This window comes from Actinomycetospora termitidis, assembly GCF_030286555.1.
In the GTDB taxonomy this organism is placed as follows: Bacteria; Actinomycetota; Actinomycetes; order Mycobacteriales; family Pseudonocardiaceae; genus Actinomycetospora; species Actinomycetospora termitidis.
Window position 1 is genome coordinate 166,047 of sequence record NZ_JASVWF010000001.1, and the last position, 113,494, is coordinate 279,540.

Genomic DNA, 113,494 nt, shown 5'->3' on the forward strand with positions numbered 1-113,494 from the left:
TCCGGCTGCGGAACCTGGGGAAGCGCGGTGGAGTGTCCCGCCGTGGCGGACGGGCGTCGGAGGCGTCCGGCCGGAGCACGACGGGCGTCTGACGCTCACCCAGCGGCGTCACGATCGACGGGTAGTGTCGTCCATTCGGGGGGCACGCCTCGCGGATGACGACGGAACAAGGCTAGATCCGGGGTCGTCGGCCGCGTGCTGCGTGATCATGACGATGCGCGCGATTAGACTTGCGGCAGACGTGACTGGTGACACAGCGGAGCCCGGGGTGCACGATGCCCGGACCCCGTGGGGTCGATGAGGTCGGCGAGGAGCGGACGACGGTGGACGAGGTACTGGCGCGGGCGGGGATCTTCCAGGGAGTGGATCCGGCCGCCATCGAGGTGTTGACGGAGTCGCTCGATCGCGTCGAGTTCCCGCGGGGCACCGTCATCTTCAACGAGGGCGAGCCCGGTGACCGCCTGTTCATCGTGCAGAGCGGCAAGGTCAAGATCGGCCGCCGCTCGCCCGACGGGCGCGAGAACCTGCTGTCGATCTTCGGCCCGTCCGACATGTTCGGCGAGCTCTCCATCTTCGACCCCGGTCCCCGGACGTCGACGGCCACGTGCGTCACCGACGTGCGCGCCTACTCGATGGACCGCACCGCGCTGAAGGAGTGGATCTCCCAGCGGCCGGAGATCGCCGAGCAGCTGCTGCGCGTGGTCGCCCGCCGGCTGCGCCGCACGAACAACCTCCTCGCGGACCTCATCTTCACCGACGTGCCCGGGCGCGTCGCGAAGGCGCTGCTGCAGCTCGCGCAGCGCTTCGGGTCGCAGGAGGCGGGCCTGCTGCGGGTCACGCACGACCTCACGCAGGAGGAGATCGCCCAACTCGTCGGCGCCTCCCGCGAGACCGTGAACAAGGCCCTCGCCGACTTCGCCGCCCGCGGCTGGCTGCGCCTCGAGGGGAAGAGCGTGCTCATCCTCGAGCCGGACCGTCTGGCCCGCCGCGCCCGCTAGTCCCCCTTCTTTCCGAGCGAACGGCACTCTCGCGCCCGTAGAAGCTGCGAGGGTGCCGTTCGCTCGGTCCGGGGGCTACTCCGAACGCAGGTACTCCAGCTGCGCCGCGACGGAGATGTCCGCCGCGGGCCACAGCGACTCGTCGACGTCCGCGTAGACGATCTCGACGACCTGCCGCGGCTCCGGCGCGGGCGGCAGCTGCCGCAGAGCAGCCCGGACCTGGTCGAGCCGCTGCTCCCGGTGGGCGAGGTAGTCGCGCGCGGTCTGCGGGGCGTCCGGGAGGTCCGGGCCGTGCCCGGGGAGCAGGCGCGTGCCCGCGGGGAGGCCCGCGAGACGGTCCAGCGAGGCCAGGTAGTCCCCGAGCGCACCATGGTGGTCGCCGAGCACGGTCGTCCCGCGGCCGAGCACCGTGTCGCCGGTGAGCACGGACCCGTCGCCGTCGACGACGAAGCACAGCGAGTCGAGCGTGTGCCCGGGTGTCGCGAGCACCCGCACGTCCAGCCCCGCGGCCCCGATCGCCTCGCCCGCGCCGAGGCCCTCCGCGCCGAGACACAGCTGCGGGTCGAGGGCCCGTACCGGAGCCCCGGTGAGCTCGGAGAACGGACGGGCCGCCTCGGAGTGGTCCAGGTGGTGGTGGGTGAGCAGGATCAGCTCGACCGGACCGTGCTCGCGCAGCCGGTCGAGGTGGTGCGGGTCGTCCGGGCCGGGGTCCACGACGATGCAGCCGCGGTGCCCCGGCGCACGCAGGATCCAGCTGTTGGTGCCGTCGAGCGTCATGCCCGAGGGGTTGTCGGCGAGGACCACCCCCGCCGCCTCGGTGACGGGACGCAGGACCTCGTACGCCGGGTGCTCGGTCACGCCGTGACCCTAGGGGCCCGGCTCAGTGCCCGCCGTCCTGCCCGCCGGGCAGTCCGTGTCCGTTGGTCCGACCGCCGGGCGGCGGGCCGGGCGGTGGCGGCGGACCGGGTCGCGGCCCCGGGCGCCCCGGGGGGCCGCCGAACGGGTCCGCACCCTCGGCCCGCTCCCGCTGGGCGAGCTCCTCGTGCAGGCGCGCGAGCAGTTCGCGCTCCCGGTCGGAGAGCTGCGCGACGGAGTCGTCGGTGTCGGGCGCCCAGCTGCCGGTCGCCTCCGGGTCGGCCGGCCGGGACGGCGGCCGCACGGACGGGGCGGTGTCGGGCGTGTCCCGGTCGGTCGGACGCGGCGGGCCGGGGTGGGCCGGGGGCTGCGGCGGGTGTCCCGGGCCCTGCATCGGCGGGCCGGGCGCCACGCCGCCCGTCATCGCGCCGTGGACCGTCGCGCCGTTCACGCCCGGGCCGGGGCGCGGAGGCGACCAGGCGCCCGGCTCGGGCGACCAGCCCGCGCCGTCGGACGCCGCCCACGGCGGGGCGACGTCGCCGCCGCCCCGGGGGTCGACCGGCGGCTCGCCGAGATGCGTGCCGTTGACCGGCGCCGCGGGCTCGGACCAGGTCACCGGCCCGGTCGCGGGTTCCTCGGGCGGCGCCGGGGCCACGGCGTTGTGGCGGTGTCCGTTGGTGCCGAGGGTGATCGGCTCCTCACCGATCTCGACCGGCGAGGCGAACACCGTGTCGGCCCCCGGCTGGGTGCCGGTCACCGGGGCGCCGGGCCACGCGGGGCCGGGGCCCGCGCCGAACCGTGCGTCGTGGCCGAACCGGGCGGGCGGGGTCGGTTCCTCGGGCGCGCTCCCCCGGCTGTGCCGGGCGCGCTGCACCTGGGCGTCGTCGGTCGGCGTGCCGTCCGGCGGCGTCGGGTCCCCGACGTCGACGAGGTCGCCCGCCTCGTCCGCCTCGTCCACCGGGGCGGCATCGAGTCGGTGACCGTTCAGGTACGGGGCCGGCCCCGGCCGAGGGGCGCGGAACGACGTCGTGCCGAGGTCGACCTCGGGCACGCGCCCGTGGCGCCCGACCGGCCCGTCGGCGTCGTCGAGCCCGTCGTCCCGCGGACCGTCCGGCTCGTCGCGCTCGGGCGCGGAGGGCTCGCCGACGACGTCGCGCACCGGGCCCGCCGGCTCGAGCCGGGTCTCCTCGAGCGAGTCCGGGGGCAGCGGGGCCGAGAAGTCCTCCGGCACCGGCCGGGCCCAGAGCGCGGCGATCCGGCGCGCGGTCACCGACAGGTCGTCGTCGATGGATGTCGGTGCCGCTCCGGCCGCGGGCTCGGGAGGCTCGACGGCGGGCGGGGCCGGATCGGGCTCGACGGTCCGCTCGAGGAGGGCCTGCCCGACCTCGTGCGCCGTGCCCGCGTCGGCCACGGTCCGCCAGGTCTCGTCGTCCTCGACCACGGGCACCCGGCCCGACGGCGGGTCCGGGCGGGCCGGCGGGTCGGAGACCGCCAGCGGGCGCGCCACGGCGAGGGCGTCGCGGTGGTACGCGGGCAGCGCGACGCCGGACGCGAAGACCTCGACCGACGTGCCCCCCAGACCGCGGGCGGCGTGGGCGAGATGGTGGACGACGTGGTCGCAGTCGTCCGGGTCGGCGGTCTCGACGAGCACCACGCGGTGCGGCACGGGCCCCGGGGCGGCACCGGCCGGCGTGACCCGCCAGCTCTCGCGGACCGCCAGCACACCGGACAGCCGGCGGGCCGCGCGCGCCAGCGGGGTGGCCGGGGTCGCGTCGCCCGCCGTCGTGGTGAAGCGGTGTCCGGAGCGGCGTCGCGCGTCGGGGTCGACCGGGAGGGCGGCGAGCAGGTCCGGGTCGACGCGGGTCGCGGCGAACCAGGGGGCGAGCACGGCCCGCTCGTCGGCGTTCAGCCCGACCTCGTCCGCGAGCAGGCAGCCACCCAACAGCTCGGCGGCCTCGGCGTCGTCCTCGGCCGCGACCAGTTCGCGCACGGTCGTCAGCGCGTCGTCGTCGAGGCGTCCGGCGAGACCGAGCAGGACGTCGTGGAGCCGGCCGGGAGCGGGTGGCCCGTCGTCGGGGCAGACGGGGGCGTCGGCGCGCCGCGGGTCCGCGGAGCGGCCGGGGCGGTCGCCGGGGGGAGGACCGGCAGCCGGGTCGCGGAGGACGGGAGCGGCCGGTCCCGGCGGGGCGGTCGGCACGGGCTCCCGCGAGACGGGGTCGTCCGGGGCGGGGCCCTCCGGCACGGGGTCGTCCAAGGCACGGTCGCTCGAGGGGAGGTCGTCCGGGTCGGGCCCGGCGGCGACCTCGGTGTCGTGTGCCTCCTCGACCGGCCGATCGGCCACCGGCACACCCGTCGCAGGCGTCCGGTCCCCCGCGGCGGGAGCGGCTGCGGTCGGTGTCGGCTCTCCCGCAGGGGTCGGGAGGCCGTCGGCGGGCGTGCGGGCGTCGGCCGCCGGGATGCCGACGGCCGGGGTGCGAGCGTCGACCGGCTCCGGGGCCGCCGCGGACACGTCCGGTCCGGGCGGCACGACCTCGTCGGGCGCGACCTCGTCCGCCGGGTCCGTGACGCGTCGGCGCTGCTCGGCGACCCGTCGCCAGGCCGCGAGGGCCACCGGGTCACGGCCGCCGCGCGACCGGGCGGGACGGCCGTGGCCGTCGGCCGGGCGCGGCTCGGGGCGGGGTCGGTCGGGATGTGGGGGGTCGGGGTGTGCCCCGTCGGGACGGGGGACGGCCTCAGCCATGGCGCACCAGCTCCGGTGGTGACGACGGGACACCGGACCGGGGGTCCGGGAGCCGCGCGTGGTCGGCCGCGTCGGGCGCCGACTCGGCTCCACCGGCGCGCCAGAGCACCTCCGAGGCGGCGAGGGCCGCCCGGTGGTACCCGGTGGTCGGCGTCCCGGCGCCGATGACCTCGACGCAGGGGGACGCGTCGCCGTGGGCGCGCAACGCCCGCTGCACGATGCCGGTCAGCGGGGCCAGCTCACCCGCGGCGCTGACGAGCACGACGCGGGGGCCGCCCGCACGCCACGCCCGCCGGACCTCGCCGACGTCGCCGGCGGCGGGCAGGACCGCCCGCAGCACGAGGTCGGCGGCGTCCCAGGCGGCACCCGGCTCCACGAACCCGACGGTCGGCTCGGGGACGGCGTCGGCGTGCAGGACCGCGTCCACGAGTCGGGTCGAGCCGTGCCAGGCGGACAGGGCCTCGCGCAGCAGTGCCCGCTCGCCCTCGGTGACCCCGACCCGGTGCCGCAGCAGCGTGCGCGGCAGCGCGGTGCGCAGGGCGACGTCGGCGCCGGCGGCGAGCCAGTCCCGCAGCCGCCAGAGCGCCCGGTCGGGCACCCGGCCGGCGAGGGCCACCAGCAGGTCGTGGCAGGCGCGGGCCCCGGACGGATCCGTTCCCGGTGCCCGCGCGTCCGTGCTCGCCACGTCGGAACTCCCTACCGCCGCGGTCGGACCGCGGCACTCGTCACCATCGACCTCACGCGAGGTCGACCACGACCTCAACCTCGACGGGGGCACCCAGCGGCAGCGCCGCCACCCCGATCGCCGAGCGGGCGTGTTCGCCCGCCGGACCGAAGACCTGACCCATGAGCTCGGAGGCGCCGTTCACCACCTGGGGCTGGCCGCCGAACCCGGGCGCGGACGCCACGAAACCGACGATCTTGGCCACGGACGCGACCGCGTCCAGCCCGACCAGCGCGTCGATGGCGGCCAGCGCGTTGAGCGCCGCGAGGCGGGCGTAGGCGGCCGCGTCGTCCACCGACACCTCGGCGCCGACGAGGCCGGTGGCGGGCAGCTCGCCACCCACGAGCGGCAGCTGCCCGGAGGTCCACACCTGGGCGCCGACCTTCTTGGCCGGCACGTAGATGCCCTTCGGCGGGGCCACCGGCGGCAGCTCGACGCCGAGCTCGGCGAGCCGCGCCGTCGGGCTCGTCACGACAGCGGCTTCTTCAGGTAGGCGACGTGCTGCTCGCCCGTCGGCCCGGGGAGGACGGTGACGAGCTCCCAGCCGTCGGCACCCCACTGGTCGAGGATCTGCTTGGTCGCGTGGGTCAGCAGGGGGACGGTCGCGTACTCCCACGTCTGGGCACTCATGGGTGCCGAGGGTAGATGTCCACCCCGACACGCCCGGGCACGCCCCGAACCGGCCCACGCCCCGTCACACCTGCAGGGACGGCCCGTACACGCATCGTCACCGGCGCCGGGACCGAGTGTGACCCAGCCCCTCCGGCCGGGGCCCGCGGGCCCGCCACGGCGGTCCTACGCTGGTGGCCGTGAGCACTCAGCGCGAGACCGGAGCCGCCGGTCTCTTCGACGAGGCCGGCGTCGAGCGGTGGCCGGACGCCCTGGCCGGCGCCCGCCTGCACGTCGTCACCGGCAAGGGCGGGACCGGCAAGTCGACCCTCGCCGCCGCCCTCGCGCTCGCCCTGGCCGCCGACGGCGGCCGAACCCTGCTCGTGGAGGTCGAGGGGCGCCAGGGCATCGCCCAGCTCTTCGACACCCCGCCGCTGCCCTACGCCGAGCAGCGCATCGCGGTCGCCCCGGACGGCGGCGAGGTCCGCGGCCTGGCGGTGGACGCCGAGGAGGCCCTCCTCGAGTACCTCGAGATGTTCTACAACCTCGGCCTGGCCGGCCGGACCCTGCGCCGGATGGGCGCCGTCGAGTTCGCGACGACGTTGGCCCCCGGTCTGCGCGACGTCCTGCTCACCGGCAAGGTCAAGGAGTGCGTCGGGCGCACCGTCGGCGACGACCGGCGCTCCCGCGGGTCGCGCCGCCCGCTCTACGACGCGGTGATCCTGGACGCGCCGCCGACCGGCCGCGTCGTGAAGTTCCTCGACGTCACCAAGGCCATGGGCACCCTCGCGCGCACCGGCCCGATCCGGACGCAGAGCGAGGGCGTCGTCGCGCTGCTGCACTCGCCGCAGACCGTGGTGCACGTGGTCACCCAGCTCGAGGACCTGCCGGTCCAGGAAACGCTGGACACCGTCGACGAGCTGACCGGGGCGAACCTCCCGGCGGGCGCCGTCATGGTCAACCGGGTCCGTCCGGCGCGCCTGCCGGTCGCCGGGGTCGGCGTCGACGGGGACGGGCTGCGGGCCGGCCTGGAGGCCGCGGGGTTGTTCCTCAAGGACGACGAGGTGGACGGACTGCTCACCGAGGTCGGCGAGCACACCGAGCGACTCGCCGTCGAGTCCGGGGTGCGCTCGCGCCTGGACGCCGCCGGCATGCCGCAGATCGAGCTGCCCGAGCTCGCCGACGGGGTCGACCTGGGCGGGCTCTACGAGCTCGCGGAACTGCTGCGCGAGCAGGGGGTGCGCCATGACCGCTGAGACCGTTCCGGACGCCGGGCGCGGTCGCCGACCGCAGCACCTGGACCTGGACGCGCTGATCGACGACCGCTCGACCCGCGTCGTGGTGTGCTGCGGCTCCGGCGGGGTCGGCAAGACGACGACCGCGGCCGCGCTGGCCCTGCGCGCGGCCGCCCGTGGCCGGCGCGTCGTGGTGCTGACGATCGACCCGGCGAAGCGCCTGGCCCAGTCGATGGGACTCGAGGAGCTCGACAACGAGCCGCGCGTGGTGCCGGGCGCGTCCGTGGGCGCCTCCGGCGGCGAGCTGCAGGCGATGATGCTCGACATGCGCCGGACCTTCGACGAGATGGTCTCCGGGCACACCACGCCCGACCGCGCGCAGGCGATCTTCGACAACCCCTTCTACCAGACCATCTCCTCGTCGTTCTCCGGCACGCAGGAGTACATGGCGATGGAGAAGCTGGGGCAGCTGGCGGCCACCGGACGCTGGGACCTGATCATCGTCGACACCCCGCCGTCGCGGTCGGCGCTGGACTTCCTGGACGCGCCGCAGCGTCTGTCCTCGTTCCTGGACGGCCGCATGATCCGGCTGCTCTCCGCGCCCGCCCGGGCAGGCGGCAGCGCCCTGCGCAAGCTGGTCGGGTCGACGTTCAACCTGTTCGCCAAGGCGGTCTCGACGATCCTCGGCGGGCAGATGCTCGCGGACGCCTCGGCGTTCGTGCAGGCCTTCGACACCCTGTTCGGCGGCTTCCAGGAGCGGGCGAACGCGACCTACCAGCTGCTGCGGGCGCCGGGCACGGCGTTCATCGTGGTCGCCGCGCCCGAGCCGGACGCGCTGCGCGAGGCCTCCTACTTCGTCGAGCGGCTCGGGAACGAGCGCATGCCGCTCGCCGGGATGGTGCTCAACCGCACCCACCCGGTGCACGCGACATTGTCGGGCGCGCGGGCGCGGGAGGGCGCGGAGTCCCTCGAGGCCGCCCGCGGGGACGCCACGACCGCGGCGGTCCTGCGCCTGCACGCCGACCGCGTGGAGACCGCCGAGCGCGAGCGCCGCGTCCTCGCCCGCTTCACCCGTGCGCACCCGACGGTGCCGATGGTGGACGTCCCGGCGATGGCCACCGACGTCCACGACCTCGACGGCCTCCGCGCGATCGGTGACCTGCTGACGTCCTGACGGCGGATGTGGTCGACGTCCGGGTCGAACGGGTCCTCAGAGCTCTCGGAGTGCGGACAGAACAGCCCTGAGGACCTGTTGATCATGGGACGTCGGGGGCCGGCGCGCCTTGTCGCGGGTTCCCGACCGCCACTGGCCCACCTGTCGCTGTGAATCCCCACGACAAGGCGGCGTGCCGGCCGCGGAAACCCGCGACAGGACGAACCGGAGTCAGCCCGCGCGACGCGCCGGCTTCTCGGGAGCGGCCGGCTCCGCCGCCGGACGCTCCGGAGCCGGCTGCTGCGGGCGCAGGGCCGCCCGGCGTGCCGCCTCGAGCAGCGCCGACCACGAAACGACGTCCGGGCGGCGCTTGAGCAGCGCCCGGCGCTCCCGCTCGGTCATCCCGCCCCACACGCCGAACCGGATCCGGTTGTCCAGCGCGTGCGCCAGGCACTCGGTGCGCACCGGGCAGGCCTTGCAGACCTCGCGCACGTCCCGCTGCTGCGCACCCTGCACGAACAGGGTGTCCGGGTCCTCGTGGCGGCACCGTGCCTCGTGCCGCCAGTTCCGCGTTCCCGCCTCGTCGTCCACGTCATCCCGCCCTCGTGTGGCCCCATGGCTCCCGGTGGCCCCGACCCACCGGTGCGCGGCCCCGCCGGCCGTGCGCCCGCCCGTACATGGGGTTCGACGCACTCTAGGAGCGAACGGTTCCACCGACCAAGAGCCGAACTGGATCTGTCGTGTGAACACCGTCGTCGCCACGCATCGCACGCGGGGAGCACGAACCACACCTCGCGGCCAGTAACCTGGACACCGATGACTGGGGGAACTGGATCCGACGGCGGGCAGCGCCCGCGGCGTGGCCTCACCGCCCGCCCGATCGCGCGGCTGCTGGGCCTGTGCCTGGTGGCCGGCCTGATCCTCGCCGGGATCACGTTCCCGCTGGTGGGCGGGATCGGACTGGTGTCCAACGACGCGAGCGACACGGTGAGCGCCACGTCGTCGGACCTCGCGGCCGGGCAGCTCCCGCTGGTCACCACGGTGACCGACAAGCAGGGCGCCCCGATCGCCTACCTGTACGACCAGAACCGGCAGAACACGCCGCTCGAGCAGATCTCGCCGGAGATGCGCGCGGCGATCGTCGCGATCGAGGACCGGCGCTTCTACGAGCACGACGGCGTGGACTGGACCGGCACGTTGCGCGCCCTGGTCACCAACCAGTCCGCGGGGTCGACGCAGCAGGGCGCCTCGACGCTGACCCAGCAGTACATCAAGAACTACCAGCTCTACGTGACCGCGCGGACCCCGTCCGAGCGCCTCAAGGCGACCGAGGCCACCTACGCCCGCAAGCTGCGCGAGGTCCGCGTCGCCCTGCAGCTCGAGCGCCAGCTCGCCGAGGGCACCTCGAAGCGCCAGGCCAAGGACGAGATCCTCCAGCGCTACCTCAACATCGTGTTCCTCGGGAACAACTCGTACGGCGTCGGCGCCGCCGCCCGCACCTACTTCAACACGACGCCGGACAAGCTCACGATCCCGCAGGCCGCGATGCTCGCCGGGATGGTGCAGTCGACGGCCGCGTTCGACCCGGTCGCGCACCCCCAGGCGGCGACCGGCCGTCGCAACGAGGTCATCAACCAGATGCGGCTGCAGGGAATGATCACCCCGCAGCAGGCCCAGGAGGCGGCCGCCAGCCCGCTCGGCGTCGCCAGCGCGGCGCCGCCCGCGAACGGCTGCATCGGCGCCGGGGACGCCGCGTTCTTCTGCAAGTACATGGTCGACTACCTCGGCCAGGCCGGGCTCCCCGCCGAGCAGCTCAACCGCGGTGGCTACACCATCCGCACCACGCTCGACCGGGCGTCGCTGACCGCGATGACCGCGGCGCTGCGCAACGAGGTGCCCGCCCGGCAGCGCAACGTCGCCGACGTGATGGCGGCGGTCTCCCCGGGCGCCACCCGGCACGAGGTCACGGCGATGGGCTCGAACCGCGTCTTCGGGGTCGACGGGTCCGAACTGGAGACCAGCTACGGCCTGCCGTGGGAACCGGTGAACCTCGGCGCGGGGTCGGTCTACAAGGTGTTCACCGCGGCCACCGCGCTCGACAAGGGCCTCGGCATCGACTACCAGATGCAGATCCCGCCCGACGGGTACGCGTCGCCGATCTACCGCGACGGCCAGGGCAACCCGTTCCCGGTCCGCAACGCCGGGAGCTACGCCCCCGTCCTGTCGATGACCGACGCGCTCGCGCAGTCGCCGAACACCGGCTTCGTCAAGCTCATGGAGTACACCGGCGTCGCCCCGGTGGTCGACATGGCGGTGAAGCTCGGCATGCGCTCGCTCGCCGAGCCGCAGGGCAACGGCGGGAAGTCGATCGCCGAGATCGCGAAGGAGCAGAACCAGGGCTCCTTCACCCTCGGCGTCACGCCCACGAGCGTCCTCGAGCTCTCGAACGTCGGCGCCACCCTCGCGTCGCGCGGCACCTGGTGCCCGCCGACCCCGATCGTCTCGATCACCGACCCGGACGGCGCCCCGGTGCCGGTCTCCGAGCAGCCCTGCGAGCAGGTCGTCCCGCCGACGCTGGCCGACACCCTCATGGTCGGGATGAGCAAGGACGACCAGCCCGGCGGGACGTCGGCCGCGGCCGCCGGCGAGAACGGCTGGACCCGGCCGATGTCGGGCAAGACCGGGACGACGCAGCAGAACAAGTCCGCCGCCTTCCTCGGCTTCACCCCGGGCCTCTCGGGCGCGGTCATCACGTTCGACGACTCGTCGTCCCCGCGCCCGCTGTGCGACGGCGGCGGTGACTCGCCGCCGTTCCCCTGCTCGGACGGCAACATCTTCGGCGGCAAGACGCCCGCGCGGACCTGGTACAAGGCGATGAACCCGGTCCTCGCCCCGACGCCGGTGCAGCCCCTGCCCGCGACCGACCCCCGGTACGTCTCCGGCGGTACGAACGAGCAGATCCCCGAGGTCGTCGGGCAGTCCGCCGACCAGGCCGAGCAGGCCCTGCGCGAGGCCGGGTTCTCGGTCGTGCGGAGCGCGGTGAACAACCGGGCGCCCGCCGGTACCGTGGTCGGGCAGTCCCCGCGGGGAACCGCGCTGCCGAACCAGCCGATCACGCTGCAGGTCGCGAGCGGCTCCGTCCCCGCGCCGCCCCCGCCACCCGGTGCCGTGGCGGCCCCGGCGGTCGGCCCGGCACCCGGCGGCTGAGACGGAGAGCGCGTGGCTGAGGTCGGCAGGTTCGTCCGGACGGCCGGTCGGGTCACGCTGGCGGCCTCGGCCGCCGGTGCGCTCGGCCTCGGCTACGCCTCGGTGATCGAGCGGCACCGGTTCGTCCTGCGCCGCGTGACGATGCCCGTTCTCGCGCCGGGAGCGCGCCCGCTGCGGATGCTGCACGTCGCGGACCTGCACCTGCGGCCCGGCCAGCGCCTGGAGGAGCGGTTCGTGGCCGGCCTCGCCGAACTCGAGCCGGACCTCGTCGTGAACACCGGGGACAACCTGTCCCACCCGCGCGGCGTGCCCGTGGTGCTGCGGGCCCTGGGCCGGCTGCTGGACCGGCCCGGTGTCTTCGTGTTCGGCAGCAACGACTACCACGCGCCGACGCCGAAGAACCCGGCGAACTACCTGTTCCGGCCCGAGCACCGCGTCCTCGGGCCGGAGCTGCCGTGGCGGGACCTGCGGGCGGCGTTCCTCGAGCGCGGGTGGCACGACGCCACGCATGCCCGGTTCGGGATGACGGTTGCGGGGCAACGGATCGCGGTCGCCGGGGTGGACGACCCGCACATCGGCCACGACGACTACGACCGCATCGCCGGGCCCCTCGAACCCGCCGACGCGTCCGGGACGCCCGTCCTGCGACTCGGACTGACGCACTCCCCGGAGCCCCGGGTCCTCGACGGGTTCGCCGCCGACGGCTACGACCTCGTCCTGGCCGGCCACACCCACGGCGGTCAGCTGTGCCTGCCCGGCTACGGGGCGCTGGTGACGAACTGCGGGATCGACCGGTCGCGGGTGAAGGGGCCGTCGCGGTGGGGCGCCCACCTGCGCCTGCACGTGTCGGCCGGGCTCGGGACCTCCCCCTGGGCGCCCGCCCGCTTCTGCTGCCGCCCGGAGGCGACGCTGCTCGAGCTCGTCCCGGTCCGGACCGTCGGTGCAGCCTCGGCGACCGCGCCGGCGAGCGGCACCCGGCCCCCGTCCCGCTCCGCCGGACCCACCAGGTAGGCTCGTCATCAGAGCGACACGCTCGGGGTGTGGCGCAGCTTGGTAGCGCGCCTCGTTCGGGACGAGGAGGTCGTGGGTTCGAATCCCGCCACCCCGACACCACGAAGGCCCCGGTTCTCCACGGAGAGCCGGGGCCTTCGTCATGAACGGGCCCGGCCGCGACGTGATCGAGCTGACGAACAGCACGATCTGGTCACCGCGCGGTAACGGTGCCATCCTTCTCGGCGATACCTCGGACGGGTGACGTCCGTCCGGGCGTCGATCACCGATCGGGGACGGCAGGGAACGAATCATGGCGAACCACCGCGCCACGGACGGCACCACGCGCCGGTACACGGTGCTCGACTCCACCGATCGGGTGCAGCCGGGCCACCTTCCGTCACAGCGCACCGTCGCCGCCCGGCCGGCCGCCGTGCCGGCCCCGCGGCCCGTGCCCGGGCACTCGCAGCCCTTCCCGGCGCCGGCCGCCCCCACCGTCCACGTGCCGACGACCGCGGCCCCCGCCCGCCGCAGCTCCCCGGAGGAGATCCGGGCCGGCTCGGCGCAGCGCAGTTCGGCCGAGGACATCGCGGCCCGCGCCACCACGACCCTGATCCCGAACTCCCCCGGCGCCCGCGCGCAGGCCGGCCCGGTCTTCGTCGACGGCAGCGGCCGGCGCGCCCGACGCTTCAAGGGGCTCGCCGCCGTGGCCGCGACCCTCGCGGCCGGCTACGTCGGCGTCGTCGTGACCGGGGCGCTGGCCGGGTCGAGCGGGCCGGTCGGCGGGGCCGCGCCGGTCGCCAACGGCGCCTCCCTCGCCCCGTCCTCGCCCGCCGTCCCCGCCCCGGTGGTGCCGAGCCCGGTCATCGCCACCCCGGCCGACGACGTCACGACCACGAAGAAGACCCCGGTCAAGAAGAAGACCACCACGACGAAGAAGGTGGTCCCGCGCACGACGGTGCCGCGCAAGGTCGCCCCGAAGCCGGTCGTGCCGGCGCCCGTCGCGCCCGCTCCCGTCGCGCCGGCCCCCGTCGTGCCGCAGGCGCCCGCCCAGCCCGTGCAGCCGGCCGAGCCCGCCCAGCCCCAGGACGACGCCGTCAAGAAGCCGGCTCAGCAGGCAATCGACACGTGATCGTCGCCCTCCGCGCCGCCCTCGCGGGTGCGTTGCTGACGGTCGTCCTGGTCGCCTGCTCGGTCGTCCCCTCCCCCGTGCGGGCGGCGCAGGGCTCGCCGGACACGCCCGCGGCCGCGACGACCGCGGCGCCCGCCTCGACCCGTCCCGGGCCGCGCGCCCCGGACGGTCCCCTACCGACGGTCCGGGTGGCCCCGTACGTGGACCTGACGACCCCGCCGCTGCCCGACCTCGGGGCGGTCGCCGCGGCCTCCGGGCAGCGCGACGTGGTCCTGGGCTTCGTCCTGGCCGGCCAGGGGTGCACCCCGACGTGGGGCGGCACCACCCCGATGACCGACCCGGCGGTCGCGGCGTCCGTCGCCGGTCTGAAGGCGCGCGGCGGGACGGTGACCGTCTCCTCGGGGGGCGCGGTCGGCGACTACCTCGAGACCCGGTGCCCCGACGCCGCCTCCCTCGCGCAGGCCTACGGCGCGGCCCTCGACGCCGCCGGCACCGACCACCTCGACGTCGACATCGAGACCGACAAGGGCCGCGACGTCTCCATGGCCCGGGTCGCGGACGCGCTGCAGCTGCTGCAGGACCGGCGGGGAGCGCGGATCACGCTGACCGTGCAGGTGGAGAGCGCGGACGCGGGCATGACCGACGACGCCCGCGAGCTCGTGGAGGCCGTGTCCGAGCGCGGCGTGGCGACGCGGATCAACCTGATGGTGATGAACTTCGAGCAGCGCGGGAGCTGGGCGGAGTCGATGCTCGACGCCGCCGACCTCTCCCTGGCCGCGCTGCAGCGGATGTGGCCGGGCTCCGAGCCCGCCGACGTCGCGCAGCGCGTCGGGCTGACGCTGATGATCGGCCGCAACGACACCGAGGCGACGACGACGCTCGCGGACGCGGGCGCCGTGGTCGACGGCGCCCGCGCCCGGGGCTACGGCTACATCGGCGCGTGGTCGCTGCTGCGGGACAACGGCGGGTGCCCCGGCACGGCGACCGAGGCGGACGACTGCAGCGGGATCGCGCAGGAGCCCTGGGCGTTCACCCGGGCCCTGCAGCGGTTCGCCTAGTTCCCCGTGGTGAGGACCATCCGGAACCGGGCGTCGTTCGCCATCATCTTCGCGTAGGCCTCGGCCGCCTTCTCCAACGGCATCGTCTCGATCATCGGCCGGACCCCGGTGATGCGGGAGAAGTTCAGGGTGTCCTCGGAGTCCTTCGAGGTGCCCGACGGGTGGCCCGCGACCTGCGCCGCCGGACCGATCAACGACATCGCGTCGATCGTCAGCGGGGTCTCCGCGGCGCCGACGACGATCAGCTGGCCGCGCGGCGCGAGGCCCGGGACGAGCGCGGAGATGGCCCCGCCGTCGGTGGCGGTCGCGACGATCACGGTGGCACCGCCCATCGCGGCGAGCGCCTCGCCCGGGTCGGACGCCTGCGAGTCGACGTGGACGTGGGCCCCGAGCTGCTTCGCGAGGTCCGCCTTGGCGGTGCCGCGGGAGATCGCGACGACCTCGCAGCCCATCCGCGCCGCGAACTGGATGGCCAGGTGCCCGAGGCCCCCGATCCCCATCACGGCGACCCGGTCGCCGGGGCGGACCACGCTGGAGCGCAGCGCGTGGAAGGTCGTCACGCCCGCGCACAGCAGCGGCGCGGCCTCCTCGGCGGACAGCTCCTCGGGCACACGGGCGAGCGCGTCGGCCGGCACGACGACGGCGTCGGCGTACCCACCGTCGAAGGTCACGCCCGGGATGCGGCCGTTCGCGCACGTGATGAAGTCACCGCGGCGGCACGACTCGCAGTGGTAGCAGGCGCCGCCGAACCACCCGACGCCGACGCGGTCGCCCGGCTTCCAGTCGCCGCGCACACCGGCGCCCAGGGCGTCGACGACGCCCACGATCTCGTGCCCGGGCACGATCGGGAACGGCGTCGCGTCCCCCATCACGCCCTCCTTGGCGAACATGTCCGAGTGGCAGACCCCGCAGGCCTGCACCGTCACGCGGACCTCGCCCTCCCCCGGCTCGGGCAGGTCGCGCTCCACGAGCTCGAAATCCCCGCCCGCCTGGGGCACCTGCACTGCACGCACGTCGTCACTCCTCGCACCGGAAAGGCCTTCGGACCGATGCGTACCCCTGCATCCGAACGGCGACGCGTGGCGATCACCGCGGCCCGACATCCGGGTAGGGTGGGCGCACCCGCGCCGCTGCCGTCCCGGCGGATCGGGCTCGACGCGGGAGGTGCACCGTGGGCGCAGATCCGGCCGCCGCGTACCCCGGTCCCGGCGATCAGCCGGCCCCGGTCGGCCGGCCCGTCCCGGCGACGCCCGCGGGCGTGCTGCCCGAGTCCGGTGACCGCGCACTCGTCGTCCTCGTCGACGCCCCGAGCGTGCTGGAGCGCCGGCTCATCGACCGTTGGCTCGGGGTCAACCAGCCCGGCAACGGCCGCACCGTCGAGACCGTCCCCGCCGGCGGGGAGCAGCTCGCGGCCCGGCTGACCCACGGCGACAACCCGCTGCTGGTGCCCGTGCGCCTGGTCTGGGAGCTCGGTGGCCCGGAGCCCACGAAGCCGCTGCTCCGCGTCCTCGACGCGGTCACCCGCCGCTCCAAGCTGCGCGACAGGGCCCGGGCCGCCGTCGCGCAGGGCCGCTGGTCGAGCTCCGCTGCGCTCCGTCTCCAGCAGGAACGCACCGACCGCCAGCGCCACCGCGTGGTCGTCGGCCGGCCCGCGACCGTCCGCGAGCTGCTGGTGCGCCACCGCCGCGAGCGGATGTCCACCGAGACCCAGGACTTCGTCCGCTTCGTCTCCCAGCAGGCCAACCTCGCGCTGGACCGGGCCGAGCGGACCGTGCTGGGCAACCGCTCCAAGGTGCCGCGCGAGGTCTCCGACCAGATCGTCGGCGGTGCCCACTTCGCCCGCGAGGTCCGGCGGCTGGCCGCGGAGACCGGCGAGTCCGAGGCCGAGGTCGCCGCGGAGGCCGAGAAGCACCTGCAGGGCCTCGTCGCGGCGATGGACCCGACCGCGGTCGACATGTTCTCCGGCGTCCTGCGCCCGATGCACGAGCGCGCGTGGGAGGTGCACGCGGACACGAGCGGGCTGGAGCCCCTGCGGGAGCTGAACGCCGAGCACGCGCTGGTCTTCCTGCCCTCGCACCGCTCGTACACCGACCCGTTCGTGCTGGCCGAGGTGCTGCGCGAGAACGACTTCCCGCGCAACCACGTCCTCGGGGGCAACAACCTGCGGATCTGGGGCCTGGAGGCGCTGGCCCGACGCAGCGGGATCATCTTCATCCGCCGCAGCTTCGGCAAGGACGTCGTCTACAAGTCGATGGTCCGCGAGTACTTCTCGTGGCTCGCGGCGAAGCGCTTCAACCTCGAGTGGTACATGGAGGGCGGGCGCACGCGCACCGGGAAGCTGCGGCCGCCGAAGTACGGGTTGCTCGCCGACGTGGCCCACGCGGTCGAGACCCGCCGCACCTCCGACGTCTACCTGGTGCCGGTGTCGATCACGCACGACCAGCTGCAGGAAGTCCACCAGATGGCGGCCGAGCAGACCGGAGCCACGAAGACCCCGGAGGGTCTGCGCTGGCTCGCCGGGTACGCGCGGGCCCAGCGCCGTCGGGTCGGGTCGCTGCACGTGGCCTTCGGCGAGCCGCTCTCGCTGCGCCAGGCGCTCTCCACCGCCGGCGACCCCGCCCTGGAGCGCGACCCCGACCTCGTAGCCGACGACGCCGGGGACTCGCCCGCCCGGCGGCTCGCCCTGCAGAAGACCGCGTTCGAGGTGTTCGTGCGGATCAACCGGGTCACCCCGGTGACCCCGATCGCCCTGGCCGCCCTGACGCTGCTGGGGGTGCGGGACCGGGCGCTGACCCTCTCCCAGGTGCGCCGCGTCGTCGAGCCGGTCCTGGACTACGTCGAGGCGCGCAAGCTCCCGCACACCGGCATCGAGTCGCTGCGGACCAACGGTGGCGTCGCGGAGGCCCTGCTCTCGCTGCGCCAGGAGAAGGTGGTCACCGCCTACACCGAGGGCACGGAGCCCGTGTTCTCGATCGAGCCGGGACACCACATCGTCGCGGCCTTCTACCGGAACTCGGCGATCCACCACTTCGTCAACCGCGCGATCGTCGAGCTCGCCGTCCTCGAGGTCGACGACGCCGACGACGGGCGGGAGGCGCTCGCCGCCGGCTTCACCCACGCCCTCGCGCTGCGCGACCTGCTCAAGTACGAGTTCTTCTTCCCCGACAAGGAGACCTTCCGGGCCGAGCTCTCCGACGAGCTGACGCTGATCGACCCGGACTGGACCGAGGTCGGACGGCCGGTCTCGCGCACCAAGGAGATCCTGCTCGCGAGCAAGTTCCTGTGCGCGCACCGCGTGCTGCGCTCGTTCGTCGACGCGCAGTGGGTGGTGGCCGAGCGCCTCGCGGCCTGGGACGTGGCCACCCCCGTCGTCGAGGACGAGCTCTTCGACGACTGCTCCGCGGTCGGCCGCCAGCTGCTCCTGCAGGGCCGCCTGCACGGGCCGGAGGCGCTCTCCCGGGAGTTGTTCGCATCAGCACTGCGCCTCGCGGGGAACAGGGGGCTCGTGACCCTCCCCGACGGCGACCCGTCCCAGGACGCGCTCGCCGCCCTCGCGACCCGCCGTCGGGACTTCGCCGACGAGGTGCGCGCCGTGGTCGGCCGGGTCGTCCGCATCGACGAGACCGATGCCCGCAACCGACAGGAGAGCACCGGTGTCAGGCCCTAGCGTGTCGAGACCCAGCCCCGAGTCCCTCGTCGCCGACGTCCGGAACTCCGCGGAGGGCCCGTCGATCGGCGCGTTCTTCGACTTCGACGGCACCGTGATCGCGGGCTACTCCGTGGTCGCCTTCATGCGCCACCACGTCACCCACCTCGACATCGACGTCCCGACGACGGTGCGCACGCTCGCAGCCGCGGGCGGCCAGGCGCTGGAGACCGAGGAGGACTTCAAGAAGTTCCTCGGGATCACCCTGCGGACGTGGGTGGGCCGTCGGCCCGAGGAGCTGGAGAAGCTCGGCCGTCAGCTGTTCCGCGACGAGATCGGCCCGTCGGTGTACCCGGAGGCGTGGCGGCTGGTGCGCGCCCACCTCGACCGGGGGCACACCGTGGTGCTGGCATCGTCCGCGACGCGCTTCCAGGTCGAGCCCGCCGCGGAGGCCCTCGGGGTCGACCACACCATCTACACGGCGGTCGAGGTCGGCGAGGACGGGCGCATCACCGGGCGTCCCGACGGCCGCAGCCCCTACGGCGAGGGGAAGGCCGCCGCCGTCAAGGAGTTCGCGGCCGCCCACCAGGTCGACCTCGACCACAGCTTCGCCTACTCCAACGGCAACGAGGACGTGCCCTTCCTCGCGACGGTCGGACGGCCGACCGCGGTCAACCCGTCGTCGGGACTGCGCCGGGCCGCCGCGGAGCGGGGCTGGCCCACCATCGACTTCGCGGGCCGTCCGTGGACGGGGCCGGTGGAGGTCGCCCGGACCGTCGGCACCTACGCCGGGATGATGGGCGGGTTCGTGACGGGGCTCGGGCTGGGTCTGCTGGGCGGGTCGCGACGCGCCGGGCTGAACCTCGGCATCGGGCTCGGCGGCGACCTGTCGCTGCTGGCCTCGGGCGTCACGCTCGACGTCGTGGGCGGGCACCACATCTGGGAGAACCAGCCGGCGGTCTTCCTGTTCAACCACCAGAGCCAGCTCGACGTGCTCGTCCTCGGCGGGCTGCTGCGCGGCAACTTCGCGCCGGTGGCGAAGAAGGAACTGGCGAACAACCCGATGTTCGGGCCGCTGATGCGGTTGCTGGAGACGGCGTTCATCGACCGCGCGGACAACACGCAGGCGCGGAAGGCCCTCGAGCCCGCCGTCGAGCGGCTGCGCTCGGGGGTCTCGGTGGTGATCGCCCCGGAGGGCACGCGGTCGGCGACGCCGAGCCCGGGTCGGTTCAAGAAGGGCGCGTTCCACCTCGCGATGCAGGCCGGCGTCCCGGTGGTGCCCCTGGTCTTCCGCAACACCGGCGAGTTCATGAGCCGCAACGCGATGGTGATCCACCCGGGCACGGTGCAGGTGGCCGTGCTCCCGCCGATCGACGTCTCGACGTGGGACCCCGCCGACCTCGACGAGCACGTCGAGGGCGTGCGCCGGCAGTACCTCGAGACCCTGGCGCACTGGCCGGGCGAGGACTGAGCCGGAGCTACCCCACCCGGTCCCGACGACGGGTCGTGGCCACCCCGACCGCCACCACGACGACGGCGATCACGGCCGTCATCGCGAGGTCGAACCGGGAACCCTCGCGGGTCGCCATGTACACCAGGATCACCGGGATGACGACCACGACGGCCCAGGTCAGGTACGGGTAGGCCCACATCCGCACCGGCATCGTGACGCCGTCGCGCTCCAGCGCGCGGCGCAGCCGCAGCTGCGACACCGCGATCACCAGGTAGACCAGCAGCGCCACCGCACCCGACGTCGCGAGCAGGGTGGAGAAGACCTCCTCCGGGAACGCGTAGTTCGCGATCACGGTGAGGAAGCCGATCGCGGTCGAGGCGAGCACCGCGGTGCGCGGGACCCCGCGCGAGGTCGTGCGGGTGACGGCCGCCGGCGCCCGGCCGCGTCGGCCGAGCGAGTAGATCATCCGCGAGGCGGTGTAGAGCGCGGAGTTCAGGCAGCTCGCGACGGCCACCAGCACGACGACGTCGACGATCGCCTTCGCGCCCGGGATGCCGAGCACCTCCAACGCGGCCTGGTACGACCCGTTCTCCGGCAGCCGCGGGTCGGTCCACGGCACGATGATCACGACGAGCAGGATCGACGCGAGGTAGAACAGCGAGATCCGCCAGATCACCGAGCGGGTGGCGCGCCGGATCTGCTGGGCCGGGTGGTCGGACTCCGCCGCGGCGATCGTGACGATCTCGGTGCCCATGAAGCTGAACATGGTCACGAGGACGGCCGCGACGACGGCGCCGATCCCGTTCGGCAGGAACCCGCCCTGGTCGACGAGGCGCGACAGGCCGCCGACGTCCCCGGCGGGCACCGGGATCACCCCGGCCACCACGAGGACGCCGACCACGATGAACGCGACGATCGCGACCACCTTGAGCAGCGCGAACCAGAACTCGAACTCGCCGTAGTTCGAGACGTCGAAGAGATTGGTGACGGTGAGCAGGAGCGTGACGACGAGCGCCCACGTCCACTGCGGTACCGCGGTCACCCACGAGTTGAGGATCGTGGCGGCCGCCGTCGCCTCGACGGGGATCACCAGGACCCAGAACCACCAGTAGAGCCAGCCGACGGTGAACCCGGCCCACGGCCCGATCGCGCGCTCGGCGTAGGTGGAGAACGAGCCGGAGTCGGGCTGCGCGGCGGCCATCTCGCCGAGCATCCGCATCACGAGCACGACCAGCAGGCCCGCGAACAGGTACGACAGCAGGACCCCGGGTCCGGCGGTCGAGATCGCCGTCCCGGAGCCCACGAAGAGCCCGGCGCCGATCACCCCGGCGATGCTGATCATCGCGACGTGCCGGTTGCGCAGTCCGGCCCGCAGCTCGGTGTCCGGACGTGCTTCCGTGTCGGTCATGAGCCCACCTCTCGCCCGCCTCGTGAGGTGCGCGTGAGGCTACTTCCCGACGAAGCGGGGCGCTCGTCGTTCTTCGCGGGCCCGGCGGCCCTCGGCGAGATCCTCGCTGGACCAGCAGGCGCTGAAGCCGGCGGCGACCGCGTCGAGGGTCTCCGGGTCGGTGGGATCCTCGAGCAGCCGGTTCACCGCGAGCTTGTTGTAGGCCAGGGTCAGCGGTGCCAGCTCCGCCATCTCGGCCGCCCAGGCGAGGGCGGACGCGGGTGCGTCCTCGGCGACGCGGTCGACGAGGCCCGCCGCGGCGGTGACGTCGAGGCGCTCGCAGGCCAGGAGCATCCGGCGTGCGGGCCCACCCCCGGCGAGCAGCGCCAGGCGGCGCACCGTCCACGGGTCGACGGCGAGCCCGAGGGCCGCCGTCGGGAGCCCGAAGACCGCCTGCTCGGAGCAGACGCGCAGGTCCGCGGCGATGGCGAGCTGCGTCCCGGCCCCGATCGCCGGGCCCTGCACCGCCGCGACGACGGGCACCTCGACCGCGACCAGGCGCTGGAGCATCGCGTAGAGGGCGTCGAGGAACCCGGCATCGCCCACGGTGTGCAGGTCCGCGCCGGAGCAGAACGCCGTGCCCTCGCCGGTGAGCACGATCGCCCGGGCGCCGCCGGCCACGGCCTCGTCGAGGGCGGCGTGCAGGTCCCGGCAGTGCTCGGTGTCCAGGGCGTTGCGCCGGTCGGGCCGGGCGATGCGCAGCTCGGTCACCGCGTCGTGGGCGAGGGATTCGATCACGCGAGCCATCGTGTCAGCGCGGTCGGACGGCGAACAGCGAACACCCGTGCTCACCCGCCGTCGTCACGGTGGCGCGGAGCGTGACACCCGGGTCCGGCCCGTGCCCGAGAACCGGTTCCGACGGAATCGGTTCTGCCGCAGGGTCCGGAGGCCGAGGTCACCGTCGGTTCGACACTCGTCACGCACCGTCCGGCAGCGCCGCCGCGTAGGCCGCCGCCAGCTTCGCCGTCGCCGAGGGACCGTCCGGCGCCGGAGCACCGAGGTGCACCGCGCGCAGCTCGTCCATGAACTCGGCCCACAGGGCCGGCCCGCCCGCCTCGAGGAGCTCGGCCCGCACCCGCAGCGGCTCGGAGGTCGCCCGGTGCCGCAGGCCCCACGAGCCGAGGACGGCGTAGACCGGGACGAGCTGGATCGCGGCCTCGGTGAGGCTGTAGGTCGCCCGGCGGCCGCGGCCGGGATCGTCCCGCGTGAGCAGCCCGCCCTCGACCAGCCGCTTCAGCCGGTCGGCCAGGATGTTCGACGCGATGCCCTCCTGGCTGCCCGCGAGCAGCTCGCGGAAGTGCCGACGCCCACCGAAGGTGATGTCGCGCAGGACCAGCAGGCTCCAGCGGTCGCCGAAGGCCTCCACCGCCTGGTTGATCGGGCAGCCGGATCGCGTCTCCATGGTGCTTGCACTTTACCATCACTTGCCGCTACAACTGGTTGCATGTCACCACCACTCGCGACCGCCGAATCCCTCGGTCCCGACGACGGGCCTCCGGTCCTGCTGATCGGTGGCGCGACCTGGTCGCGCGACTGGTGGGACGCGATCGCGACGACGCCGCTCGTCGACCGCGGCTTCCGGGTCGTGCGCTACGACCACCGCGACACCGGCGAGGCCGAGCACTGGCCGCCCGGCGCCCCGGGCTACACCGGGGCCGACCTCACGGCCGACGCACTCGGGGTGCTCGACGGGCTGGGCATCGGCGCCGCGCACGTGATCGGGCTGTCGATGGGCGGCGGGATCGCCCAGGAGCTCGCCCTCGCCCACCGCGACCGCGTCGCCGGGCTGACCCTGATCGCCACGACCGCCGTGGACCCGCGCGTCACCGGTCTCCCGGGCTCCGACCCGTCGCTCGCCCCCGGCCCGGAGCTCGACGATCCCGTGGCGGCGATCGTCGAGGCCGAGCGCCCGTGCGCCGGCCCGCGCATGTTCGAGGAGGCGCGGATCCGGGCGATCGCCGAGCAGGTCGTGGCCCGCACGAAGGACCTCGCGAGCGCCGCCAACCACTTTCTCGTGCTGGGGGACGCGGCGCCCGGCCCCGACGACCTGTCGACCCTGGCCGGGCTCCCGACGACCGTGGTCCACGGCACCGCCGACCCGGTCTTCCCGGTCGAGCACGGGCGCGCGCTGGCCGCCGCCATCCCGGGCGCAGAGCTCGTCGAGGTCGACGGGATGGGCCACCAGCTCCCGCCCGCGGGAGCCTGGCGACCCGTCGTCGGGAGGATCAGCCCAGCGCGGAGATGATCCGCGGGCGCATCTCCTGTGCCGAGATCACCGCGTCCACCGACCCCACCTCGACGGCCCGGTGGATGCTGTGCACCCGGTCGAACTCCGCGGCCACCTCCCCGAGCTTCTCCGCCCGGACCGCCGTCCGGACCTCGCGCAGCCGCGCGGCGAGCGGCGCCCGCTCGACCTCGTCGGCCGCGCGGACCTCCTCGGTGAGCTCGGTGACGCGCGCGTCGGCCTCCGTGCGCTTGTCCACCTCCGCGGCGAACACCACCGCCGCCGCCGGCGCACCGCCGATCACCGAGGCGAACGAGCCCTCGACGGCGAGCACCGTCATCCGCGGGTTCAGGGCCTTGGAGAAGACCACGAACGCCCCGCCGTGGTAGCGCGAGATCACGCAGAACACGATCGGGCCGTCGAAGTTGACCACCGCGCGGCCGATCTCGGCGCCGTACTCGAGCTGGACGTTGCGCATCGAGTCCGGGGAGCCGTCGAACCCGGAGAGGTTGGCGAGCACGACGACGGGTCGGTTCCCGCTCGCGGCGTTGATCGCCCGCGCGGCCTTCTTCGACGACTTCGGGAACAGCGTGCCCGCGGTGTAGGTGTCCGGGCCGTCGGTGGGCGGGAAGCCGCGCCGCGGCACGGCGCGGGACTCGATCCCGAGCAGGCAGACCGGGTGGCCGCCGAGGTGGGCGTCGACCACCACCGCCGTGTCGGCGTCGGCCATGCCGGCCCAGCGCTCCAGCGTCGGGTGGTCGGCGTCGGTGAGGGCCCGCATCACCGTCCGGATGTCGAACGCCTTCTTGCGGTCCGGGTTGGTCGCCGAAGAGAAGATCTCGCCGACCGTGGTGAAGGTCGAGTCCGGCGAGTCGTGCGGCGCGGTCGTGATGTCCCGGTCGTACGGGTCCGAGGTCGGCAGCCGCCGGGGCCCGTCCTCGCCCGGGACGACGTACGCGTGCTCGTGGTGGGCGAGCACGATGTCGCGGGCGCTGCCGAGGTCCGGCGCCCAGTACTGTGCCTGACCGTTGGGCCCCATCACACGGTCGTAGCCGCCGATGCCGAAGTTGTCCTCGGCCGAGACGCCGCCGGAGAAGTCCAGCGACTGCTTCCCGGTCAGCACCATGGCCGACTCCGGCGTCATGACCAGCACGCCCTTGGTGTGCATGAGCATGGTGGCCTCGGCGTTCCAGTACGGCTGGGCGCCGACGTTGATGCCGGCCACGACGACGTCGATCTCGCCGCCGGCCTGCGTGAACTCGATGATCCGCTTGAGCCCGCGCGCGACCCAGTCCATGTTCTCGGTGCCGGACTGCATCGCGATCCGCGCGCCGGCCGAGAGCGCGTACCACTCGACGGGGACGCGCATCGTCTCCGCGAGGTCGAGCGCGGCGATGATCCGTGAGCACTCCGGCTCGGACACCGCGCCGAGCGCCTTCGTCGGGTCGCCCGCCAGCACGACGCGGGTGACGCCCTCGGGATAGGCGGTCGTCGGGGTCGTCACGACCGCGACGACGATGCCCGCGCTGTTGCCGCCCGGCGGCCGCTGCACGGGGGCCAACCCGTCGGACCCCAGGTCGTGCTCGACGACCGTCCCGTTCTCCCCGGCCACGACCGAGAGCACCTCGTAGGGGTGCACCGTGCCGCGGCGGCGGGCCCGCATGACCTTCTGCCCGTAGTCGTCCATCGGCGCGAGCCGGTGGGTGGGCGGCGGGCCGACCGAGTACTGCACGCCCGCCCCGGGCTGGGCGTAGAAGCGCCCGGTCACGGGATAGTCGCCCTCGGGCGTCACGATCCGCCCGGAGGCGAGGACCTCGTCGATGCCGGCGCCGGAGGTGATCGGCGCGATGCTCGCCCGCAGGGCGGTGATCTGCTCGAGCTCCGCCTCGATGGGCGGCCAGATGTGGATCCAGACGTGGTTCATGTCCAGCGGCACGGACTTCGACGCACGCGTCGCCCGGGCCCGCCGGATGCCCTCGACGCAGTCGGCGATGGCCCGCTCCACCTGCGGCAGCGACGACACCCGGCCGTCGGCGTCGCGCACCACCGCGAGCTCCCGGACCTGCGTCAGGGCCACGAGACGCTGGTCGGCCGGGTTGTCCTTCGCGATCGCGTGGTAGAGCAGCACGTCGTCGGGGGCGTCGACGCGGGTGATGTCGAAGTCCCGCAGCCGCCACAGGTCGAGGCGGCGCCCGACCATCGGGTGCACCCCACGGACCAGGTCGTCCTCCACCAGCCCGCCGTCGCCCGAGGGCCGGATGGTGAAGTAGCCGACGGGACGGCCCGGCGTGCACACCGCGACGGCGACCCGGCGCACGTCCTGCGCGACCGGCACCGCGCCGAGGCGCTCGCGCAGCACCGCCGAGCAGGCCTCCGGGTCCTCCGGGGCGTCCGGCCACGCCAGGTACAGGTCGACGACGCCCGCCTGGTCGCTCCGTCGGGCGGCGACGCACTCCGCGAGCGCGACGGCGAGACCGCTGTCGGCCGTGAGCTCGTCGACGGTGCCGACGGTGGAGACCAGCAGGGTCGGCCGGTCGTCGAGGACGTAGTCGGCCTCGATGCCGGGGCGCCCGTCGAGGGTGAGCGTGCGCAGGTCGTGCAGCTCGTAGCCGCGGTAGTGCCGGCGGGTCAGGACGTCGAGCAGCGGCTCGCGGACCGGGACGCCCGCGAGCAGGCGGTCGGCGAGCAGGCCCACCACCCGCTCGGGGGTCGCGGCCAGGGCCTCGATCCGCCCCGCGCGGTCGGGGGCGTCGGGGTGCTCGTCGAGGTACGCCAGCTCGCCGGAGACGTTCTCCAGGGCCGCGCCGCGCTCCCGCAGGACCGCGGGCTCGTCGAACCAGCGGTAGCGCACGCTGCGGGCGAGGTCACCGACGGCGGGGAAACGGCGCTGCATGGCCCGGACCAGCCGGTCGAGCAGCTCCCGCACCCCGGGAGCACGGTCGTCGTCGATCGCGGGCTCCACGAGCCAGCGCTGCAGGACCGCGGTGACAATCGCGAGGTCCGGGGCGGAGCGCTGCTGGGCGAGGAAGACCCGGAACACCACCCGTTCGAGCTCGGGGGTGCGGGTGAGGTCGTCCACGCCGTAGTGCGCGAGCACGCTGCGCAGCTTGGCGGTGAACATCTCCGGCAGGGCGCCGCGCTCGGTGTCCAGGCTCTGCAGGTAGGTGTGGAAGTACTCGCGCGGGCTGTGCACCCGCATCTCGGCGCGGGCCTCCTCGTCCGCGGGGCGGTTGCGGGACAGCTCGGCGAAGTCCGCGAACACCGCGAGCAGCCCGATCTCGTCGTCGTGCACGTCCTCGCCGCGGGCGCCGGCGAGGTCCCGGTCCGCGAGGTAGCGCGCCAGGACGGCCTCGGCGCCCCACCCGCCGTCGACCCCGGCCCCGACGTCGTAGCCGAGCAGCACCGCGACGAGGTCGTCGAGGGGCCGGCCGGTGTCGTCGGCGGCGTCGGGCAGGTCCAGCTCCGTGGCCGCCGCGTCCTCGGCGGACGCCGCCTCCTCCGGGTCCTCCAGCGGCTCCAGGCGCGCGAGCGGCGTGCCGGTCTCCACCTGGCTGCCGGTCGCGACGTGCAGTTCGCGCAGCACGCCCGCGAAGGGCGCGTGCAGCTGCGTCTCCATCTTCATCGACTCGAGCACGAGGACCGGGGCGCCTGCCGCGACCTCCTCGCCGACGGCCACCGGGGCGGCCACCACGAGCGCCGGCGCCGGGGCCCGCACCACCCCGCCCTCGTCGCGGCTGACCCGGTGGGCGATCCCGTCGACCTCGACGAAGTGCACCGGGCCGTGCGTCGCGGACAGGACGCGGTGTCCCTGACCGCCCGCGACCACCCGGCGGTGGTGGGCGTCCAGCGGGTGGACCGTGACGTGCACGATCCGGTCGGACCCGCCGTCCTCCCCCGCGACGACGGCCACCCGGAAGCGCTGCGCCCCGATCCGGGAGACCTCGACGCGGTGGCTCTGTCCGCGCAGCGTCAGGTCGAAGGGACGCGCCGTGCGGTGCGTGGCCTGTGGGCGCCCGCCGCGGGCGGTCTCCAGCAGCCGGACGACCTCGACCTGTTCCTCGCTCTCGTACGCCTCGATCGCCGCCGTGACGAGGGCGATGCCCGCGTTCCGGTCCTCGACCAGCCCGCCCTCGGCGCGGACCCGGTCGATCCATCCGGTGTCGGCCGACCCGTCGATCACCTCGGGCCGGTCGAGCAGGGCGAGGACGAAGCTCTTGTTCGTCACGCCGCCCTCGACGACGACCGCGGTCTCGGACACCGCGCGACGTAGCCGGGCGAGGGCCTCGTCGCGGGTGCGCCCGGAGGCGATGATCTTGGCGATCATGGAGTCGAAGTCGGGCGGGATGACGTCGCCGCGGCTGACTCCGGTGTCCACCCGCACGCCCGGCCCGCTGGGCAGCTCCAGCAGCTCGATCCGCCCCGGGGACGGGGTGAACTCGCGGTCCGGGTCCTCGGCGTTCAGCCGCGCCTCGACGGCGTGGCCGACCTCGGACGGCCGCGGTCCGGTCAAACGGCCGCCGCTCGCGACGTGGATCTGCAGGCGCACGAGGTCCGTGCCCGTGGTCACCTCGGTGATCGGGTGCTCGACCTGCAGCCGGGTGTTGACCTCGAGGAACGAGAAGGTCTTGTCGCCCGGGTGGTAGAGGAACTCGACGGTCCCCGCGCCGCAGTAGCCGACGCGCTGCGCGAGACGCTCGGCCGACGCCTTGAGCTCGTCGGTCTGCTCCGCGGTCAGCAGCGGAGACGCGGACTCCTCGATGATCTTCTGGTTGCGCCGCTGGATCGAGCAGTCCCGCACGCCGAGGGCCCAGGCGGTGCCGTGCGCGTCGGCGATCACCTGGACCTCGACGTGGCGCGCCCCGGTGACCAGGCGCTCGAGGAAGACGACGTCGCTGCCGAACGCGCGGCGTGCCTCGTCGCGGGTGTTCTGGAAGGCCGCCCGCAGCTCGTCGGCGCCCCGGATCGTCCGGATCCCGCGTCCCCCGCCGCCCGCGGCGGCCTTGAGCATCAGCGGGTACCCGATCGCCGTCGCCGCCTCGAGGGCCTCGTCGAGCGAGTCGACCGCGCCGCCACTCCACGGGGCGACGGGGACGCCGGACTCCTCGGCCAGTTGCTTCGCGCCGATCTTGTCGCCGAGCCGGCGCATCGCCTCGGCGCTCGGCCCGATGAAGGTGACGCCGAGATCGGCGCAGCGCTGAGCGAAGCCGGGGTCCTCCGCGACGAAGCCCCAGCCGACCCACACCGCGTCGGCCCCGGTCGCGACCAGGGCCTCGGCGAGGCGGTCGTGGTCGAGGTAGGGACGGTCGGCGGCCGCGCCGAGGCGGTACACCTCGTCGGCCTCGCGCACGAACATCGCGGCGGGCTCGGCGTCGGTGGACAGCGCGATGGTGCGGATCGGGTCCCGGCCGCGCCGCTCGGCGTTGATGTCGCGCACCGCGTGGATCAGCCGGACCGCCGCCTCGCCGCGGTTGACGATCGCGATCCGCCGCACGGGCCGGGTCAGCGCGGAGAGTTCGTCGGGCGCCATGCGCTCCACCCTCCCCGATGCGGCTGGAGGCGGCGTGGGGCCTTCGTCGGACGCCATGGCGTGAAACTTGCCGTTTCCGGCGCGTACTCGCCAGTCCGTGGCGTGCGGAACCGCGCACACCGGTGACGATCGTGGGCGGGCGCGCGGTCCGACCGCGGCAGGCATGATTCGGCGTCGTGGAGACCCGACGCGATCCCGCCGTGGACGTCCCCGACGCCCTGTTCGACGACCCGGAGGCGGAGGCCCGCTGGCGCGGCCGCTTCACCGCCGCCCGCATCTCGGTGCCCGACTGGGCGCGCGACGCCCCGGCGCGCAGCGTCTACTCCTCGAACGCCAGCGGGACCTGGGAGGTCTACGCCTGGGACCGACAGACCGACGCCCACCGCCGCGTCACCGACCGGCCGAACGGGACCCGGGGCGCGACCGTCTCCACCGACGGCGACTGGATCTGGTGGTTCGACGACACCGACGGCGACGAGTTCGGCACCTGGGTCCGCGAGCCGTTCGCACCCGGCACCCCGGCCGGGCCCGCCGTCCCGGGCGCCGAGCGCGGCTACCCCGCGGGCCTCGACCTGGGCACGACGACGACCGCGATCGGCTGGTCGACCGACGACGGGTCCACGCTGGCCGTGCAGGTCGGCGACGCTCCGCTGCGCACCGTCTACTCCCACACCGAGGACGCCGGGATCGGTGCGCTCTCCCGGGACGAGTCCCTGCTCGCGATCTCGCACTCCGAGCACGGCGACTCGCGGCACCCCGCGATCCGGGTGCTGCGGGTGGACGACTCCTCGGCCGTCGCGGACCTGTACGACGGCGAGGGCCTCGGCCTGGAGCCGATCGAGTTCGCGCCGGTCGCGGGCGACCCGCGCCTGCTCGTGCAGCACGAGCGGCGGGGCCGCGACGAGCTGCTGATCTGGGACCCGCTGACGGGCACCGAGACCGAGCTCGACATCGACCTGCCCGGGGACCTCGGCGCCGGCTTCTACCCGGACGCGACCGCCCTGATCGTCGCGCACACGCGGGCCGGGCGGACGACGCTGCACCGCTACGACCTGGAGTCCGGGAAGCTCTCGGACTTGCCGACGGCCCGCGGCTCGGTGGGCGGCGCGGACGTCCGCCCGGACGGGTCCGTGGAGTACGGGTGGTCCTCGGCCGCCCAGCCCTCCAGCGTGCGCGTCCTGCGCCCGGACGGCACGGACGAGGTGCTGCTCACCCCGCCCGGCGACCGGCCCGCGCCGTCGGTGGTGCTGGAGGACGCGTGGGTGCCGGGGCCGGCCGGTGACGTGCACGCGCTGTACTCCCGCCCGGAGGACACCACCGGGCCCGTCCCGACCGTCTTCCAGATCCACGGTGGGCCGCAGGCGGCGGACGAGGACCGCTACTCGGCCGTGCGCGCGGTGTGGCTGGACGCGGGCTTCGCCGTGGTGCACGTGAACTACCGCGGCTCGTCGGGCTACGGCTCGGCCTGGCGGGACGCCATCGAGGGGCGCCCCGGGACCACTGAGCTCGAGGACGTCGCGGCCGTGCACGCGTGGGCGGTGGAGTCCGGGCTCGCCGATCCGGCCGCCTGCGTGCTCGAGGGCTGGTCGTGGGGCGGGTACCTGACGCTGCTCGGGCTCGGCCTGCAGCCGGAGCGGTGGGCGGTGGGAGCCGCCGGGGTGCCGGTGGCGGACTACCTCGCCGCCTACTCCGACGAGATGGAGCCGCTGCGGGCGTTCGACCGGTCCCTGTTCGGCGGGTCGCCCACGGAGGTGCCCGAGCGGTACCGCACGGCCTCGCCGCTGACCTACGTCGACGACGTCACGGCCCCGGTGCTGCTCCTGGCCGGTGAGAACGACCCGCGCTGCCCGATCCGACAGATCGACAACTACCTCGACCGGCTGGCCGAGCTGGGGAAGCCGTACGCGATGGTCCGCTACGACGCGGGGCACGGGTCGCTGGTGGTCGCCGAGACGCTGAACCACACCGCCGCCGAGATCGCCTTCGTTCGGCGTGCCCTGGACATGCCTGTTCCCATCGGGTCATGACTCTCGTGGAGAAGCTGCGCAGCGGCGCGCGGACGATCGGCTACTGGGTGCTCTCGGACAACCCGCAGGCCGTGGAGCGGGTCGCCGGCGTCGGCTACGACTACGTCTGCTTCGACGCCCAGCACGGCCTGCTCGACTACCGCGCCCTGCTCGACGGGATGACCGCGCTCGACGCCCGCGGCTGCGCGGGGCTCGTCCGGGTGCAGGACAACCAGCAGTTCTGGATCGGCCAGGCGCTCGACGCGGGCGCGACCGGCGTGATCATCCCGATGGTGAACTCCGCCGACGACGCCCGCGCCGCGGTGGCGGCGTGCCGTTACCCGCCGGCCGGCCGTCGCTCGATGGGCCCGGTCCGCGCCGAGCTGCGCTTCCCGACGCGGCCCGCCGAGGCCGACGCCGCGGTGCTCTGCCTCCCGATGATCGAGACGGCGGAGGGCCTGGCCGCGGTCGAGGAGATCGCCGCGGTGCCCGGCGTCGACGGGCTGTACATCGGGCCGTCGGATCTCCGGCTCGGCCTCGGCGGGGCGGCCCCGGACGATCCCGCCTACGACGACGTGTTCGCGCAGGCCCTCGAGCGGGTCCGCGCCGCGTGCGCGTCCGCCGGGATCGTCGCCGGCATCCACACACCGAGCGGGGCCGTGGCGGCGCGGCGGTTCGCCGAGGGCTTCTCGTGGTGCAGCGTCGCGAGCGACCTGACGCACCTCGAGGAGGCGGCCCGCTCGCACCTCGGCGAGGCGCAGGGGTAGTCAGCCGACGACCGCGCGGAGGACCTCGAGCGCGGACCGCACGTGCCAGGGCAGGTCGTGCTCGCCGTCATCGGCCACCCACCGGGTGAAGGCCAGGCGGAAGACCGCCATCCCCGCGTCGGCCGCGAGCACCGCCTCCCCCTCGTCGACGCCGCGGTCCCGCAGGGCGGCGGCCATCGCGGCACTCACCCGGGCGAGCTTGATCAGCTCGCGTTCCTGCAGCTCGGGATGGGCGTCGATGACGGCCTGCCGCGCCCGCGCCCCCGGACGACGCTCGTCGTCGAGCCAGGTGCCGGCGGCCTCGACCCCCCGGACGGCGGCCTCCAACGGCGACACGTCGGGCGGCGCGGCGGCGAGCCCCGCCAGGATCGACTCGCCGAACTGGTCCTGGCCGGCGAACAGCGCCTCGCGCTTGTCCGCGAAGTGCCGGAAGAAGGTGCGCTCGGTCAGCCCGGCCCGCTCGGCGATCTCGGCGACCGTGACCCGGTCGTACCCGCGCTCGGTGATCAGCTCCATGGCGGCCTGCTGCAGGCGTCCCTGCGCGCCCGGCTGCCAACGACCCATGCGTCACACCCTAGGGGATGTCAGACTCTGACATCGCGTGCTACGGTCGATGTCAGCCGCTGACATCGGCGGTCACCGTACTCTCGGAGGTTCTCCTCATGCGCGTGTTCGTCACCGGGGCGTCCGGCTGGATCGGGTCCGCCGTCGTCCCGGAGCTGCTCGCGGCCGGCCACACCGTCTCCGGACTCGCCCGGTCCGACGCCTCCGCCGCCGCCGTCGAGGCCGCGGGCGCCACGGTCGTCCGCGGCGACATCACCGACCTCGACCTCCTGCGCGCCACCGCAGCCGGCGTCGACGCCGTCGTCCACCTGGCCTTCCGGCACGACATCGCCTTCTCCGGCGGGTTCGCCGACGCCGTCACCTCGGACACGGCCGCCGTCGAGGCCCTCGCCGCAGGCCTGCCGGAGGGCGGGGCCCTGGCCATCGCGGGCGGCATCCTCGGGCTGGCCTCGGGCGAGCCCGCGACCGAGCGGGACGTGCCGCCCGCGGGCTCGATGGCGGCCGGTCGCCAGGCCTCGGCCGCCGCCACGCTCGCCCTGGCCCCGCGGCTGCGCACGGCCGTCGTCCGGCTCTCACCCACGGTGCACGGTGAGGGCGACGGCGGGTTCGTTCCCACGCTCATCGCGGGCGCCCGCCGCGCCGGTGTGGCCGGCTGGACCGGTGACGGCTCGGCGCGGTGGACCGCGGTGCACGTCGCCGACGCCGCCCGACTCTTCCGCCTGGCGATCGAGGTGGCGCCGCCGGGGTCGGTGCTGCACGGGGTCGCCGACGAGGGCATCCCGATGCGCGACATCGCCGCCACGATCGGCCGGCACCTCGACGTGCCCGTCCGCTCGATCGCCGAGGACGAGGCACCGGAGGTCTTCGGCTTCCTCGCCGCGTTCGTGGGCTACGACAGCCCGGCGACGAACGCGATCACCCGCGAGGTCACCGGCTGGACCCCCACCGGCCCCGGCCTGCTCGAGGACCTCGACAAGGGCCACTACTTCGGTGAGGACGCGGGCAGCAAGTACGTCTGACCCCCCGCCCGCCCGCTCCCGCGGTTGAGCGAAGGGCACCATCGGTCGGATAGACGGGCCATGGGCGCCCTTCGCTCAGTTCGGGGCGGCCGTCAGGCGGCCTGCTTGGCCTGCCACATCCAGTGGGCCTCCTCGAGGCGCGCCGTCTGCCCGATCAGCAGGTCCTCGGTCACCGGGTCCGGCTCCGAGGTCTCGGCGATGCGGGCGCGGTGGCGCGCGATCAGGACGGCGAGCGTCTCCACGATCTTCGCGGTGACGTCCTCGACGGAGTGCCAGCCCTCGTCGAAGGTCGGCAGCCCGCTCTCCTTGCCCACCGTCTCGGCGCGCCCGTCGGGCGACACACCCAGAGCGGCCGCGCGCTCCGCGACCTCGTCGGTCTGCGTGCGCGCGAGGTCGACGAGCTCGTCGAGGTGGAGGTGGGCGTCACGGAAGGTGCGGCCCAGGACGTTTCAGTGCGCCTGCTTGCCGATCAGCGACAGGTCGGTGAGGTCGGCGACGGCCTCCTGCAGCACCCGGCCGACGGTCTCCTGCGCGTCGGCGGGGAGCGGGCTCGTGATGGGTGCGGTGGCCATGAATCCTCCTGCAGGGGTGTCGAGGGCTTCTGTGGTGGACAACAGGACGGGCCCGGACCGCATTCCGGTCCGGGCCCGTTTTCTTGAACGGATCAACTCTGGGCGAGCTGCTTGACCTCCTGGCCGAGGAGCTCCCGGGTCGCCCGCTCCACGCGGTCGCCCATCTCCTGGTCGATGGACCGCCAGTAGTCGAAGGCCCGCTCCAGGACGTCCTCGCCGACCCCACCCGCGAGGTGGCCCGACACGTTCGTGACGAAGCGCTCCCGCGCGTCGTCGTCCCAGACCTCCAGCATCAGCGTGCGGGCCTGGCCCTCGTCGGAATCCTCCGGGTGCTGCACGTAGGCGGCGCGCTGGATGTCACCGTCGGCGTACCACGTCGGCGGCTGGTTCACCTGCCCCTGCGGCACCTGCGGGCTGCCCTTGGAGTTCGGGGCGTAGACCGGGTCGACCGAGTTCACCACCCGCATCGCGCCGGCGACCGTGTAGGTGTTCGTCGGGTTCTTCGGCGCGTTGACCGGGATCTGCTTGTAGTTGACCCCGAGCCGGGCACGGTGTGCGTCGGCGTAGGAGAACCCGCGCGCGAGCAGCATGCGGTCGGGCGAGAGGCCCAGTCCGGGCGGCTGGTTGTTCGGCTCGAACGCGACCTGCTCGATCTCGGTGTGGAAGTCGACCGGGTTGCGGTTCAGCGTGAGCCGCCCGACCTCCTGCAGCGGGTAGTCCGAGTGCGGCCACACCTTGGTGAGGTCGAACGGGTTGAAGCGATAGGTCTTCGCGTCCTCGAAGGGCATGATCTGCACCTTCAGCGTCCACGACGGGAAGTCGCCGCCGGCGATCGCGTCGAAGAGGTCGCGCCGGTGGTAGTCGTTGTCCTTCCCGCACATCTCGTCCGCGCGGTCCTGCGTCATGCACTCGACGCCCTGGTCCGAGATGAAGTGGTACTTCACCCAGAACTCCTCGCCGGCGGCGTTGATCCACATGTAGGTGTGGCTCGAGTAGCCGTTCATGTGGCGCCAGGTCTCCGGCACGCCGCGGTCGCCCATCAGCCACGTGACCTGGTGCTTCGACTCCGGCGACAGGGTCCAGAAGTCCCACTGCATGTCGTGGTCGCGCAGGCCGTTGTCCGCGCGGCGCTTCTGCGACCGGATGAAGTTCTGGAATTTCATCGGGTCGCGGACGAAGAAGACTGGCGTGTTGTTGCCAACCATGTCCCAGTTGCCCTCGCGGGTGTACAGCTTCAGCGACCACCCGCGCGGGTCGCGCCACGTGTCGGGGCTGCCGCGCTCGCCGGCGACCGTCGAGAACCGGATGATGCCCTCGGTGACCTCGCCGGGCTGGAACACCGCGGCCTTCGTGAACGCGGAGACGTCCTGGGTCACCTCGAACGTGCCGAACGCCCCGGAGCCCTTCGCGTGCGGCTGGCGCTCCGGGATGCGCTCCCGGTTGAAGTTGGCCATCTGCTCGATCAGGTAGTGGTCCTGGAGCAGGATCGGGCCGCCCGCGCCGACGGTCATCGAGAATTCCTGGCTCTGGACCGGAATCCCCGCGTCGTCGGTGGCGACGTTCGTGGTGAGGTCGTTGTTGCTCACGAGCACCCTCTCGTCGGCTGTGGTGGTACGCCGTTTCGACGAGGGGTGCCCGATCGGGTGCGGCCGGAACCGCACCCGCCGTCAGGAACGGACGAGCTCCTCCGCGATCTCGTAGGTGTTCAGCGCCGCGCCCTTGCGCAGGTTGTCCCCGCACACGAAGAAGTCCAGCGTGTCCGGGAAGTCCAGCGCCTGCCGGATCCGCCCGACGTAGGTCGGGTCCTCCCCGACGACGTCGGCGGGGGTCGGGAAGCGGCCCTCCTGCGGCTCGTCGACCACCACGAGCGAGGGCTGCGCCGCGAACACCTGGCGGGCGGTGTCGACGTCGACCGGCGAGGCGAACGTCGCGTGCACGGCCAGCGCGTGGGTGGTGACGACGGGGACGCGCACGCAGGTCGCGGACACCTTGAGGTCGTCGATCCCGAGGATCTTGCGCGACTCGTTGCGGACCTTCAGCTCTTCGGAGCTCCACCCGCCGTCGCGGTACGAGCCGGCCCACGGCACCACGTTGAGCGCGAGCGGGGCCGGGAAGGGCGAGTCGGTGCCGAGCCCGGCCGCCGCGACCGCCTCCCGCACGTCGCCGGCCCGGTGCCCGACGCCCTTGCCGGCGACGGCCGAGAGCTCGGCCTGCAGCCGGTCGATGCCCTCCTGGCCCGCGCCGGACGCCGCCTGGTAGCTCGCGACGACGAGTTCGGTGAGCGTGAACGCCCGGTGCAGCGCGCCCAGGGCGGCCATCATCGACAGCGTCGTGCAGTTCGGGTTCGAGACGATGCCCTTGGGTCGCGTGTGCGCCGCGGCGGCGTTCACCTCCGGCACGACCAGCGGGACGTCCGGGTCCATCCGGAACGCGCCGGAGTTGTCGACGGCGATCGCGCCGCGGGCCACCGCGATCGGCGCCCACTCGGCGCTCACCGCGTCGGGGACGTCGAACATCGCGATGTCGACACCGTCGAAGGCCTCCTCGGACAGCGCGATCACCTCGAGGTCCTGCCCGCGGACGGTGAGCCGCTTGCCCGCCGAACGGGGCGAGGCGATGAGCCGGATCTCCGACCACGGCACGGTCTCCCGCGCGTCGATGATGTCGATCATGACGGAGCCGACCGCACCGGTGGCGCCGACGATGGCGAGGGTGGTCATACGGGTCTCCTAGCGACCGGTGCCGGCGTGGACGACCGCCTCGGTGTCGCCGCCGAGGTCGAAGGCCTCGTGCAGGGCGCGCACGGCGTCGTCGAGCTGGGTGTCGCGGATCAGGGCGGAGATGCGGATCTCCGAGGTGTTCATCATCTCGATGTTCACGCTGGCCTCGGCGAGCGACTCGCAGAACGTCGCGGTGACGCCGGGGTGGCTGCGCATGCCCGCGCCGACGAGGGTCACCTTGCCGACGTGCTCGTCGTAGATGACCTCCTCGTGGCCGACCTCGGCCTGCACCGCGGAGAGCGTCTCGACCGCGCGGGGGCCGTCCTTGACCGGCAGCGTGAACGTCACGTCGGTCTTGCCCGTCTTCAGGTGCGAGACGTTCTGCAGCACCATGTCGATGTTGATCTCGGCGTCCGCGACCGCGCGGAAGATGCGGGCGGCGAAGCCGGGCTGGTCGGGCACGCCGACGACGGTCACCTTGGCCTCGGACCGGTCGTGCGCGACCCCGGTGAGGACGGCCTGTTCCACGCTGAGCTCCTCGATGGACCCGACGATCGTCGTGCCGGGTTGGTCGGTGTACGAGGACCGCACCCGCAGCGGCACGCCCTCGCGGCGCGCGTACTCCACCGCGCGCAGGTGCAGCACCTTCGCCCCGCACGCGGCCATCTCGAGCATCTCCTCGTAGGTGATGGTCTCGAGCAGCTTCGCGTTCGGGACGATGCGCGGGTCGGCGGAGTAGACGCCGTCCACGTCGGTGTAGATCTCGCAGACGTCGGCCTTCATCGCGGCCGCCATCGCGACGGCGGTGGTGTCCGACCCGCCGCGTCCGAGCGTCGTGATCTCCTTGGAGTCCGCGCTCACGCCCTGGAAGCCCGCGACCAGCGCGATGCCGTCCTCGGACAGCGCGGAGAAGATGCGGCCGGGCGTCACGTCGATGATCCGAGCGTCGCCGTGCTTGCCGGTGGTGATCATCCCGGCCTGCGACCCGGTGAAGGAGCGCGCCCGCCCACCGAGCGCCGTGATCGCCATCGCCAGCAGCGCGTTCGAGATGCGCTCGCCCGACGTCAGGAGCATGTCGAGCTCGCGCGGCGGCGGGCTCGGGTGCACGGCCAGCGCGAGATCGGTCAGCTCGTCGGTGGTGTCGCCCATCGCGGACGCGACCACCACCACGTCGTTGCCGTCCTTGCGGGTCCGCACGATCCGTTCCGCCACGCGCTTGATGCGCTCCGCGGACTGGACGGACGACCCGCCGTACTTCTGGACGACGAGCGCCACGGCGACCGACCTCCGGCTCCTCGGGATGGGGACTTCAGCCGTCCACCCTAACGGAGGTCACATCCCGGGAGCCGGGCCTGTGATCAGGGCGCCAGCGCGTTGAGGATGCGCGCCACGACGGCTCCGATGACGAGCCACACCACGGCGGCGAGGCCGTAGTTGAGGATCACCTTGAGCGACTCGCTCGCCGGCAGGAACAGGTCCCCGATGCCGAGGGTGAGGCTGTTCGCGGCGTCGGCGAAGAACGTCGTGATCCCGTTCTGCGGGTTCGCCGCCGCGACCGTGAGCACGATGTGGATCACGAGGATCGCGGCGAAGATCGTGCACAGGATCTTGATGACCGAGGCGGCGAGGGTGAGGGACTTGCTCGCGAGCGCGCGCAGGTCCGCCGAGGTGTTCGCCTTGCGCTGGCTGCCGGTGTCGGCGTCCTGGGTCATACCGCAGATGATGGCACGCATCACTACCGACTGGTAAGCCGAACCGGTACCGCGCGTCCGGTGATTTTCCGGTCCGGTGGGCGGCGTCACCCCGCCCGGGTGCGGGAGCCGGGTTGCCGACGACCGGGTGGGTGGGGCTACCGTGGAGGGCGATGTTCCACGCGCTGCTCCTTCCCAGCCGCGGCGGGGTCTGACCGAGACCGGCCCCTCGCCGCGGGTGATGTGCGCTCGCCGGTCGGCCCGGACGTCGTCCCCCGGGATTCCTGCACCGCAGCACGGAGACCGAGAATGAGCATCACCCCCGACATGCCGGCGGCCGGCATCCGCGACACCGTCGTCCACCCCGACGGCGAGATCCCCGCGGACCAGCCGTTCTGGAACCCCCAGCGGCCCAGCCGGATGCCGATCCACCGGTACAAGCCGTTCGCCGAGATGGTCGAACGCGTGTCGGTACCGGACCGCACCTGGCCGGACGCCGTCATCACCAAGGCCCCGCTCTGGGGAGCGGTGGACCTGCGCGACGGCAACCAGGCGCTGATCGACCCGATGTCCCCGGCCCGCAAGCGCCGCATGTTCGACCTGCTCGTGCGCATGGGTTACAAGGAGATCGAGGTCGGCTTCCCGGCCGCGTCGCAGACCGACTTCGACTTCGTCCGCGAGATCATCACCCAGGACGCGATCCCCGCCGACGTCCGGATCCAGGTCCTGACGCAGGCCCGCCCCGAGCTGATCACGCGCACCTTCGAGTCCCTCGAGGGCGTCCACTCCGCCGTCGTGCACCTGTACAACTCGACGTCGATCCTGCAGCGCCGGGTGGTCTTCCGGTCCGACCGCGACGGCATCACGAAGATCGCCACGGACGGCGCGAAGCTGGTCCGGGCCGAGGCCGAGAAGCGACCGGGCACCGACTGGCGCTTCCAGTACTCGCCCGAGTCCTACACCGGGACCGAGCTCTCCTACGCCAAGGAGATCGTCGACGCGGTGGGCGACGTCTGGGAGCCGACGCCCGAGCGCCCGATGATCGTGAACCTGCCGGCGACGGTGGAGATGGCGACCCCGAACGTCTATGCGGACTCCATCGAGTGGATGCACCGCAACCTCGCCCGCCGCGACTCGATCATCCTGTCGCTGCACCCGCACAACGACCGCGGCACGGGTGTCGCCGCGGCCGAGCTGGGCGTGCAGGCCGGCGCCGACCGCGTCGAGGGCTGCCTGTTCGGCAACGGCGAGCGCACCGGCAACGTCTGCCTGGTGACCCTCGGCATGAACCTGTTCAGCCAGGGCGTCGACCCGCAGATCGACTTCTCCGACATCGACGAGGTGCGGCGCACCGTCGAGTTCTGCAACCAGCTGCCGGTCGGCGAACGCCACCCCTGGGGCGGCGACCTGGTGTTCACGGCCTTCTCCGGCTCGCACCAGGACGCGATCAACAAGGGCCTCGAGGCGATGCGCGCGGAGGCCTCGACCGCGGGGCACGACGTCGACGACCACCCCTGGGAGGTCCCGTACCTGCCCATCGACCCGAAGGACGTCGGCCGCACCTACGAGGCCGTCATCCGGGTCAACTCGCAGTCGGGCAAGGGCGGCGTCGCCTACCTGATGAAGACCGAGCACCAGATGGAGCTGCCGCGGCGGCTGCAGATCGAGTTCTCGCGCCGCGTCCAGGAGGTCACCGACACCGAGGGCGGGGAGGTCTCGGCGAAGGAGATGTACGACATCTTCGCCGAGGAGTACCTCATGCGGCGCAGCCCGCTGGAGCTGGTGAGCTCCCGGGTCGCCACGCACGACGACGGCAAGGCCGAACTGACGGCGACACTGAAGATCGAGGGCGACCTCCACGAGGTGACCGGCGTCGGCAACGGGCCGATCGCGGCCTTCGTCGACGCGCTGGCCTCGGTGGGCTACGACGTCCGCGTCCTCGACTACGCCGAGCACGCCATGTCCGCCGGCGACGACGCGCGGGCGGCGGCCTACGTCGAGGCCGCGGTCGGTGACGGGGCCGGCGGCGACGTCGAGGTGTGGGGCATCGGCATCGACGGCTCGATCCTCACCGCGTCGCTCAAGGCCGTGGTGTCGGCGGTGAACCGGGCCCTTCGATAGGTGACTCCGTCTCGTGAGTACTGATCCGTGTCCGGACACGGACCAGTACTCACGAGGCCGTCGGCCTCCTGCCGGCGAGCGCCCGGCCGAGCGTCAGCTCGTCGGCGAACTCCAGGTCGCCGCCCATGGGCAGGCCACTGGCCAGCTTCGTCACCGTGAGGCCGGGGAAGTCGCGGAGGAGCCGGACGAGGTAGGTCGCGGTGGCCTCGCCCTCGGTGTTGGGGTCCATCGCGAGGATGACCTCGGCGATCTCCGGCTCCTGCTCGCCGCCCTCGGTCTCCTGCCCGCCGATCCGACGGAGCAGCTCGCGGACGCGGAGCTGGTCCGGTCCGACCCCGCCCATCGGATCCAGGGCTCCGCCCAGCACGTGGTAGCGGCCCCGGAACTCCCGGGTGCGCTCCACGGCCATGACGTCCTTGGGCTCCTCGACGACGCACACCAGCGTCGCGTCGCGTCGCGCGTCCGCGCAGATGCGGCAGCGTGGCTTCTCGCTGACGTTGCCGCAGACCTCGCAGAACACGACGCCGGCCTTGACCTTGGCCAGCGCCTCCTGCAGGCGCGTGATGTCGGCCTCCTCGGCTCCGAGGAGGTGGAACGCCAGGCGCTGGGCGCTCTTCGGCCCGATCCCGGGGAGCCGGCCGAGCTCGTCGATCAGGTCCTGGACCGGGCCTTCGAACAAGGGACTACATCCCCAACTGCGGCCCGCCGCCGCCCATGTCGAGGCCGCCCGCGAGCGGTCCCATCTTCTCGGCCTGCAGCTGACCCGCGGCGTCGGCGGCGTCGGCGAGGGCGCCCAGCACGAGGTCCTGCAGGGTCTCGACGTCGCTCGGGTCGACGACCTTCGGGTCGATCGTGATCCCGCGGATCTCCCCCGCGGCGGTCTGGGTGACCGTGACGAGACCGTTGCCGGCCTGACCGGTCACCTCGGTCTCCGCCAGCTCGGCCTGGGCGTTCATGAGCTGCTCCTGCATGGCCTGGGCCTGCTCGAGGAGGGCACCCATGTCGGGCATGTCCGGCTGTCCTGGCTGCACGCCCCCAGGGTAGGGGCAACGGCGTTCCCGACGACGGGCACGGCCGTCTGATGCCAGGGTGGGGCGGTGAGCGACACCGCCGAACTCGTGACCCGCCTGCTCTCCGCCCGGACGTGGCGGGCCTTCGACATCGCGGCCGACGGCCGGGTGCTGGCCGGGGACGACACCTCGGGCACCGTGCAGCTGGTCGAACTGCGCCCCGACGGCGACCGCCGCCCGCTCACCGCGCTGCCCGGCGCCTGCTCCGGGCGCTACCTCAAGGGCGTGGAGCCGCGCACGATCGTCGTCTCGCACGACACCGACGGCGACGAGCGCGCGCAGCTCTCCCTCCTGCGTCCCGACGACGTGACCGCTCCGCTCGGGACCGACGACCTCGAGCCGCTCGTGCGCGACCCGCGGTACATCCACTCCCTCGCCGAGGTCCTCGACGACGGGCGGGTCGTCTACGCGACGAACCGCCGCAACGGGGTCGACTTCGACCTGGTGCTGCGCCAGGTCGCGACCGGCGAGGAGACCGTGCTCTACGACGGCGGCGGCATGGTCGGCGGCGCGGCGGTGGCGCCCGACGGATCCGCCGCCCTGATGACGCGGCCCGGCACGCCCGCGCTGAGCTCCCAGGTCCTGCTCCTCTCGGGCAGCGGGACCACGGAGGTCACCTCCGCCGACGAGCCGGCGATCTTCGGTGGGCTGCAGTGGCTCCCCGACTCCTCGGCGGCGCTGTGCACCACGAACACCGGGCGGGACCGGACGGGCATCGCCCGCCTGGACCCGACGTCGGGCACGGTGGACTACCTCGTCACCGACGACGCGCACGACGTCTCTGGTCGGCTCTCCCCCGACGGGCGTCTCCTGCTCGTCGTCACCGACGACGACGGTGCCTCGCGGATGGCGATCCACGACGCCGAGAGCGGGGCCCACCTGCGCGACGTGATCACGCCCGGCGTCGGGGTCGGGGACTTCCTGACGCTGCCGCGCTGGTCGGCCGACTCGCAGGGGCTCGCGCTGACGTGGACCTCGCCGACGGTCGCGGCCGACGTCGTGCTGGTCGACGCAGCGACCGGGCGGACAGGGACGGTCGCCTCGTGGGCGGAGGACCTGGAGGGCCACGAGCTGGTGACCCCGACCAGCGTCGGCATCCCCACGCCCGACGGCGAGACCGTCCCGTGCTTCGTCTATGCGCCGGACGGGGCGACGGGGTCGAGCGTGCTGATCATCCACGGCGGGCCGGAGGGCCAGTCGGTGCGCTCGTTCTCACCGATCACGCAGGCCCTCGTCGCCCAGGGCCACACGGTGCTGGTGCCGAACGTGCGCGGGTCGGTGGGCTACGGGAAGCGGTGGTACTCGCTGGACGACGTCGAGAAGCGGCTGGACTCGGTCGCCGACCTCGCCGCGATCCACGCGTACCTGCCGCAGCTCGGCCTGGACCCGGCGCGCTCGGCGCTGTGGGGCGGGTCGTACGGCGGCTACATGGTGCTCGCGGGGGCGGCGTTCCAGCCGACGCTGTGGGCGGCGGGCGTCGACATCGTGGGGATCTCCTCGCTCGTGACGTTCCTGGAGAACACCTCGCCGTACCGCCGCGCCCACCGTGAGCGGGAGTACGGGTCGCTCGAGCGCGACCGGGAGTTCCTCGAGTCCGCCTCGCCCCTGACCCGCATCACCGACGTGCGGGCGCCGCTGTTCGTCATCCACGGTGCGAACGACCCGCGGGTGCCGCTGTCCGAGGCCGAGCAGGTCGCGGAGGCCGTCCGTGCGGGCGGGGTCGAGGTGGAGCTGGTGGTCTACGACGACGAGGGGCACGGATTGGCCAAGCGCGCGAACCGGCTCGACGCCTACCCGCGGGCGATCGACTTCCTGGGGCGCGTGCTGGGCTGACCCGTTCGCGAGAGGTACATCAGGCACCTCCGCGGGCGTTCCGACGTGCGTGGTGTGCCTCTCGCGGAGGCCCCGGGCTACGCCGCAGCCGGCGGCCGTTCGCGAGAGCTACGTCAGGCACTGTCCCTGGCGCTCCGACATGCGTGATGTCCCCCTCGCGAATGCGCGGCCGGTGGGCCGTTCGCGAGAGCTACGTCTGGCACCTTCCCGGGCGCTCCAAGGTGCATGGTGTCCCCCTCGCGAATGCGCGGCCGGTGGGCCGTTCGCGAGAGCTACGTCAGGCACCGTCCCGGGCGCTCCAAGGTGCATGGTGTCGCCTTCGCGGATGCGCGCCCGGTGGGCCGTTCGCGAGAGGTACATCAGGCACCTCCGCGGGCGCCCCGACGTGCTTGATGTACCTCTCGTGCCACATGATCGACGTCCGGGCCGCAGCGCGCCCCCATGGTGGGGCACGGTGCCACCCGGACGTGGATCGAGGTCCCGGCGTCAGCGCCCGTCGACGCGGCGGGCGCCGAGCTGCTGGGTGAGGAGCTCCATCGCCTCGTCGTCGGGGTCACGAGCGGCCACCCGCTCGCCGCCGCCGGGGTCGGCGTGCGCCTCGGCGTACATGTCCTCCTCGCTGACCTCGTCGTCCTCCGGGGGCTCGGGGGGCGGCGGGATGTCGGCGGGCGGCGCGCTCGCACGTGGGCGCTCCGGAGCCGCGGGTTCCGAGGCGGGCGGGGCTCCGCCGTTGCCCCGGGCGCTCGGGCGCTGGAATTGCGGGCGGCCCGCGGGAGCACCCTCCGACCGCTGCGGCTCCGGACGGCTCGGGCGCGCGGGCTGCTCCGGCGCGGCGGGACGCTGGGGCGCCTGGGCCGGTCCGCCGCGCGGTGGCCCGGACGGCCGACCACCCTCGGGCTGCTGCCCGCCCGCCTGCTGGCCGGCGGCGTCGGTCGCGCGCACCGCCCACTCGCCGGAGAGCACCCGGGACAGGGCGGACGTGACGTAGCCCGCCCGGTTCGGCTGGGAGAGCTGGCGGGCGAGGGGCGCGGTCGGCATCGCGAGGACGACCGTGGTCCCCTCGAGGGCCGCGACGGTGGCGTTCTGCAGCAGCGCGTGCGTCGGCTTGTTCAGCTCGCGGACCGCCGACATGACCTCCGACCACACCCGCCGCAGGCCGGCCGCGTCCATGGCCCCGGGGGCCGTGGCCGCGGACTGCTGCGCGGCCGCCGGCTGCTCGGGTTCCGGTGCCGCAGGACGCGCAGCCGCGGGAGATGCGGCCGCAGGTGGCGCGGACTGCGGGCGCTCGGCACGTCGGGGCGCCTCCGGCGCGGCATCGGAGCGCGGGGCCTCCACCGTGGCGGTGGGCCGCCCGGTCGGCGGCTGGACCGTGGCGTCCTGCTCGTCCGCGCGGGGCGGCGCGGACGCCTGCGCCGCGGCGGACGCCGCCGACCCGGCGGGCTGCGACGGCTGCTGTGACGCCTGCTGTGACGGCCGCCGGAAGCGGGCCTCGCCCGCCGCCTCCGCCCCGGCGTCGGGATCGCCGACCGCCAACGGGCCGCCGGCGCTCGCCGTCGCCCCGGCCTGCAGGCGCCGCTCGACGCCCTCGAGCCGCTGCACGAGCGCCGCGTCCGAGGCCGACGCGGCAGGTAGCAGCATCCGGGCGCAGACCAGCTCGAGGAGCAGCCGCGGGGCCGTCGCGCCGCGCATCTCCGTCAGGGCGGTGTGCACGAGCTCGGCATGGCGGGCGAGCGCGGCGGGGCCGAGGCGCTGCGCCTGGTCGACCATGCGCTCCAGCTCGTCGGCCGGGACGTCCACCAGGCCCTTCTCCGCCGCATCGGGGACGGCATGCACGAGGATGAGGTCGCGCAGGCGCTGCAGCAGGTCGGAGGCGAACCGTCGGGGGTCGTGGCCCGCCTCGACGAGCCGGTCGACCGCACCGAACACGGCGGCGCCGTCCTGCGCGCCGAGAGCGTCGACGACGTCGTCGAGGATCGCGACGTCGGTGACGCCGAGCAGCCCGACCGCGCGGGCGTAGGTGACCCCCTGGTCGTCCGCACCCGCGAGCAGCTGGTCGAGCACCGACAGCGAGTCACGCGCGGAGCCCCCGCCGGCCCGGATCACCAGGGGGTAGACCGCGGGCTCGACCTGCACGGCCTCCTCGCCGCAGATCCGCTCCAGCAGCCCGCGCAGCGTGCTCGGTGGGAGGAGCCGGAACGGGTAGTGGTGCGTCCGCGACCGGATCGTCGGCAGGACCTTGTCCGGCTCCGTCGTCGCGAACACGAAGATCAGGTGGTCCGGCGGCTCCTCGACGACCTTGAGCAGCGCGTTGAACGCCGCCGTCGTCACCATGTGCGCCTCGTCGATGATGAAGACGCGGTAGCGGGAGCTGACGGGCGCGAAGTGCGCGCGATCCCGCAGCTCGCGGGCGTCGTCGACGCCGTTGTGGCTGGCGGCGTCCATCTCCGTGACGTCGAGCGAGCCGGGCCCGTTGGGCGCCAGCGCGACGCAGGACTCGCAGACTCCGCAGGGATCGGGCGTCGGCCCCTGCTCGCAGTTGAGCGAGCGCGCCATGATCCGGGCGGACGACGTCTTCCCGCAGCCGCGCGGGCCGGAGAACAGGTAGGCGTGGTTGATCCGCCCGGCCGACAGCGCGGTGCGCAGCGGATCGGTGACGTGCTCCTGCCCGACGACCTCGGCGAAGGTGCCGGGCCGGTATCGACGGTAGAGAGCGAGTGCCACGCCGCGAGGCTACGCGGGGACCCCGACAGCCTGGGCCCGGGTGAGAAAGGGGACCCCGCGCACCCGCCAGAGCCCGCTTACCCTTGCTGCCTTCCGGCCCTGGGGGAGTTCACAGGATGGACGCCGCGCGGGGTCCGGGGACGACTGTACCGGTCGGCGACCGCCCGGCCGACCGGGTGGGGGTCGGGGCGTCGTCGCAGCGGAGAGCCCCTGTACTCTCGTCGGCGGAGGATTGGCCGAGCGGCCTAAGGCGCACGATTGGAAATCGTGTTGGGGTAACACCCTCACGGGTTCGAATCCCGTATCCTCCGCCAGCTCCACCCGACGCCGGTCGTCCTTCAGGGCCGACCGGCGTCCGTGTGTCCGGAGCCGTCCGGTCCGGTCGCCAGCTCGTCGAGGTGACGACGCAGCACGGCCCGCGCCAGGTCCGGAGGCAACGCGGACGGTCGCAGCGTGCCGCCGAGGCCCAGGCCGTCGACGAGCGCGGCCAGCCGTTCGGCCTCGACCTCGAGGTCGCCCTCCGGGACCACGCCTCCCGCGCGCAGGACGATCACGGCGAGGTCGCGCACCCCGCGGTGCAACTGCTCGGCCACCGGCCCGAACGCCGGAACCGTCCGGGCGGCCAGGGCGAACTCGAGCCACACGGCGGTCTCCCGGGCGCGGACGTCGTCCAGCGGCAGCAGCTCGGCGAACATCTCCTCCGTCACCCGACGTCGGTCGGATGCGTCGTCCAGTTCGTCGCGCCGCGCCTCGATCCGCCCGGCGATGCGCGCCATCACCTCCTCCGCGGCGGCGGTCAGCATCGCCTCGGCCGAGTCGAAGTAGTGCCGCACCGACCCGATGGCGAGACCGGCCCGCTCAGCGACCCGGCGGAGCGACACGGCCTGCAGACCGTCCTCGACGACGACGGCGAAGACCGCGTCGTACACCGCCGCACGACGCCGGACGGGATCGACGACCCTGGGCACTCGACCTTTGTAGCACGACCCTGCTACGTTCGTTTTGAAGCACGACCGTGCTACAACAACCCGGAGGTACCGATGGAAACCGTGCTCACCCTGCTGCTGGTGCGCTTCGCGATCCTGGCGGCTGTCGTCGCCGTGCTGGTCGTGGTCGGGTTCGCCGTCGTCAGCCGCCTGCGCCGACGCGGGCAGTGGGAGCGGACGCGTGACCGGCTCACCCCGTTCGCCGCGCACGCCGCGGACCGCTACGGACGTCGGCCCGGGGCCGGCGGAGCGCTGGCCCGGGCTGCGGCCCGGCGACTGGACGACGGGCGGGACCGGCGGTGAGCGGCGGGCACGAGCTGCTGGAGCACGTCGTGGTCGACCTCCTGTGGAAGGTCGGGATCGTCGCGACCCTGGCCGTCCTCGTCGCGCTCGCGTGCTGGCGGATCTCCGCGCGACCGCGGAGTGCGACCTCCCGGTCAGGACGGGGCGGACAGTAGCGACTCCCGCAGGATGGCGGCCACGACCCGCACCGGGAATCGTCGGGAACCGTGCCGATGAACCGGATGCACCGCCGCCTCTGCAGCTCCGCCGACTGGGCCACGAAGGTCGCGGACCGCATGCCACGGGACCTCGCGGACGTCGACCTCGGGGACGACGTCCTCGAGATCGGCCCGGGCTACGGGACCACGACCCGCGTGCTCGTCGATCGGGTGCCGCGCCTGACGGCGGTGGAGGTCGACGAGGCGTCCGCGACCCGGCTGCGGGTCGAGTTCGGCGACCGGATCGTGCACGGCGACGGCACGGCACTGCCGTTCGAGGACGGCCGGTTCTCCGCCGTCGTGTGCTTCACGATGCTCCACCACGTCCCGTCCCGGGCCCTGCAGGACCGGCTCTTCGCCGAGGCCCGCCGGGTGCTGCGCCCGGGCGGGGTGTTCCGCGGCGTCGACTCGCAGCTCTCGCTGCGCTTCCGGCTGCTGCACGTGGGCGACACGATGGTGGTCGTCGACCCGGGGACGCTGCCGGAGCGGTTGACGACGGCGGGCTTCGCTCCCGGCCCGCAGGTGGAGGTCATGCCCGACACCCGTCTTCGGTTCACCGCCCGCAGGCCCTGACCCGACCCGCCGTCAGGAACGCAGCCCCCGGACGAGCAGGGTCGCGAGCTGCTCGTAGGCCTCCGCATCGGCCAGCCCCGTCGTCGCGGCGATCCGGCGCTGCTGGATGGCCTCCATCGTCGAGGCGGCCACCTCGGCGGCGAAGGCCACGTGGACACCGCCGAAGTCCCCGGAGGCCACGCCCTCGTCGATGATCTCGCGGACGCGCCGCGCCGCCGCCCGGGTGTTCCGCTGGTAGATCCCGGCGGCCGGGGCGAACGACGCGACGTCCTCGAAGAACACCGCCGACGCCGGCGCGAGCTCGGACGACACGGCGCGCAGGTAGGCCGCGAGCCGGTCGGCGGGGTCGGTGCGGGTCGCGACGGCGGCCTCGACCCGGGCGGTGGCAGACCGGAAGAACCGGACCACGGCCGCCGTCACCAACTGCTCCTTCGAGTCCGCCAGCCCGTAGAGCGTGCGCTTGGAGCAGCGGAGCCGGGCGGCGACGTCGTCGAGGGTGAACTGCGCGAACCCCTCGGCGAGGAGCAGCTCCACGAGGGCGTCCGACAGTTCGTCGCGCCGCGCGGCGCCGCGCCGGACCGGAGATGCCACCTGGCGATCATATCGGCACACCGCTACTGTTAACGGTACTCACGTTCCGATAGGAGTACCGATGGCCGTCGACCGCCTGCTGCCCACCGACGAGGCCCGGGCCCTGATCGAGCTGACCCGCGAGGTCGCCGACAAGGAGCTGGCCACCCGGGTCGACGACCACGAGCGCGGCGACGGGATGTACCCCGAGGGCCTCTTCCGCACCCTCGGCGAGACCGGGCTGCTCGGCCTGCCCTACCCGGAGGAGTACGGCGGCGGGGCACAGCCCTACGAGGTCTACCTGCAGGTCCTCGAGGAACTGGCCGCCCGGTGGGCCACCGTCGCGGTGACGACGAGCGTGCACGGGCTCGCCTGCTTCCCGGTCGCCACGTTCGGCACCGAGGACCAGAAGCAGGAGTGGCTGCCGCGGATGCTGACCGGTGAGCTGGTCGGCGGTTACAGCCTCTCGGAGCCGCAGGCCGGGTCGGACGCCGCCGCCCTGCGGTGCCGAGCCGTGCGCGACGGCGGCGACTACCGGATCACCGGCGAGAAGGCCTGGATCACCCACGGCGGGAAGGCCGACTTCTACGCGCTGTTCGCCCGGACCGGCGAGGGCAGCCGGGGCGTGAGCTGCTTCCTCGCGCCCGGGCAGACCGAGGGCCTCACCTTCGGGCGGCCCGAGGAGAAGATGGGCCTGCACGCGGTCCCGACGACGAGCGCCACCTGGGACGGCGGCCGCATCCCCGTCGACCGTCGGATCGGCGAGGAGGGCCAGGGCCTGCAGATCGCGTTCGCCGCGCTCGACTCCGGGCGCCTGGGGATCGCCGCCTGTGCCGTGGGCCTCGCGCAGGCGGCGCTCGACGCCGCGGTCGAGTACGCCAACGAGCGGCAGACGTTCGGGAAGAAGATCGTCGACCACCAAGGCCTCGGGTTCGTCCTCGCCGACATGGCCGCCGCGGTCGACTCGGCCCGGGCCACCTACCTCGACGCGGCCCGCCGCAAGGACGCCGGCGTGGCCTACTCCCGCCAGGCCTCCGTCGCGAAGCTGGTCGCCACCGACGCCGCGATGAAGGTGACCACCGACGCCGTGCAGGTGTTCGGCGGCGCCGGCTACACCCGCGACTTCCCGGTCGAGCGGTACATGCGCGAGGCCAAGATCATGCAGATCTTCGAGGGCACGAACCAGATCCAGCGCCTCGTGATCTCGAGGCACTTCGCGCGCTGAATCCCCCGTGTCGGACACTGACGGGTGATGCGTGGATTCCTCATCACCCTGGTCGTGCTCGCCGTGCTGCTGGTGGGCGTCGACTTCGGCGCCCGCCTCGTGGCGCAGGACCGGGTGGCCTCCCAGCTGCAGACCCAGCTCAAGTTGGACGAGCAGCCGAGCGTGGACATCCACGGCTTCCCGTTCCTGACGCAGGCCGCCTCCGGGGACTACCCGTCGGTCACCCTGACCGCCGAGCACATCCCCTACCGGCAGCTGCGCGACATCACGCTGGTCGCCGACCTGGGCGACGTGCGGTTGCCGCCGCAGTCGCTGATCGACGGGAGCGTCCGCTCGATCCCCGCGGAGACGGTGACGGCGAGCGCCCAGGTCGACCCGGCGGACCTCGCGCGGATCCTCAAGGTCTCCGACGTCACCGTCGAGCCGGTCACGGCCCAGTCGCTGGCGGCGCGGGGGTCGAAGGTCGCGGAGGTCGACCCGTCGCAGGCGGTGGAGCTGACCTCGACGACGACGGTGCTCGGCCAGCAGGTCCGCGCGTCGGTCATCGCGACGTTCCGGCTCTCCGGCGGGCAGATCGTGCTGTCCGCCCGGGACATCGCCGTGGACTCCGGTGACGCCCCGTCGTCGGTGTCGAACGCGGCCTCGGGGGCACTGCGCTCGCGGCTCGGGAGCTTCTCGGCCCGGGTCGACCCCGGTCAGCTGCCGTTCTCGATCACGGCGACCGACCTGCGCGCCGAGGACGGGAAGCTCGTCGTCTCCGGCACCGCCGAGGACGTCGACCTCCTCGGTGGCTCGCTGTAGTCGGCCACGTGACAGGCTGACGCCGTGCAGACGATCCGCTGGGGCATCGCCGGTCCGGGCCGCATCGCGGCGAACCTCGCGCGGGACCTCGTCACGGTGGAGGGCACCGAGCTCGCTGCCGTCGGGTCGCGCTCCGAGGAGCGGGCGCAGGCCTTCGCCGTCGAGCACGGGGCGGCCCGGGCCCACGGCTCGTACCGGGCGCTGATCGACGACCCGGACGTCGACGCGATCTACATCGCCACTCCGCACCCGCAGCACGCCGACCTCGCCGTCGCCGCCCTCGAGGCGGGCAAGGCGGTGCTGGTGGAGAAGACGTTCACGGCGACGCTGGCCGGGGCGTGGCGGGTGGTGGACACCGCCCGGCGGCACGGCGTGTTCGCGATGGAGGCGATGTGGACCCGCTTCCAACCCGCCGTCGTGCGGGCCCGCGAGATCTACGAGGCCGGCGAGATCGGCGAGGTCCGCTCGGTGCAGGCCGACCTCGGCACCGTCCGCGACGTCGACCCGTCCGACCGCCTGTTCAACGCCGAGCTCGGGGGCGGCGCCCTGCTCGACCTCGCGGTCTACCCGGTGTCCTTCGCGCAGATGGTGCTCGGCGGCAGCCCGTCGCAGGTGCATGCGGTCGGGCGGATGGAGACCACCGGCGTCGACGCGGAGAACGCGCTGCTGATGGCCTGGGAGGACGGCCGGTTCGCCACCGCGCAGACCTCCTTCCACAGCCCGTCACCGGGCCAGGCGCGGATCTTCGGCTCGACCGGCTGGATCGACGTGCTCCCCCGCTTCCACCACCCGACGACGATCGTGGTGCACCGGTCCGCCGACGACCCCGGCGAGCGCCTGGAGCTCCCCGCGACCGGCGCCGGCTACTCCCACGAGATCGTCGAGGTCAACGAGTGCCTGCGCGCCGGGCGGACCGAGTCGGCCGTGATGCCGCTCGACGACACCCTCGCGGTCCAGGCCGTCCTCGCCGAGGCGGGCGAGCAGCTCGGGCTGACGTTCTCCGAGGATGTGCTGCGCAGGTGAGCACTTCGAGGGCCTATAGGCCCTCGAAGTGCTCACCTGGCGGCAGCCACATCCGTCCCTCCAGCACCGATGTCGGGTCGGTCAGCGCCGGGAGGGACGCCAGCTCCGCGGCGTGCCCGGCCATGCCGAGGGCGGAGAACGCGGCGTCGAACGCGTCCTCGGAGGCGACGACGGCGGGGCGCAGCGCGACCGGTATCCGCGGGTCGGCCCCGACGTGGGTCGCGCGGGCCGTCGCGGAGGACTTCACGACCGGACCCGTCATCGCGCGCGGGTAGACCTCGACGACGAGCACCCCCCGCGGTCCCGGCGCCGCGTCCAGCGGCCACACGCCGATCCCCTCCCGGCGCCATGCGCCCAGCAACGCCATCCCGCGCACCGACCCGGTGCCGACCGCGCCGGCCCCACCGACCTGGAACGTCGACAGCGGGTTCAGCCCGCGCTCGCGCGCGTCGAGCTCGGTGCGCCGGTACAACGGCAGGTCGGTCGGCTTCCGTGTGCCCGCCCGCCCCCAGAACGGTGGAGCGCACGCCCGCAGCCAGCCCTCGCCCTCGTCGCGGGCGAGGTCCCACAGCTGCGGCAGCGTGCTCACCCCGTGCCGGGCCGCGAACCAGGCGGGGAGCCCGAAGGAGAAGTCGATTCCGACGACGGCGGGTGCGGGTCCGTCGCGCAGGTCCCGCAGCAGCCCGCCGATCCCCTCGCGGTCGAGACCGCCCCGCACGGCCAGCAGCCGGCCGGGTTCCGCCTCGGCCACCCGGATGCGGCGCGCCGCGGCACGGAGGTCGCCGGACCAGTCGACGGCGAGGACACGCACGGCAGGCATCCTCCCGCGTGCCGTCCGCCGGGTCGGCTGTGAGCGAAGGGCGCCCACGGCCCGTCTCTCCGACCGAACGGGCCCTTCGCTCAACGAGGCTCGGGGCAGATCACCCGTTCGTCGCAGTAGAACGACCGCTGGGTCCTTCTACCGGACCGCTCGACCTCCAGCGAGCCGAGCCACTCGTTCCGGGCGGATGTTCGCCGTCCCACTGGTCCCTCCCGTCACAGGAGCGCAGAGTCCGCCTCGACCGTTCGTCGTGCGCTCGCTGCGCCGAACGGTCGCTCGTTCTGCTCCAGAAGACCCTCGAGGAGGAACTCCGTGGCCAAGCACCGCGCTCCGCACCGGCTCACCCGGCGGGCCGCCACCCCCGTCGCCGCCCTCGCCCTGTCGGCGGCGGCGCTGACCGCCGTGGCCCCGGTGGCCTCGGCCCACCCGCGCGACGACGGGCCGTCGGGCAACGGCAACGTCGGGGTGCTCAACGACCTGACGCTGCTGCCCGTGAACGCCTGCGGGCTGCAGGTCCCGATCCTCGGGAGCATCCTCGACGCGCCGGACGCGGACTGCTCGAACACCGACGACTGAGTCGGACGCCCGGGTGCGGGGCGTCCCCCGGAGGTCCCGTCGGGGGACGGGGGACGCTCCTCAGCCGACCAGCAACCGGCCCGCCGGCGGCTCCTCGGCCCGCGCCGCCGGCACGCGCAGCCGGATCGTCGTCCCGATCCCCGCCCGGCTGTCGACGTGCAGGTCACCCCCGCCGCCGAACGCCCGCAGCCGGCGGGTGACCTCGGCGATCCCGCCGTGTCGCGCGTCGACCTGCGACGCCGCCCGGGAGGCCTCCGGCCCCATCCCCGCGCCGTCGTCGGAGACGGTGATGACGCAGTCCGCTCCGGCCCCGGCCGCGGTCACCCGCACCGTCCCGCCGTCGAGCACCGGCTCGATGCCGTGCCGCACCGCGTTCTCCACCAGCGGCGCCACCACGAACGGCGGCAGCACGACGTTCTCGACCTCGGGGGCGACCGTGATCTCGACCCCGAGCCGCGTCCCGAAGCGGGCCTGCTCGAGCGTGAGGTAGCGGCGGGTGTTGCGCAGTTCCTCGGCCACCGTCGTCACGGCGTCCGAGGAGCGGAACGAGTAGCGCGTGAAGTCGGCGAACTCGGTGAGCAGGTCGCGCGCCCGGCCCGGATCGACCCGCACGAAGGCCGCGATGGCGGTCAGCGCGTTGTGCACGAAGTGGGCGGAGAACCGCGAGCGCAGCGCCGCCTCCACCTCGGCGTCGGGGAGCAGGACCTCGGCACCGGCCGGCACCAGGACACCCGGCGCCTGCGGCGTCGTCGTCCCGGTCGGCTCGGCGCGCATGCCGCGGGGGTGCCCGGATCCGGCGGGTCCGGGGGCGTCGACGGTCTCCAGGTCGTCGAGCGCGAGATCCGCCGCGACGACCGGCGCGGCGATCAGCGGGGCCTGGACGGTGGCGGGGTGCGTGCCCATCCGCAGGCCCTGCCAGCTCGGGCGGCCGAGCAGGCCGGTGGGGGTCCAGCGGCGGTGCTCCACCCGGCCGACGAGGCGCGGGGCCAGCCAGTGCGCCGCGTGGGCGACGTCGTCGGGCAGGTCGCCGTCGAAGGGGCTCACCAACCGCTCCAGCCCCACCGTGGCGTCGAGGATCTCCCGGCGCGCCGCCGCCGTCACACCGGTGGAGACGCGCCCGACGTAGCGGAGCACGCCCTCGCTCGGGACCCCGAGCAGCAGGGAGCCCACCCCGTCGGCGGCGCCGCGCGGCGGCAGCCAGCCCCCGACCACGACGTCCTGGGAGCGGGTGATCTCCGCGGTGATCCAGCTCCGCGAACGCCGCCCGCTCTGGTAGGTCGACTCCAGGCGCTTGGCGACGACGCCCTCGAGGCCGTAGTGCCGGGCGGTGGCCACGATCTCGTCGGCGCCGACCCCGGTGAACGACGGCGGGACGACGAGGTTCCCACCCGCGAGGTCGATCTCGGTGAGCAGCTCGCGCCGCTGCCGGTAGGGCATGCGGGCCGTGGACCGGCCGTCGACCTCGAGGACGTCGAACACGAAGTAGTAGACCGGCGTCCCGCTCACCAGCGCACGCGACGGGTTGCTCACCCGCCGCCGGCGCCGCAGCCGCGTGGTGCTCGGCCGGCCCACCGGGTCCTGCGCGACGACCACGCCGTCGAGCACCAGGCCGTGCGCGGCCGGCACCCCGAGCTCGGGGAAGCCGGCCGTGACGTCGTGACCGTCGGCGTCGACCAGCCGCAACCCGCCGTCGTGGGCGTAGGCGAAGGCGCGCAGCCCGGACCACACGAACTCGAACGCCCAACCGGCGCCGCGCGGGAGCTCCCCGGCGGAGGCGAGCATCGGACGGGTGCCGCCGCGCGGCCCGGGCACGGTCGGCGGGGTGAGCGAGGCGTGGGCGGCCATCGACGAGGACGTCATGTGCGCGCCTCCCGTCTCCTCCGCACCGGCCCGCTCCGGTGTCGGCCGCCGGACACACCCCGGTGCGTGGCCGACGCCTGCCACGGTAGCCAGACCCCCCGACGGTCACGGCTCGTTTCCGGCGCGCGCCGCGGCGCGCTGCGGCCGGACAGCGACACGACGCGACGAACGGCGCACCGTCCATCCTGACGCGCGCGGCCGGGTGGCGCACGGCCGGCGCGGGCCGCCGGACGACGTCTCTCGTCCGGTCGGCCGGTCCTCGCCTCAGACGAGCGGGCCGCTCGCGACGACCGCCGACGGGCGCGGCGGCACCGGTCCGGTCGGCTCGGCCGACACGGCGTAGGCGCCCCGCACGAGCCCGGAGCCGGGCGGGGCCGGGGACGCCGTCCCGGTCGGGGTGTAGGTGCCCGTCCCGTCGAAGGTCCCGACCGCGGTGGCCCCTCCCCCCGCGACCCGCCAGAGCACGAACGTCCGCCCGGGTCCGAGGTCGGGCAGGTCGACCGGCACGACCCGCGCCCCGCCCGCGTCGTCGAGCACCACCGCCATGACGACCCCGCCGGGCTGGATGAGCGCGGCGTGCCGGACGTCGGGGTTCCGCTCCTGCGCCGAGGTGATGACCTGGTCGGCCCGCGCCGCGGCGACGCTGCGCTCGTCGGCGGCCGGCCCGGTGGCCATCCCGCGCGCGGAGAGCACGATCACACCGGCGACGACCGCGATCAGGGCCAGCAGGGCGGCGCTGCGCCGCCGGGGCAGCGGGACGGGGAACGGCCGGGTCCCGTGGTCGGGTGCGACGGGCGCGGGTGCCACCGGCTCCGGCTCGGGAGCCGCGGTCCGCTCGACCGGCGGCGGCGCGGGGTCGGCCGCCGCCGCGTCGAGGATGCGCCGGCGCAGCGACGCGGGCGGGTCGACGTCCGCGACGGCGTGGGCCAGGGCCGCCATCGTCGCGCGCGTCTCGGCGAGCAGGGCTCGGCACGGGCCGCACGTGCGCAGGTGCTCGGCGACCCGGGCCTCTTCATCGGGCTCGAGCGCGTGCAGCGCGCGCCCGACGACGGCGCCCGCGAGCTCGCCGTCGTGCGGGATCTCCTCGGCGCTCACCACGTGTCCCCGAGCAGGTCGAGGGCCGAGGTCCCGAGGACCGGGGCGAGCAGCACGCGCAGCTTCGCCACGCCGGTGAACATGCGGGACTTGACGGTGCCGATCGGGACGCCGGTGATCGAGGCGACCTCGCGTTGGGTGTAGCCGCCGTAGTAGGCGAGCCCGAGCGCCTGGCGCTGCTCGGAGGGCAGGTGGCGCAGCGCGGCGCGCACGTGCTCGGCGATGACCGAGCCGAGGGCGGCGCGGTCCGCGGAGGGCACGGCCCCCTCGGGTCCCGACGTCACCTCGGGTTCCTCGGTGGCCACGTGGTGACGACGGCGGGTGGCCTCGCGCCGCACGGCGTCGACGGACTTGTGGTGGACCAGGGTCAGCAGCCAGCTGATCACCGTGCCGCGGGTGCGGTCGAAGCGCTCCGGGTCGCGCCAGAGCACCAGGAACACCTCCTGGACGACGTCCTCGGCGAGCGTCTCGTCGGCGCAGATGCGGCGCGCGAGCGAGTACGCGGCACGCCCGTGACGGCCGTAGAGGAGGTCGAGGGCGCCGGTGTCGCGCCCGGCGAGCCGGGCGACGAGCTCGGCGTCGGTCACGTCCGCACCGACCGGAGCGGGTCCGGCGGCGGCCCCCGACCGCGTCCCGAGGGCGTCCTCGGTCACGTCGGGCCCGGCCGTGCGGGGCGGTCTCATGGCGGGTGGTGCTCCTTCGCTCCTGGGCGTCCGGCGGCACGGGATGCCCCGGACGTCGGAGCTTTCGTGACGGTGCCCCGGGCCGGTTCGCCCCGGAGCGACCACCGACCCGTCGTCGGGAACGATCCCGGCGACGGACCTGCCCTGACGGACGGGGGCGATGCCGTTCGCGCGTGCGGCGCGAGCGTGAGCCGACCCACCTACCCTCGGGGGAAACGCGACTGCGGAAGGTGCTCATGGCTGGTCAGTGGTTCGAGTCGGTGGCGGAGGCGCAGCGCCGCGCGAAGAAGCGGCTGCCGAAGTCGGTGTACGGCGCGCTCGTGGCGGGCAGCGAGGCGGGCTACACGCTCGACGACAACACCGGCGCCTTCCGCGAGCTGCAGTTCGCCCCGCACGTGGCGGACCTGCCCTTCGAGAAGTCCCTCGCCACGACGATCATGGGGCAGGAGATCTCGATGCCCGTCATGATCTCCCCGACCGGGGTGCAGGCGGTCAACCCGGAGGGCGAGGTCGCCGTCGCGCGGGCCGCGGCGTCGCGGGGCACGGCGATGGGCCTGTCGTCGTTCGCGAGCCGGTCGATCGAGGACGTCACGGCGGTGAACGACAAGACGTTCTTCCAGATGTACTGGGTCGGTGACCGCGAGACCCTCGCCGCGCGCGCCGAGCGGGCCAAGCGGGCCGGCGCCAAGGGCCTGATCGTCACCCTGGACTGGTCGTTCTCCCACGGCCGGGACTGGGGCAGCCCGTCCATCCCGGAGAAGATGGACTGGAAGACGATCCTCAAGTACATCCCCGAGGGCGTCACCCGCCCGCGCTGGGGCATCGAGTTCCTGCGCAGCGGCAAGATCCCCGACCTGACGGTGCCGAACATCCCGGTCGACGGCTCCGAGCCCCCGACGTTCTTCGGCGCCTACGGGCAGTGGATGTTCACCCCGCCCGCGACCTGGGCCGACGTGGCGTGGCTGCGCGAGCAGTGGGGTCGCGACCTGCCGTTCTGCGTCAAGGGCATCACCCGGGTCGACGACGCCAAGCGCGCCGTGGACGCGGGCGCCACCGCGATCCAGGTCTCCAACCACGGCGGCAACAACCTCGACTCCACCCCGGCCCCGATCCGCGTGCTGCCCGGCATCGTCGAGGCGGTCGGGCGTGACGTCGAGGTGATCATGGACGGCGGTGTGCGGCGCGGCTCGGACGTGGTCAAGGCGCTGTGCCTGGGCGCCAAGGCCGTCGCGATCGGCCGGGCCTACCTGTGGGGCCTGGCCGCGGCCGGCGAGACCGGCGTCGGCAACGTCCTGGACATCCTGCAGAACGGGATCGGCTCCGGGCTGATGGGCCTCGGGAAGTCCTCGGTCCACGACCTCGCCCCCGAGGACCTGATCATCCCGCCGAACTTCACCCGCCAGGCCGGGGTCGCCTGATCACCCACTGAACGAACGGCACTCTCGCGCCCATAGAAGCAGCGAGAGTGCCGTTCGTGCGTTCCGGGACTGCTCCGGACGCACGAACGCCGGGCGCTCCCCGTGGGGAGACCCGGCGTCATGGCGGTAGCGGTGGGATTCGAACCCACGGTGGGCAGAACCCACACGCGCTTTCGAGGCGCGCTCCTTTGGCCGCTCGGACACGCTACCGGGAGCAACCTTACGGGACGGCCGCGTCGCTCCCGGAAGCACCCCGGAACCACTCCCGCAGCAGCTCGGAGCACTCCTGCTCCCGCACTCCGCCGAGGACTTCCGGACGGTGCGTGAGGCGCCGGTCGCGCACCACGTCCCACAGCGAGCCCGCCGCCCCGGTCTTGGGCTCCCACGCCCCGAACACCACCCGGTCGACCCGGGCGAGCACCGCGGCGCCGGCGCACATCGTGCAGGGCTCCAGCGTCACCGCGAGCGTGCAGCCGCCCAGCCGCCACCCGTCGCCGTGGACCCGGGCCGCCGCCCGCAGCGCGAGGATCTCGGCGTGGGCGGTCGGGTCGCCGAGGGCCTCGCGCGCGTTCGTGGCGGACGCCAGCTCCCGGCCCGCGGCGTCGACCACCACCGCACCCACCGGGACGTCGGCCGGGTGCGCCGTCCGCGCGACCTCGAGGGCCCGGACGATCAGCGACTCAGGACGCAGGCGCCGTCTCCACGATCCGGGAGAGCTCGTCGGCGAACCCGCAGCGCCGCGCGATCGCGGTGAGCTGCTCGTCCGGGTACAGGTCGATCTCGTCGACGAGGACGGCGAGCTCGTCGGCCGGGACCCCGAGGTCGGCGAGCATCCCGAGATCGCCCTCGGGCCACGGGTCGTCGTCCACCTCGTCCTCGTCGGGGACATCGAGGCGGAGCAGGTCGAGCACGTCGGCGGCGACGTCGTAGTCCAGCGCCGCGACCGCGTCGGAGAGCAGCAGCGACACGCCGCCGGGGACCGGGCGCACGAGGACGAAGAACTCGTCGTCCACGTCGAGCAGTCCGATCACCGCTCCGGTGGAACGCAACGCCCGCAGAGCGGTGATGGCGGAGTCCAGGTCGGCGAGCGCGGTACGGTCCATCGAGACCGCACGCCACCTCCCCTCCTCCCGGGTCACCGCGACGGCCCAGCCGTCCAGGGGTACGACGGTGCCCTGTCCACCGCCCCGGGGGGCGGCCTGCGCGCCCTGTCCTGCCATGGTCACCACGGTAGGTCCGCGCGAGCACGCCCGGCTAGGGCGCGGCCACCAGACGCACCGAATCGACACCTTCCGCGCGCCGGACGGTCGCCCGTCCGGGGTCGGGGGTGCAGGATCGGGGGCGTGAGGACCTCAGGCGAGACCCGGCAGGAGGTACGTCGCCGGGCCGCCCACCGCGCGCCCGAACGGGCGCTGCTCTCCGAGGCCCGCTCCCTGCAGCCGGACACCGTCGCCCTGCGCCGGACGCTGCACCGGCACCCCGAGCTCGGGCTCGACCTGCCCACGACGCAGGCCGCGGTGCTCGCCGTCCTGCGGGACCTGCCGGTGACGCTCACCTGCGGACGCTCGTCCACCTCCGTCGTCGCGACCCTGACCGGGAACCGGCCCGGACCCGCCGTCCTGCTGCGCGCCGACATGGACGCGCTGCCGCTGCACGAGGACACCGGGCTCGACCACGCCTCGCGGGTCGAGGGGGCGATGCACGCCTGCGGGCACGACCTGCACACCGCGATGCTCGCCTCGGCGGCGCGGCTGCTCGCCGGACGGCGGGACCGGCTGGCCGGGACGGTCGTGTTCATGTTCCAGCCGGGCGAGGAGTCCCGGCACGGGGCGCTCGCGATGCTCTCCGAGGGCGTGCTCGACGCCGGCGGCTCCGTGCCGACCTCGGCGATGGCGCTGCACGTGACGTCGCGGCTGGCCTCGGGGACGCTGCAGACCCGGGCGGACTCGATCATGGCCTCGTCGGACGACTTCACCGTCACCGTGCACGGCTCGGGCGGCCACGCCTCGGCGCCCCACGACGCACTCGACCCGGTGCCCGCGGCCGCGGCGATGGTCGGGGCGCTGCACACGATGGTGTCCCGGCGCATCAGCGCCTTCGACCCCGCGGTGCTCACCGTCGCGCACCTGACCGCCGGGACCACGACCAACGTCATCCCGGAGACCGCCACCCTCGAGGGCACCGTGCGCTCGCTGTCCGAGGAGACCCGTGAGCAGTTGCTGACCGAGCTGCGCCGGGTCTGCCTCGGCGTGGCCGACGCCTACGGCTGCACCGCCACGGTGGAGATCGACCGCGGCTACCCGGTCACGGTCAACGACGGCGAGGTCGCGGAACGGGTCGCCGACGTGGGCCGCTCGGTGCTCGGGTCGCGGTTCGTCGAGCCGATGCCCGACCCGATCATGGGCTCCGAGGACTTCTCCTACGTGCTCGGGCGGGTGCCGGGTGCACTGGCGTTCCTCGGCGCGTGCCCGCCCGGGGTCGATCCCGCCGAGTCGCCGCCGAACCACTCCAACCGCGTGGTGTTCGACGAGGACGCGATGGTGGCGGGCGTCGCGCTCTACGCGGGGTACGCCCTGGACGTCCTGCGGCCCTGAGCGGCACCGCCGACGTCGCGCACTTGGGCGAACCGCGGTCACCCGGACGGCTCGTCCTACGCTCCTGCGTCGTGGGGACAGTGGAACCGGACAACGGTGCCGTGCTCGCCGCGGCCCTGACGCGGCCCGTGTGCGTGCTCGGGCTCGGGCTGATCGGCGGGTCGTTGCTGCGGGCGGCCGTCGACGCCGGTCGGGACGCGTGGGGGGCCTCGGCGTCGGAGACGACGATCGAGAAGGCGCGCGCCGACGGCTACGACGTGAGCGACACCGTCGCCGACGCGGTCCGCCGCGCCGCGGACGCCGACGCGCTGATCGTGGTCGCCGTGCCGCTGACGTCGATGGACGACGTGCTCGCGGTCGTCGGCAAGGAGGCGCCGGACTGCCGGCTCACCGACGTCACGAGCGTGAAGGAGCCGGTGCGCGACGCGGTCGAGCGCTGGGCCCCGGGCAGCCGGTTCGTGGGCGGCCACCCGATGACCGGCACCGAGTTCTCCGGGTGGGACGCCGGGTCGCTGCAGCTCTTCCACGACAAGGTGTGGGTCGTCGCCACCGACGACGACACCGACCTCGAGGTGTGGACCGACGTCGTCGCGCTCGCGCTGGCGTGCGGCGCGACCGTGGTGCCGGCCGCCTCCGACGAGCACGACGTCGCCGTCGCCCGCATCTCCCACCTGCCGCACCTGCTGGCCGCGGTGCTGGCCGCCGTCGGGGCGGACGGGGGCGAGCTGGCCCTGGCGCTGGCGGCCGGGTCCTTCGCCGACGGGACCCGGGTCGCCGCCACCCGCCCGGAGCTCACCGCGGCGATGTGCGAGGGGAACCGCGCGGCCCTGCTCGCCGCGCTCGACGACGCCCTCGGCCGCCTCGGCGCCGCCCGCGGGTCGCTCGCCTCCACCGGCGGCCTGCTCTCCACCCTCACCGCGGGCCACGACGGCCGCACCACCCTCGACGCGGCCCGTCTCGACCGCCGCGAGGTGCGCATCGACGTCTCCGGCACGCCGGCGGAGCGGCTCGAGGCGATGCGCGAGCTCGGCCGCAGCGGCGGGCGGATCATCGGGTGGACCGCCGAGGCCCTGGAGGAGGCGGCCCCGGCCGACGACTGAGGCCCGCTCGGGCCCGGTCGCACGACCCCGCTCGCGAGTGCGACACCACGCAGGAGCCCGGCCCCCGGAACCTGCATCACGTCGCACTCGCGCGCGTCACCAGAGGCCCGGGGGCTCCTCCTCGGGCTCCCGGCTGTGCCGGGCGCGCCGGACCTTTCCCGACGGCGGGTGCTCCGGCCCGCCGGGCGGGAGCGCCGAGAGCGCGGGCCCCGCGGGAGGCTGCTCCGGCAGGTCCACCGCCGTCGGCGCGGTGGGCAGCACGTCGGCGGCCGCGACGACCCGCAGCCAGTCGTGCGGGGAGTCCGCGTCGTAGCCGGTGTCCCGGCGGCGCGCCATCACGCCGGGCAGCCCCTGCTCGCGGACCCCCGCCAGCAGCGCCGGCCCGTCGTCGTACACCGGGGAGACCTGGATGCGCCCGACCTCGTCGAGGCTCAACCGCCCGAGGGTGGCCCGGCGCTCGTCGAGCGGGCGCTCGGTGAGCGGGACGCCGTAGAGCCGCAGCACGTCGTAGACCATGAAGATCGCCGGACGGGCGCGGGCGAGGGTGCGTGCCTTGCGCGGGTCGGCCCGGCGCAGCCGGTCGAACAGCGCCAGCGACGACGGCTGCCCGGCGTCGAGCAGCACCGCCTCGCCGTCGAAGAGCCCGTCGGCCACCACGTCGGCCAGCGGCGCGAACTCCGGGAACCGGGCCGTGACGTCGTCGCCCTCGAGCGTGCGCAGGCACAGCGATCCCTGCTCGACGTCGGCGAGCAGCCGGATCCCGCTCCAGTCGACCTCGTAGCTCCACTCCGGGCCCACGGGGAGGCGCCCCGGCACCGGCTGCATCGGCCGGATGCCGGCTCCGCGCACGCCGACCTCCTGCATGCCGACATGGTGCCCCGTGGGTCCGACACCCTCGCCGCCGACACCCCGGGCGAGGATGGGAACGTGCGTGACGAGCGGGAGATCGGCGGGGCGTGGCGCCGCCACCAGCGCCACCAGCGCCGCGAGCCGCCCGCCGACCTCGCGACGTGGGCCGACCACCTCTGGTCCGCCACGTGGGACTACGCGAGCCCGTACGCCCAGAAGATCGCGCCGTCCGCCGTCGTGCACCTGACGGCCCGCGACGGCGCGCCGCCGGAGTGGCACGGCCCGACCACCCGCCACGTCGTCCGCGAGCTCACCGGACGGGGCGGCGTCGTCGGGATCGCCCTGCGGCCGGGCCTGGCGCGGGACCTCGTCGGGCGCCCGGTGTCGACGCTCGCCGACACCGCGGTCGCGGCGGACGGGCCGGCCGGGATGCACGACCTCGACGCGCTCGCGGCGTGGCTGCGGGCCCGGGTGCCGGTCGCTCCGTCCCCCGACGCGCTCGTGGCCGCCGAGGCGGTCGAGCTGGCCCGGGACGACCCTAATCTGCGGCGCGTCGAGGACCTCGCCGCGCGGTGCGGCCGGCACCCGCGGCGCCTGCAACGGCTCTTCGCCGAACACGTGGGCGTCGGACCGAAGGCCGTCCTGCGGTGGTACCGACTGGGCGAGGTGACCCGGCGGATGGCATCCGGTCGGCCCATCGCGTGGGCCGCGCTCGCCCACGACCTCGGCTACGCCGACCAGGCGCACCTCGTCCGCGACGTCACCGCCCTGCTCGGGGAGTCGCCGACCGCCTACGCCGCGCGGTATCCCCGCGCGGAAATCCTGTGAGGTGGGACGCCCGTGGGGCATCCTGGTGGCCGAGGTCCGGTGACGCCGGGTCACCGACGAGGGGAGCCGCGCGATGCGCGCGATCTGGAACGGCGCCGTGTCGTTCGGGCTGGTCAACGTGCCCGTGCGGCTCTACGCGGCGACGTCGAACCACGACATCCGCTTCCACCAGGTGCACGAGATCGACGGCGGACGCATCCGCCAGAAGCGCACCTGCTCGGTCTGCGGGGAGGAGGTGGCCTACTCCGAGATCGCGAAGGGTTACGAGACCGACGACGGGCAGCTGATCATGCTCGACGACGACGACCTCGCCTCGCTCCCCACCGCCACCGGCCACGAGATCGACGTCGTGCAGTTCGTCCCGGCCGACGACGTCGACCCGCTGCTGCTGGACAAGAGCTACTACCTCGAGCCCGAGAACAAGGCCCTCAAGCCGTACTCGCTGCTGCGCGAGGCCCTGCGGGAGACCGACCGGATGGCGCTGGTGAAGGTCGCGCTGCGCCAGCGCGAGACCCTCGCCCTGCTGCGGGTCCGGGACAACGCGATCGTGCTGCAGACGATGCTCTGGCCCGACGAGGTGCGCGAGGCCGACTTCCCGGTGCTCGACAACGACGTCGAGGTCCGCCCGCAGGAGATGGCGATGGCCTCCTCGCTGATCGACTCGCTCTCCGGCGAGTTCGAGATCGGCGACTTCGAGGACGAGTACCGCAAGGCCGTCGGCGACCTCATCGAGTACAAGCGCGAGCACGGCGGCGGCCGGCCGGCACCGGAGGAGGCGCCCGCCGAGGACGCCGACGACATGACCGACCTGCTCACCGCCCTGCGCCGCTCCGTCGAGGCGGCCGGCGGGAAGTCGGCGGAGACGGCTCCCTCCGAGGAGAAGGCCGAGAAAGCCGAGAAGGCCGAGGAGAAGCCGGCCGCGACGGAGGATGACCCTGCCGAGGAGAAGCCGAAGAAGTCCACGTCGCGCAAGCGGTCGTCGACCGCGAAGGCCGACGGCGACTCGTCGTCGGGAACGAAGAAGGCCACCACGACCCGCTCGCGGCGCAAGAAGGCCGACGACGACAAGGCCGAGGAGAAGGCCAGCTAGCCGTTCCGGGCGCTGGGTGCAAGCAATGACCCATTGCTTGCACCCAGGGGCCGATCAGGCGCGGACGTAGGCGTCCCGGTTCGGCACGTCGTAGCCCTGGTCCTCGATCGCCTCGACGACGGACCCGAGCTGGAGCTCGTCGTCGTGCTCGACGCGCACGACGCGGTTCTCCAGGTCGACGTCGATGCCCTCGACGCCGTCGATGGGCGACAGCGCGCCCTCGATGGCGGCGCGGCAGTGGTCGCAGTGGATCTCGGGAACCGAGAGCGTCGTCGTGGCCATGTGGGTGTCCTCCCTGACTCGGCCGGTGGGGCTTCTCCCGCGACGGTGCCACGCTTCGCCGCCGGGCGTGGCGCCCACCCCGTCGGCGTTTGCCTCCGCGTCCGCCGGGGATCCCGGCCCTGTCCGTCGGCCGTCGCGCCGACCAGTACCCCCCGAGGGTATCCCACCTGCACTTTCGAGGAGTGTCACATCGTCATGGCCACATCGGACCGCCCCCTCGAGGGCCGCACCGTCGGATTCCTCGCCGCGAAGGAGGGCACCGAGCAGGTCGAGCTCACCGAGCCCTGGAAGGCCGTGCAGGAGGCCGGCGGCACGCCGGTGCTCATCTCGGAGACCCCCGGCTCGATCCAGGCGTTCAACCACCTGGACAAGGGCGACCGCTTCGACGTCGACGCCGTCGTGAGCCAGGTCAAGACCGACAACTACGACGCGTTCGTCCTGCCGGGCGGGGTCGCCAACCCCGATCTGTTGCGCACCATCCCGAACTTCGTGCGTCTGGTCGGTGAGGCGTTCGCCACGGGACTGCCGGTCGCCGCGATCTGCCACGCGCCGTGGTTGCTGATCGAGGCGGACGTGGTGCGCGGCCGCCGCCTGACCTCCTTCCCCAGCCTCGCCACCGACCTGCGCAACGCGGGCGCCGAGTGGGTCGACGAGGAGGTCGTCGTCGACAACGGGCTGATCACCAGCCGCAACCCCGACGACCTGCCGGCCTTCTGCCGCACGCTCGTCGACGAGTTCTCGAAGGCCGAGAAGCAGGCCGAGATCCACGCCGCCGAGGTGCGCTAGACCCTGTCCGGACGGCGGGTGTCGGCCGACACCCGTCGTCGGGACCCGCCGATCGGGGTACAGCCGGGACATGCCTCGTCGTCGAGCACGCGTCCTGCTCCTGTCCGCCCTCGCGGCGGGCCTCGCGCTCACGGCGTGCAGCAGCCCGGCTCCCCCCGCCCCGGCCCCGGCGTCGGCACCGAGCGTCGCTCCCACCACCGGGCAGCTGGTGCCCGGCGTCCCCACCGAGGGCACCCGGCCCGACACCACGAACCTCTCGCTCGCCGCCGAGCCGCAGTCCGCGCCGGCTCCCACCACGCCGCCGCCCGGGCGGCAGGTGCAGGTCGGCCAGGCCCCCGAGGGCGTGGTGGTCGACCCGGTGACCCGCACGGTCGCGGTCGCCACCCGCAACCCGAACGCGCTGGTGCTGCTCGACGCCGACACCGGCGCGGTGCGGGCCACCACCCCGCTGCCGGGCTTCGTGCGGCACCTCCAGCTCGCCGCACCCGGCGGGCCCGTCCTCGTGCCGGTGGAGAGCGCGAACTCCCTGGTGCGCGTGAACCTCCCCGGCGGGCAGGCGGACCCGCCGCTGTTCGTCGGCACGGTCCCGCACGACGCCACGCAGGCCCCGAACGGCACCGCGATGACCGCCGACGAGCTCGGCGGCACGGTGTCGGCGATCCGCGACGGCCGCGTCATGAAGATGTTCACCGACGCCGTGCAACCCGCCGGCCTCGCGCCGGTCGGGAACCTCGTCGGCCTCGTCGATGTCCGCAAGAACGACCTCACGGTCTACGACGTCGACGCGCTGCGCATCGTCGGCAGCGCCCCCTCCGGCGCCGGGCCGACCCACCTCGTCGCCGACCGCCACGGCCGGATGATCGCCACCGACACCCGCGGCAACCAGGTCATTGTGTTCCAGCCGAACCCGGACGGGCCGCCCACGCAGGTCGGGGCCGTGCCGCAGCCCGGCGGGCCCTACGGGATCACCTACGACCCGGTACGCGACCGCGTCTGGGTGGCCTCGTCGGGCACGAACGAGGTGATCGGGTACGACATGACGGACCCGCAGCCGCGCGAGGTGTCGCGCATCGCGACGGTGCAGAACCCGTACACCGTCGGCGTCGACCCGCAGACCGGCCGGCTGTTCGTCGCCGGCGTCTCGACGGGCGTGGTGCAGATCGTGGATGTGCCGTAGGCAGGTGAGCGGAAATTGTCGCTATCACGACAATTTCTGCTCACCTGAGCTCCGCTCACACCCGCCGGAACACCCCCAGCCCGGTCTCCTTGTTCCACGCGTTCACTGTCAGCTGTGACCCGGCGAAGACCACTCCGGAGTCCCCGAAGGCGCTCTCGCCGCGCGGGGTGAAGAAGAACGTGTCGCCGGTGTAGTGCGGGAGCGGGTACGTCTGCCGCTCCGGGCCGACCGTCAACGACAGGGACCCGTCCGGGCCGGCGTTCACCACGAGGTCGCCCCAGAAGTCGCTGCGGTAGGTCCCGACGTAGGCCGCGGCCGGCTGCGCCGGGGCGACCTGGGCCGGCGGCCGGGTGTAGTCGGTCGGGTCGACCGGCGCGGAGAGGGACGCGAACGCCTTCCGGTACTCGCCGAGCCAGTCGACCGTCTGCCGGCCGTTCTCGACCTGGTCGACGAACCGCTTGTTGATCGCCTCGGGCAGGCCCTCCGGGTAGCCGTTGGTCAGGGTGACGATCCCGAGCTGCTCGGCGGGGATGAGCTGGACGTTCGTGGCGGCGCCGGTCGAGAACGCCCCGGAGTGGTTGACGACGAGGCGGTCCGAGGAGTCGCGGTCGACGTTCCAGCCCTCGCCGTAGAAGGCGAACGGGCCGCCCACCTCCTGCTGCGGCTCGCGCACCGCCTGCGGCCCCCAGATCTGGTTCAGCGCGTCGTCGCCCAGCACCTGGGTGGACCCGGCCTTCCCGCCGGCCAGCAGCATCGTCATCCACTTCGCCAGGTCGTTCACCGACGAGCTGGCCCCGCCGGCGGGCGCCTGCCGGTCGACGTCGAACGTGAGGGTCGGGACCCAGGCGCCGTCCGGGCCCTTCTTGTGCAGCGCCGCGCGGTCGGGGCGGGTGGCGAGGTCGGCGTACCGGTAGCTGGTCGAGGTCATCCCGAGCGGGCCGAAGATCTCCTGCTGGGCGAGGTCCGGCCACGTGGTGCCCGCGGCCCGGGCCGCCGCCTCGCCGCCCGACGTCAGGCCGAAGTTGGTGTACGAGTAGGAGTCCCGGAACGGCTCGAGCGGGAGCAGGGCCTGGCGCGCGAAGATGTCCTGCTCGCTGAAACCCAGGTCCTCGAGGATGTCCGTCGTGTCGATGCTCTCCGGCAGCCCGCTGCGGTGGGCGAGCATGTCGGCGATCGTCGCGTGCGAGCCGACCCACGGGTCCGACAGCGTCCAGCCCGGCAGCCGGGAGGCGACGGTGTCGGTCCAGGCGACCCGTCCGTGGTCGGCGGCCGCGCCGACCACCGTCCCGGCGATCGCCTTCGAGACCGAGGCCAGCTGGAAGACCGTGTCCGGGTCCACCGGCTCGGGGCGCCCGACCTGGCGGACGCCGAAGCCCTTGGAGTAGAGGACCTGACCGCGGTACACGACCGCCACGGCCGCGCCGGGCACGCCGGTCGTGCGGAGGTCGGCGTCGATGATCCCGTCGAGGGCACCGACCGCGGCGGTCACCGCCTCCGGCGTGATCCCCGACGGCGCCGCTGGCGGCGGGGCGGGCGCCGCGGAGGAGCACCCCACGAGCACCGTCGCCGCCACGACGAGAGCCGACGCGAGCTTGGTCACACTACGTGTCCGCACAGGAGGACCGTATGGAGTACCTCCGCCCCGCGGAATGGACCTAGGTCGCGTTCGGTCACACGACCTGCCTCCCGTCAGGACGCCGCCGCGACCGCCGTCCGCTGTCCGGCCGCCTCGAGCACGATCTCGGCGACGTCGCCGTCCGGGTCGGTGGGCCACGGGGACAGCGGGGAGGTCCGCGAGATGCCGTCGAGCACCTCGGCCAGGGCCTCCGGGGTCGTCGGCCACGGGGCGAGGCCGGCGTCGGCCAGCACCGTGGCGTTGGCCCGCCCGTGGCCCGGGATGGGGTGGTAGGTGACCGCCGGCAGGTTCGCGACGAGGGCCTCGGTCACCGAGAGCCCGCCGGCGTTGTGCAGCAGGACGTCGCAGGCCCCCATGAGCGCGGGCACGTCGTCGCGCCAGCCCAGCGCCGTGACCCGGGGCATCGCGTCGAGCTCCGCGCGCAGCGTCGTGTTGCGCCCGCACAGCACGACGACGTGGGCCGCCGGGTTCGTCAGGGCCGCGGACACCAAGGACGGCACGTCGCCGAGCCCGAGGGACCCGGCGCTGATCAGCACCGCGGTCTCGTCGTCGCCGAGCCCGAGCGACCCCCGGGTCTCGGTGCGGTCGGCGTCGGTGTGCGCCCGGGAGAACGCGGGGCCGACCAGCGGGCCGGCCGGGCGCACCGCCACGCCGTACATCGCGTCGGCGGCCGCCGCGCACGCGCTGGTGACCGACAGGTGGGTGTCGACCCCGGGGTGCAGCCACATCCGGTGCGGCGCGGGGTCGGTGAGGTAGCTGATCACCGGGACGTCGATGCGGCCCGCGGCGCGCATGCGGCCCAGCGTCTGGCAGGACAGCGGGAACGTGGAGACCACGACGTCCGCGTCCCGCGTCCACCGCCGCACGGTGCGCTCGGAGAACGTGAGGAACGTCAGGATGATCCCGCGGACGTCCCAGCGGTGCTCGAGGGCGTAGAACAGCCAGTCGAAGAACCGGGGCAGGCGGTTGACGGTGAAGCCGTACCCGTCGCCGATGATCACCTGCCCGTAGCGCGGCAGGGCGTCGAGGTAGTCGTGCACGTCCACCACGGCGCCGCGGGCCCGCAGCCGGGCGGCGAGCTCGTAGGCCGCACGGTCGTGCCCGGCGCCGACGCGGGCCGTCAGCACCACGACCCGGGGCGAACGCTCCGGGCCGTCCTTGCGGCGGTCCTCCGGCGGGCGGGGACCGCGGCGCAGGACCCGCAGGTGCGGGGCGCGTCCGGGGCGCCGCCGGGCACGGGTCGTCCTCGGGACGCCGAGTACGGTCATCGGTCGCGGGGCTCCTCTCGGGCGTGACGACTCCCCGACGGGCACGGGTCGTTCCTGTTCGTCGACGGTCGTCCGGGTGCCGTGACCCTCCCGTGAACCTACTGTGACCCACGGTGGACCTCGACGCGGGACTCATGATCGGCGCGTCCGGAGGACGGATGATGAGGCGCGGGTGAAGGGTCGCCGAAGGACCCGTGCGTGGTTGAACGGGCGCCGCCGCTCGTGTGAACAGCACACCCGGACGGGTGCCCGGGATCGGCGATCGGGAGACTGGGCCCTGTGACGAGTCCGCCGATCGACCGCGCGACCCGGTTGCTGATCGTCTCCGGCGAGATCGGCCAGGGCCACGCGGCCGTGGCGCGCGCCGTCGCCACGATCGTCGCGCGGGACCGGCCGGACTGCGACATCCGGCTCGCCGAGGCGTTCGCCCGCATGGGCCACGGCTCGGGACCGGTGTTCCGCTGGCTGTTCGAGTTCGCGGTGCAGTGGACCCCGGTGCTGCAGGAGGCCTGGTACGCCGCGGTCACCCGGTCCCGGCTGGTGCGCTGGTTCTACCGCGAGGTGATGGGCGCCTGGGTCGCCCGCGCGCTCGCCGCCGACCTCGACGGCCCGCACGCCCGCCTCGCCGCGGGCGGCCCGCCCGACGTCGTCGTCTCGACCCACCAGCTCGCGACGGCGGGCCTGGCCTGGCTGCGCCGCCGCGGCCGGCTGGACGCCCGCGTCGTCGCCGCGATCTGCGACTTCGCCCCGCACGCGTACTGGACCTATCCCGGCGTCGACGAGTACCTCGTGCTCGACGACCTCGCCGCCGCCCCGACGCGGGTGATGGACCCCGGCGCCGGGGTGACGGTGCGCTCGGCGCTCGTCGGGGCCCCGTTCGCCCCCGTTCCCGACGACGAGGCCCGCGCGGCCCGGCAGCGGCTGGGACTGCCGTCCGACGCCCTCGTGGTGGTCGTGACGGCGGGTTCGCTCGGGCTGGGCGGCATCACCGGGGCGGTCCGGACGGCGCTGGCCGCCGACCCGCGCTGCCACGTCGTGGCGGTGTGCGGCCGCGACGAGCGGGCCCGGACGCGCCTGCGGGAACTCGGACGCCGGGTCGGCTCGGCGCGGTTGCGGGTACCGGACTGGGTGGACGACATGCCGACGCTGCTCGCCGCGGCGGACGTGGTGGTCAACAACTCCGGCGGCGCCAGCGCGCAGGAGGCGCTGGCCTGCGGGCGCACCCTCGTGATCTACCAGCCGCTGCCCGGGCACGGCCGGGACTCCGCTCGCCTCCTGGGACGGGCGGGCCTGGCCCGGACCTGCCGTCGTCCGCGGGAACTGACCGGCCTGCTGCGGTCGTGGCTCGACGACCCGGCGTCGCTGCGGGCGGCGCACGCCCGGGCCGCCGAGTGGTCGCACCGTCAGGCGGGGGTCGACCTCGCCGCCGTGCTGAAGCTGCCGACGACCGTCGAGCCGGACCCGACACCGGGGCACCCACGGTGAACGCCGCGATCGCCCTGCTGAGCGCCCTCGTCGGCGCCGCCGGGATCTCCACCGGCACCGTGCTCCAGCAGCGCGCCGGTCAGGAGATCGACGAGCCCGCGTCGACCCGGGAGCTGCTCGCGCGGGTGCTGCGCCGGCGCCGGTGGTGGGCCGGGCAGGCCGTGATCGCGGCCGGGTTCGGCTCCTACGCCTACGCGCTGCACATCGGGCCGGTCGCGCTGGTGCAGCCGGTCCTGGTGACGGGCCTGGTCTTCGGGACGATCGCCTCGGCCGCCCTGGCCGGGCGCCGCCTGGACCGGCGCCTGCTGGGTGCCTCCGTGGTGTGCGTGCTCGGGCTCGCGGCCTTCCTGGCGATCGCGCACCCCGAGGCGCCCGCCGTCATGCCGCCGCCCGCGGTCACCCCGCTCGTCGTGGTCGGCGTGCTCGCCCTCCTGGTCGGGACGCTCGGCCTGCGGGGCGCCGGGTGGCCGGAGCCGGTGCGCGCGGCGCTGCTCGCCCTCGCGACGGGCGGGTTCTACGGCCTGACCGCGACGCTGTTCGCCACGGCGCTGGCCGCCTCGAACCTCGTCGACGCGGTGGTCTCCTGGCCCTTCGCTGCTGCGCTGGTGACCTCGCTGTGCGGCTGGACGTTCTCCCAGCGCGCCCTGCACCTCGGTCGGCTGAACGCACCCGTCAACGCGGTCATCGGGACCACCGACCCCGCCGTGGCCGTCACCCTCGGCGTGCTGGTGCTGGGCGAGACCGTGCGGACCACTCCCCTGGCGCTCCTCGGGGAGGTCGTGGCGGCCGCGGTCGTCGTCGCGGGCACCGTCGTCATCACCCGCCAGAGCGCCGCCGTCCTGCGCACCGACCGCTCCGGCTCGGGCGAACGCGCACCCGCCTGGGGCTGACCATGTCGTGGGACACGGTTACCGCCATCCTGCCGATCGTGCTGATCCTGATCGGGTGCACGGTCCTGGCGGTGCTGTTCAGCCGGGACCGCTGAGCGCGTTCCTGGGCCCCCGGGTGTGGCAGCAAAGCGTCGTCGCTGTCATCCAGTGGCAGCATTGCCACATCGTCACGAGCCGGGCGTCACGAGGTCGTTCGGGATGTCGTCCCCGGAGCGCAGCGCGTCGAACAGGCGCTGCGAGTCGCCCTTGCGCCACACCACGGCACCCGACACCGACCCGGACGGCGAGATCGGCACCGTCGTCGTCACGCCGCCCGACCCGACCGAGTGCATCCCCCAGCCCAGGCTCGCGAGGTGCCACACATGGGTGGACTCGTCGACGGTCAACGTGCGCACGGCCGCCGTCGCGAACGGCACCGACGCGAACGGGTTCGCGAGCGTCAGCGGGCTGGCCGCCTTCGACATGAGCGCGGAGAGGAACGCCCGCTGGTTCTGCACGCGCTGCAGGTCGGCGTTGGGGAAGGCCCGCGACCGGACGTACCCCAGCGCGTTCGGACCGTTCAGCTCCTGGCACCCGGCGGGCAGGTCGATCCCGGCCTTCGGGTCGTCGAGCGCCTCGTCGAGGCACATCTGCACCCCGCCGACCGCGTCCACCATCCCCGCGAACCCCTCGAAGCCGATCTCCGCGTAGTGGTCGATGCGCAGCCCGGTGGACTGCTCGACGGTGCGGGTGAGCAACTGCGGGCCACCGCTGGAGTAGGCCGAGTTCAGCCGGGCGGTCGTGCCGTCCACCTCGACCAGCGAGTCGCGCGGCAGGCTGACGATCGAGGTCTGCCCGCCGAACGAGCCGACGTGCACGATCATCATCGTGTCCGTGCGGTTGCCGTCGGCCTCGCCGGTGGAGAGCTGACGCTCCTGGGCGGTCGACAGCCCGGCGCGGCTGTCCGAGCCGACGAGCAGCCAGTTCGTGCCCGAGCCCGACGCCGGACGTCCGGCGTACGACGACAGCGCCTCGGTGCGCGTCATCTGCGTGTCCAGGTACACGCCGAACCCGACGATCAGCAGCAGGACCACCCCGACCAGCGCGGCGATCCGCCGACCCCACCGGGCCTTCCGGACGGCGGGTCGGGACGGCGGCGCGTTCCGGACGGGCGGCGGCGGTCCGACGCGGGTCGGCTGCGGCTGCGGTGGCGGCGGCGCGCCCTGGGCCGCCCGTGGGGGCTGGGGCGGGCGCGGGGGCGGTGGCGGCGGTCCCGGGCGCCGCGGGGGTGCCTGCGGCGCCTGCGGTGCCTGGGGAGGCATCGCGAAGCCGCCGGGTCGCGGTCGGGGCGCGCCGGGGCCGGGTGGGCCCGGTGCTGGAGCCATCGGCCGTCTCCCTCGCTGCTCGGCTCCCCCGCCCCGGGGAACCGGGACGGGAGGGACGCCGGGGCACTCGGGCTGGCCGCACGAGTCCGGACGCCGCGTCGGAGAGCGACCATAACCACCGTCGGAGTGACGGCTCCATCCGAGTCACGACGTCCACCGAACGACGACGTTGCCTCGGGTCACCGGATCGGCGGCATCGAATCGGAGTTGCGGGGTCCGGGACGATGCGCTGCGTGTACCTCGAGAACCTGGTCCGGGACGCCCGCGACCCCGGGACGCTCGGCCGGTTCTGGGCCGCGGCGCTCGGCCTGACCGAGCTGACCGACGAGCCGGACGGGTACGAGGCGCGCCTGCCGTTCGACGACCACTTCCTGGATCTGTGCTTCCAGCGGGTCGACGACCCCTCGCCGGCGCCGAACCGCCTGCACCTGGACCTCCGTGGGGGCGAGGCGCAGCAGGAGGTGGTCGACCGGCTGCTCAGGCTGGGCGCGGTCCGCGCGGACATCGGGCAGGGCGACGTGCCGTGGACGGTCCTGGCCGACCCCGAGGGCGAGGCGTTCTGCGTGATGGAGGACCGACCGGCCTACCGCCACGGCGGGCCGCTCGCCGGGCTCCCGCTCGACAGCGCCGACCCGGAACGCGACGCCGCGTTCTGGGCGGCGGTCAGCGGGTGGGTGCGGGTCGAGGGGACCCCCGGCGTCCCGAGCCTCCGCCACCCCTCCGGCACCGGTCCGCTGCTCGAGCTCTGCCGAGAGCCCGCACCGAAGGGCGCCGGGAAGAACCGGCTGCACCTGGACCTCCGGGCGGAGCCCTCCGACCCCGCCGGCCGGGTCCTCGCCCTCGGCGCCACGCTGGTCGCCGACCCACCGTTGCCGTGGACGATCTACGCCGACCCGTCGGGGAACGAGTTCTGCGTGCTCGACGCGCGTTCCTGACGGCGGGGCTCAGCCCCGGTCGAGGACCGCCACGCCGATCTCGGTCACCGTGTCGCCGAGGGCCAGGATCGCGTCGGCCATCGCCGAGGCCGGGACGTCCGGCGACTCGACGGCCTCGAGGACCAGCTCGTTGATCCCGCCGACCAGCGCCAGCGCCACGCCCGCCGGGAGGTCGCGGCCCCCCGCCGCGGCCAGGGCCACGAGCCCGTCCGCGAACCGCTGCAGCACCTCTCGGCGCACAGCGAGCCCGGCCGGCCCGGCGGAGCCCACCTCGGTCAGCATTGCGCGCGTCAGCAACGGGTGCTCCGCCATGGCGGCGAGGTAGGCCCCGGTGACGCCCGCGATCTCCTCGCGCACCGGCGCGCCGGTCCCCACGGTCTGCGCCGCGGCCGCCGCGATGCGGTGCAGCGGGGCCTCGGCGACGACCCGGTAGGTGGCGAGCAGGCACTCCTCGCGGTCGGCGAAGTGCTGGTAGAAGGTCCGCTTCGAGACGCGGGCCCGGGCGACGACGTCGGTCACCGTCACGCTCGCGTAGCCCTGCTCGGCGAGCAGCTCGCCCATCGCCGCGATCAACCGATCGCGGTGGTCCGGACCCGGAGCGACCCCGGTGCGGATGGCGACCACGACCGGGTGCTCGCCGGAATCCGCCGTGTGCGCGCTCACAGACACTGGCCTATGGTACCAGCTCGTACCATCCTCCCGAGGGAGCCGGTACGTCGTCGTACCACGGGAGGAACCGTGACAACACCGCAGGACACCGCCGTGCCCCACCTGTCCGTCGCGATCGTCGGCAACGGGTTCTCCGGGCTGGGCACCGCGATCCGGCTGCGCCGGGCCGGCGTCGAGGACTTCCTGGTCTTCGAGCGCCACGGCGACGTCGGCGGCACCTGGCGCGACAACTCCTACCCCGGCTGCGCGTGCGACGTCCCGAGCCACCTGTACTCGTTCTCGTTCGCGCCGAACCCGGACTGGAGTCACGCCTTCTCGCCGCAGGAGGAGATCCACGCCTACCTGCAGCGGGTGAACCGCGAGTACGGCATCGACCGCTTCACGCGGAACCACCACGAGGTCACGGACGCGCGGTGGGACGACGCGACGCAGCGCTGGACCGTCACCACCACCGGCGGCACCTGGACCGCCGACGCGCTCGTGCTCGGCAGCGGGGCGCTCTCGGACCCCTCGTTCCCGGACGTGCCCGGGCTCGACGACTTCGCCGGCGAGGTCTTCCACTCCGCCACCTGGCGCCACGACCTCGACCTGCGGGGCCGCCGCGTCGCGGTGATCGGGACGGGCGCGTCGGCGATCCAGTTCGTCCCGGAGATCGCACCCGTCGTCGGGAAGCTGTCCGTCTTCCAGCGGACGCCCCCGTGGATCATGCCGCGGCGCGACCGGCGGATCACCGGCGTCGAGAAGTGGCTGTTCCGCCGCTTCCCCGCGCTGCAGCGGCTGAACCGCGAGGCGATCTACTGGGGCCGCGAGACGTTCGTGTTCGGGTTCAAGGACCCGCAGCGGATGGCGAAGGCCGCGAAGCTCGCGGAGCGGCACATGCGCACCCAGGTCGCCGACCCGGAGCTGCGCGAGAAGATCACGCCGGACTACTCGATGGGCTGCAAGCGCATCCTGCTGTCCAACACCTACCTGCCGGCGCTGGACCGCGACAACGTGGACGTGGTCACCGAGAAGATCACCGAGGTGAAGCCGCACGCGGTGGTGACCACCGACGGCACCGAGCACGAGGTCGACACGATCATCGCGGGCACCGGCTTCGCGATCAGCGACCTGCCGATCAGCCACCGGGTGTTCGGCCGCGACGGCCGCTCGCTGGCCGAGCACTGGGGCGACACCATGTTCGCCCACAACGGCACCATGATCGCCGGCTTCCCGAACCTGTTCACGCTGCTCGGGCCGAACACCGGCCTGGGCCACAATTCGGTCGTGTTCATGATCGAGTCCCAGATCAACCTCGTCATGGACGTGCTGCGGCGGTTGCGCACCCGGTCGGTCGGTGCCGTCGAGCCGCGGCAGGAGGTGCAGGACCGCTTCGTCGCCGAGATGCAGCGCCTCACCGAGGGCACCGTCTGGACCGACGGCGGGTGCCGCTCCTGGTACCTCGACGGCCACGGCAACAACTCCGCGCTCTGGCCGACGTTCACGATGCCCTTCCACCGCCGCCTGCGGCACATGAAGACCGACGAGTACGTCCTGCACCCCCGACGGATCCTGGAGCGTTCGTGACCTACGACATCAACGGCAAGGTCCTCTTCATCACCGGTGCCGCCCGCGGCATCGGCGAGGCCGTGGCCCGCGCCGCCGCTGCGCGGGGCGCCCGCGTGGCCCTGGTGGGTCTGGAGGCCGAGCGGCTCGAGCGCATCGCCGGCGAGCTGGGTCCGCAGCACGCCTGGGCGACCTGCGACGTCACCGACCAGGCCTCGCTCGACGCGGCCGTGAAGCACACCGTCGCCGAGCTCGGCGGCATCGACGTCGTCATCGCGAACGCCGGCATCGCGAACCACGGCACGGTGGCCACGAGCCCGGCCGACGTGATCGCCCGGGTCCTCGAGGTCAACCTCATCGGGGTGTCGCGGACGGTCTCGGCGACCGTGGCGGAGGTCGAGAAGCGGCGCGGCTACTACCTGCTCGTCTCCTCGCTCGCGGCGTTCACCGCCCTGCCCGGCATGGCGGCGTACTGCGGCTCGAAGGCCGGCGTGGAGAACTACGGCAACGCGCTGCGCTTCGAGCTCGCGCACCGCGGCGTCGGGGTCGGCACCGCGCACATGGGCTGGATCGACACCGACCTGGTGCGCGACGTGAAGGCGGACTCGTCGACGTTCGAGGACACCCTGCGCAGGCTGCCGCCGCCGCTGGGCAGCATCGCGACGGTCGACGAGTGCGTCGCGGGTTTCCTCGAGGGCATCGCGAAGCGCAAGCGGCGGGTGTTCGTCCCGAAGTCGGTCGGGCTGCTCGCCGGGCTGCGACCGGTCACCTTCTCCTGGCTCGGCGACCTGCCGATCATGGCGCAGGCGAAGAAGATGGTGCCGCAGCTCGAGGAGCAGTTCCACCGGACCGGGCGCGCGTTCGGGCGTACGTCGGTCGGGATGGGTGGGCCGAAGGACTGAACGTCCTCGTTTCATTGAACGAACCCTCACCGAAATAACCTCGGCCCCACGGCGGCGGTGTTCTGATGGCCCGGTGACCGACCTCGCCACCGGACCCGTCTTCACCGACGACTACTGGGCCGACCCGTACGGCACGCTCTCGCGCCTGCGCGAGATCGCGCCGGTCCGGGAGGTCGATCTTCCCGACGGCGGGTCGACCTGGCTCGTGACGCGCTACGCCGACGTGCGGGCGGCGTTCGTCGACCCCCGCCTGGCCAAGGACTTCCGCTCCACGATGCCGCCGGAGCAGCGGCCCGCGGAGCCGTTGATCCCGGGCCCGGCGGGGCACATGCTGCTGCTGAACGACCCGCCGGTGCACACCCGGCTGCGCAAGCTCGTCGTCTCGACGTTCACCGTGCGCCGGATCGCCGCGCTGCGCCCCGCGATCGAGCAGATCGCGACCTCGCTGCTCGACCAGGCCGAGCAGGCCGCGGAGATCGACCTGGTCGCCGACTACGCCGTCCCGCTGCCGATGGCCGTGATCTGCGAGCTGCTCGGGGTGCCGATCGACGACCGGGACGCCTTCGCGCGCTGGTCGAACACGATGATCGACTCCTCGCCGCAGGAGGAGAAGCACCAGGCCCAGACGAGCCTGACCGCCTACCTGTCCGAGCTCGTGGACGCCAAGCGCGACGCCCCGGACGACGCGCTGCTCTCCGCGCTCATCCGCGCCTCGGAGGACGGCGACGCGCTGTCCCACGACGAGATCGTCGCGATGGGCATGATCCTGCTGATCGCCGGCCACGAGACCACCGCGAACCTGATCACCAACAGCGTCCACGCCGTCCTGCGCGACGACGAGCTGCGGGAGCGGGTGCTCGCCGCCGAGTCGCTCACGCCGATGGTCGAGGAGTTCCTGCGCTGGACGTCCCCCGTGGCGAACGCCCCGCTGCGCTTCGCCACCGAGGACCTCGAGCTCGGCGGGGTGACCGTCCCCCGGGGCGGGGTGGTCACGCTGTCGGTGGCGGCCGCGAACCGGGACCCCGAGCGCTTCGACGCCCCCGAGCTGCACGACGCCGACCGGGACCTCACTGGTCACGTCGCCTTCGGCCACGGCATCCACTTCTGCCTCGGCGCCTCGCTCGCCCGGCTCGAGGCCGAGGTCGCCCTGACGGCGCTGTTCGACCGGTTCCCGCGGTTGGCGCCCGCCGTGCCGCTCGACGAGATCGTCTACCGGCACAGCATGCTGATCCACGCCCTCGCGGCGCTCCCGGTGCGGCTCGCGCCGGAGTAGGAGGGGCTCCTGCCAGACTGGTCGCCATGGGTGACCAGCGGTGGGTCCTCGCGGTGGACCACGGCACCTCCACGACGACGGGTGCGGTGGCCGACGTCGACCCCGACGACGGGTGGACCCGGGTCGCGACGGTCGCGGTCGACGGGGCCGTCGAGCTGCCGTCGGTCGTGCTCTCGCGCACCGACGGCAGCGTGCTCGCCGGCCGGCCCGCGCTGGAGGCGGCCCACGCCGACCCGCAGGCGGCCGTGCTGCGCGGCCGGGACTACCTCGGCGCGGCGACCGGCGGCCGCGACGACGCCCTGCTGGCGACCTGGCCCCGCCCGACGACCGCGGTGAACGTCGCCACCGCGCTCATCGCCCGCGTTCTCCAGGCCGAGGTCGGGCGCCGCAGCACCGCACCCGCGCTGCTCGGCCTGGTCCACCCGGCGTCGTGGACCGACCCGGCGACCGGACGGGCCGCGCTCACGACGGCGGGTCGCTCGGCCCTGGGGGCGGTCGCCGACGCGGCCGACACCGAGGTCGCGCTCGTCAGCGCCCCGGTGGCGGCGGCCGTGCGCCTCGGCGGGAGCGGACCCGTCGTCGTGGTGGACCTGGGCGGCGGCGGCACCGAGGTCACGGTGGTCGACCGCACCGAGGGCGAGCACGGGACCACGGCGGCGAGCGCCCGGCCCGGCACCCGCACCGTCGAGGTCGGGGCGGAGTCGCTCGACGACGCGCTCACCCAGCTGGTCCTCGACCGCGCCCGCCCCGCCCTCGCCGACCGCATCCGCTTCTCCGCCGACCCGGACGCCCACCGCGCCTGGTTCTGGCTGCGCCGCGGGGTGCACGACGCGAAGGCCCGGCTGGGCCGCGACGGCTTCGTCGACATCGCCGTCCCGGTGCTGCAGCCGGAGAACCCGGGCCCCGGCAGCGTCCGGATCACCCACGCCGACCTCGGGCCGCTCTTCGCCCCCGCCCTGGAGCAGGTCGGCGCCGCGGCGGTCGAGCTGCTGGGCGCCGCCGGCGACGAGCGCCCGCCGCTGCTCGTCCGCGGTGGCATCGCGGCGCTGCCCGGCGTGCGGGACTGGCTCGCCGCCCGGACCGGCTGCCCGCTCGCGGGGGTCGACGACCCCGGGGCGAGCTCCCCGAGCGGCCTGGTCTGCGGAGCGGCGGCCTGGGCGGCGGACCGGGCGTCGTTGGGGCGCTGAGCTCGCCCGTGCCTCCCTGTGTCAGCAGTGCGGCCATGCTGACACTGGACGTCACAATCGTGGGCGGTACGGATCCGCGCGTCACCTCGTCGTTGCGGCTTTCGTGACGTCGAGCGTCAGCATGGCCGCAGTGCTGACATCGGGGGACCGGGTACACCCGGCCCCATGGAGGGCGACGCCGTACACCGGGCGGCCGCGCGGCTGAGCACGTTGGCCGGCGCGACGGTGACGCATGCCGAGTTCCGCAACCACCTCGCGACCGCCTCCCTGCGCGGCACCACGCTCGACGCGACGAAGGCGCACGGCAAGCACCTGCTGACCCGGCTCGCCGACGGCCGCACCCTGCACTCCCACCTGCGCATGGACGGCTCGTGGACGATCGTGCGCAAGCACCGCGACGACGGCCGCCCCGCCCTCCCCCGGCACCTGCTGCCCCAGCTGCGCGCCGTGCTCACGCTCGACGACGGGCGGAGCCTCGTCGGGCTGGGCGTCCCGGTGATGGACCTGCTCGCGACCCGCGATGAGCACCGCGTCGTCGGGCACCTCGGACCGGACGTCCTCGCCGGGCAGCCCACGGCGACCCAGGAGCACTTCGACCTGGACGAGGCCCTCGCGCGGCTGGGCAAGGAGCCGGGCCGGCCCGTCGTCGAGACCCTGCTGGACCAGCGCGGGGTCGCGGGCTTCGGCAACCTGTGGGCGGTCGAGCTGTGCTTCCTGCGCGGGCCGTGGCCGTGGACGCCGGTCGGCGAGGTCCCGCTGGAGCCCCTCCTCGCGCTCGGGCAGAAGATGATCCGGCACTCCCTCGAGCACGGCACCGGCATGACGACGACCGGGGTGAAGCGCCGCGGTCAGAACCACTGGGTCACCGGGCGTTCCAACCGCCCCTGCTACCGCTGCGGGACGTTGATCCGGTTCCGGCCCGCCACCGGCGCGTCTTACGCCCGGGAGGTGTGGTGGTGCCCGTCGTGCCAGCCGCGCCAGGATGGGCGTCGTGGAGAACCCGCCGGAACCGCGGATCGGCGACCGTGAGCGGCGCGAGGTCGACGAACGGCTACGCCGCGCGCACGACGACGGGATGATCACGCTCTCCGAGTACGACGAGCGGGCGCAGGCCTGCTACGCCGCGCGCTACCGCAGCGACCTGATGCCCCTGACGGCGGACCTTCCTGACGACGAGCCGCGGCCGGCCCCTGCCCCGGAACCCGAGACCGCCGTCGTCGAACCGGCCTGGCACTCCGACACGCGCCCGCCCGAGCGCCGCTCGCGCCGCGGACACGGCGTGCTGATCGCGGTGGTCATCGGCGTCGCCGCGATCGTCGCGCCGGGCGTGTTCTCGGCCGGGCAGGGCGCCGCGGTGTTCGGCAGCCGCGTCGTGCAGGTCGCCCCGGGCGAGTCCGACGTGTCGGTGGGCGTGCTGTTCGGGTCGACGAAGGTCGTGGTCCCCGACGGCACGCAGGTCACCACCTCGGGCACCACGATCTTCGGGTCGACCGACTGCGACACCGCCTGCACCCCACGCCCGGGCGCCCCGCAGGTGCAGGTCACCGGGCGCGGCGCGTTCGGCAGCATCGACGTCCTCACCGCCACCGAGGCCGCGCAGGACCAGGACCGGCGGGACCGGGACGACGACGGCGACGGTTAGGCACGAACGGCCCGTTCGCAGCGTCGACGGGCGCGAGAGTGCCGATCGCTCGGGAGGGTTCTAGGGGGCCGGGAACGACGAGGGATCCGCGACCGGCCCGATCACCACGACGGCCGGCGGGCGCAGCCCCGCGTCCGCGATGGCCGACGGCAGCTTCGCCAGCGGCGCGCGCACCGTCGCCTCGCCCGGCAGCCCGCCCTCCTGGATCGCGACGGCGGGGGTCTCCGGGTCCCGCCCGCCGTCGATGAGGGCCTCCGCGATCCGCGGGAGGTTCTCGACGGCCATGAGCAGCACGACCGTGCCGGTGAGCCGGCCGAGTGCGGCCCAGTCGACGAGGGACTGCTCGTGCCCGGGCGGCAGGTGCCCGGAGACGACGGTGAACTCGTGGGTGACCCCGCGGTGGGTCACCGGGACGCCGGCGAACGCGGGCACGGAGATCGCGCTGGTGACGCCCGGCACGACGTCGACGGACACCCCCGCCGCCGCGCACGCCTGGATCTCCTCGTAGCCGCGGCCGAAGACGAACGGGTCGCCACCCTTGAGGCGCACGACCCGGTTCCCGGCGAGCGCCTCGTCGACCAGGACCGCGTTGATCGTGTCCTGGCTCATGTAGCGCCCGCGGGGGAGCTTGGAGGCGTCGATGACGGTGACGTCGGGCGAGAGCTCGTCGAGCAGCGCCTGGGGGGCGAGCCGGTCGGTGACGACGACGTCGGCCTGCGCCAGCGCCTGGCGGCCCTTGACGGTGATGAGGCCGGCGTCGCCCGGCCCGCCGCCGACGAGCGTGACGCCGGGATTCTGGGCGCCCCGGTGCCTGCGGTCGGCGAGCGTGCCGCTGCGCAGCGCCTCCACGACGCCGTCGCGCACCCCGGCCGCTCGCCGGGGGTCGCCGCCGCCGATCACGCCCACGGTGACGTCGTCGTAGCGCCCGACCGCGGGGGTGACCGCCGTGCCCTGCTCGGCGTGGTCGGCCCGCACGCAGAACACCCGGGCCGCCTCGGCCTCGGCGGCGACGGCGGCGTTGACCGCGGCGTCGTCGGTCGCCGCCACGCAGTACCAGGCGGTGTCGAGGTCGCCGGCGGCGTAGGTCCGCTGCTCCCACGTGATCTCGCGGGAGGACGCGAGGGCCTCGAGGGCGGTCGTGACGGCGGGGCTCACGACGTGCACGTCCGCGCCGACCTCGAGCAGCCCCGCGACGCGCCGCTGGGCCACCGAGCCCCCGCCGACGACCACGACGCGGCGGTCGACGAGGTCGAGCCCGACGGGGTAGAGCGTGCTCACGATGACTCCTCGGTCTTCTCGGCGACCCCGGCGCTGTCGAAGGTGGCGACCTCGCCCAGCGCCCGGGCTGCGGCGGCGACCAACGGGGCCGCCAGGAGCGCCCCGGTCCCTTCGCCGACCCGCATCCCGAGGTCGAGCAGCGGCTCGAGCCCCAGGTGGGTCAGGGCCAGGGTATGGGCAGGCTCCACGGAACGGTGCCCGGCCAGCCACGCGTGTGACGCAGTCGGGGCCAGCGCCGCCGCGACCAGGGCCGCCGCACCCGCGACCACGCCGTCCACGACGACCGGCGTGCGCTGCGCCGCGCCTCCGAGCAGCAGGCCCGCGATCCCGGCGATCTCCAGCCCGCCGACGGCCGCGAGCGCGCCGAGCGGGTCGTCCGCAGCCGCACTCCGTTCCGAGCGAAGGGCACCATCGCTCGATCTATCCGCCGAAGGGCGCCCATCGCCATCCGCGCCGGCCGCACCCCGTTCCGAGCGAAGGGGCCCTTCGCTCGAACTAGTCGACTGGAGGGGCCCTTCGCTCGATCCGGGCGGCGGCAGCAGACCGTGCCGGGCCAGCGCGGTCCGGACGACGGCGGCCTTGCGCGCGAGCATCCCGTCGTCGATCCCGGTTCCGCGGCCGGTGACGACCTCCGGCGACGCGCCCGTGAACGCGCTGACCAGCGCCGCGGAGGCGGTCGTGTTCGCGATCCCCATGTCGCCGGTGACGAGCAGCCGGTTGCCGGCGGCGACCAGGTCCCGGGCCACCTCGACGCCGGCCACGACGGCCGCCCGGGCCTCCTCGCGGCTCATCGCCGGGCCGACCGTCATGTCGGCGGTGCCGGGGCGGATCTTCCGCGGCAGCAGTCCCGGCGCCGGGTCGAGCGGAGCCGCCACCCCCACGTCCACCACGACGACCTCGGCCCCCACCTGGTGCGCGAACGCGTTCACCGCGGCGCCGCCGGCGAGGAAGTTGGCCACCATCTGGTGGGTCACCTCCTGCGGCCACGGCGTCACACCCTGGGCGTGCACCCCGTGGTCCCCCGCGAACACCGCGACGACGGCGGGCTCGGGCACCGGCGGCGGGCACGACCCGGCGAGCCCGGACAGCCGCACCCCGACCTCGGCGACCCGCCCGAGCGCGCCCGGCGGCACCGTCATGCGGGTCAGCCGCTCGCGGGCGGCCGCCTCACCCTCCTCGGTGGCGAGCGACGCGCACGCCGCCAGCGCGTCGTCCAACGCATCCCCGCCCGGGTGCGCACCCCAGGTCCCCTCGTGCACGGCCCACTCCAACGGTCGGCGCCGGGCCCACCCGGCGGTCTCCAGCTCCGGTGCCCCGGCGAACTCGCAGACCCGCCCCACGCACAGGTAGGCGACGATCTCGAGGTGCTGCGGCAGCCCGACGCGCTCGCCGAGCAGCGCGGCCAGCTCCCGCTCCCGGAAGAACGACACCCACCCGACGCCGAGCCCATCGGCCCGCGCCGCGAGCCACAGGTTCTGCACCGCGCCGGCCACCGAGTGCGCCGCCATGCGCGGCTGGGTCGCCCGCCCGAGGACGTGGCGGCCGCCGCGGGTCGGGTCGCAGGTCACGACGATCCCCAGCGGGGCCTCGCGGATCGCCTCCACCTTGAGCCCGGCGAACGCCCGTGCCCGGGCGGCGGGCAACGAGGCGGCGAACGCCGCGCGCTGGTCCGCCGCGAGACCCGCGAGCTCGGCGCGCAGGGCCGCGTCGCGCAGCACCAGGAAGTCCCACGGCTGCGAGAACCCGACGCTCGGCGCGACGTGCGCGGCCTCGAGGACCCGGCGCAGGGCATCGTCGGGAACGGGCTCGGAGGTGAAGCCGGTGCGGACGTCCCGCCGGGCCGCCAGGACCCGGTGGAGCGCCTCCCGATCGCCGGGCTGCACCCCTCCCGTCGCTCCGCTCGCCCCGAGCCTCACAGCACCTCCCGCAGCACCTCGACGAAGGCGTCCATGGTCCTCCGGTCCCGGACGGCCACCCGCACGTGCTCGGCGTCCAGCCCCGGGAACGTGTCCCCGCGGCGGACCGCCCAGCCCCGGTCGCGCAGCGCGTCCCGCACGTCGGTCCGACCGGGCGTGCGCAGCAGCAGGAAGCTGGCGGCCGGCGCGGTCCCGCGCACCTCGACCCCGTCGACCGTCGCGAGCGCCGCCAGCAGGTGGTCGCGGTCCTCGCGCAGGGCCGACGCCGCCCGGTCGGCCTCCTCGCGTGCCGCCGTCGTCGTGCACGCCCGGATCGCCTCCAGCGCCGGGGTGGACACCGACCACGGCGGCGCCGCCGCGGCCAGCGTCGTGATCAGCTCGGCCGGCGCGAGGACGTAGCCCACGCGCAGGCCCGCGAGCCCCCACGTCTTCGTGAGGCTGCGCAGGACGACGAGCCCGGGCAGGTCGGTACGCCCGGCCAGCGACTCCGGCTCCCCGGGCACGGTGTCGGCGAAGGCCTCGTCGACGACGAGGACCCGGCCCGGCCGGGCGAGCGCGGCGATCGTCGCCGCGGGGTGCAGCACCGAGGTCGGGTTGGTCGGGTTCCCGACGACGACGAGGTCGGCCTCCTCGGGCACGTCACCCGGGTGCAGCGTCAGGTCGCCGCCCAGCACCACCCGCTCCACGGCGTGTCCGGCCGCCCGCAGCGCGGCCTCCGGCTCGGTGAACTGCGGGTGCACGACGACGGCCCGGCGCGGCCGCAGGGCCCGCGCGAGCAGCACGAACGCCTCCGCCGCCCCGGCCACCGGCCAGACCTCGGCCCGGTCGCGCCCGTGGGCCGCGGCGATCGCGTCGCGGGCCGCAGTGGCGTCGGGATAGGCGGCGAGCGCGGCGAGGGACGCGGTCAGCCGCTCCGTCAGCCACGCCGGTGGGGTGCCGGCCCGGACGTTGACGGCCAGGTCGACCAGGCCGGGCCCGACCTCGGCGTCGCCGTGGTGGGCGAGGTCGTGACCGTCGGGCAGGACCGCCCTCACCGCACCTCGCCCAGGCGCGCCCGGCTCCCGGCCGCCCGGAGCAGGGCGGCCTCCGCGGCGGGGACGGAGGCGGCCAGCACCGAGGTCACCGCGCGCGGGGCGGCACCGGGGTCCCAGTCCTCGGCGTCCATCCGCTCGAGCAGCGCCTGCGCCAGCGCCTCGATCCGGGCGGCGAGATCCGCCCGCGAGCGCACCGGTCCGGCGCCGAGGTGGTCGAGCGGCACGGACGTGTCGTCGTCGAGGCAGGCCAGCGCGAGCGCGCTGCGCAGCTCGGCGAGCACTTGGGCCCGGCCGGTGGACGGACGGGGGCAGGCGCCGTGCCGACGCAGGGATCGCGGCGGACCGAGCGGTCCTCGTCTCGGGGCGTGCGGCATCGCAGGCAGCCTTCCTCGGGGTCCTCGCCCGATCTCCGCCGCGTCCCCGGGCAGGGGCCGTCGGCGTGGTGGTGCACCTCGCGACGGCCGGAGTCTCCTGGCTCCCGGATCGGTGCTCGCCCCGGCCTTCCCGCCGGTCTCCCGGCCGTGGCCATGCGTGGGGTCCGCTCCCCGGTGACAGTGGCGGGACCGCGCCGGATTCACACCGGCTTCCTCCGCGTCCGTCGACGGATGAGCCGACCACACCTGGGCCGAGGGGTCAACGACTTGTATGCAAGTCGGCCCACCTCACCGCCGGCGGCGGCTCACTGCAGGATGCCCTGCCGGAAGCCCCGGGCGACGGCATCCGCGCGGTCACCCGCGCCGAGCTTGCGGAAGAGCCGGCGCGCGTGGGTCTTCACGGTGTCCTCGGCGAGCACCAGCGACGCCGCGATCTCGGAGTTGGACAGCCCCTCGGTCATGCCGAGCAGCACGTCGAGTTCGCGGCGGGACAGCTCCGTGGTGGCGGGACGGCGGCCCCGCGCGCTGAACGGGCGCGGGCCGGTCTCCTCGCCCGCGCGCAGGAAACCCTTCGCGCCGCGCTGGAGGGCCAGTCCGGCCACCCGGTGCTCGTCGTCGGGCCCACCGTCGGCCGCGCCGACCACGAGGACGGCGACGTCGGGCGCCGACCGCCGGACCGCCTCCAGCGTCGCGACCCAGGTCGGGATCGCGTACCCCTCGGCGGTGAGGGTGCCCGCGTCGGCGGCCACGAGGACCAGGTCCGGCTGCTCGCGCTCGACGACGGCCGTCAGCTCCTCATCGGGCCCCACCCCGCACACGACGTCGAATCCGGCGTCGACGCCACGGGCGACGCGCTCGCGGACGGCCACGTCGGGGGCCACGATCAGGCAGACGGCCATGGGGCTCCTCGAGCGGGTCGGGGCGGGTCCGGATGTCGGCGCCAGGCTCCCACACGGAACCCACACGGTTGCCGTCGCCCTACCGACACGTTTCGAGACATCACCCGGCCAGGTGGTGGGTCGCCGCGACCCGCAGCTCCCCGACCGGCTCCCCCTTCCCGACGACCGGTGGCGTGGCCACCGCGCGCAGCTCCTCCGGGGCCTCGATGCCCCGCGCCCGCAGGACGGCGAGCAGGACCGGGCCGAGCGCCCGCGCGGCCCCGTCGGCGACCTTCGCGGCGAGCGCCGAGCCGTCCGGCAGCGCCGCGATCAGCACGCCCTCGGCGCCGCTCTTCGCGAGGCTCCCGGGCAGCGTCGTCATGAGCACCGTGTCGAGCCGGCCGGTCCCGGCGACGAGGTGCGGGTGCGCCCGCATCGCGCCGGCCACCCGGGCGACCACGGGGTCGTCGGCGTGGACGAGGGCGTGCGGGAGCCGGGCGAGGTCGGCGAGCGTCGTCGCGAACGCCGGCGCACCGCAGCCGTCGGTGCTCGCGGCGACGACGGGCCCGGCGAGCTCCGTCAGCGCGTCCCGACACGCCTGCTGCAGCGGGTGCCCCGGGTCGAGGTAGTCCGGGTCGCCGGCCGTCGCGACGAGCATCGCGGCGTGCTTGCCCGAACAGTTCATCGCGAGCGGGGCGGCCGTGCGCCCCGCGGCGAGGTAGCGGTGCATCGCGTCGGCGCCGAGCGGGAGGTCCGGGACGCAGCGCAGGGCGTCGGGCGTGAGGCCGTGGCGGACCAGCAGCGCGGTCACGGCCTCGAGGTGGATCGGCTCCCCGCTGTGGGAGGCGGAGGCCAACGCCACCTCGGCGTCGGTGAGGTCGGCCCCCGCGCGCAGGGCGGCCACCGTCTGCGCGGGCTTGAGCGCGGACCGCCCGTAGACCGCCCGGGCGGGGTCACCCGCCGTCAGGAACGGGTGGCCGTCAGGATCGAGCGCGACGAGCGACACCGCGTGCACGGACTCGACCAGCTCGCCCCGCTCGACCTCGACCGTCCACGGCCTCATCCCCCGGGTCGAGCTCCGCTGCGCTGCGTCTCCCGCCATCAGAACGCCGCGCGCTCCGCGAGCCGCCGCGCCTCCCCCGCGCGCTCCGCGGCGTCCTCCACCCGCGGGTCACCCCAGCCGTCCAGGCCGCCCACGACCTCCCCGGTGTCCGCGATGTTCGTCCCGACCAGCGTCGACGCCGACTCGGCGGCCGCGGCCGCGAGCAGCGCCGCCGTCACCGCGTCCCCGCTGAGCGCGTCCGGCCCGTGCTCGGCGAGCGCGGCCGCGATCTCGGTGACCCGACACGCGACCGCGAGGACGTCCAGCGGGACCTGCACGATCGCCTCGGTGGCCCCCGCCGCGCCGCCGGGGCTGCGGCGGGCGGCGAGGAACCCGGCGAACGCGGCGACGTCGTCGTCGGCGAGCGCGAGGGACCGGGTGCGCAGGCCCTCGAGCTCGTGGGCGAGGTCGAGGGCCGCGGGGTCGGTGCGGGCCGCCCCCTGCGCGACCTTCCCCGCCAGACCGGCCGCCAGCGCCGTCGTCGTCGCCGCGGTGGAGCCGGCCGCCGGACCGGGGCCGCGCGCGGCCAGGGCCTCGGCGAGCTTCCCCACCGGAACGGCGCCGAGCGGACCGGTCGTCACCTAGAAGAGCCCCACGATCGTGCCGTCGGGCTGCACGTCGATCGAGTGCGCGGCCGGCTGCTTGCCCAGACCCGGCATCGTCCGCATGTCGCCGCAGATCGGGTAGACGAAGCCGGCGCCGACCGACGCGCGGACCTCGCGCACCGGCATCCGCCACCCGGTGGGCGCGCCGAGCAGCTTCGGGTCGGACGAGATCGACAGGTGCGTCTTCGCGATGCAGACCGGGAGGTTCGAGAACCCGTTGCGCTCGTAGAGGTCGATCGAGGTGTTCGCGGCCGGGGCGTAGTCGACGCCGTCCGCGCCGTAGACCTTCGTCGCGACCGCCTCGATCTTCTCGCGCAGCGGGGCGTCGTCGGCGTAGAGGAAGCGGAAGTCGCCGGGCTCGTTCGCGGCCTCGGCGACGGCCTCCGCGAGCTCGGCCCCGCCCGCGCCGCCGTCGGTGAAGTGCGTGGAGACCGCGACCCGGGCGCCCATCGACTCGCCGATCTCGCGGATCGCGGCGTGCTCGGAGGGGTGGTCGGTGGGGAAGGCGTTGATGCAGACCACCGGCGAGACGCCGTGGATGCGCATGTTCTCGATCTGCTTGCGCAGGTTCGCCCCGCCGGCGTGCACCTCGTCCGGGTTCTCCTCGAGCAGCGCGGGCGGCAGGTCCTTCCCCGCGACGATCCGGTGGTTCCCGCTGTGCGCCTTCAGCGCCCGCACCGTCGCGACGACGACGGCCGCGTCCGGAACCATCCCCGACGTCCGGCACTTGATGTTGAAGAAGCGCTCCGCGCCCATGTCGGCGCCGAAGCCCGCCTCGGTGACGAGGTAGTCCCCGCAGTGGATGCCGATGCGGTCGGCGACGATCGAGGAGTTCCCGGTCGCGATGTTTCCGAACGGGCCGGAGTGCACCAGGACCGGCGTGTTCTCCAGGGTCTGCATGAGGTTCGGCTTGAGCGCGTCGCGCATCAGCGCGGCCATCGACCCGGCGCCGTGGATGTCCTCGGCGGTCACCGCGTCCCCGTCGCCGGTGTAGCCGACGACGATGCGGCCGAGGCGGGCGCGCATGTCCTCGAGCGAGGTCGACAGCGCCAGGATCGCCATGACCTCGGAGGCCGAGGTGATGTCGAACCCGGACTCGCGGGGCACGCCGTCCATCCGCCCGCCGAGGCCGGTGACGACGTTGCGCAGCGCGCGGTCGTTCACGTCCAGCACCCGCCGCCAGGTGACGCGGTAGGGGTCCAGCCCGGCCGCGTTGCCCTGGTAGAGGTGGTTGTCGAGCACGGCCGAGAGCATGTTGTGCGCACTCGTGACGGCGTGGAAGTCGCCGGTGAGGTGGAGGTTGAACTTCTCCATCGGCACCACCTGCGAGTAGCCGCCGCCCGCGGCGCCGCCCTTGATGCCGAACGTCGGCCCCATGCTCGGCTGCCGGATCGCGACGACCCCGCGCTTGCCGATGTGCGAGAACGCCTGCCCGAGCCCGACCGTCGTCGTGGTCTTGCCCTCCCCCAGTGGCGTCGGGGTGATGGCGGTCACCACCACGTACTTCGCCTGCGGGCGGTCGGCCATGACGTCGATCGCGTCGAGCTCGATCTTGGCGACGTCGCGGCCGTGCATCTCCAGCAGGTGCGAGGGCAACTCCATGGCCGCGGCGATGTCGTCCAGCGGCTTCAGCGTCGCCTTCTGCGCGATCTCGAGGTCCGACGGGATGCTCATGACGGATCACACAAGCAGAGACCGCCCCGGCCGTCGACGTGAAGTGACCTCGCGCCCACGCGACGCGACGGCACTGAATCGTCGGAGACAGTGGTGGCCGTGGACCTCACGACGCTGCTGACCCAGATCGCGCCGATCTTCGCCGTGATCGCGGTCGGCGCGGTGGCCGCGCGCTGGGACCGCTTCTCCGAGACCGCCGCCGCGACGCTCAACGACCTCGTCTACTACCTGGCGCTCCCGGCCCTGATCTTCGACTCGGTCGCGGAGGCCGACCTGTCCGCCGGGGTGTCCGGGGTGGCGATCGCGGTCGCGGCCGGCGTGCTGCTGGTGGGCTACGTGCTGGGGGTCGGCGCCGCGCGGCTGCTGCGGATGCCGCTGCGCGAGGCCAACGCCGTCGGGACCGTCGGGGCCTGGGGCAACGTCGGCTACCTCGGCATCCCGCTGGCGGTGGCCGTGCTGGGGCCCGCGACCGGCTTCGCCGCGTCCCTGGTGTCGACGATCCACACCGCGCTCGCGATCTCGGTGTTCCTGGTCGCGGCCACCCTGATCGACCGTGACCGTGGCTCCCGGGGCCTGCTCGTCCGTACGGTCGCACGCCGTGTGCTGGGCAACCCGATCGTCATCGCGATCGTCCTCGGGCTGCTCGTCGCCGCGAGCGGGTGGCGCCTGCCGCACCCGGTCGCGACCACCGTCGCACTCATCGGTGCGATGGCCGCGCCGGGCGGGCTGTTCGCGCTCGGGATCCTGCTGCGCGGGGCGGTCCCGGCCCTCCGTGGTGGTCGGGCCGGCGGGATCGTCGTGGCGGTCGTCCTGAAGCTGGTTGTGATACCCGCGCTCGCGGTCGCGGCGGTGCACGTGTTCGCCGTCCCCGCGCCGTGGGCCGCGGTCCTCGTGCTGATGTGCGCCCTGCCGGACGCGGCGACGGTGTTCGTGCTGATGGCGCAGTACCGGACCTGGTACCGCGAGAGCACCGCCGCCGTGGTGCTGACGACCGTCGGCTCGATCGTGACGCTGCCGGTCGTCCTGACCCTGGCCCTCTAGCTCGCGGACCCGCCCATCCAGACGCTGCGCCGTTCCTCCTGCGTGCGGGCGTGCGCGATGCGGTCGACCGCCGTGCGCTGCTCGTCGGTCGCGGTGCCCAGGGCCACGGCGCGCTCGGCGTCGGCCATCTCGCGGTCGGCCCGCGCCTCGGCCTCGTCACCGGGCACCGCCGCGATCGTCCCGCGTCGGGCGTCCTCGGGTTCGCCTGCCATGTTCTCCACCCTCTCGGAGGTCTGCGTGCTGAAAACCCCGGTCCTTGTCGGGGATAGACGCAACCTGCCCGTCACAATCGGGCTGTGTCCGACACGACTGCGGCCGGTGTCGTCCTCGCGGGCGGCCGGTCGACCCGCATGGGCACCGACAAGGCGACGCTGACCTGGGCCGACGGCACCCTCCTCGACCACGTCGTCGGGGTTCTGACGGAGGCCGTGGCCGGGCCCGTGGTGGTCGTCGGGTTCGCCCGACCGGTGCACGCCGGGCGCGTCATCGCGGTGCCCGACGACGAGCCGGGGCGCGGCCCGTTGCAGGGCATCGCCACCGGGTTGACGACGGCGGGTCGGGCCGGCTGCGACGTCGCGTTCCTCTGCTCGGTGGACCTGCCGCTGCTCCATGCCGCCTACGTGGCCGCGGTCCTCGGCTCGCTCGGGGACGCCGAGGTGGCGCTGCCCGTGCTCGACGGTCACCGCCAGCCCCTCGCCGCCGCCTACCGGACCGCCCTCGGTCCTCGGGCCTCGGACCTGCTCGCCGCCGGCGCCCGCCGCCCGGCCGAGCTCTTCGCGGTGAGCGCCGTCCGGGAGCTCTCCGCGTCCGACCTGCTCGCCGACCCCGCCCTGCGTGCCGTGGACCCGGACCTCGAGGCGGTCCGCGACGTGGACACCCCGGAGGAGTACGCGGCCGCCCGCGACCGTCGGCGGTGATCGGTGGGGGTGATTCGGCGGGATACCGCGGCCCCGGCTCGCCTTGTCGCGGGGATTCGTCGCGACACGGTGAGCCACATCGCGGCCCGGCCTACCTTGTCGCGGGTTCCCGGCGTCCAGCCCGCACCTTGTCGCTGGGAATCACCACGATAAGGCGCCACCCCGGCGTCGACTCCCCGCGACAAGACACCCCGCCCAGCCTGTCGTTGTGACTCCCCACGACAAGGCGGGCGCCTCCCGGCGACGAGACGCCCCACGAGTCGACCTCGTCACGACCGGCCCCCCATCGCGGGACGAACCGGACGGCCCACCGGCGCCCGCGAGGCCCGACTGGCACCGTGACCAGCCGTGACGGCACCCCGATGGCAGCGGTTCCTGGGCACCTCGGTGGTGGGGCTGGCGGTCGCGGCGGTGGCCGTCGGGCTCGGCGCGGGACTCGGTGCGGTGGTGTTCCGCGAGCTGATCTTCCTCGTGACCCGGCTCGTCACCGGCACCGACGACTACGCCGCCACCCCCGGCGCCCCGCTGCCGTGGTGGCCGGAGATCGGGCGGTGGTTCCTCGTCGCGGCGCCCGTGGTCGGCGGGCTGATCTACGGCCCGCTGGTCTACCGCTACGCCCGGGAGGCCCGCGGGCACGGCGTCCCCGAGGTGATGCTCGCCGTCGCCGAGAACGACGGGCGGATCCGGCCCCGGGTCGCCGTCGTGAAGTCGCTGGCCTCCGCCCTGACGATCGGCACCGGCGGCTCGGTGGGGCGCGAGGGGCCGATCGTGCAGATCGGCTCGGCGATCGGGTCGAGCCTCGGGCAGTGGATGCGGATGCCGTCGTCGCGGCTGCGCCTGCTCGTGGCCTGCGGGGCCGGCGCGGGGATCTCGGCGACGTTCAACGCGCCGATCTCCGGGGTCTTCTTCGCGCTCGAGATCATCCTGCTCGACTTCACGATGCTCTCGTTCGTCGTCGTGGTCACCGCATCGGCCGTCGCGAACCTGGTGGCCCGGGTGTTCGAGGGATCGGGCACGTTCCTGGTGCTTCCACCCTTCGCCGTCGACTCCCTCGCCCAGTTCGGGCTGTTCGCCGTGGTCGGGCTCGTCGGAGCGCTCGTCGGCGTGCTGTTCACCCGCGTCCTGTACGGGTTGGAGGACCTCGCGGACACCGTCTGGAAGGGCCCGGAGTGGCTCCGCCCGGGGGCCGGCGGGCTGTTGGTCGGGCTGCTGCTGGTCGCCCTGCCGCAGATGTACGGGGTCGGCTACCCGGTGCTGCAGGCCGGCGTCGCGGGGCAGTACGCCGTCGGGTTCCTGCTGGTCCTGCTCGTGGGGAAGCTGCTGGCGACCAGCCTGACCCTCGCGATCGGCGGCTCCGGCGGCATCTTCGCGCCGTCGTTGTTCCTCGGCGCCATGACCGGGACCGCCCTCGGCCTCGGGTTCGCCGCGCTCGCGCCGGGCGTCGCCGGGCCGGCCGGCGCCTACGGACTCGTCGGCATGGCCGCGGTCCTCGCGGGCGCGACGCGGGCACCGATCACGGCCGTCGTCATCGTCGCGGAGATCACCGGCGAGTGGTCGCTGATCGTGCCGCTGATGATCGCGGTCGCTCTCGCCACCGCGCTGTCCCGGCTGGTCTCGCGCGAGACGATCTACACCATGAAGCTGTCCCGACGCGGCATCCACCTCACCCCGCCCGGGGCGCGGGTGTGGCGGCCCTTCGGGTCCGGACCCGAGGACGAGGTGCTCCACCTCCCCGAGGACCGCGTCCTGGTCCGGCTCCACGTTCCCGACGACGGGTGGACGGCGCCGCCTGCGTTCGCGCGCCTGGACGGCGGCACGCACGATGACCGGGTGCTCCTGACCGGCCCCGCCGACGGCCTCGACGCGCTCGCCGCCTCCCTGCCCGAGGGATCGCCGACGTGAGGCGGGCCGCGGTCGCCCTCGCCCTGCTCGCGCTGCTCGCCGGATGCGGCGACTCCGGCAACCCCGCGAGCATCCCGTCCGGCCAGTCCTCCGAGGCGGCGGCCGCGCCCGGCGTCGAGAACCGTTCCCCGGACTCCGCCCGCAACAAGCTGCGCCTGGCCCTCGCCGACCCCTGCTACACCGGCCCCGACCCGCGGGCGGTGTGGCCGCGCTGCGGGCGCTGGGTCGAGGAGACCGCGTCCACCGCCCGGACCGCCGCGAACGCGCTGCCGCAGGACCCCGCCGTCACCGCCGCGGCCGCCGGCGTCGGTTCCGCACGCGACGCCTACGTGGCCCGCGGCTGCCCGGCGACCGCGCCCGGCGGGACCGTGGACGTCAGCGCCTGCGTCGGCGGGCTGGTCGCGGCGCGGAACGCCGTCGGCGCCCTCTCCCGGGCCCTGGGCACACCCGCGTGATCCGGGCCGGTCGGTGATGATCAGCGGACCCTCATCGGGCCGGCCGGACCCCCTCCCGCCCCGTCAGGGTCCGGTGATCACGTGGCGGGCTCCGAACACCGGCGTCGCTAGGGTCTGGAGGTCATGAGCAGCCTGAGCGACCCCGCCGTCCGCGACTTCCTGTCCCACGGCACCCGCACCGGCAAGCTGGCCTGGACCGCGCGCGACGGTCGCCCGCTCATCGCACCGATCTGGTTCCTGCTCGAGGACGACACGCTGGTGTTCAACACCGGCCGCGACACCGCGAAGGGCAAGGCGATGGCCCGCGACCCGCGGGTGGCGCTGTGCGTCGACCTCGAGGAGCCGCCGTTCGCGTTCGTGCAGGTCCAGGGCACCGTCACGCTCTCCGAGGACCCGGACGAGCTGCTGCGCACCGCCACCGCACTCGGCGGGCGCTACATGGGCGCCGACCGCGCGGAGGAGTTCGGGAAGCGCAACGCAGTACCGGGCGAACTCGTCGTCCGGATCGCCCCGACGAAGGTCCTCGCGTCGCTGGACATGACCGCGTGAGACCTCGGCTCGCGGAGGACTTCGACCTCGAGCCGCACCCCGAGGGCGGCTGGTTCCGACAGATCTGGGCCGCACCCGCCGTCGTGACCCCGCCCGGGTACGGCGGCGAGCGGCCGACCGCCACGGCGATCCACTACGTCCTCGCGCCCGGCGAGCGGTCCGGGTGGCACCGGGTGCGCTCGGACGAGCTGTGGCTCTGGCAGCGCGGCGGGCCGATCTCCGTCTGGATCTCCGACGAGCCCGACGGCGGGGCGGAGCACCGGCTCGGCCCCGACGCCGGGCTGTCCGCGCTCGTCCCGGCCGGGTCCTGGCAGCGGGCCGAGCCGGGCGGCGACGCCGAGGTGCTGGTGACGTGCGTGGTCTCGCCCGGCTTCGACTACGCGGACTGGGAACTCGCCGAGGACCGGTGAGCGACCGTCAGCCGCCGTCCTCCGGCAGTTCCTGCTGCTGGGGTTCCTCGGCCGGCTGCTGCTGGGCGGCCGCCGGGTCCTGGGCCTGGCCGCCCTCGCCCGCGGCGCCGGGTTCGGCCGGGGCCGGGACCGGAGCGGCACTCGAGGTCGGCGGCGCGGAGGTGGTGCTCGGCGCCTTGGAGCTGGTCGTCGGCGAGGCCGTGGTCGACGAGGCCTGCTGCCCCTCGCCCGTGGCGGTGGTCCCGGGGTCGGTGCCCGCGACCGGCACGAACTCGCCGAACGACTGCTTCGGCGTCCCCTGCGAGGCCTCGTTCATGAACGACTGCCAGATGTCGCTTGGGATTCCGTGCCCGTACACCGGACGGCCGTCGGGGTACTTGATCGGCGTGTTGTCGTCGCTGCCCACCCAGATCGACGCGACGACCGACGGCGTGTAGCCGACCATCCAGGCGTCGTTGTTCTGGTTCTCCAGGTGCGACTGCACGGTGCCGGTCTTCCCGGCGGACAGCCGGCCACCGGCGAGGGACGCACCGTCGTAGGTCGGGACGTCCCGCATGGCCTCGGTGACGTTGCGCGCGACCTTCGGGTCGAGGCGCTGCTCACCCTGCTCGGCGGCGCCGTCGTAGAGGACCTCGCCGCTCGCCGTCGTGACCTTCTGGACCAGGTGCGGCTTGTGGTAGACGCCGTCGTTGGCGAACGTCGCGTACGCGGCGGCCATCTCGGTCGGCGTCACCTCGGCGTTGCCCAGCGAGATGCCGGAGTTCGGGTTCTCGAGCTTCGCGGTGATCCCGGCCTGGTGGGCCGCGTCCGCGACCGCCTGCGGGCCGACCTCGTTGCCGAGCGCGGTGAACACGACGTTGTTCGACAGCGTCATGGCCTGCTTGAGCGTGCAGTTGCTGCAGTCGGCGCCGTCGACGTTGCGCACCGTCTTCCCGGCGACCGACTGGCCGTCGAACTGCGAGCTGATCCCGATCGGCGGGTCGTGCTGCAGCGCGGCGAGCAGCACGAAGGGCTTGAAGGTCGAGCCGGCCTGCTTCTGCACCTGCGCATAGTCCAGGCCCGAGCCGTTGTCGCCGCCGTAGTAGGCCAGGATCGCGCCGGTCCGGGGGTCGACCGACACGGCCGCGGTCCGCAGGTTGGCGGGCTTGCCCTCCATCTCCTTGCGGACGGCGTCGACCGCGTCCTCCTGCTTCTCCGGATCGATCGTCGTCTGGATCTGCAGGCCCTCGGTGACCAGCGCGTCCTCGTCGATCCCGAGGGTCTGCAGCTCGTCCTTCACCGCGTTGTAGATGTGGCCGCGGTCGTCGTCGGGGACGCCGTTGCCGACCTTGCGCGGCGGCACCGTCGTCGGGAAGACCGCGGTGGCCCGCTCGGCGGGGGACAGCCAGCCGGAGCTGACCATCCCGTCCATGACGTAGTTCCAGCGGCGCTCGGAGCCGTCCCGGTTCACCGCCGGGTCCCACTGCGAGGGGGCCTGGATCAGGCCGGCGACCATCGCGCCCTCGGACGGCGTGAGCTGCTCGACCGGCTTGCCGAAGTACGCCTGCGAGGCCGCCTGGATGCCGTAGGCGCCGCGACCGAGGTAGATGCTGTTGAGGTAGTTCTCGAGCACCTGGTCCTTCGAGTACTCCTGCGTGATCTTCGCGGCGATGATCAGCTCGCGGAACTTGCGGAAGTAGGAGTGCTCCGAGCCGACCATCGCGTTCTTCACGTACTGCTGGGTGATCGTCGATCCGCCACCGGCACCGCCGGTCAGCTGCTTCCACGCGGCGAAGGCGATGCCCGACACGTCGAACCCGGAGTTGGTGTAGAAGCTGCGGTCCTCCGCGGAGAGCACCGCACGCTGCACCGGAAGGGGGATCTGGCTGATCGACACCTTCTGCCGGTTGCCCTGCTCTCCCGGGGCCACCCGCGCCAGCACGGTGCCGTCGGAGAAGGCGACGGTGTTGAGCTGGCTCTCGACCGCCGAGTCGGCGTTCGGCACCGGGATCAGCAGCCAGCCGAGGACCAGGGTCAGCAGCGGCACGCCGATGAGCGTCGCCACCGACGCGTAGCCCATCCGACGGCGCCGCCGCCACAGCCGGGCCGCGACCGGCAGCGACTCGACGTCCTTGCCGTCGAGGTAGCGCTGGACGTGGCCGTCGACCCAGTGGCCGGCCCGGACGAGGTGCTCGCCTCCGGGCCAGTGCACGACCTTCGCGGCGACGGCGGTCAGCAGGGCGGCGAACGCGGTCGCGATCCGGCCACGCGGCGGGGTCGACCGTTCCTCGCGGGGCTCCGGCGCGGGGGCGGCCGCCCGGCGGGTGGTGCTCGCCGCGGCCTTCCGGCGACCGGCCGCTCGGGTCAGCCCGTCCTTGCCGGTGGCCCGGCGCGCCGCCCGTGTCTGCTGGGACTGCGGGGTCCGCCGGGTGGCGGAGGTGGTCGTTCCCGACGCGGCCCGGGTCGGCTTCGCGGTGGTCGGCTCGTCCTGCGCCTCCTTCCCGACGGCGGGTCCGATGGCGGTGCCGTCGGGGGTGCGGGCCGGGGCGGGCGCCTGATCGTCGAGCACCGTCGGTGCTCCCGGCTTCCCGGTGGGCGCCGAGGGTGCTCGCTGATCATCGGACGGGGCGCTCGGCGACGAGCCGGCGGCCGGCTCGGCCGGGGGCGCGGACGGGGCCGAGCGCGGGGCAGGCGGCGAAGCCGAGCCGGCCGGCGTGCCGGACGTCGCGGGAGGGGTCGGCCGGGACGGAGCACCCGGACGGCCCGGGGCGCCGGTCGGCGGGGCCGCGGGACCGGACGTCGTCGGGCGGGAGGTCGTGGGCGGGGTGGGCCGCGAGGGGGCCGCGGGACGGCCCGGGGCACCGGTGGGCGAGGCGGGCGGGGCCGCTCGGGTGCCCGGGGCGGGCGGGGCCGGAGTGGCCCTCGTGCCCGCGGGAGGCCCGGCGGGCGGCGGCGTGGCCCGGGTCCCGGTGCCCGGCGCGGCCGCACGGCCCGGCGCGGACGGGCGCGAACCGGTGAGCGCCTGCGGGGCGGGCGGCGCCGGCGGAGGCACCGGGCGGCCGGCGCCCGGACGCCCCGGGGCGGACGTGGGTCGGGCCTGCGGGGCGGCGGTCCGGGCCCCGGGGACCGCGCGGGAGCCGGTCAGCGCTGACGGGTCGGGCGTCGGGCGGGGCGGCAGCGAGGGGTGCCCGACCGGGCCGCGCGACGGGCCGGTGGGCCCTCGGCCCGGTCGACGGTCGTCGGGTGCCGGGGGCGGCGGCACGGCGGGCGGCGGCTGCAGCGCCGTGGACGACGAGCCGGACGAGCTCGGGCGCCGGTCCCGCGTCGACGTCAGCAGTCCCGCTCCACCGCCCCGGGCCTCGGGGGCGGCGGCCGGCCCGAACGCCGCCGCGGGCGCGCGGAAGGACGACGAGGACAGGGCGTTCGGGAAGCCGATCGGCGGCGAGGGCGGGGCCGGGTCGTCGGCCGGGCGCGGCCGGAAGATCTCGCCGTAGTCGCGGTCGCGCGCCGAGTCGTCGAGGTCGGGCGCGGGCGGCGGAGGCACCTCGGCGTACTCCGGACGCTCGTGTCGCGAGGACCGGGAATGCGCACCCGCCACTCGCCCACCTCCCGCGTCCGCTGCGACGGGCCGACCCCGTCGGTCTCGATTGGATCACGATCCGATCACCGCCCGGCGGCGGTCCCCCGTCGGGGCACCGCCGTCACCGGAGCCCCCAGGCCAGGGGACCCCGTCGTGGTCAACGGCAGTCCGGGCACGGAGGTACAGGGGGAACCTGGCGCTCTCCGTGACCGGATGGAAACATGCGGCGAGCGGTGTCCGGTGCTCCGATCGACGGCGTCACCGTCCTCCGCTCGCGGGAGGACGGCCGGTCGTCGACGGTGGCCACCTCACCGCTGCCCCGGACCGATGCGAGAGGTGGCCCATGACCGACGAGCCGGACGAGCCCTCCCGCGGGGGGACGTCGGACGCGTCGGGACCCACCGGTCCGCAGCGCCCGGACCGCGTCGCGGGCGAGGCCGCCGCGATCGCGCGGTTCGGCGACGGCCCCGCCCTGTTCTCCCCGGACGTCCCCGCACCGCGGCACCCGCACGTCGGACCGTTGCTGCCGCACCGCCGACGGGCCGAACGGGCCGTGGGCCACACGACCACCCCCACCCCGGCCGACCCGCCGTCGGGAGAGCTGGTCCTCGCCCCGCGATATCTGCCCGCCCACCCCGCCGACGACCTCGCGGCACTCTGGCGCCGCGTCGGCCGGGCCGCGCGCCGCGGCGTCGAGGTGGCCGTCGAGTGGACCGCACGCGGGGTCCTCACAGCGGTCTCGGCCGCCGGCGCGGCCGCGGAGGCCGTGCTCACGCTGGTGTTCGGCCCGGAGCGCCCGGCCCTGCCCGAGGGCCGGCGGCGCCAGCAGGCGGGCTAGAGCTGGACCCCGCGGGTGAGCGCCCCGTCGACGACGAGGTTGGTGCCCGTCACGAAGGACGCGACGGGACTCGCGAGGAACGTCACCGCCACCGCGATCTCCTCCGGGCGCGCCATGCGGCCGGTGGGGTTCAGCGCGAGCGCGCGGTCGTAGAGCTCCGGGTCGCCGGACTCGATCGACTCCCACACCCCACCGGCGAAGTAGGTGTTCCCCGGCGAGACCGAGTTCGCCCGGACCCGGCCGGCCAGCTGGTGGGCGAGGCCCTGGGTGTAGTGCACGATCGCGCCCTTGAAGGTCCCGTACGGTCCGGCGGCGAAGTCGATCTCGCGGCCGGACACGCTCGAGATCGTGACGATCGACCCGGCGTCGGACGCCTCCAGCGCCGGCAGCGCCGCCTCGACGAGGCGCACCGTCCCGAGCATGTCCGTGCGGAAGGACGCCTCCCAGTTCTCCTCGGTCGGCGGGATGGCCAGGGCGGACACGTTCGCGACGACGACGTCGACCCCGCCGAGCTCGTCGGCGGCGCCCGTGACCCACGATCGCAGCGCCTCGCCGTCGGCGACGTCCACCGCGGTCCCGCGCACGTCGTGCCCCGCCGCCGTGAGCTCGGAGACGGCCGACTCGACGCCCTCGGCCCCGCGGGCGCAGAACGCCACCCGCGCGCCCTCGCCGGACAGGCTCTCGACCACCGCCCGACCGATGCCCCGGCTCCCCCCGGTGACCAGGGCCTTCCGTCCGGCGAGCTGCAGGTCCACGGCTCCTCCTCAGAGTGACGCCGCGCGGGCCCGCAGGTCGGCGTGCAGGCCGCCGTACGGGTCGACGCGGGGCAGGAACGCCTTGGACACCTTCGTCACGGCGCTGTAGTTGGTGTCGACCACGTTGGCCAGCGGGGCCAGCGAGATCTGGGTGAGCAGCTCGTAGGCGTCGAGACGGTCCAGGCCGTGCAGCGCGCCGAGCCAGGAGATCATCTCCTTCTGCCCGATGCGCCACGCGTCCTCGAGCGGACGGGAGGAGCCGACGGTGATCAGCTCGTCGTCGCTCTCCAGCCGCGGCCACAGCGGCGCCGGCGCGACGTCCGCCTTGACCAGCTCGACGATCAGCGTCACGTCCATCGCACCCTCGACCGCGGTGCCGCACGACTCGCCCTCGCCCTGGCGGTAGTGCCCGTCGCCGACCGAGAAGTTCGCGCCCGGCTCGTTCACCGGCAGGTAGCAGGTGACGCCGGCCCGCATCTCGGGCGTGTCCATGTTGCCGCCGAAGGCGTCCGGGGTGAGCGACGAGCGCACCTCGCGGGCCGCGGGCGCGACCCCGACGGTGCCGAGCATCGGCGCCACCGGCAGGTCGACCGAGAAGTCGCTGCGCCGCGCGGAGAAGGTGACGGTGTTCCGGGCGCGGTCCAGCTCGTATATCCAGGTCAGCTCGGGCAGCGGGTCGTCGAGCAGGGCGGTCCGGTCCGTGCCGGTGAGCCCGCCGAAGAACGGGACGAGGGTGGACGCGCCCCAGTCGCGGGCCGGGGTGAGGTCGACCAGGTGCAGCGCGAGGGTGTCGCCGGGCTCCGCGCCGCGCACCGCGAACGGCCCGGTCTGCGGGTTGAGGAACCGTGGGTCGAGCACCGCGCTCGCCAGGTCGGTGACCGCCCGGATGCGCCCGCCGAAGGCGTCGTCGCACCACAGCCGCAGCACCGTCCCCGGCTCGACCTCGTGGAGCGGGGCAACGCCGCCGAAGGTCCAGGCGTACTGCTCGGGCGTCGGGGTGAACTCGAGCTCGGTCACCGGGGCGCGATCTCGCCCATCGGGCCGAAGCCGTCGTGCGGGGTGTCGATGTAGAGGATCTGCGGCTGGGCGGCCACGAGGTCCGGCATCCGCTCGAAGAAGTCCTTCACGTACGGCTGGGAGGTGTGGGTGGACCCGGCGTCGGCGTCCCGGAAGCCCTCGATGCAGACGTACTCGTTCTCGTCGGTGAGGCTGCGGGAGAACTTGAAGTACAGGCAGCCCTCCTCCGCGTTGACGTTCCGCGCGTAGGAGTCGGCCAGCTCGAGCCACTCGTCGGTCTTCTCGGCCCGGATCTGCATGACGATGTTGATGACGATCACGGCGTGCTCCTGACGGCGGCGACGGGACCGCCCAAGCCTGGTGGGTCCGCGGGCCCGGGTCCAGCCTCAGAAGTGATCGGTGCCGGTCAGCTCGTGCTCGAGGTGGTCCGCGGTGGCGGTGACCAGACGGAACGGCGCCTCGAACTCCGCGAACGTCAGATCCTCCAGCGGCGCCGCGTGCCGGAACACCGCGGTGCCGTTCACCGCGACCGCGCCGCCGACGACCGCGGCCTCGGCGAGCTCCAGCAGCCGCCGCGGGTCGATCTGGTCCAGCCGCGCGACGGGCGACTCGATCTGGATCCAGTCGTGGCCGTCCACCTCGCCCTTGTGGTGGACGTAGACGAGCTGGTCGCGGTCCTCGGAGGTCGGCAGCCGGAACGTGAGGCTCTCCGCGTCCTGCGCCATCACCTCGTAGCGGACCCGCACCCACAGCACGAGGTCGTCCCAGCTGGCCACGCGTCGCTCCTCGGGCTCGATCAGGTCGTCCGGCGAGGGAACCGTAGCAGCGGCCCGACCACCTCCCCCCGTCGCTTCGCTCGCCCCCGTCGAGGCTCAGCGGGCCCCGACGAGCTTGTCCCAGGCGAAGGCGCCGACGGTCGCGGTGGCGCCGGAACGGTCGAGCAGGCGCAGCAGCGCGGCCCCGTCGCGGGGACGGTCGGCGGCGTCCTGGGCGGTGGCGCGGCGCAGCACCGGCACCAGGCGCGGGGAGAGCCGGCCGACGCCGGCGAAGGCGTCCGCCGGCGGCCCGTCGAGGATGCGACGGGCGATGTCGACGATGTTCTCGCCGTCGAAGAGGTGGTCGCCGCGGGCCGCGAACACCACGCAGCAGGCCCAGGCCCAGACGTCCGTGGCGGGTCCGGCGCCGTTGCCGGTGACCTGTTCGGGCGCCATGTAGCCGGGCGTGCCGACCATGTTCCCGGCCGGCGTGTGGTGGGTCTGGCCGACGACCCGCGCGATGCCGAAGTCGACGACCTTGGGGCCCGCCGAGGTCAGCAGGATGTTGCCCGGCTTGAGGTCGCGGTGGGTGATGCCGTCGTTGTGCAGGGCCGCGAGGGCGCGGGCGAGCGCGATCGACATGCGGGTCAGCGTCTCGGCGTCCCGGACCGCACCGCTCTCGCAGACGTAGGTGTGCAGCGACGGCCCGTCCAGGCGCTCCATGACGATGTAGGGCATCGACCCGTCGAAGCCCACGCCGTGCACGCGCGCGGTGTAGTCGCCGGTGACCTTCTGCAGCGTCTGGCCCTCGCGCAGGAACCGGGTCCGGGCGTCGACGTCGTCGAGCAGGTGCGGCGCCAGCACCTTGATCGCGACCTGGCCCGCGGTCCCGGCGCGGTGCCCGAGGTAGACCGTGCCCATGCCGCCGGACCCGAGGCGGCCGGTGAGCTGGTACTCGCCGACGGTCCGCGGGTCGTGCGGGGTGAGCGGCTGCTCCGGCGGCGCCATGTCGATGAGGCGCGTGGCGGTCGTCGGCGGGCGCGGCGCGGCGGTCGGACGGGGCGGCGGCGTGCGGCCCGGGCCGGAGCGCGGTCCTCCTGCCGCCGCGACCGCACGGTCTGGTCCGGCGGGCGGCCGGGCCGGGGCGGGGCCCGTGGCGCCCGGGCCGGGCGCGGGGCCACGGCGCGAGCGGATCAGGCGCCGCTCCTTGGGACCGGGGAGCCGGGCCGCGCGCAGGGCCTCGGGCAGCACGGGGGCGACGGCACACAGCCTGGGTCGCATCGCGCGCACGGTGAGCTGGTGGCCGAGCAGGAACAGCCCGGCGGCCAGGGCACCGTTCTCCAGGCCGATCAGGAAGAGCAGGAGGAACACGACCGCGGCGACGAGCCAGGTGGTCCGGCGCTTCGAGAACGGCCACGGCCGCGTCACCGGCATGGCGAGCCGCCGCTCGACGTCGAGCGTGGCCACGTGCAGCGTGGCGATCGCGAGTGCGAGCAGGACCGAGACGACCACCGCGACCACGAGCACGGCCGAGCCCGCACCCGGCGTCGGGAACCCGGCGTCGTCGAGGACGTCCATGAGCCGGTCGATGAGCGCGCGGCGGTCGGACGCGCCCACCGCGAGGCGGGCGACCAGGACGGCCGCGACGAGCGTGACCGCGCCGGCGGCCGCGGCGAGCCCGAGGACGACGGGGACCGGGTTGCCCGCCTCGTGGTGGAGGTGGCGGACGGCGCGGCGGCGGTCGGTGCCGCCCAGCTGCGCGACCCGCCCGGTGACCACCCGGTCGACCAGCAGCGCCTGGCGACGGCGGGTCGCGAGCGCGCGGTACAGCGGCGTCAGGACCAGGGCGGCGAGCACCCCGAGCGCGAGGGGCGCGAGCAGCCGTAGGCCGGCTCCGGGATCGAGCACCACCGCGTCCCTCCCTCCCCGGCCCGGCGCCTCGGCGCCCGCGTCGAGGCCCGAGGTTACCGCTCCGGGCCGTCGGGGCGGCGTGCGTCGGGACGGGCGGGTCGGCCGGCGCCGGTCACCCGACGGGCCACCGAGCGTGGCGCCTCCGTCGGCAGGGCCCGCAGGCGCTCCCACCGGCCGCGGACCGGATGGCGCAGCACGACGTCGCCGAAGGAGTGCCGGCCACGCACGCTGACGTGCAGTTCCCCGCGGTCGCGGCGGTGCACGGTCTCGTCCCGGACCGAGCCCGCGGAGATCCGGAGGTCGTCGACGTCGACGGTCGCGCCCTCCGGGAGCACGACGGTCGGCGAGCACATGCCGGTGGCGAGCTCCACGGCGACGACGGACGTGGCGCACTCGGCCTCGGAGAGGTCCAGCAGGACCTTGCCCACCCAGCTGCGCACCCGCACCGTCGGCGGGACCTTCCAGTACCCGCGCCGGCTGATCGACCCGCCGACGCCGGCCTCGAGGTCGAGCACGTCGCTGCCGTGCGAGGAGTGCAGGACGGCGCCGGGCAGATCCGCGAGCAGCCCGTCGAGCTGGTCGCGGTAGCGGGCGGCCTGCGCGATGGCAGCCCGGTCGGAGTACTCGACCGGCGTGAGCCGCCCCGCCACCATCGCCCGCGCGAGCATCGACGCGACGTCCTCGCGCTCGGCGTCGGAGGCGCGCTTGCGGGCGGGTTCCTCCGGCTCCGCCGGGGGGACGCCGCGACGGGACCGTCTCCCGTCACGATCCCCCGGACGCGCCATGCCCTCGATGATAGGTCCGGCGACCGACGGCGATGATGTTGCGATGGCGGGGGATCGTGGCCGGGCGAGCACGCTGGGGGTGGTGATCGCCGCCGTCATCGCGGTGGTCTTCGGGATCATCGTCGTGAACGCCCGCGACTCCCCGGCCGGGCCGGGCCCGGCCGCCGCCACGTCGGCGCCCGACGTGGTGTCGCCGCTGACCGGGCGCGGGGGTGACGCCGGCCGGGCGGTGCTGGCGGTGAAGGTCGACAACTCGCCGGAGGGCCGGCCGTGGACCGGCGTCGGCGACGCGGACGTGGTCTACGTCGAACCGGTCGAGGGCGGCCTGACCCGCCTGCTCGCGGTGTTCGCCTCGCAGCTCCCGCCCACGGTCGGCCCGGTCCGCAGCCTGCGGGAGTCCGACCTCGACCTCCTCGCCGCCTACGGCCGCCCCGCCCTCGCCTACTCCGGGAACGCGCCGGAGCTCGATGCCGCGGTGTCCGCCGCCTCGATCGTGCCGTTGTCCGCGGAGCGCGTCGCCGGGGCCTACCGCCGCGCGGGTGACCGTCCGTCGCCGCACAACCTCTACGGCGACCCGGCAGCCCTCGTCGACGCCGCCCGCGACGTCAGCGGCCCGCGGGACGTCGGGTTCCGGTTCGGCCCCGTGCCCGACGGGGCGCCGGCCGCCGCCGACGTCACGCAGCGGGTCGGGCGCACCGAGGTCCTCGCGCACTGGACCGGGGACCGGTGGGACCTGACCATCGGCGGCGCCCCGGCGGACGCGCACCCCGCGACGATCGTGGTGCAGCACGTGCCCGTGCGGACCTCGGCGATCCGGGACGTGGCGGGCTCGCCCTCGCCGACCGCGGTCACGGTCGGGTCGGGACGCGTCGAGGTGCTGCGCGACGGCCACCGCCTCGACGGCTCGTGGTCGCGCTCCGCCCCGGACGCCCCGACCGCGTTCACGACGCCCGACGGCGCGCCGCTCCCGTTCGCACCCGGTCCGGTCTGGGTGCTGTTGGTGGCGACCTGAGTTCGGGTAACCCCGTCCCATGGCTACCGGAGACAAGATCGACAACAAGGCCGACGAGCTCAAGGGCAAGGCGAAGGAGGCCGTCGGCAAGGCCCAGGACGACAAGGACCTGCAGGCCGAGGGCAAGGCCGACCAGACCAAGGGCAACATCAAGCAGGCCGGCGAGAAGGTCAAGGACGCGTTCCGCTGACCCCTGTCCCGACGACGGGTCGGCCCGACCCGTCGTCGGGAAGCCTCAGTACCCGCGGGAGAAGCGCTGCCCCGCGAAGCCGTACACCGGGGTGCCGTCCGGGTCCCGCCGCGCGAGGCGGTGGACCGCGAAGACGTTGACGCCCGGGATGGTGCCCCCGTTCACCCCGTCGGTCGCCGTGCGCGGGCCCTTCTCGACCAGCACGAGGTACTCCTCGGGCGGCGGCGCGGACTCCACGATCCGGACGTCGTGGTCCCCCGCGCAGGGCCCGTCCTGCAGTCGGATGCGCATCGCGTCCCCTCTCTCGTCGCGGCGGCGATCCATGCTCGCACGGGTGCCCACCAGCGGTGACGTACAGCGCACAACTCGGACGTCCGAGTTCCTTGACGGCGCCCACTACGGAGAGGAACGTAAATAACGTCGATCATGCCCCCCGTGATCGACGTCGAGCCCGGTCGGTGTCCCCCCGCCGACCGGGCTTCTTACTGTCTCGTGATCGTCCGACCGCTCTCGGCTACCCCGATCGAGCGAACGACATCCCGAACGGGCCACATCCGACCTTCTCGTCGCCACCCGTTCACCGATCCGCCACCCGCCCACGTGTGAACGGCGGCCCGCGGGGCATTCTGCGTGGGTCACCGTGGCGGCGGACGAGAGGCAGGGCCCGTGGACGACGCGGACCGCGCGCGACTGCGCGACCTCGTGCACCGTGCCCACGAGGCGCTCGGCGAGGTCACCGCGATGCAGGCCCGGTGCCCGGCCGACGTCGACCGCTTCGACTGGTCGGCGGACCTCCTCGACGAGCTGGCACGGGTGGCGCTCCAGGTCGGCGACGCGGCGGCCACCCTCGCCGGCGGCGAGGACGACGAGCTGGAGCGACGCTCCCGGGAGCTCGCCACCACCATCGTGCGCCGGCGCAACGACGCCCTGACGCCGCTGCCGGCGCCCCGCCGGCGCCTGCCGACCCGTCCGGATGGTGCCGCGCTCCTCGGCTCGCCCCGGGCCCTGACCTGACGGCTACCCTCCCCGGCGTGTCACGCCCCGCCGACACCGTCGGCCGCCTGCTCGTGCGCTGCCCGGACCGCTTCGGCATCGTCGCCGCCGTCTCGTCGTTCCTCTCGGCCTCCGGCGCGAACATCCTGTCGCTCGACCAGCACGCCACCGCGACCTACGGCGGCACCTACTTCCAGCGCACCGAGTTCGCCCTGCCCTCGCGCGACCTCGACGGGCTCCGCGCGGCGTTCAGCTCCGACGTCGCCCGGCACTTCGGGATGGAGTTCACCGTCACCGACGCGGCGGCGCCCAAGCGGATCGGGATCCTGGTCTCGAAGAGCGACCACTGCCTGCTCGACCTGCTGTGGCGCACCCAGCGCGGCGAACTCGACGTCGAGGTCGCCGTCGTCATCTCCAACCACCCCGACCTCGCACCCGCCGTCGAGTCGTTCGGCGTGCCGTTCGTGCACGTCCCCGTGACCGCGGAGACCAAGCCGGAGGCCGAGGCCCGGCAGGCCGAGCTGCTCGCCGGCCTGGACCTCGTCGTGCTCGCCCGCTACATGCAGATCGTCAGCGGGTCACTGCTCGCGGCGGTCGGCGCCCCGATGATCAACATCCACCACTCGTTCCTGCCGGCGTTCGTCGGTGCCGTGCCCTACCGGCAGGCCAAGGAGCGCGGGGTGAAGCTCGTGGGCGCCACCGCGCACTACGTCACCGAGGAGCTCGACCAGGGCCCGATCATCGAGCAGGACGTGGTGCGGGTGAACCACCGGCACACCGCGGCCGACCTCACGCGGCTCGGGTCCGACGTCGAACGCTCAGTGCTGTCCCGGGCGGTGCGCTGGCACTGCGAGGACCGCGTGATGCGCGACGGGACCACCACCGTCGTCTTCTAGGCGGCGTACGCGATCCACATCGCCGCGACCAGCACCGCGAGGACGAGCAGCAGGGCGAGCGCCGGGGCGATCGTGGGCGGCTGGGCCGAGGGCTTCGTCGAGGGCATGGCCATGGTGGTCTCCTCGTCGTGCGGGTGTCTGCCCCCTCATCGCCGCACCCGGCACGCGCGTGAGCCGGTGTCACCCGATCGTGACCCGTCGTCCTGAAAGAGGACTGCGTGGTACGTTCCGAGGATGCGAAGACAGCTGGAGGCGATCGTCGGGACCTGGCGCACCGAGGGCGAGGTGGACGACGGCACCCCGATCCGGGGCACGGACGCCTACGAGTGGCTCGGCGAGGAGTTCGTCGTGCACCACGTGGACGTGCACATGGGCGAGGACCGGGTCCGCGCGCTCGAGGTCATCGGGCCGATCTCCGCCTCCCCGGTGCCCAGCCGGGCCTTCGGCAGCGACGGCACGGTCGAGGACTCGGTCGTCGAGCTCACCGGTGACGGGCACCTCGGCTTCGGCAGCACCGGCGCCCGCGCCGTCCTCCGGGTCGACGGCGACACCGCGACCGGCGTCTGGCACCGCACCGGGGCCGACCAGCCCTGGATGACGTTGCGGCTGACCCGCTCGTGAGCACGGTCGAGGAGGTCGTCGCGTCGGCCGACGTGCCCGGCATCGTCGTCCTCGCCGCCCGCGGGGACGACCCGCGGGTGACGACGGCGGGGCCCGTCCGGCGGAACTCGCTCTTCCGCGTCGCGTCGATCACCAAGCCCGTGGTCGCCGCGCTCGCGGAGCGCCTGCTCGCCGAGGGAGTGATGGAGCTCGACGAGTCCGTGGACCGGTGGTTGCCCGAACTCGCGGGGCGCCGGGTGCTGCGATCCCCGGACGCGGCCCTGGACGACACGGTGCCCGCCGAGCGTCCGATCACGGTGCGGGACGTCCTGACGTACACCACCGGCTACGGGATGACCTCGGAGATGTTCGCCGACCCGCCGTGGCCATGGGTCGCCGCGGTGACGTCGGGCCGGCTGAACATGATCGGGCCACCCGAACCGGACCGTGTGCCCGCCCCGGACGCGTGGCTGGCCGAGCTCGTCGAGCTGCCGCTGCAGGCCCAGCCGGGCGAGCGCTGGCTCTACCACGGGTCGGGGCAGCTGCTCGGGGTGCTGCTCGCCCGGGTGACCGGACGTGGGCTGCCCGAGCTGCTCGCCGACCGCGTGACCGGACCGCTCGGGATGGTCGACACGGCCTTCGGGACCTCCGCGACGGACCGGCTCGTCACCGCGTGGTCCGGCGGCGAGGTGTGGGACACCCCGGACGGCGCCTGGTCCCGCCCACCCGCCTTCCCCGACGCGGCGGCGGGCCTGGTCTCCACCGTCGACGACCTGTTCGCGTTCGCCCGGTCCCTGCGCGACCGCCCCCCGATGGTCCGGGACCAGCTCACCGCGGCCCAGCGCGCGAGTGCCCACGCCTCGGGGTTCCTCTCGCCGGAGCTGAGCTGGGGGTACGGGGTGTCGGTGACGGTCGACGGGCCGCGCACCGGCGCTTTCGGGTGGGCCGGCGGACTGGGCACGAGCCTCCACGCCGACCCGGTCCGCGACCTCGTCGTCGTCGTGCTCACGCAGCGGCTGTTCACGGGGCCGGACGACATCGCCCTGCACACCCGGATCGTGGACGCGGCCTACGCGGAACTCGTGCCCTGACCTCGCCGAGAGGCACACCACGCACCTCCGGGCCTCCAGGGACGTGCCTGGTGTGCTTCTCGACGACGGGTCGGCCGGCAGTGCGACGATCGGACCGTGGAGTTCGTGGACTGGTCCGACGACGGCCCGGCCGTCGTGCTGCTCGACCAGCGCGCCCTGCCGCACGCGACGACGTGGCTGACGCTGCGCACCGTCGACGAGGTGGTCGACGCGATCCGCACGCTCGCGGTGCGCGGCGCCCCGAGCCTCGGGATCGCCGGGGCGTACGGCGCGGCGCTCGCGTGCGCGCTGGGCGATCCGGCGGGCGCGGAGCGGATCGCCACCGCCCGCCCCACGGCGGTCCCGCTCGCCATCGGCGTCCGCCGGGTCATTGCGCGGCTCGACGACGGCCCAGCGGCGGCCCTGGCCGAGGCCCGCGCGGTCGCGGCCGAGGCCGCCGTCGTGAACGCCCGGGCGACGGAGCGGGCCGCCGACCTCGTGCAGGAGCTGCGCCCGGGTCCGGTCCGCGCCCTGACGCTCTGCAACACCGGCGACCTCGCGTGCGGGCCGGGCGGCTCGGCGCTGGGCGCGATCCTGCGGCTGCACGACCGGGGCGCCCTCACCGAGGTCCTCGCCTGCGAGACCCGTCCGCTGCTCCAGGGCGCCCGGCTCACGGTGTGGGAGCTCGCCCGCGCGGGCGCGCCCTACCGGCTGTGCGTCGACTCGGCCGGGCCGGCCGCGATCGCCTCCGGGCTGGTCGACGCGGTGCTCGTCGGTGCCGACCGGATCGCCGCCAACGGCGACACCGCGAACAAGATCGGCACCTACATGCTCGCGTGCGCCGCCGCCCGGTCCGGCGTCCCGTTCCTCGTCGTCGCCCCCGAGGAGACGATTGACTCGACGACGCCGACGGGCGCCGACATCGTCGTCGAGGAGCGCGGCGCGGACGAGGTCCGCGGGCTCGCCGGCCTCACCGACACCCCGGTCTACAACCCCGCCTTCGACGTCACCCCGTTCGACCTGATCACCGCGGTCGTCACCGAGAAGCAGGTCTGGCGCTAGCTAGCCGAGAAGCCGCTCCGAGACCTCCCACAGCCGCTCGGCGTTCGCCGGGTCCAGGGCGAAGGGCGCGACCCCGTGCCGCCCGTCCGACCGGTCGCGCCCGGTGATCACGGGCGCCTCGTGGCAGTCCTCGAAGTACCGACCGCCGACGCCCTCGAGCAGCGGCGACACCGCGCACAGCACGGACGTCGATGCGCCCTCCTGCACGGTCTTCATCCGGTCCGGCGCCCCCGCCGCCTTCCGCGCGGCCAGCAACGCCTCCATGTCGACGTGGCGCTGCAGCCCCGTCGCGATCCCGCCCGGCATGAGGGCGTTGACGGTGATCCCGTCGTCGGCCCAGCGCCGCGTCGCCTCGACGGCGAAGAGCACGTTGGCGGTCTTCGACTGGGCGTAGGCGATCCACGGGTCGTAGACCACGAACGAGAAGTCCAGGTCGTCGAACAGCACCGGCAGGCGCAGGTGCGCTGAGGACGACACGGCCACGACCCGCGCGCCGTCGGCCGCCGCGAGCGCCCGGTGCAGGCCCGTCGCCAGGGCGAAGTGCCCCAGGTGGTTCGTCGCGAACTGCGCCTCCTGCCCGTCGATCAGCGTCCGCTCCGGCAGGGCCATGACGCCGGCGTTGTTCACCAGCAGGTGCAGCGGCCCCTCCCACGCGTCCACGAACGCGGCGACGGAGGCACGGTCGCCCAGCTCGAGCGGGCGGACGTCGACCTTGCCGCCCTGCGCCCGGATCTCCTCCGCGACCTTCTCGCCGGCCTCGAGGTTCCGGACGGCGAGCGTGACGGCCGCCCCGTGGGTGGCCAGGGTGCGGGCGGTCTCGATGCCGATCCCGGACGACGCCCCGGTGACGACGGCGGTCCTCCCCGTGAGGTCGATCCCGGCGGCGACCTCGTCGGCGGTGGAGAACTCGCCGAAGGGGGTCTCGATGGTCATGCTGACGCTCCCTGAAACGTAGGGCTCCTACGGATACGTCTCGACCGTACACCGATAACCGTAGGGCGACTACGCTTGTGCCGTGTCTCCCCGAGCCGACGCCCGCCTCAACCGGGACGCGCTGCTCCGGAGCGCGTCCGAGCTCTTCGCGAGCGACGGACCCGACGTCGCCCTCGACAAGGTCGCCCGCGACGCCGGCGTCAGCATCGCGACGCTCTACCGGCACTTCCCGCACCGCGAGGCCCTGGTCGCAGCCACCTACGCCCGGGAGATCGCCGAACTCGGCGAGGTTCCCGACGACGGGTCGGGCTCGGTCGCGCTGGCCCGCTGGCTCCTGCGCTTCGTCGAGTTCGCCCGGACGAAGCGGGCGCTCGGTGACCTGTTGCACGCCCCGGGCGCCGACCACCCGCCGGCCCGCACGGTGATCTCCGCGGCGATCACCGACATCCTCGCCCGGGGCGCGGCCGACGGGACGCTGCGCGACGACCGCGACGCCGACGACGTCATCGCCCTGCTCGCCGGCCTGTGGACGCTCCCGGCCGACGACTCGTGGCCCCAGCGCGCCGACCGGCTCGCGGGCTTCGTGCTCGACGGTCTCACCGTCCCGACCCGATCCGTCAGCCCCTGAAGGCCCGCGCCGCCGCGACCCCGGCGTCGAGGTCCCAGCCCGGCACGTCCGCCACCGCCCGGAGCAGCTCCGGCGTCAGGGCGCCGTCCGCCGCGACGAGCGCGTCGACCGCGTCCGGCCGGACCGGGTGCGGCGCCTCGTTCTCGACGAACTCCACGATCAACTCCCGGCACCGCTCCGCCGTCGCGAAGACCGGGGAGAGCGACGCGAACCCGTCGTCGAGCTCGTAGGGCGCGCGGGCCCAGCCGGTGCCGTCGAAGCCGTAGGCGAACCCCACCCACATCTCGCGAGCCATCCCGTCCACGATCGGCGGCTCCCACCAGTCCGGGGCGCCCGCGAGCAGGTCGGTCTCCTCCTCCTGGAAGTACGTCGCGGCCTCGCGGAAGTAGGTGTTCGAGTACTCGTGGTCGTTCCCGACGAGCACGGCGCGGCCGTCGCCGAGCAGGTGCAGGTCGGCCCAGTTGCCCCCGCCGTCGTCGTAGTGCCAGCGGCCGGGCTCCGCGAACGCGCCGCTGCCCCAGCCGCGCGCGGCGAGGATCGCGGCGAACGCGGCCCAGCGTCCGCGCATCGTCGTCGGGGAGGGCAGGTCGACCGGGACGAGAGTCATGGCCGCATCCTGGCGTCACCCGATCCGGACGGGA

The 113,494-nt window shown here is 74.5% G+C and carries 107 protein-coding genes, 3 tRNA genes, 1 other RNA gene, 1 pseudogene and 1 riboswitch (1 of these 113 running past the window's edge); of the genes and pseudogenes, 57 read left to right on the forward strand and 55 right to left on the reverse strand.

The genetic code is table 11. From position 1 onward, the window contains the following. Together QRT03_RS00890 and QRT03_RS00895 are read left to right on the forward strand one after the other, a co-directional pair. Positions 1-92, forward strand: the 3' portion of a protein-coding gene (locus QRT03_RS00890) for a hypothetical protein (protein ID WP_286050541.1). It extends 190 nt beyond the left edge of the window; only the last 92 of its 282 coding nucleotides appear in the window; its start codon lies beyond the left edge, outside the window; it ends in the stop codon at positions 90-92. Positions 93-323: 231 nt separating this feature from the next. Further along, positions 324-998 (forward strand): Crp/Fnr family transcriptional regulator, encoded by a 675-nt coding sequence (locus tag QRT03_RS00895; RefSeq protein ID WP_230731653.1) that lies wholly within the window; start codon positions 324-326, stop codon positions 996-998. A gap of 75 nt (positions 999-1,073) precedes the next feature. On the opposite strand, the gene QRT03_RS00900 is transcribed toward QRT03_RS00895, so the two are convergent. The 5 genes from QRT03_RS00900 to sp36 are packed head-to-tail and all read right to left on the reverse strand — an operon-like array spanning position 1,074 to position 5,947. After that, a complete protein-coding gene (locus QRT03_RS00900) occupies positions 1,074-1,856 on the reverse strand; it encodes an MBL fold metallo-hydrolase (RefSeq protein WP_286050542.1) in 783 nt (260 codons plus the stop codon). Between the two features lie 22 nt (positions 1,857-1,878). After that, positions 1,879-4,593, reverse strand: a complete 2,715-nt coding sequence (locus QRT03_RS00905; protein ID WP_286050543.1) for a hypothetical protein — start codon at positions 4,591-4,593, stop codon at positions 1,879-1,881. Then, the gene (locus QRT03_RS00910; protein WP_286050544.1) at positions 4,586-5,278 is read right to left on the reverse strand and encodes a hypothetical protein; all 693 of its coding nucleotides are present in this window, start codon (positions 5,276-5,278) and stop codon (positions 4,586-4,588) included. Before QRT03_RS00910 ends, QRT03_RS00905 begins: the two co-directional genes overlap by 8 nt. A gap of 52 nt (positions 5,279-5,330) precedes the next feature. After that, a complete protein-coding gene (locus QRT03_RS00915; RefSeq protein ID WP_286050545.1) occupies positions 5,331-5,789 on the reverse strand; it encodes a RidA family protein in 459 nt (152 codons plus the stop codon). Further along, entirely contained in the window at positions 5,786-5,947 is a 162-nt protein-coding gene (gene sp36 / locus QRT03_RS00920; protein ID WP_286050546.1) for a Sp36 family protein, read from the reverse strand. Before sp36 ends, QRT03_RS00915 begins: the two co-directional genes overlap by 4 nt. Before the next feature lie 179 nt (positions 5,948-6,126). Between sp36 and bagA the strand changes: the two genes are divergently transcribed. Beyond that, complete coding sequence (gene bagA / locus QRT03_RS00925) at positions 6,127-7,182, forward strand: ATPase BagA (RefSeq protein ID WP_286050547.1); 1,056 nt, start codon at positions 6,127-6,129, stop codon at positions 7,180-7,182. Then, complete coding sequence (bagB, locus tag QRT03_RS00930; protein ID WP_286050548.1) at positions 7,172-8,335, forward strand: ATPase BagB; 1,164 nt, start codon at positions 7,172-7,174, stop codon at positions 8,333-8,335. Before bagA ends, bagB begins: the two co-directional genes overlap by 11 nt. A 210-nt stretch (positions 8,336-8,545) precedes the next feature. On the opposite strand, the gene QRT03_RS00935 is transcribed toward bagB, so the two are convergent. Beyond that, complete coding sequence (locus tag QRT03_RS00935; RefSeq protein WP_286050549.1) at positions 8,546-8,905, reverse strand: WhiB family transcriptional regulator; 360 nt, start codon at positions 8,903-8,905, stop codon at positions 8,546-8,548. 225 nt (positions 8,906-9,130) lie between these two features. Here QRT03_RS00935 and QRT03_RS00940 point away from each other — a divergent pair, with 225 nt between their 5' ends. The 5 genes from QRT03_RS00940 to QRT03_RS00960 all read left to right on the forward strand — a co-directional run bounded on the left by QRT03_RS00940 (position 9,131) and on the right by QRT03_RS00960 (position 14,701). Next, positions 9,131-11,521 carry a penicillin-binding protein gene (locus QRT03_RS00940; protein WP_286050550.1) on the forward strand — a complete coding sequence of 797 codons (2,391 nt, stop codon included), beginning with the start codon at positions 9,131-9,133 and terminating at the stop codon, positions 11,519-11,521. Between the two features lie 12 nt (positions 11,522-11,533). Beyond that, a complete protein-coding gene (locus QRT03_RS00945; protein ID WP_425604763.1) occupies positions 11,534-12,532 on the forward strand; it encodes a metallophosphoesterase in 999 nt (332 codons plus the stop codon). 23 nt (positions 12,533-12,555) lie between these two features. Then, positions 12,556-12,629: transfer RNA gene (locus tag QRT03_RS00950), tRNA-Pro, on the forward strand. A gap of 195 nt (positions 12,630-12,824) precedes the next feature. Beyond that, complete coding sequence (locus tag QRT03_RS00955; RefSeq protein WP_286050552.1) at positions 12,825-13,643, forward strand: hypothetical protein; 819 nt, start codon at positions 12,825-12,827, stop codon at positions 13,641-13,643. Further along, positions 13,640-14,701: a glycoside hydrolase family 18 protein gene (locus QRT03_RS00960; RefSeq protein WP_286050553.1), complete on the forward strand. Its 1,062-nt coding sequence runs from the start codon at positions 13,640-13,642 to the stop codon at positions 14,699-14,701. Before QRT03_RS00955 ends, QRT03_RS00960 begins: the two co-directional genes overlap by 4 nt. On the opposite strand, the gene QRT03_RS00965 is transcribed toward QRT03_RS00960, so the two are convergent. Continuing rightward, on the reverse strand, positions 14,698-15,714 hold the full coding sequence (locus QRT03_RS00965) for an alcohol dehydrogenase (protein WP_286050554.1): 1,017 nt from the start codon (positions 15,712-15,714) through the stop codon (positions 14,698-14,700). The genes QRT03_RS00960 and QRT03_RS00965 overlap by 4 nt on opposite strands. Positions 15,715-15,872: 158 nt before the next feature. On the opposite strand from QRT03_RS00965, the gene QRT03_RS00970 reads away from it, so the two are divergent. Next, the gene (locus tag QRT03_RS00970; RefSeq protein ID WP_286050555.1) at positions 15,873-18,368 is read left to right on the forward strand and encodes a glycerol-3-phosphate 1-O-acyltransferase; all 2,496 of its coding nucleotides are present in this window, start codon (positions 15,873-15,875) and stop codon (positions 18,366-18,368) included. Position 18,369: 1 nt separating this feature from the next. Beyond that, complete coding sequence (locus QRT03_RS00975) at positions 18,370-19,818, forward strand: HAD-IB family hydrolase (RefSeq protein WP_286050556.1); 1,449 nt, start codon at positions 18,370-18,372, stop codon at positions 19,816-19,818. Positions 19,819-19,825: 7 nt separating this feature from the next. Here QRT03_RS00975 and QRT03_RS00980 read toward each other — a convergent pair whose 3' ends face one another. The 3 genes from QRT03_RS00980 to QRT03_RS00990 all read right to left on the reverse strand — a co-directional run bounded on the left by QRT03_RS00980 (position 19,826) and on the right by QRT03_RS00990 (position 22,649). Beyond that, positions 19,826-21,208 (reverse strand): amino acid permease, encoded by a 1,383-nt coding sequence (locus QRT03_RS00980; protein ID WP_286050557.1) that lies wholly within the window; start codon positions 21,206-21,208, stop codon positions 19,826-19,828. Positions 21,209-21,247: 39 nt separating this feature from the next. Continuing rightward, complete coding sequence (locus tag QRT03_RS00985; protein ID WP_425604764.1) at positions 21,248-21,994, reverse strand: enoyl-CoA hydratase; 747 nt, start codon at positions 21,992-21,994, stop codon at positions 21,248-21,250. A 169-nt stretch (positions 21,995-22,163) separates the two neighbouring features. After that, positions 22,164-22,649 carry a winged helix-turn-helix transcriptional regulator gene (locus QRT03_RS00990; protein ID WP_286050559.1) on the reverse strand — a complete coding sequence of 162 codons (486 nt, stop codon included), beginning with the start codon at positions 22,647-22,649 and terminating at the stop codon, positions 22,164-22,166. 42 nt (positions 22,650-22,691) lie between these two features. Here QRT03_RS00990 and QRT03_RS00995 point away from each other — a divergent pair, with 42 nt between their 5' ends. After that, complete coding sequence (locus QRT03_RS00995) at positions 22,692-23,492, forward strand: alpha/beta fold hydrolase (protein WP_286050560.1); 801 nt, start codon at positions 22,692-22,694, stop codon at positions 23,490-23,492. On the opposite strand, the gene QRT03_RS01000 is transcribed toward QRT03_RS00995, so the two are convergent. Next, positions 23,473-28,998 carry an ATP-binding protein gene (locus QRT03_RS01000; protein ID WP_286050561.1) on the reverse strand — a complete coding sequence of 1,842 codons (5,526 nt, stop codon included), beginning with the start codon at positions 28,996-28,998 and terminating at the stop codon, positions 23,473-23,475. The two genes, QRT03_RS00995 and QRT03_RS01000, sit on opposite strands and share 20 nt — an antisense overlap. A 176-nt stretch (positions 28,999-29,174) precedes the next feature. Here QRT03_RS01000 and QRT03_RS01005 point away from each other — a divergent pair, with 176 nt between their 5' ends. Continuing rightward, positions 29,175-31,025 carry a S9 family peptidase gene (locus QRT03_RS01005; protein WP_286050562.1) on the forward strand — a complete coding sequence of 617 codons (1,851 nt, stop codon included), beginning with the start codon at positions 29,175-29,177 and terminating at the stop codon, positions 31,023-31,025. After that, entirely contained in the window at positions 31,022-31,771 is a 750-nt protein-coding gene (locus tag QRT03_RS01010) for an HpcH/HpaI aldolase family protein (protein ID WP_286050563.1), read from the forward strand. Before QRT03_RS01005 ends, QRT03_RS01010 begins: the two co-directional genes overlap by 4 nt. Here QRT03_RS01010 and QRT03_RS01015 read toward each other — a convergent pair whose 3' ends face one another. Beyond that, complete coding sequence (locus QRT03_RS01015) at positions 31,772-32,335, reverse strand: TetR/AcrR family transcriptional regulator (protein WP_286050564.1); 564 nt, start codon at positions 32,333-32,335, stop codon at positions 31,772-31,774. It lies immediately after the preceding gene. A 98-nt stretch (positions 32,336-32,433) separates the two neighbouring features. Here QRT03_RS01015 and QRT03_RS01020 point away from each other — a divergent pair, with 98 nt between their 5' ends. Beyond that, a complete protein-coding gene (locus QRT03_RS01020; RefSeq protein WP_286050565.1) occupies positions 32,434-33,354 on the forward strand; it encodes an SDR family oxidoreductase in 921 nt (306 codons plus the stop codon). Positions 33,355-33,446: 92 nt separating this feature from the next. Here the strand turns inward: QRT03_RS01020 and QRT03_RS01025 are convergent. The 5 genes and pseudogenes from QRT03_RS01025 to QRT03_RS01045 form a co-directional block, all read right to left on the reverse strand. Further along, positions 33,447-33,926: pseudogene (locus QRT03_RS01025) on the reverse strand (Dps family protein). Positions 33,927-34,018: 92 nt separating this feature from the next. Then, on the reverse strand, positions 34,019-35,512 hold the full coding sequence (locus tag QRT03_RS01030; RefSeq protein ID WP_286050566.1) for a catalase: 1,494 nt from the start codon (positions 35,510-35,512) through the stop codon (positions 34,019-34,021). An 81-nt stretch (positions 35,513-35,593) separates the two neighbouring features. Next, positions 35,594-36,646 carry an aspartate-semialdehyde dehydrogenase gene (locus tag QRT03_RS01035; protein ID WP_286050567.1) on the reverse strand — a complete coding sequence of 351 codons (1,053 nt, stop codon included), beginning with the start codon at positions 36,644-36,646 and terminating at the stop codon, positions 35,594-35,596. 9 nt (positions 36,647-36,655) lie between these two features. Then, positions 36,656-37,921 carry an aspartate kinase gene (locus QRT03_RS01040; protein WP_286050568.1) on the reverse strand — a complete coding sequence of 422 codons (1,266 nt, stop codon included), beginning with the start codon at positions 37,919-37,921 and terminating at the stop codon, positions 36,656-36,658. Between the two features lie 83 nt (positions 37,922-38,004). Further along, positions 38,005-38,358: a hypothetical protein gene (locus QRT03_RS01045; RefSeq protein WP_286050569.1), complete on the reverse strand. Its 354-nt coding sequence runs from the start codon at positions 38,356-38,358 to the stop codon at positions 38,005-38,007. 306 nt (positions 38,359-38,664) lie between these two features. Here QRT03_RS01045 and leuA point away from each other — a divergent pair, with 306 nt between their 5' ends. Continuing rightward, positions 38,665-40,458 (forward strand): 2-isopropylmalate synthase, encoded by a 1,794-nt coding sequence (leuA, locus tag QRT03_RS01050; RefSeq protein ID WP_286052016.1) that lies wholly within the window; start codon positions 38,665-38,667, stop codon positions 40,456-40,458. Positions 40,459-40,507: 49 nt separating this feature from the next. Here the strand turns inward: leuA and recR are convergent, their stop codons facing one another. Beyond that, positions 40,508-41,137 (reverse strand): recombination mediator RecR, encoded by a 630-nt coding sequence (gene recR / locus QRT03_RS01055; protein ID WP_286050570.1) that lies wholly within the window; start codon positions 41,135-41,137, stop codon positions 40,508-40,510. 4 nt (positions 41,138-41,141) lie between these two features. After that, positions 41,142-41,468, reverse strand: a complete 327-nt coding sequence (locus QRT03_RS01060; protein WP_286052017.1) for a YbaB/EbfC family nucleoid-associated protein — start codon at positions 41,466-41,468, stop codon at positions 41,142-41,144. Between the two features lie 87 nt (positions 41,469-41,555). On the opposite strand from QRT03_RS01060, the gene QRT03_RS01065 reads away from it, so the two are divergent. Next, positions 41,556-43,361 (forward strand): S9 family peptidase, encoded by a 1,806-nt coding sequence (locus QRT03_RS01065; protein ID WP_286050571.1) that lies wholly within the window; start codon positions 41,556-41,558, stop codon positions 43,359-43,361. Positions 43,362-43,847: 486 nt separating this feature from the next. Here QRT03_RS01065 and QRT03_RS01070 read toward each other — a convergent pair whose 3' ends face one another. Then, positions 43,848-46,082 carry a DNA polymerase III subunit gamma and tau gene (locus tag QRT03_RS01070; protein ID WP_286050572.1) on the reverse strand — a complete coding sequence of 745 codons (2,235 nt, stop codon included), beginning with the start codon at positions 46,080-46,082 and terminating at the stop codon, positions 43,848-43,850. 44 nt (positions 46,083-46,126) lie between these two features. After that, positions 46,127-46,221: signal recognition particle sRNA small type (ffs, locus tag QRT03_RS01075), an RNA gene on the reverse strand. 87 nt (positions 46,222-46,308) lie between these two features. On the opposite strand from ffs, the gene QRT03_RS01080 reads away from it, so the two are divergent. Then, positions 46,309-46,396, forward strand: a tRNA-Ser gene (locus QRT03_RS01080). A 24-nt stretch (positions 46,397-46,420) separates the two neighbouring features. Here the strand turns inward: QRT03_RS01080 and QRT03_RS01085 are convergent. Further along, positions 46,421-47,050 (reverse strand): TetR/AcrR family transcriptional regulator, encoded by a 630-nt coding sequence (locus tag QRT03_RS01085; RefSeq protein WP_286050573.1) that lies wholly within the window; start codon positions 47,048-47,050, stop codon positions 46,421-46,423. Between the two features lie 72 nt (positions 47,051-47,122). On the opposite strand from QRT03_RS01085, the gene QRT03_RS01090 reads away from it, so the two are divergent. The 3 genes from QRT03_RS01090 to QRT03_RS01100 are packed head-to-tail and all read left to right on the forward strand — an operon-like array spanning position 47,123 to position 48,141. Further along, the gene (locus QRT03_RS01090) at positions 47,123-47,371 is read left to right on the forward strand and encodes a hypothetical protein (protein WP_286050574.1); all 249 of its coding nucleotides are present in this window, start codon (positions 47,123-47,125) and stop codon (positions 47,369-47,371) included. Continuing rightward, positions 47,368-47,526 carry a hypothetical protein gene (locus QRT03_RS01095; RefSeq protein ID WP_286050575.1) on the forward strand — a complete coding sequence of 53 codons (159 nt, stop codon included), beginning with the start codon at positions 47,368-47,370 and terminating at the stop codon, positions 47,524-47,526. Before QRT03_RS01090 ends, QRT03_RS01095 begins: the two co-directional genes overlap by 4 nt. Positions 47,527-47,583: 57 nt before the next feature. After that, positions 47,584-48,141: a class I SAM-dependent methyltransferase gene (locus tag QRT03_RS01100; RefSeq protein ID WP_286050576.1), complete on the forward strand. Its 558-nt coding sequence runs from the start codon at positions 47,584-47,586 to the stop codon at positions 48,139-48,141. Positions 48,142-48,153: 12 nt separating this feature from the next. On the opposite strand, the gene QRT03_RS01105 is transcribed toward QRT03_RS01100, so the two are convergent. Next, positions 48,154-48,732 (reverse strand): TetR/AcrR family transcriptional regulator, encoded by a 579-nt coding sequence (locus QRT03_RS01105; RefSeq protein ID WP_286050577.1) that lies wholly within the window; start codon positions 48,730-48,732, stop codon positions 48,154-48,156. A 61-nt stretch (positions 48,733-48,793) separates the two neighbouring features. Here QRT03_RS01105 and QRT03_RS01110 point away from each other — a divergent pair, with 61 nt between their 5' ends. Genes QRT03_RS01110 through QRT03_RS01120 form a run of 3 tightly spaced genes read left to right on the forward strand, consistent with a single transcriptional unit; the run spans position 48,794 to position 51,760 of the window. After that, positions 48,794-49,936, forward strand: coding sequence for an acyl-CoA dehydrogenase family protein (locus QRT03_RS01110; RefSeq protein ID WP_286050578.1), 1,143 nt, complete (start codon positions 48,794-48,796; stop codon positions 49,934-49,936). Positions 49,937-49,963: 27 nt separating this feature from the next. Then, positions 49,964-50,737, forward strand: coding sequence for an LmeA family phospholipid-binding protein (locus QRT03_RS01115; RefSeq protein ID WP_286050579.1), 774 nt, complete (start codon positions 49,964-49,966; stop codon positions 50,735-50,737). Between the two features lie 24 nt (positions 50,738-50,761). Beyond that, positions 50,762-51,760: a Gfo/Idh/MocA family protein gene (locus tag QRT03_RS01120; protein WP_286050580.1), complete on the forward strand. Its 999-nt coding sequence runs from the start codon at positions 50,762-50,764 to the stop codon at positions 51,758-51,760. Positions 51,761-51,773: 13 nt separating this feature from the next. On the opposite strand, the gene QRT03_RS01125 is transcribed toward QRT03_RS01120, so the two are convergent. Further along, on the reverse strand, positions 51,774-52,571 hold the full coding sequence (locus tag QRT03_RS01125; RefSeq protein ID WP_286050581.1) for a DUF429 domain-containing protein: 798 nt from the start codon (positions 52,569-52,571) through the stop codon (positions 51,774-51,776). Between the two features lie 321 nt (positions 52,572-52,892). Here QRT03_RS01125 and QRT03_RS01130 point away from each other — a divergent pair, with 321 nt between their 5' ends. Continuing rightward, entirely contained in the window at positions 52,893-53,156 is a 264-nt protein-coding gene (locus tag QRT03_RS01130) for a hypothetical protein (protein WP_286050582.1), read from the forward strand. Positions 53,157-53,216: 60 nt separating this feature from the next. Here QRT03_RS01130 and QRT03_RS01135 read toward each other — a convergent pair whose 3' ends face one another. The 3 genes from QRT03_RS01135 to QRT03_RS01145 form a co-directional block, all read right to left on the reverse strand. Continuing rightward, positions 53,217-55,016, reverse strand: coding sequence for an ATP-dependent DNA ligase (locus QRT03_RS01135; protein ID WP_286050583.1), 1,800 nt, complete (start codon positions 55,014-55,016; stop codon positions 53,217-53,219). 264 nt (positions 55,017-55,280) lie between these two features. After that, the gene (locus QRT03_RS01140; protein ID WP_286050584.1) at positions 55,281-56,111 is read right to left on the reverse strand and encodes an anti-sigma factor domain-containing protein; all 831 of its coding nucleotides are present in this window, start codon (positions 56,109-56,111) and stop codon (positions 55,281-55,283) included. After that, complete coding sequence (locus QRT03_RS01145) at positions 56,108-56,794, reverse strand: RNA polymerase sigma factor (RefSeq protein WP_286050585.1); 687 nt, start codon at positions 56,792-56,794, stop codon at positions 56,108-56,110. Before QRT03_RS01145 ends, QRT03_RS01140 begins: the two co-directional genes overlap by 4 nt. 236 nt (positions 56,795-57,030) lie before the next feature. On the opposite strand from QRT03_RS01145, the gene mftD reads away from it, so the two are divergent. After that, positions 57,031-58,212: a pre-mycofactocin synthase MftD gene (mftD, locus tag QRT03_RS01150; RefSeq protein WP_286050586.1), complete on the forward strand. Its 1,182-nt coding sequence runs from the start codon at positions 57,031-57,033 to the stop codon at positions 58,210-58,212. Between the two features lie 121 nt (positions 58,213-58,333). Here mftD and QRT03_RS01155 read toward each other — a convergent pair. From QRT03_RS01155 to QRT03_RS01165, 3 genes are all read right to left on the reverse strand, one after another. Beyond that, positions 58,334-58,422, reverse strand: a tRNA-Ser gene (locus tag QRT03_RS01155). Positions 58,423-58,432: 10 nt separating this feature from the next. Then, on the reverse strand, positions 58,433-58,903 hold the full coding sequence (locus QRT03_RS01160) for a nucleoside deaminase (protein WP_286052018.1): 471 nt from the start codon (positions 58,901-58,903) through the stop codon (positions 58,433-58,435). Beyond that, positions 58,893-59,432, reverse strand: a complete 540-nt coding sequence (locus QRT03_RS01165; RefSeq protein ID WP_286050587.1) for a tRNA adenosine deaminase-associated protein — start codon at positions 59,430-59,432, stop codon at positions 58,893-58,895. The genes QRT03_RS01160 and QRT03_RS01165 overlap by 11 nt, the downstream gene beginning before the upstream one ends. Positions 59,433-59,555: 123 nt before the next feature. On the opposite strand from QRT03_RS01165, the gene QRT03_RS01170 reads away from it, so the two are divergent. Continuing rightward, positions 59,556-60,806: a M20 metallopeptidase family protein gene (locus tag QRT03_RS01170; RefSeq protein ID WP_425604765.1), complete on the forward strand. Its 1,251-nt coding sequence runs from the start codon at positions 59,556-59,558 to the stop codon at positions 60,804-60,806. A gap of 80 nt (positions 60,807-60,886) precedes the next feature. After that, positions 60,887-61,906 carry a prephenate dehydrogenase gene (locus QRT03_RS01175; protein WP_286052020.1) on the forward strand — a complete coding sequence of 340 codons (1,020 nt, stop codon included), beginning with the start codon at positions 60,887-60,889 and terminating at the stop codon, positions 61,904-61,906. Between the two features lie 96 nt (positions 61,907-62,002). Here QRT03_RS01175 and QRT03_RS01180 read toward each other — a convergent pair whose 3' ends face one another. Next, a complete protein-coding gene (locus QRT03_RS01180) occupies positions 62,003-62,770 on the reverse strand; it encodes an ATP-dependent DNA ligase (protein WP_286050588.1) in 768 nt (255 codons plus the stop codon). Positions 62,771-62,833: 63 nt separating this feature from the next. Here QRT03_RS01180 and QRT03_RS01185 point away from each other — a divergent pair, with 63 nt between their 5' ends. Next, positions 62,834-63,583 (forward strand): helix-turn-helix domain-containing protein, encoded by a 750-nt coding sequence (locus tag QRT03_RS01185; RefSeq protein WP_286050589.1) that lies wholly within the window; start codon positions 62,834-62,836, stop codon positions 63,581-63,583. Between the two features lie 73 nt (positions 63,584-63,656). After that, complete coding sequence (gene ku / locus QRT03_RS01190; RefSeq protein WP_286050590.1) at positions 63,657-64,673, forward strand: non-homologous end joining protein Ku; 1,017 nt, start codon at positions 63,657-63,659, stop codon at positions 64,671-64,673. A 54-nt stretch (positions 64,674-64,727) separates the two neighbouring features. Here the strand turns inward: ku and QRT03_RS01195 are convergent, their stop codons facing one another. After that, entirely contained in the window at positions 64,728-64,955 is a 228-nt protein-coding gene (locus tag QRT03_RS01195) for a heavy-metal-associated domain-containing protein (RefSeq protein WP_286050591.1), read from the reverse strand. Between the two features lie 195 nt (positions 64,956-65,150). On the opposite strand from QRT03_RS01195, the gene QRT03_RS01200 reads away from it, so the two are divergent. Continuing rightward, positions 65,151-65,741, forward strand: a complete 591-nt coding sequence (locus QRT03_RS01200; RefSeq protein WP_286050593.1) for a type 1 glutamine amidotransferase domain-containing protein — start codon at positions 65,151-65,153, stop codon at positions 65,739-65,741. Positions 65,742-65,811: 70 nt separating this feature from the next. Next, positions 65,812-66,918 carry an NHL repeat-containing protein gene (locus QRT03_RS01205; RefSeq protein WP_286050594.1) on the forward strand — a complete coding sequence of 369 codons (1,107 nt, stop codon included), beginning with the start codon at positions 65,812-65,814 and terminating at the stop codon, positions 66,916-66,918. Positions 66,919-66,973: 55 nt separating this feature from the next. On the opposite strand, the gene QRT03_RS01210 is transcribed toward QRT03_RS01205, so the two are convergent. After that, positions 66,974-68,518: a serine hydrolase domain-containing protein gene (locus tag QRT03_RS01210; RefSeq protein ID WP_286050595.1), complete on the reverse strand. Its 1,545-nt coding sequence runs from the start codon at positions 68,516-68,518 to the stop codon at positions 66,974-66,976. Between the two features lie 89 nt (positions 68,519-68,607). Further along, complete coding sequence (locus QRT03_RS01215; protein WP_286050596.1) at positions 68,608-69,822, reverse strand: MGDG synthase family glycosyltransferase; 1,215 nt, start codon at positions 69,820-69,822, stop codon at positions 68,608-68,610. 279 nt (positions 69,823-70,101) lie between these two features. Between QRT03_RS01215 and QRT03_RS01220 the strand changes: the two genes are divergently transcribed. After that, positions 70,102-71,307 carry an MGDG synthase family glycosyltransferase gene (locus tag QRT03_RS01220; protein ID WP_286050597.1) on the forward strand — a complete coding sequence of 402 codons (1,206 nt, stop codon included), beginning with the start codon at positions 70,102-70,104 and terminating at the stop codon, positions 71,305-71,307. Beyond that, positions 71,304-72,197 carry a DMT family transporter gene (locus tag QRT03_RS01225; RefSeq protein WP_286050599.1) on the forward strand — a complete coding sequence of 298 codons (894 nt, stop codon included), beginning with the start codon at positions 71,304-71,306 and terminating at the stop codon, positions 72,195-72,197. The genes QRT03_RS01220 and QRT03_RS01225 overlap by 4 nt, the downstream gene beginning before the upstream one ends. 167 nt (positions 72,198-72,364) lie before the next feature. On the opposite strand, the gene QRT03_RS01230 is transcribed toward QRT03_RS01225, so the two are convergent. After that, complete coding sequence (locus tag QRT03_RS01230) at positions 72,365-73,561, reverse strand: LCP family protein (protein WP_286050600.1); 1,197 nt, start codon at positions 73,559-73,561, stop codon at positions 72,365-72,367. A gap of 224 nt (positions 73,562-73,785) precedes the next feature. Here QRT03_RS01230 and QRT03_RS01235 point away from each other — a divergent pair, with 224 nt between their 5' ends. Continuing rightward, complete coding sequence (locus QRT03_RS01235; RefSeq protein ID WP_286050601.1) at positions 73,786-74,496, forward strand: VOC family protein; 711 nt, start codon at positions 73,786-73,788, stop codon at positions 74,494-74,496. Positions 74,497-74,505: 9 nt separating this feature from the next. On the opposite strand, the gene QRT03_RS01240 is transcribed toward QRT03_RS01235, so the two are convergent. After that, positions 74,506-75,159, reverse strand: a complete 654-nt coding sequence (locus tag QRT03_RS01240; protein WP_286050602.1) for a TetR/AcrR family transcriptional regulator — start codon at positions 75,157-75,159, stop codon at positions 74,506-74,508. Between the two features lie 75 nt (positions 75,160-75,234). Here QRT03_RS01240 and QRT03_RS01245 point away from each other — a divergent pair, with 75 nt between their 5' ends. The 6 genes from QRT03_RS01245 (at position 75,235) to QRT03_RS01270 (ending at position 81,714) form a co-directional block, all read left to right on the forward strand. Next, entirely contained in the window at positions 75,235-76,731 is a 1,497-nt protein-coding gene (locus QRT03_RS01245) for a flavin-containing monooxygenase (protein WP_286050603.1), read from the forward strand. Further along, a complete protein-coding gene (locus tag QRT03_RS01250) occupies positions 76,728-77,612 on the forward strand; it encodes an SDR family oxidoreductase (protein WP_286050605.1) in 885 nt (294 codons plus the stop codon). The genes QRT03_RS01245 and QRT03_RS01250 overlap by 4 nt, the downstream gene beginning before the upstream one ends. Before the next feature lie 73 nt (positions 77,613-77,685). Further along, on the forward strand, positions 77,686-78,885 hold the full coding sequence (locus QRT03_RS01255) for a cytochrome P450 family protein (RefSeq protein ID WP_286050606.1): 1,200 nt from the start codon (positions 77,686-77,688) through the stop codon (positions 78,883-78,885). Between the two features lie 26 nt (positions 78,886-78,911). Continuing rightward, positions 78,912-80,072, forward strand: a complete 1,161-nt coding sequence (locus QRT03_RS01260) for an Hsp70 family protein (RefSeq protein ID WP_286050607.1) — start codon at positions 78,912-78,914, stop codon at positions 80,070-80,072. Positions 80,073-80,237: 165 nt separating this feature from the next. Continuing rightward, entirely contained in the window at positions 80,238-81,101 is an 864-nt protein-coding gene (locus QRT03_RS01265) for a DNA-formamidopyrimidine glycosylase family protein (RefSeq protein ID WP_286050608.1), read from the forward strand. Beyond that, positions 81,064-81,714 (forward strand): DUF1707 SHOCT-like domain-containing protein, encoded by a 651-nt coding sequence (locus tag QRT03_RS01270; protein WP_286050609.1) that lies wholly within the window; start codon positions 81,064-81,066, stop codon positions 81,712-81,714. Before QRT03_RS01265 ends, QRT03_RS01270 begins: the two co-directional genes overlap by 38 nt. Before the next feature lie 60 nt (positions 81,715-81,774). Here the strand turns inward: QRT03_RS01270 and cobA are convergent, their stop codons facing one another. The 8 genes from cobA to QRT03_RS01315 all read right to left on the reverse strand — a co-directional run bounded on the left by cobA (position 81,775) and on the right by QRT03_RS01315 (position 90,575). Beyond that, entirely contained in the window at positions 81,775-82,992 is a 1,218-nt protein-coding gene (gene cobA, locus QRT03_RS01275; RefSeq protein WP_286050610.1) for a uroporphyrinogen-III C-methyltransferase, read from the reverse strand. Next, complete coding sequence (gene bluB, locus QRT03_RS01280; RefSeq protein ID WP_345783225.1) at positions 82,989-84,875, reverse strand: 5,6-dimethylbenzimidazole synthase; 1,887 nt, start codon at positions 84,873-84,875, stop codon at positions 82,989-82,991. Before bluB ends, cobA begins: the two co-directional genes overlap by 4 nt. A gap of 29 nt (positions 84,876-84,904) precedes the next feature. Further along, positions 84,905-85,942, reverse strand: coding sequence for an Rv2231c family histidinol phosphate aminotransferase CobC (gene cobC, locus QRT03_RS01290; RefSeq protein ID WP_425604766.1), 1,038 nt, complete (start codon positions 85,940-85,942; stop codon positions 84,905-84,907). After that, positions 85,939-86,223 (reverse strand): hypothetical protein, encoded by a 285-nt coding sequence (locus tag QRT03_RS01295; protein ID WP_286050611.1) that lies wholly within the window; start codon positions 86,221-86,223, stop codon positions 85,939-85,941. The genes cobC and QRT03_RS01295 overlap by 4 nt, the downstream gene beginning before the upstream one ends. Positions 86,224-86,407: 184 nt before the next feature. Next, positions 86,408-86,531: riboswitch (cobalamin riboswitch) on the reverse strand. A gap of 90 nt (positions 86,532-86,621) precedes the next feature. Beyond that, positions 86,622-87,215 (reverse strand): response regulator transcription factor, encoded by a 594-nt coding sequence (locus QRT03_RS32055; protein WP_345783226.1) that lies wholly within the window; start codon positions 87,213-87,215, stop codon positions 86,622-86,624. Positions 87,216-87,315: 100 nt separating this feature from the next. Then, entirely contained in the window at positions 87,316-88,257 is a 942-nt protein-coding gene (locus tag QRT03_RS01305; protein WP_286050612.1) for an asparaginase, read from the reverse strand. Positions 88,258-88,295: 38 nt separating this feature from the next. Then, positions 88,296-88,877, reverse strand: coding sequence for a cyclodeaminase/cyclohydrolase family protein (locus QRT03_RS01310; RefSeq protein ID WP_286050613.1), 582 nt, complete (start codon positions 88,875-88,877; stop codon positions 88,296-88,298). Next, positions 88,878-90,575, reverse strand: coding sequence for a formate--tetrahydrofolate ligase (locus QRT03_RS01315; protein ID WP_286050614.1), 1,698 nt, complete (start codon positions 90,573-90,575; stop codon positions 88,878-88,880). A gap of 99 nt (positions 90,576-90,674) precedes the next feature. Between QRT03_RS01315 and QRT03_RS01320 the strand changes: the two genes are divergently transcribed. Further along, the gene (locus QRT03_RS01320; protein WP_286050615.1) at positions 90,675-91,616 is read left to right on the forward strand and encodes an AEC family transporter; all 942 of its coding nucleotides are present in this window, start codon (positions 90,675-90,677) and stop codon (positions 91,614-91,616) included. On the opposite strand, the gene QRT03_RS01325 is transcribed toward QRT03_RS01320, so the two are convergent. Then, positions 91,613-91,828, reverse strand: coding sequence for a hypothetical protein (locus QRT03_RS01325; protein ID WP_286050616.1), 216 nt, complete (start codon positions 91,826-91,828; stop codon positions 91,613-91,615). The two genes, QRT03_RS01320 and QRT03_RS01325, sit on opposite strands and share 4 nt — an antisense overlap. An 84-nt stretch (positions 91,829-91,912) precedes the next feature. On the opposite strand from QRT03_RS01325, the gene mobA reads away from it, so the two are divergent. From mobA to QRT03_RS01350, 5 genes are all read left to right on the forward strand, one after another. Continuing rightward, the gene (gene mobA / locus QRT03_RS01330) at positions 91,913-92,533 is read left to right on the forward strand and encodes a molybdenum cofactor guanylyltransferase (RefSeq protein ID WP_286050617.1); all 621 of its coding nucleotides are present in this window, start codon (positions 91,913-91,915) and stop codon (positions 92,531-92,533) included. 348 nt (positions 92,534-92,881) lie between these two features. Continuing rightward, positions 92,882-94,435, forward strand: coding sequence for a chloride channel protein (locus tag QRT03_RS01335; protein ID WP_286050618.1), 1,554 nt, complete (start codon positions 92,882-92,884; stop codon positions 94,433-94,435). Beyond that, positions 94,432-94,890, forward strand: coding sequence for a hypothetical protein (locus QRT03_RS01340; RefSeq protein ID WP_286050619.1), 459 nt, complete (start codon positions 94,432-94,434; stop codon positions 94,888-94,890). The genes QRT03_RS01335 and QRT03_RS01340 overlap by 4 nt, the downstream gene beginning before the upstream one ends. Positions 94,891-95,013: 123 nt before the next feature. Next, positions 95,014-95,439 carry a PPOX class F420-dependent oxidoreductase gene (locus QRT03_RS01345; RefSeq protein WP_286050620.1) on the forward strand — a complete coding sequence of 142 codons (426 nt, stop codon included), beginning with the start codon at positions 95,014-95,016 and terminating at the stop codon, positions 95,437-95,439. Then, positions 95,436-95,849: a cupin domain-containing protein gene (locus QRT03_RS01350; protein ID WP_286050621.1), complete on the forward strand. Its 414-nt coding sequence runs from the start codon at positions 95,436-95,438 to the stop codon at positions 95,847-95,849. The genes QRT03_RS01345 and QRT03_RS01350 overlap by 4 nt, the downstream gene beginning before the upstream one ends. A 7-nt stretch (positions 95,850-95,856) precedes the next feature. Here the strand turns inward: QRT03_RS01350 and QRT03_RS01355 are convergent, their stop codons facing one another. Beyond that, entirely contained in the window at positions 95,857-98,397 is a 2,541-nt protein-coding gene (locus QRT03_RS01355; protein ID WP_286050622.1) for a transglycosylase domain-containing protein, read from the reverse strand. A 145-nt stretch (positions 98,398-98,542) separates the two neighbouring features. Between QRT03_RS01355 and QRT03_RS01360 the strand changes: the two genes are divergently transcribed. Together QRT03_RS01360 and QRT03_RS01365 are read left to right on the forward strand one after the other, a co-directional pair. Next, the gene (locus QRT03_RS01360; protein ID WP_286050624.1) at positions 98,543-99,322 is read left to right on the forward strand and encodes a hypothetical protein; all 780 of its coding nucleotides are present in this window, start codon (positions 98,543-98,545) and stop codon (positions 99,320-99,322) included. 429 nt (positions 99,323-99,751) lie between these two features. Beyond that, entirely contained in the window at positions 99,752-100,246 is a 495-nt protein-coding gene (locus tag QRT03_RS01365; protein WP_286050625.1) for a hypothetical protein, read from the forward strand. On the opposite strand, the gene QRT03_RS01370 is transcribed toward QRT03_RS01365, so the two are convergent. The 6 genes from QRT03_RS01370 to QRT03_RS01395 form a co-directional block, all read right to left on the reverse strand. Next, entirely contained in the window at positions 100,243-101,001 is a 759-nt protein-coding gene (locus tag QRT03_RS01370) for an SDR family NAD(P)-dependent oxidoreductase (protein WP_286050626.1), read from the reverse strand. The genes QRT03_RS01365 and QRT03_RS01370 overlap by 4 nt on opposite strands. 9 nt (positions 101,002-101,010) lie before the next feature. Beyond that, a complete protein-coding gene (locus QRT03_RS01375) occupies positions 101,011-102,018 on the reverse strand; it encodes an acetamidase/formamidase family protein (protein WP_286050627.1) in 1,008 nt (335 codons plus the stop codon). Then, positions 102,015-102,338, reverse strand: a complete 324-nt coding sequence (locus QRT03_RS01380; protein WP_286050628.1) for a putative quinol monooxygenase — start codon at positions 102,336-102,338, stop codon at positions 102,015-102,017. The genes QRT03_RS01375 and QRT03_RS01380 overlap by 4 nt, the downstream gene beginning before the upstream one ends. Before the next feature lie 66 nt (positions 102,339-102,404). Further along, complete coding sequence (locus tag QRT03_RS01385; protein WP_286050629.1) at positions 102,405-102,794, reverse strand: type III secretion system chaperone family protein; 390 nt, start codon at positions 102,792-102,794, stop codon at positions 102,405-102,407. 96 nt (positions 102,795-102,890) lie between these two features. Next, positions 102,891-104,684: a serine/threonine-protein kinase gene (locus QRT03_RS01390; protein WP_286050630.1), complete on the reverse strand. Its 1,794-nt coding sequence runs from the start codon at positions 104,682-104,684 to the stop codon at positions 102,891-102,893. A gap of 53 nt (positions 104,685-104,737) precedes the next feature. Continuing rightward, positions 104,738-105,469 carry a DUF1707 SHOCT-like domain-containing protein gene (locus tag QRT03_RS01395; RefSeq protein ID WP_286050631.1) on the reverse strand — a complete coding sequence of 244 codons (732 nt, stop codon included), beginning with the start codon at positions 105,467-105,469 and terminating at the stop codon, positions 104,738-104,740. Positions 105,470-105,512: 43 nt separating this feature from the next. Between QRT03_RS01395 and QRT03_RS01400 the strand changes: the two genes are divergently transcribed. Both QRT03_RS01400 and QRT03_RS01405 read left to right on the forward strand, forming a co-directional pair. Then, entirely contained in the window at positions 105,513-106,481 is a 969-nt protein-coding gene (locus QRT03_RS01400) for a DUF3048 domain-containing protein (protein WP_286050632.1), read from the forward strand. A 19-nt stretch (positions 106,482-106,500) separates the two neighbouring features. Further along, complete coding sequence (locus QRT03_RS01405) at positions 106,501-106,671, forward strand: CsbD family protein (protein ID WP_286050633.1); 171 nt, start codon at positions 106,501-106,503, stop codon at positions 106,669-106,671. A gap of 45 nt (positions 106,672-106,716) precedes the next feature. Here QRT03_RS01405 and QRT03_RS01410 read toward each other — a convergent pair whose 3' ends face one another. Continuing rightward, on the reverse strand, positions 106,717-106,962 hold the full coding sequence (locus QRT03_RS01410) for a hypothetical protein (protein ID WP_286050634.1): 246 nt from the start codon (positions 106,960-106,962) through the stop codon (positions 106,717-106,719). 375 nt (positions 106,963-107,337) lie between these two features. Between QRT03_RS01410 and QRT03_RS01415 the strand changes: the two genes are divergently transcribed. The 5 genes from QRT03_RS01415 (at position 107,338) to mtnA (ending at position 111,292) form a co-directional block, all read left to right on the forward strand. After that, on the forward strand, positions 107,338-107,685 hold the full coding sequence (locus QRT03_RS01415; RefSeq protein ID WP_286050635.1) for a hypothetical protein: 348 nt from the start codon (positions 107,338-107,340) through the stop codon (positions 107,683-107,685). 17 nt (positions 107,686-107,702) lie between these two features. Further along, positions 107,703-108,560 carry a formyltetrahydrofolate deformylase gene (purU, locus tag QRT03_RS01420; protein WP_286050636.1) on the forward strand — a complete coding sequence of 286 codons (858 nt, stop codon included), beginning with the start codon at positions 107,703-107,705 and terminating at the stop codon, positions 108,558-108,560. Positions 108,561-108,794: 234 nt separating this feature from the next. Then, the gene (locus QRT03_RS01425) at positions 108,795-109,181 is read left to right on the forward strand and encodes a hypothetical protein (protein WP_286050637.1); all 387 of its coding nucleotides are present in this window, start codon (positions 108,795-108,797) and stop codon (positions 109,179-109,181) included. Continuing rightward, positions 109,178-110,251: a serine hydrolase domain-containing protein gene (locus QRT03_RS01430; protein WP_286050638.1), complete on the forward strand. Its 1,074-nt coding sequence runs from the start codon at positions 109,178-109,180 to the stop codon at positions 110,249-110,251. The genes QRT03_RS01425 and QRT03_RS01430 overlap by 4 nt, the downstream gene beginning before the upstream one ends. Before the next feature lie 96 nt (positions 110,252-110,347). Next, a complete protein-coding gene (gene mtnA, locus QRT03_RS01435; protein WP_286050640.1) occupies positions 110,348-111,292 on the forward strand; it encodes an S-methyl-5-thioribose-1-phosphate isomerase in 945 nt (314 codons plus the stop codon). Here mtnA and QRT03_RS01440 read toward each other — a convergent pair whose 3' ends face one another. Then, the gene (locus tag QRT03_RS01440) at positions 111,293-112,225 is read right to left on the reverse strand and encodes an SDR family NAD(P)-dependent oxidoreductase (protein WP_286050641.1); all 933 of its coding nucleotides are present in this window, start codon (positions 112,223-112,225) and stop codon (positions 111,293-111,295) included. It abuts the gene before it with no gap. Positions 112,226-112,307: 82 nt separating this feature from the next. On the opposite strand from QRT03_RS01440, the gene QRT03_RS01445 reads away from it, so the two are divergent. Then, complete coding sequence (locus QRT03_RS01445) at positions 112,308-112,853, forward strand: TetR/AcrR family transcriptional regulator (RefSeq protein WP_286050642.1); 546 nt, start codon at positions 112,308-112,310, stop codon at positions 112,851-112,853. On the opposite strand, the gene QRT03_RS01450 is transcribed toward QRT03_RS01445, so the two are convergent. Next, positions 112,843-113,460, reverse strand: a complete 618-nt coding sequence (locus tag QRT03_RS01450; protein ID WP_286050643.1) for a proteophosphoglycan 5 — start codon at positions 113,458-113,460, stop codon at positions 112,843-112,845. The two genes, QRT03_RS01445 and QRT03_RS01450, sit on opposite strands and share 11 nt — an antisense overlap. Positions 113,461-113,494: the final 34 nt, after the last annotated feature.

Excerpts from the sequence above, each read along its gene's own strand:
- leuA (WP_286052016.1), top strand. The coding sequence starts at position 38,665 with ATGCCGGCGGCCGGCATCCGCGACACCGTCGTCCACCCCGACGGCGAG.
- QRT03_RS01400 (WP_286050632.1), top strand. The coding sequence starts at position 105,513 with ATGGCGGGGGATCGTGGCCGGGCGAGCACGCTGGGGGTGGTGATCGCC.
- QRT03_RS01200 (WP_286050593.1), top strand. The coding sequence starts at position 65,151 with ATGGCCACATCGGACCGCCCCCTCGAGGGCCGCACCGTCGGATTCCTC.
- QRT03_RS01325 (WP_286050616.1), bottom strand. The coding sequence starts at position 91,828 with ATGGCAGGCGAACCCGAGGACGCCCGACGCGGGACGATCGCGGCGGTG.
- QRT03_RS01180 (WP_286050588.1), bottom strand. The coding sequence starts at position 62,770 with ATGCAGGAGGTCGGCGTGCGCGGAGCCGGCATCCGGCCGATGCAGCCG.
- sp36 (WP_286050546.1), bottom strand. The coding sequence starts at position 5,947 with ATGAGTGCCCAGACGTGGGAGTACGCGACCGTCCCCCTGCTGACCCAC.
- QRT03_RS01410 (WP_286050634.1), bottom strand. The coding sequence starts at position 106,962 with ATGCGCATCCGACTGCAGGACGGGCCCTGCGCGGGGGACCACGACGTC.
- QRT03_RS01165 (WP_286050587.1), bottom strand. The coding sequence starts at position 59,432 with ATGGCAGGACAGGGCGCGCAGGCCGCCCCCCGGGGCGGTGGACAGGGC.
- QRT03_RS00940 (WP_286050550.1), top strand. The coding sequence starts at position 9,131 with ATGACTGGGGGAACTGGATCCGACGGCGGGCAGCGCCCGCGGCGTGGC.
- bagB (WP_286050548.1), top strand. The coding sequence starts at position 7,172 with ATGACCGCTGAGACCGTTCCGGACGCCGGGCGCGGTCGCCGACCGCAG.
- QRT03_RS01060 (WP_286052017.1), bottom strand. The coding sequence starts at position 41,468 with ATGCCCGACATGGGTGCCCTCCTCGAGCAGGCCCAGGCCATGCAGGAG.
- QRT03_RS00955 (WP_286050552.1), top strand. The coding sequence starts at position 12,825 with ATGGCGAACCACCGCGCCACGGACGGCACCACGCGCCGGTACACGGTG.
- QRT03_RS01100 (WP_286050576.1), top strand. The coding sequence starts at position 47,584 with ATGAACCGGATGCACCGCCGCCTCTGCAGCTCCGCCGACTGGGCCACG.
- QRT03_RS01405 (WP_286050633.1), top strand. The coding sequence starts at position 106,501 with ATGGCTACCGGAGACAAGATCGACAACAAGGCCGACGAGCTCAAGGGC.
- ku (WP_286050590.1), top strand. The coding sequence starts at position 63,657 with ATGCGCGCGATCTGGAACGGCGCCGTGTCGTTCGGGCTGGTCAACGTG.
- QRT03_RS00980 (WP_286050557.1), bottom strand. The coding sequence starts at position 21,208 with ATGACCGACACGGAAGCACGTCCGGACACCGAGCTGCGGGCCGGACTG.
- QRT03_RS01015 (WP_286050564.1), bottom strand. The coding sequence starts at position 32,335 with ATGGGTCGTTGGCAGCCGGGCGCGCAGGGACGCCTGCAGCAGGCCGCC.
- QRT03_RS01195 (WP_286050591.1), bottom strand. The coding sequence starts at position 64,955 with ATGGCCACGACGACGCTCTCGGTTCCCGAGATCCACTGCGACCACTGC.
- QRT03_RS00905 (WP_286050543.1), bottom strand. The coding sequence starts at position 4,593 with ATGGCTGAGGCCGTCCCCCGTCCCGACGGGGCACACCCCGACCCCCCA.
- QRT03_RS01365 (WP_286050625.1), top strand. The coding sequence starts at position 99,752 with ATGACCGACGAGCCGGACGAGCCCTCCCGCGGGGGGACGTCGGACGCG.
- QRT03_RS01145 (WP_286050585.1), bottom strand. The coding sequence starts at position 56,794 with ATGAGACCGCCCCGCACGGCCGGGCCCGACGTGACCGAGGACGCCCTC.
- QRT03_RS00985 (WP_425604764.1), bottom strand. The coding sequence starts at position 21,994 with ATGGCTCGCGTGATCGAATCCCTCGCCCACGACGCGGTGACCGAGCTG.
- QRT03_RS01235 (WP_286050601.1), top strand. The coding sequence starts at position 73,786 with ATGCGCTGCGTGTACCTCGAGAACCTGGTCCGGGACGCCCGCGACCCC.
- QRT03_RS01135 (WP_286050583.1), bottom strand. The coding sequence starts at position 55,016 with ATGACGTCCTCGTCGATGGCCGCCCACGCCTCGCTCACCCCGCCGACC.
- QRT03_RS01010 (WP_286050563.1), top strand. The coding sequence starts at position 31,022 with ATGACTCTCGTGGAGAAGCTGCGCAGCGGCGCGCGGACGATCGGCTAC.
- QRT03_RS01260 (WP_286050607.1), top strand. The coding sequence starts at position 78,912 with ATGGGTGACCAGCGGTGGGTCCTCGCGGTGGACCACGGCACCTCCACG.
- QRT03_RS01045 (WP_286050569.1), bottom strand. The coding sequence starts at position 38,358 with ATGACCCAGGACGCCGACACCGGCAGCCAGCGCAAGGCGAACACCTCG.
- QRT03_RS00995 (WP_286050560.1), top strand. The coding sequence starts at position 22,692 with ATGTCACCACCACTCGCGACCGCCGAATCCCTCGGTCCCGACGACGGG.
- QRT03_RS01215 (WP_286050596.1), bottom strand. The coding sequence starts at position 69,822 with ATGACCGTACTCGGCGTCCCGAGGACGACCCGTGCCCGGCGGCGCCCC.
- QRT03_RS01315 (WP_286050614.1), bottom strand. The coding sequence starts at position 90,575 with ATGAGCATCCCGTCGGACCTCGAGATCGCGCAGAAGGCGACGCTGAAG.
- QRT03_RS01440 (WP_286050641.1), bottom strand. The coding sequence starts at position 112,225 with ATGACCATCGAGACCCCCTTCGGCGAGTTCTCCACCGCCGACGAGGTC.
- QRT03_RS01115 (WP_286050579.1), top strand. The coding sequence starts at position 49,964 with ATGCGTGGATTCCTCATCACCCTGGTCGTGCTCGCCGTGCTGCTGGTG.
- QRT03_RS01110 (WP_286050578.1), top strand. The coding sequence starts at position 48,794 with ATGGCCGTCGACCGCCTGCTGCCCACCGACGAGGCCCGGGCCCTGATC.
- QRT03_RS01020 (WP_286050565.1), top strand. The coding sequence starts at position 32,434 with ATGCGCGTGTTCGTCACCGGGGCGTCCGGCTGGATCGGGTCCGCCGTC.
- QRT03_RS01425 (WP_286050637.1), top strand. The coding sequence starts at position 108,795 with ATGCGAAGACAGCTGGAGGCGATCGTCGGGACCTGGCGCACCGAGGGC.
- QRT03_RS01345 (WP_286050620.1), top strand. The coding sequence starts at position 95,014 with ATGAGCAGCCTGAGCGACCCCGCCGTCCGCGACTTCCTGTCCCACGGC.
- QRT03_RS01305 (WP_286050612.1), bottom strand. The coding sequence starts at position 88,257 with ATGAGGCCGTGGACGGTCGAGGTCGAGCGGGGCGAGCTGGTCGAGTCC.
- QRT03_RS32055 (WP_345783226.1), bottom strand. The coding sequence starts at position 87,215 with ATGGCCGTCTGCCTGATCGTGGCCCCCGACGTGGCCGTCCGCGAGCGC.
- QRT03_RS01265 (WP_286050608.1), top strand. The coding sequence starts at position 80,238 with ATGGAGGGCGACGCCGTACACCGGGCGGCCGCGCGGCTGAGCACGTTG.
- QRT03_RS01230 (WP_286050600.1), bottom strand. The coding sequence starts at position 73,561 with ATGGCTCCAGCACCGGGCCCACCCGGCCCCGGCGCGCCCCGACCGCGA.
- QRT03_RS00990 (WP_286050559.1), bottom strand. The coding sequence starts at position 22,649 with ATGGAGACGCGATCCGGCTGCCCGATCAACCAGGCGGTGGAGGCCTTC.
- mftD (WP_286050586.1), top strand. The coding sequence starts at position 57,031 with ATGGCTGGTCAGTGGTTCGAGTCGGTGGCGGAGGCGCAGCGCCGCGCG.
- QRT03_RS01395 (WP_286050631.1), bottom strand. The coding sequence starts at position 105,469 with ATGGCGCGTCCGGGGGATCGTGACGGGAGACGGTCCCGTCGCGGCGTC.
- QRT03_RS01000 (WP_286050561.1), bottom strand. The coding sequence starts at position 28,998 with ATGGCGCCCGACGAACTCTCCGCGCTGACCCGGCCCGTGCGGCGGATC.
- QRT03_RS01450 (WP_286050643.1), bottom strand. The coding sequence starts at position 113,460 with ATGACTCTCGTCCCGGTCGACCTGCCCTCCCCGACGACGATGCGCGGA.
- QRT03_RS01205 (WP_286050594.1), top strand. The coding sequence starts at position 65,812 with ATGCCTCGTCGTCGAGCACGCGTCCTGCTCCTGTCCGCCCTCGCGGCG.
- QRT03_RS01090 (WP_286050574.1), top strand. The coding sequence starts at position 47,123 with ATGGAAACCGTGCTCACCCTGCTGCTGGTGCGCTTCGCGATCCTGGCG.
- QRT03_RS01035 (WP_286050567.1), bottom strand. The coding sequence starts at position 36,646 with ATGACCACCCTCGCCATCGTCGGCGCCACCGGTGCGGTCGGCTCCGTC.